Source organism: Thermovenabulum sp. (assembly GCF_049723235.1).
Taxonomy (GTDB): Bacteria; Bacillota; Thermosediminibacteria; order Thermosediminibacterales; family Thermosediminibacteraceae; genus Thermovenabulum.
Genome location: NZ_JBNARB010000004.1, coordinates 57672 through 151522, shown reverse-complemented (window position 1 = coordinate 151522; position 93851 = coordinate 57672). Strand labels below are relative to the sequence as shown.

At 38.1% G+C, this 93851-nt stretch carries 101 protein-coding genes, 1 tRNA gene and 1 other annotated feature (1 of these 103 only partly in view); of the genes, 12 read left to right on the top strand and 90 right to left on the bottom strand.

Annotation, left to right across the window (positions count from 1 at the left end):
* Window positions 1-86: 86 nt before the first annotated feature.
* The 4 genes from ACPLOV_RS03805 to ACPLOV_RS03790 all read right to left on the bottom strand — a co-directional run bounded on the left by ACPLOV_RS03805 (window position 87) and on the right by ACPLOV_RS03790 (window position 4440).
* The gene (locus tag ACPLOV_RS03805) at window positions 87-608 is read right to left on the bottom strand and encodes a ferredoxin domain-containing protein (RefSeq protein ID WP_068747602.1); all 522 of its coding nucleotides are present in this window, start codon (window positions 606-608) and stop codon (window positions 87-89) included.
* Between the two features lie 37 nt (window positions 609-645).
* Window positions 646-1890 carry a ribonuclease H-like domain-containing protein gene (locus tag ACPLOV_RS03800; RefSeq protein WP_424909712.1) on the bottom strand — a complete coding sequence of 415 codons (1245 nt, stop codon included), beginning with the start codon at window positions 1888-1890 and terminating at the stop codon, window positions 646-648.
* Window positions 1887-4145: a DEAD/DEAH box helicase gene (locus ACPLOV_RS03795; protein ID WP_424910670.1), complete on the bottom strand. Its 2259-nt coding sequence runs from the start codon at window positions 4143-4145 to the stop codon at window positions 1887-1889. The genes ACPLOV_RS03800 and ACPLOV_RS03795 overlap by 4 nt, the downstream gene beginning before the upstream one ends.
* Window positions 4146-4245: 100 nt before the next feature.
* Window positions 4246-4440 carry an FmdB family zinc ribbon protein gene (locus tag ACPLOV_RS03790; protein ID WP_424909711.1) on the bottom strand — a complete coding sequence of 65 codons (195 nt, stop codon included), beginning with the start codon at window positions 4438-4440 and terminating at the stop codon, window positions 4246-4248.
* Between the two features lie 173 nt (window positions 4441-4613).
* On the opposite strand from ACPLOV_RS03790, the gene ACPLOV_RS03785 reads away from it, so the two are divergent.
* Together ACPLOV_RS03785 and ACPLOV_RS03780 are read left to right on the top strand one after the other, a co-directional pair.
* Entirely contained in the window at window positions 4614-4799 is a 186-nt protein-coding gene (locus tag ACPLOV_RS03785; protein WP_424909710.1) for a hypothetical protein, read from the top strand.
* A gap of 12 nt (window positions 4800-4811) precedes the next feature.
* A complete protein-coding gene (locus tag ACPLOV_RS03780; RefSeq protein WP_068747598.1) occupies window positions 4812-5000 on the top strand; it encodes a hypothetical protein in 189 nt (62 codons plus the stop codon).
* Here the strand turns inward: ACPLOV_RS03780 and ACPLOV_RS03775 are convergent, their stop codons facing one another.
* From ACPLOV_RS03775 to ACPLOV_RS03750, 6 genes are all read right to left on the bottom strand, one after another.
* Window positions 5001-6179: a SpoIIE family protein phosphatase gene (locus ACPLOV_RS03775; protein ID WP_424910668.1), complete on the bottom strand. Its 1179-nt coding sequence runs from the start codon at window positions 6177-6179 to the stop codon at window positions 5001-5003. It abuts the gene before it with no gap.
* Window positions 6172-7908 (bottom strand): [Fe-Fe] hydrogenase large subunit C-terminal domain-containing protein, encoded by a 1737-nt coding sequence (locus tag ACPLOV_RS03770; RefSeq protein WP_424909708.1) that lies wholly within the window; start codon window positions 7906-7908, stop codon window positions 6172-6174. Before ACPLOV_RS03770 ends, ACPLOV_RS03775 begins: the two co-directional genes overlap by 8 nt.
* A gap of 3 nt (window positions 7909-7911) precedes the next feature.
* The gene (locus ACPLOV_RS03765) at window positions 7912-8154 is read right to left on the bottom strand and encodes a (2Fe-2S) ferredoxin domain-containing protein (protein WP_424909707.1); all 243 of its coding nucleotides are present in this window, start codon (window positions 8152-8154) and stop codon (window positions 7912-7914) included.
* A gap of 80 nt (window positions 8155-8234) precedes the next feature.
* Window positions 8235-8474, bottom strand: a complete 240-nt coding sequence (locus ACPLOV_RS03760) for a hypothetical protein (RefSeq protein WP_424910667.1) — start codon at window positions 8472-8474, stop codon at window positions 8235-8237.
* Entirely contained in the window at window positions 8471-9181 is a 711-nt protein-coding gene (locus ACPLOV_RS03755) for a DUF421 domain-containing protein (RefSeq protein ID WP_424910666.1), read from the bottom strand. Before ACPLOV_RS03755 ends, ACPLOV_RS03760 begins: the two co-directional genes overlap by 4 nt.
* A gap of 2 nt (window positions 9182-9183) precedes the next feature.
* Window positions 9184-9594 carry a hypothetical protein gene (locus ACPLOV_RS03750; RefSeq protein WP_424909993.1) on the bottom strand — a complete coding sequence of 137 codons (411 nt, stop codon included), beginning with the start codon at window positions 9592-9594 and terminating at the stop codon, window positions 9184-9186.
* Between the two features lie 103 nt (window positions 9595-9697).
* On the opposite strand from ACPLOV_RS03750, the gene ACPLOV_RS03745 reads away from it, so the two are divergent.
* Window positions 9698-10924: a D-alanyl-D-alanine carboxypeptidase family protein gene (locus tag ACPLOV_RS03745; protein WP_424910665.1), complete on the top strand. Its 1227-nt coding sequence runs from the start codon at window positions 9698-9700 to the stop codon at window positions 10922-10924.
* A gap of 72 nt (window positions 10925-10996) precedes the next feature.
* Here ACPLOV_RS03745 and ACPLOV_RS03740 read toward each other — a convergent pair whose 3' ends face one another.
* From ACPLOV_RS03740 to ACPLOV_RS03635, 22 genes are all read right to left on the bottom strand, one after another.
* Complete coding sequence (locus ACPLOV_RS03740; protein ID WP_424909991.1) at window positions 10997-11959, bottom strand: ubiquitin-like domain-containing protein; 963 nt, start codon at window positions 11957-11959, stop codon at window positions 10997-10999.
* Window positions 11960-12169: 210 nt separating this feature from the next.
* Entirely contained in the window at window positions 12170-13507 is a 1338-nt protein-coding gene (lat, locus tag ACPLOV_RS03735; RefSeq protein WP_424910664.1) for an L-lysine 6-transaminase, read from the bottom strand.
* A 202-nt stretch (window positions 13508-13709) separates the two neighbouring features.
* A tRNA-Sec gene (locus ACPLOV_RS03730) sits at window positions 13710-13804 on the bottom strand.
* Window positions 13805-13843: 39 nt separating this feature from the next.
* Entirely contained in the window at window positions 13844-15766 is a 1923-nt protein-coding gene (gene selB, locus ACPLOV_RS03725) for a selenocysteine-specific translation elongation factor (protein ID WP_424910663.1), read from the bottom strand.
* Entirely contained in the window at window positions 15754-17172 is a 1419-nt protein-coding gene (gene selA, locus ACPLOV_RS03720; RefSeq protein ID WP_424910662.1) for an L-seryl-tRNA(Sec) selenium transferase, read from the bottom strand. Before selA ends, selB begins: the two co-directional genes overlap by 13 nt.
* Before the next feature lie 18 nt (window positions 17173-17190).
* On the bottom strand, window positions 17191-17769 hold the full coding sequence (locus ACPLOV_RS03715; RefSeq protein WP_424910661.1) for a helix-hairpin-helix domain-containing protein: 579 nt from the start codon (window positions 17767-17769) through the stop codon (window positions 17191-17193).
* Window positions 17766-18689: a SufB/SufD family protein gene (locus tag ACPLOV_RS03710; protein ID WP_424908442.1), complete on the bottom strand. Its 924-nt coding sequence runs from the start codon at window positions 18687-18689 to the stop codon at window positions 17766-17768. Before ACPLOV_RS03710 ends, ACPLOV_RS03715 begins: the two co-directional genes overlap by 4 nt.
* Window positions 18664-19416, bottom strand: coding sequence for an ABC transporter ATP-binding protein (locus ACPLOV_RS03705; protein ID WP_424908441.1), 753 nt, complete (start codon window positions 19414-19416; stop codon window positions 18664-18666). Before ACPLOV_RS03705 ends, ACPLOV_RS03710 begins: the two co-directional genes overlap by 26 nt.
* 25 nt (window positions 19417-19441) lie before the next feature.
* On the bottom strand, window positions 19442-20353 hold the full coding sequence (locus ACPLOV_RS03700) for a LysR family transcriptional regulator (RefSeq protein WP_424908440.1): 912 nt from the start codon (window positions 20351-20353) through the stop codon (window positions 19442-19444).
* 185 nt (window positions 20354-20538) lie between these two features.
* Window positions 20539-22986, bottom strand: a complete 2448-nt coding sequence (gene leuS / locus ACPLOV_RS03695) for a leucine--tRNA ligase (protein ID WP_424910660.1) — start codon at window positions 22984-22986, stop codon at window positions 20539-20541.
* 248 nt (window positions 22987-23234) lie between these two features.
* Window positions 23235-23612, bottom strand: coding sequence for a ribosome silencing factor (gene rsfS / locus ACPLOV_RS03690; RefSeq protein WP_424908438.1), 378 nt, complete (start codon window positions 23610-23612; stop codon window positions 23235-23237).
* Between the two features lie 40 nt (window positions 23613-23652).
* On the bottom strand, window positions 23653-24831 hold the full coding sequence (locus ACPLOV_RS03685; RefSeq protein ID WP_424910659.1) for an LCP family protein: 1179 nt from the start codon (window positions 24829-24831) through the stop codon (window positions 23653-23655).
* Window positions 24828-25418, bottom strand: a complete 591-nt coding sequence (gene yqeK, locus ACPLOV_RS03680; RefSeq protein ID WP_424910658.1) for a bis(5'-nucleosyl)-tetraphosphatase (symmetrical) YqeK — start codon at window positions 25416-25418, stop codon at window positions 24828-24830. The genes ACPLOV_RS03685 and yqeK overlap by 4 nt, the downstream gene beginning before the upstream one ends.
* A 7-nt stretch (window positions 25419-25425) precedes the next feature.
* Window positions 25426-26013 carry a nicotinate-nucleotide adenylyltransferase gene (gene nadD / locus ACPLOV_RS03675; RefSeq protein ID WP_424908447.1) on the bottom strand — a complete coding sequence of 196 codons (588 nt, stop codon included), beginning with the start codon at window positions 26011-26013 and terminating at the stop codon, window positions 25426-25428.
* A gap of 41 nt (window positions 26014-26054) precedes the next feature.
* Window positions 26055-27332, bottom strand: a complete 1278-nt coding sequence (gene obgE, locus ACPLOV_RS03670; RefSeq protein ID WP_424910657.1) for a GTPase ObgE — start codon at window positions 27330-27332, stop codon at window positions 26055-26057.
* Between the two features lie 40 nt (window positions 27333-27372).
* Window positions 27373-27867, bottom strand: a complete 495-nt coding sequence (locus ACPLOV_RS03665; RefSeq protein ID WP_424910656.1) for a Spo0B domain-containing protein — start codon at window positions 27865-27867, stop codon at window positions 27373-27375.
* Between the two features lie 115 nt (window positions 27868-27982).
* The gene (gene rpmA, locus ACPLOV_RS03660; protein ID WP_068748928.1) at window positions 27983-28267 is read right to left on the bottom strand and encodes a 50S ribosomal protein L27; all 285 of its coding nucleotides are present in this window, start codon (window positions 28265-28267) and stop codon (window positions 27983-27985) included.
* 13 nt (window positions 28268-28280) lie between these two features.
* Window positions 28281-28619, bottom strand: a complete 339-nt coding sequence (locus tag ACPLOV_RS03655) for a ribosomal-processing cysteine protease Prp (RefSeq protein ID WP_424908432.1) — start codon at window positions 28617-28619, stop codon at window positions 28281-28283.
* Between the two features lie 4 nt (window positions 28620-28623).
* Window positions 28624-28935: a 50S ribosomal protein L21 gene (rplU, locus tag ACPLOV_RS03650; RefSeq protein WP_424908431.1), complete on the bottom strand. Its 312-nt coding sequence runs from the start codon at window positions 28933-28935 to the stop codon at window positions 28624-28626.
* Between the two features lie 161 nt (window positions 28936-29096).
* Window positions 29097-29336, bottom strand: coding sequence for a hypothetical protein (locus tag ACPLOV_RS03645; protein ID WP_424908430.1), 240 nt, complete (start codon window positions 29334-29336; stop codon window positions 29097-29099).
* A gap of 66 nt (window positions 29337-29402) precedes the next feature.
* Window positions 29403-30752, bottom strand: coding sequence for a germination protein YpeB (gene ypeB / locus ACPLOV_RS03640; protein WP_424908429.1), 1350 nt, complete (start codon window positions 30750-30752; stop codon window positions 29403-29405).
* A 13-nt stretch (window positions 30753-30765) separates the two neighbouring features.
* A complete protein-coding gene (locus ACPLOV_RS03635) occupies window positions 30766-31266 on the bottom strand; it encodes a cell wall hydrolase (protein WP_424908428.1) in 501 nt (166 codons plus the stop codon).
* 137 nt (window positions 31267-31403) lie between these two features.
* On the opposite strand from ACPLOV_RS03635, the gene ACPLOV_RS03630 reads away from it, so the two are divergent.
* The 3 genes from ACPLOV_RS03630 (at window position 31404) to ACPLOV_RS03620 (ending at window position 32220) form a co-directional block, all read left to right on the top strand.
* The gene (locus ACPLOV_RS03630; RefSeq protein ID WP_424908427.1) at window positions 31404-31544 is read left to right on the top strand and encodes a hypothetical protein; all 141 of its coding nucleotides are present in this window, start codon (window positions 31404-31406) and stop codon (window positions 31542-31544) included.
* A complete protein-coding gene (locus tag ACPLOV_RS03625; protein WP_424908426.1) occupies window positions 31541-31750 on the top strand; it encodes a hypothetical protein in 210 nt (69 codons plus the stop codon). The genes ACPLOV_RS03630 and ACPLOV_RS03625 overlap by 4 nt, the downstream gene beginning before the upstream one ends.
* Window positions 31751-31848: 98 nt before the next feature.
* Window positions 31849-32220, top strand: a complete 372-nt coding sequence (locus ACPLOV_RS03620; protein WP_424908425.1) for a hypothetical protein — start codon at window positions 31849-31851, stop codon at window positions 32218-32220.
* Between the two features lie 131 nt (window positions 32221-32351).
* Here the strand turns inward: ACPLOV_RS03620 and ACPLOV_RS03615 are convergent, their stop codons facing one another.
* The 20 genes from ACPLOV_RS03615 to ACPLOV_RS03520 all read right to left on the bottom strand — a co-directional run bounded on the left by ACPLOV_RS03615 (window position 32352) and on the right by ACPLOV_RS03520 (window position 48513).
* Window positions 32352-33629, bottom strand: a complete 1278-nt coding sequence (locus ACPLOV_RS03615) for an Rne/Rng family ribonuclease (RefSeq protein WP_424910655.1) — start codon at window positions 33627-33629, stop codon at window positions 32352-32354.
* A gap of 20 nt (window positions 33630-33649) precedes the next feature.
* On the bottom strand, window positions 33650-34327 hold the full coding sequence (locus ACPLOV_RS03610) for a TIGR03936 family radical SAM-associated protein (RefSeq protein WP_424910654.1): 678 nt from the start codon (window positions 34325-34327) through the stop codon (window positions 33650-33652).
* Window positions 34317-36164 carry a TIGR03960 family B12-binding radical SAM protein gene (locus ACPLOV_RS03605; RefSeq protein WP_424910653.1) on the bottom strand — a complete coding sequence of 616 codons (1848 nt, stop codon included), beginning with the start codon at window positions 36162-36164 and terminating at the stop codon, window positions 34317-34319. Before ACPLOV_RS03605 ends, ACPLOV_RS03610 begins: the two co-directional genes overlap by 11 nt.
* A 40-nt stretch (window positions 36165-36204) precedes the next feature.
* Window positions 36205-37089, bottom strand: coding sequence for a site-2 protease family protein (locus ACPLOV_RS03600; RefSeq protein ID WP_424908421.1), 885 nt, complete (start codon window positions 37087-37089; stop codon window positions 36205-36207).
* Between the two features lie 23 nt (window positions 37090-37112).
* Window positions 37113-37778 (bottom strand): M23 family metallopeptidase, encoded by a 666-nt coding sequence (locus ACPLOV_RS03595; protein ID WP_424908420.1) that lies wholly within the window; start codon window positions 37776-37778, stop codon window positions 37113-37115.
* A 91-nt stretch (window positions 37779-37869) separates the two neighbouring features.
* Window positions 37870-38967 carry a rod shape-determining protein RodA gene (rodA, locus tag ACPLOV_RS03590; protein ID WP_424908419.1) on the bottom strand — a complete coding sequence of 366 codons (1098 nt, stop codon included), beginning with the start codon at window positions 38965-38967 and terminating at the stop codon, window positions 37870-37872.
* A 99-nt stretch (window positions 38968-39066) separates the two neighbouring features.
* Complete coding sequence (gene minE, locus ACPLOV_RS03585) at window positions 39067-39354, bottom strand: cell division topological specificity factor MinE (protein WP_068748941.1); 288 nt, start codon at window positions 39352-39354, stop codon at window positions 39067-39069.
* Window positions 39355-39368: 14 nt separating this feature from the next.
* Window positions 39369-40175: a septum site-determining protein MinD gene (gene minD / locus ACPLOV_RS03580; protein WP_424908418.1), complete on the bottom strand. Its 807-nt coding sequence runs from the start codon at window positions 40173-40175 to the stop codon at window positions 39369-39371.
* Window positions 40163-40930, bottom strand: a complete 768-nt coding sequence (minC, locus tag ACPLOV_RS03575; RefSeq protein WP_424908416.1) for a septum site-determining protein MinC — start codon at window positions 40928-40930, stop codon at window positions 40163-40165. The genes minD and minC overlap by 13 nt, the downstream gene beginning before the upstream one ends.
* On the bottom strand, window positions 40927-43056 hold the full coding sequence (gene mrdA, locus ACPLOV_RS03570; RefSeq protein ID WP_424908415.1) for a penicillin-binding protein 2: 2130 nt from the start codon (window positions 43054-43056) through the stop codon (window positions 40927-40929). Before mrdA ends, minC begins: the two co-directional genes overlap by 4 nt.
* Window positions 43057-43092: 36 nt before the next feature.
* The gene (gene mreD, locus ACPLOV_RS03565; RefSeq protein WP_424908414.1) at window positions 43093-43593 is read right to left on the bottom strand and encodes a rod shape-determining protein MreD; all 501 of its coding nucleotides are present in this window, start codon (window positions 43591-43593) and stop codon (window positions 43093-43095) included.
* 6 nt (window positions 43594-43599) lie between these two features.
* Complete coding sequence (gene mreC, locus ACPLOV_RS03560) at window positions 43600-44454, bottom strand: rod shape-determining protein MreC (RefSeq protein ID WP_424910652.1); 855 nt, start codon at window positions 44452-44454, stop codon at window positions 43600-43602.
* A 12-nt stretch (window positions 44455-44466) separates the two neighbouring features.
* The gene (locus tag ACPLOV_RS03555; RefSeq protein WP_424908412.1) at window positions 44467-45495 is read right to left on the bottom strand and encodes a rod shape-determining protein; all 1029 of its coding nucleotides are present in this window, start codon (window positions 45493-45495) and stop codon (window positions 44467-44469) included.
* Between the two features lie 24 nt (window positions 45496-45519).
* Window positions 45520-46212, bottom strand: a complete 693-nt coding sequence (gene radC, locus ACPLOV_RS03550) for a RadC family protein (RefSeq protein WP_424908411.1) — start codon at window positions 46210-46212, stop codon at window positions 45520-45522.
* 25 nt (window positions 46213-46237) lie between these two features.
* The gene (locus ACPLOV_RS03545; RefSeq protein WP_424908410.1) at window positions 46238-46816 is read right to left on the bottom strand and encodes a Maf family protein; all 579 of its coding nucleotides are present in this window, start codon (window positions 46814-46816) and stop codon (window positions 46238-46240) included.
* 5 nt (window positions 46817-46821) lie between these two features.
* Window positions 46822-47070: a DUF4321 domain-containing protein gene (locus ACPLOV_RS03540; protein WP_424908409.1), complete on the bottom strand. Its 249-nt coding sequence runs from the start codon at window positions 47068-47070 to the stop codon at window positions 46822-46824.
* Between the two features lie 43 nt (window positions 47071-47113).
* On the bottom strand, window positions 47114-47632 hold the full coding sequence (locus ACPLOV_RS03535; RefSeq protein WP_424908408.1) for a Gx transporter family protein: 519 nt from the start codon (window positions 47630-47632) through the stop codon (window positions 47114-47116).
* A complete protein-coding gene (locus ACPLOV_RS03530; protein ID WP_424908407.1) occupies window positions 47632-48012 on the bottom strand; it encodes a NusG domain II-containing protein in 381 nt (126 codons plus the stop codon). Before ACPLOV_RS03530 ends, ACPLOV_RS03535 begins: the two co-directional genes overlap by 1 nt.
* Window positions 48013-48126: 114 nt before the next feature.
* Window positions 48127-48294 carry a hypothetical protein gene (locus ACPLOV_RS03525; RefSeq protein ID WP_424908406.1) on the bottom strand — a complete coding sequence of 56 codons (168 nt, stop codon included), beginning with the start codon at window positions 48292-48294 and terminating at the stop codon, window positions 48127-48129.
* 3 nt (window positions 48295-48297) lie between these two features.
* Window positions 48298-48513 (bottom strand): copper ion binding protein, encoded by a 216-nt coding sequence (locus ACPLOV_RS03520; protein ID WP_424908405.1) that lies wholly within the window; start codon window positions 48511-48513, stop codon window positions 48298-48300.
* 195 nt (window positions 48514-48708) lie between these two features.
* Between ACPLOV_RS03520 and ACPLOV_RS03515 the strand changes: the two genes are divergently transcribed.
* The 4 genes from ACPLOV_RS03515 (at window position 48709) to ACPLOV_RS03500 (ending at window position 50394) form a co-directional block, all read left to right on the top strand.
* Window positions 48709-49245, top strand: coding sequence for a biotin transporter BioY (locus ACPLOV_RS03515; protein ID WP_424908404.1), 537 nt, complete (start codon window positions 48709-48711; stop codon window positions 49243-49245).
* 115 nt (window positions 49246-49360) lie between these two features.
* Window positions 49361-49525: a spore coat associated protein CotJA gene (locus ACPLOV_RS03510; RefSeq protein WP_424908403.1), complete on the top strand. Its 165-nt coding sequence runs from the start codon at window positions 49361-49363 to the stop codon at window positions 49523-49525.
* Window positions 49526-49545: 20 nt separating this feature from the next.
* A complete protein-coding gene (locus ACPLOV_RS03505; protein WP_424908402.1) occupies window positions 49546-49806 on the top strand; it encodes a spore coat protein CotJB in 261 nt (86 codons plus the stop codon).
* 12 nt (window positions 49807-49818) lie between these two features.
* Window positions 49819-50394 carry a manganese catalase family protein gene (locus ACPLOV_RS03500; protein WP_424908401.1) on the top strand — a complete coding sequence of 192 codons (576 nt, stop codon included), beginning with the start codon at window positions 49819-49821 and terminating at the stop codon, window positions 50392-50394.
* A gap of 122 nt (window positions 50395-50516) precedes the next feature.
* On the opposite strand, the gene ACPLOV_RS03495 is transcribed toward ACPLOV_RS03500, so the two are convergent.
* The 24 genes from ACPLOV_RS03495 to ACPLOV_RS03380 all read right to left on the bottom strand — a co-directional run bounded on the left by ACPLOV_RS03495 (window position 50517) and on the right by ACPLOV_RS03380 (window position 74842).
* A complete protein-coding gene (locus ACPLOV_RS03495) occupies window positions 50517-51506 on the bottom strand; it encodes an RnfABCDGE type electron transport complex subunit B (protein WP_424910651.1) in 990 nt (329 codons plus the stop codon).
* 30 nt (window positions 51507-51536) lie between these two features.
* Window positions 51537-52124 (bottom strand): electron transport complex subunit RsxA, encoded by a 588-nt coding sequence (rsxA, locus tag ACPLOV_RS03490; RefSeq protein ID WP_083947443.1) that lies wholly within the window; start codon window positions 52122-52124, stop codon window positions 51537-51539.
* 17 nt (window positions 52125-52141) lie between these two features.
* Complete coding sequence (rsxE, locus tag ACPLOV_RS03485; protein WP_424908662.1) at window positions 52142-52759, bottom strand: electron transport complex subunit RsxE; 618 nt, start codon at window positions 52757-52759, stop codon at window positions 52142-52144.
* Window positions 52759-53301 carry an RnfABCDGE type electron transport complex subunit G gene (locus ACPLOV_RS03480; protein ID WP_424908661.1) on the bottom strand — a complete coding sequence of 181 codons (543 nt, stop codon included), beginning with the start codon at window positions 53299-53301 and terminating at the stop codon, window positions 52759-52761. Before ACPLOV_RS03480 ends, rsxE begins: the two co-directional genes overlap by 1 nt.
* Window positions 53298-54221, bottom strand: a complete 924-nt coding sequence (locus tag ACPLOV_RS03475; protein WP_424908660.1) for an RnfABCDGE type electron transport complex subunit D — start codon at window positions 54219-54221, stop codon at window positions 53298-53300. Before ACPLOV_RS03475 ends, ACPLOV_RS03480 begins: the two co-directional genes overlap by 4 nt.
* Before the next feature lie 15 nt (window positions 54222-54236).
* Window positions 54237-55553 (bottom strand): electron transport complex subunit RsxC, encoded by a 1317-nt coding sequence (rsxC, locus tag ACPLOV_RS03470; RefSeq protein WP_424908659.1) that lies wholly within the window; start codon window positions 55551-55553, stop codon window positions 54237-54239.
* Window positions 55554-55818: 265 nt separating this feature from the next.
* Complete coding sequence (locus ACPLOV_RS03465; protein ID WP_424908658.1) at window positions 55819-57567, bottom strand: NADH-dependent [FeFe] hydrogenase, group A6; 1749 nt, start codon at window positions 57565-57567, stop codon at window positions 55819-55821.
* A 22-nt stretch (window positions 57568-57589) separates the two neighbouring features.
* Window positions 57590-59383 (bottom strand): NADH-quinone oxidoreductase subunit NuoF, encoded by a 1794-nt coding sequence (gene nuoF, locus ACPLOV_RS03460; RefSeq protein ID WP_424908657.1) that lies wholly within the window; start codon window positions 59381-59383, stop codon window positions 57590-57592.
* 28 nt (window positions 59384-59411) lie between these two features.
* Window positions 59412-59777 carry a (2Fe-2S) ferredoxin domain-containing protein gene (locus ACPLOV_RS03455; protein WP_424908663.1) on the bottom strand — a complete coding sequence of 122 codons (366 nt, stop codon included), beginning with the start codon at window positions 59775-59777 and terminating at the stop codon, window positions 59412-59414.
* Between the two features lie 12 nt (window positions 59778-59789).
* Window positions 59790-60320, bottom strand: a complete 531-nt coding sequence (locus ACPLOV_RS03450; RefSeq protein ID WP_424910650.1) for an ATP-binding protein — start codon at window positions 60318-60320, stop codon at window positions 59790-59792.
* 18 nt (window positions 60321-60338) lie between these two features.
* On the bottom strand, window positions 60339-60824 hold the full coding sequence (nuoE, locus tag ACPLOV_RS03445; RefSeq protein WP_424908655.1) for an NADH-quinone oxidoreductase subunit NuoE: 486 nt from the start codon (window positions 60822-60824) through the stop codon (window positions 60339-60341).
* A 114-nt stretch (window positions 60825-60938) separates the two neighbouring features.
* Window positions 60939-61679 carry a histidinol phosphatase gene (locus ACPLOV_RS03440; protein WP_424908654.1) on the bottom strand — a complete coding sequence of 247 codons (741 nt, stop codon included), beginning with the start codon at window positions 61677-61679 and terminating at the stop codon, window positions 60939-60941.
* Window positions 61676-62023: a DRTGG domain-containing protein gene (locus ACPLOV_RS03435; RefSeq protein WP_424908653.1), complete on the bottom strand. Its 348-nt coding sequence runs from the start codon at window positions 62021-62023 to the stop codon at window positions 61676-61678. Before ACPLOV_RS03435 ends, ACPLOV_RS03440 begins: the two co-directional genes overlap by 4 nt.
* Window positions 62010-63347, bottom strand: a complete 1338-nt coding sequence (locus ACPLOV_RS03430) for a [Fe-Fe] hydrogenase large subunit C-terminal domain-containing protein (RefSeq protein ID WP_424908652.1) — start codon at window positions 63345-63347, stop codon at window positions 62010-62012. Before ACPLOV_RS03430 ends, ACPLOV_RS03435 begins: the two co-directional genes overlap by 14 nt.
* 53 nt (window positions 63348-63400) lie before the next feature.
* Window positions 63401-64210 carry an ATP-binding protein gene (locus ACPLOV_RS03425; protein WP_424908651.1) on the bottom strand — a complete coding sequence of 270 codons (810 nt, stop codon included), beginning with the start codon at window positions 64208-64210 and terminating at the stop codon, window positions 63401-63403.
* Window positions 64207-64839, bottom strand: a complete 633-nt coding sequence (locus ACPLOV_RS03420) for a redox-sensing transcriptional repressor Rex (protein WP_424908650.1) — start codon at window positions 64837-64839, stop codon at window positions 64207-64209. Before ACPLOV_RS03420 ends, ACPLOV_RS03425 begins: the two co-directional genes overlap by 4 nt.
* A 154-nt stretch (window positions 64840-64993) precedes the next feature.
* Window positions 64994-65989, bottom strand: a complete 996-nt coding sequence (locus tag ACPLOV_RS03415; RefSeq protein WP_424910649.1) for an FAD:protein FMN transferase — start codon at window positions 65987-65989, stop codon at window positions 64994-64996.
* Between the two features lie 134 nt (window positions 65990-66123).
* The gene (locus ACPLOV_RS03410) at window positions 66124-67425 is read right to left on the bottom strand and encodes a bifunctional folylpolyglutamate synthase/dihydrofolate synthase (RefSeq protein ID WP_424908648.1); all 1302 of its coding nucleotides are present in this window, start codon (window positions 67423-67425) and stop codon (window positions 66124-66126) included.
* Between the two features lie 17 nt (window positions 67426-67442).
* A complete protein-coding gene (locus tag ACPLOV_RS03405; RefSeq protein ID WP_424908647.1) occupies window positions 67443-70082 on the bottom strand; it encodes a valine--tRNA ligase in 2640 nt (879 codons plus the stop codon).
* A gap of 93 nt (window positions 70083-70175) precedes the next feature.
* Window positions 70176-70398: a binding site (T-box leader), on the bottom strand.
* Between the two features lie 75 nt (window positions 70399-70473).
* A complete protein-coding gene (locus tag ACPLOV_RS03400) occupies window positions 70474-70872 on the bottom strand; it encodes a secondary thiamine-phosphate synthase enzyme YjbQ (RefSeq protein ID WP_424908646.1) in 399 nt (132 codons plus the stop codon).
* Window positions 70873-70952: 80 nt separating this feature from the next.
* Window positions 70953-72659 carry an ABC-ATPase domain-containing protein gene (locus ACPLOV_RS03395; protein ID WP_424908645.1) on the bottom strand — a complete coding sequence of 569 codons (1707 nt, stop codon included), beginning with the start codon at window positions 72657-72659 and terminating at the stop codon, window positions 70953-70955.
* A 97-nt stretch (window positions 72660-72756) separates the two neighbouring features.
* On the bottom strand, window positions 72757-73143 hold the full coding sequence (locus tag ACPLOV_RS03390) for an Asp23/Gls24 family envelope stress response protein (RefSeq protein ID WP_068748973.1): 387 nt from the start codon (window positions 73141-73143) through the stop codon (window positions 72757-72759).
* A gap of 73 nt (window positions 73144-73216) precedes the next feature.
* Entirely contained in the window at window positions 73217-74551 is a 1335-nt protein-coding gene (locus ACPLOV_RS03385; protein WP_424910648.1) for a replication-associated recombination protein A, read from the bottom strand.
* A gap of 15 nt (window positions 74552-74566) precedes the next feature.
* Window positions 74567-74842: an acylphosphatase gene (locus tag ACPLOV_RS03380; RefSeq protein WP_424908643.1), complete on the bottom strand. Its 276-nt coding sequence runs from the start codon at window positions 74840-74842 to the stop codon at window positions 74567-74569.
* 121 nt (window positions 74843-74963) lie between these two features.
* Here ACPLOV_RS03380 and ltaE point away from each other — a divergent pair, with 121 nt between their 5' ends.
* Together ltaE and ACPLOV_RS03370 are read left to right on the top strand one after the other, a co-directional pair.
* Complete coding sequence (gene ltaE, locus ACPLOV_RS03375) at window positions 74964-75998, top strand: low-specificity L-threonine aldolase (protein WP_424908642.1); 1035 nt, start codon at window positions 74964-74966, stop codon at window positions 75996-75998.
* Window positions 75999-76013: 15 nt separating this feature from the next.
* The gene (locus tag ACPLOV_RS03370) at window positions 76014-76763 is read left to right on the top strand and encodes a tRNA 2-thiocytidine biosynthesis TtcA family protein (protein ID WP_424910647.1); all 750 of its coding nucleotides are present in this window, start codon (window positions 76014-76016) and stop codon (window positions 76761-76763) included.
* Window positions 76764-76838: 75 nt separating this feature from the next.
* Here ACPLOV_RS03370 and ACPLOV_RS03365 read toward each other — a convergent pair whose 3' ends face one another.
* The 14 genes from ACPLOV_RS03365 to ACPLOV_RS03300 all read right to left on the bottom strand — a co-directional run.
* A complete protein-coding gene (locus ACPLOV_RS03365) occupies window positions 76839-77801 on the bottom strand; it encodes an ABC transporter ATP-binding protein (protein WP_424910646.1) in 963 nt (320 codons plus the stop codon).
* On the bottom strand, window positions 77794-78816 hold the full coding sequence (locus tag ACPLOV_RS03360; protein ID WP_424910644.1) for an ABC transporter ATP-binding protein: 1023 nt from the start codon (window positions 78814-78816) through the stop codon (window positions 77794-77796). Before ACPLOV_RS03360 ends, ACPLOV_RS03365 begins: the two co-directional genes overlap by 8 nt.
* An 18-nt stretch (window positions 78817-78834) precedes the next feature.
* On the bottom strand, window positions 78835-79764 hold the full coding sequence (locus ACPLOV_RS03355; RefSeq protein ID WP_424908368.1) for an ABC transporter permease: 930 nt from the start codon (window positions 79762-79764) through the stop codon (window positions 78835-78837).
* 13 nt (window positions 79765-79777) lie between these two features.
* Window positions 79778-80698 (bottom strand): ABC transporter permease, encoded by a 921-nt coding sequence (locus tag ACPLOV_RS03350; RefSeq protein ID WP_424908369.1) that lies wholly within the window; start codon window positions 80696-80698, stop codon window positions 79778-79780.
* 141 nt (window positions 80699-80839) lie between these two features.
* The gene (locus ACPLOV_RS03345; protein WP_424910643.1) at window positions 80840-82507 is read right to left on the bottom strand and encodes a peptide ABC transporter substrate-binding protein; all 1668 of its coding nucleotides are present in this window, start codon (window positions 82505-82507) and stop codon (window positions 80840-80842) included.
* Between the two features lie 345 nt (window positions 82508-82852).
* Window positions 82853-84280: an Asp-tRNA(Asn)/Glu-tRNA(Gln) amidotransferase subunit GatB gene (gatB, locus tag ACPLOV_RS03340; protein ID WP_424910642.1), complete on the bottom strand. Its 1428-nt coding sequence runs from the start codon at window positions 84278-84280 to the stop codon at window positions 82853-82855.
* Between the two features lie 12 nt (window positions 84281-84292).
* Window positions 84293-85744, bottom strand: a complete 1452-nt coding sequence (gene gatA, locus ACPLOV_RS03335) for an Asp-tRNA(Asn)/Glu-tRNA(Gln) amidotransferase subunit GatA (protein ID WP_424910641.1) — start codon at window positions 85742-85744, stop codon at window positions 84293-84295.
* A gap of 22 nt (window positions 85745-85766) precedes the next feature.
* On the bottom strand, window positions 85767-86057 hold the full coding sequence (gatC, locus tag ACPLOV_RS03330; protein WP_424908374.1) for an Asp-tRNA(Asn)/Glu-tRNA(Gln) amidotransferase subunit GatC: 291 nt from the start codon (window positions 86055-86057) through the stop codon (window positions 85767-85769).
* Window positions 86058-86140: 83 nt separating this feature from the next.
* Window positions 86141-87286, bottom strand: a complete 1146-nt coding sequence (locus ACPLOV_RS03325; protein ID WP_424910640.1) for a pyridoxal-phosphate-dependent aminotransferase family protein — start codon at window positions 87284-87286, stop codon at window positions 86141-86143.
* Window positions 87287-87355: 69 nt separating this feature from the next.
* Window positions 87356-89371: an NAD-dependent DNA ligase LigA gene (gene ligA / locus ACPLOV_RS03320; protein WP_424910639.1), complete on the bottom strand. Its 2016-nt coding sequence runs from the start codon at window positions 89369-89371 to the stop codon at window positions 87356-87358.
* A 25-nt stretch (window positions 89372-89396) separates the two neighbouring features.
* Window positions 89397-91592, bottom strand: coding sequence for a DNA helicase PcrA (gene pcrA, locus ACPLOV_RS03315; RefSeq protein WP_424910638.1), 2196 nt, complete (start codon window positions 91590-91592; stop codon window positions 89397-89399).
* 15 nt (window positions 91593-91607) lie between these two features.
* Window positions 91608-91925 carry a YerC/YecD family TrpR-related protein gene (locus tag ACPLOV_RS03310; RefSeq protein WP_424910637.1) on the bottom strand — a complete coding sequence of 106 codons (318 nt, stop codon included), beginning with the start codon at window positions 91923-91925 and terminating at the stop codon, window positions 91608-91610.
* A gap of 31 nt (window positions 91926-91956) precedes the next feature.
* On the bottom strand, window positions 91957-93333 hold the full coding sequence (gene pepV / locus ACPLOV_RS03305; RefSeq protein ID WP_424908379.1) for a dipeptidase PepV: 1377 nt from the start codon (window positions 93331-93333) through the stop codon (window positions 91957-91959).
* Between the two features lie 97 nt (window positions 93334-93430).
* Window positions 93431-93851 carry the 3' portion of a phosphatase PAP2 family protein gene (locus ACPLOV_RS03300; protein ID WP_424908380.1) on the bottom strand. Its footprint extends 134 nt past the window's final position, so the window shows 421 of its 555 coding nt (coding positions 135-555); its start codon lies beyond the right edge, outside the window — the gene reads right to left on this strand; the stop codon is at window positions 93431-93433.

The window sequence follows — 93851 nt, the reverse complement described above, 5'->3', positions numbered from 1 at the left end:
GGATGCCCTAAAATCGCTATTTCATCTGTTTCTCTGATCATCGCAATTCACTCAAAATTACACCGCGTTTCGTTATTTTATTATATTTATTTTCTATCGAAGTATATATTTTTCCCGGTAGCAGAAAGGGGAATCCCTACTACTACTTCGCCCTCTATCAAGCCCATTTTTCTTGCCAAAACACCTATTCTGTACATAATCCTGTTGTCTACGTTTAACAGGCTTGCAGTCTTTACCGCAGATCCCATGGCAATACCGAGGTCCATTAATCTCCATGCACAGATGGGCCCTTTAAACTCCGGACCTTCTATAAATTCAGGAAGTTGCGCACATTCAGAATACCCGCATGCTCCGCAGTTCAATCCTACAGGTTTTGCATCTTTAAGGGAAATTAAAATCACAACTTCAGAGTCTTCAACGTTCTTACCATCCCTATCAAAATTCGCTTTACCAGTCGTTTTTCCGTATTCGTGCATTTCCCTTGCCAATTTTTTGACATCTTCACCCTCTATTATTTTTATTTCTACGAAATCCCTTCCTGCAGCCTTTGGTGCCGTTCTGGCAGAAACAGCCATTAGCTGGGCGGCTAATAAAAGGGCATCCTTCATTAAAAATTACCTCCTTTTGTTTTTGATTATATATTTTTTACAGTAAAAAAATCTGTCCTTTGTTTTTTAATCTTTTATCCTTCAATCTTTCAAGCCTTTTTTTAAACTCGAATAGTTTCTTATCATCCGGTTGATTAAGCAATCTTTTCTTTAAACTCAAAATATGAAGAGCCCTTTCTACTTCTTTTATAGCTTTATCGTAATTTTTTTCTATGTGTTCAAAGTATTTTGAGAGCTCCTCCAGTGCAATTAAGGTGCCAATATTTTTTTCAGCCATTTCGATCCAAATGGAAACCGCTTCATCCCACATCTTTAATTTCTTATATAAAAAAGAAAGCTTTATGTAGGCCTCTTCTTTAATATTTTCCGACTCTATGGCTTTTTTATAACATTCGATACTTTTTTGAAAATCTCCTTTTTCTTCGTACAATTTCGCTATACAAATATAATCTTCGCCTCTACACAGATTAGAACCTAAAGGGTTTTTTACCACATCAAAAATTGTATATAACAAGTTTACCATAGAAAGGATATCCTTTTGGTTGTGAAAAAAGATGGGTATTAAATCATCTGCCCTGCTTGTTCTTAAATAATTAAAATAAACTGCGGGAATCATAAAACCCGGTATATCGTTTTCTCTTTCCATGTAAAAAAGCTGTCTTTCCAGGTTGCTTAAAGCCACACTTTTTAATCTTTTTTTAAATATTCTTCTCGACACTGTAAGTAAATCCAGATTGCAGAGCTCCTGGAAGGGAGAGTCCATTTTGTTTATAACATACCTGGTATTCAATAGGGGGACATCGTATATTTTACCATTAAAGGTAACTACGAATTCAAAACCGGACAACATTTCGCTTAGTCTTAACAGTAATGAAGGTTCTTCCGAATAATCGGGCATAAAAAACTGATTAAGTCTAAAATAATTGTTTTCAAAAAATCCCACACCTATCAAAAAAGCAAATGTTCCGGAACCTCCAGCAAGCCCTGTAGTTTCTGTATCCAGAAAAGCTATTTTTTCTATTTCTATCTTTTTGCTTAAATTTTTAAAAACAGAATCCAGCTCGTTTATTGGAATTTCCAGAACTTTTGAAAGCTTAACCCCCGAATATTCGTATTTTTTATCATAAATTACCTCTTTTTCAATGTGTTCGCCGAGAGGGGTTTTTACAATTTTCCCTTCTATCTTTTCCGCAATCCAAAAATATTTACCTTTTTCAACCTCTTTATCTAATCTATTTTTTGAGCTCCCGATAAAAGTCTTCAATTTTTCTGTTAAATTCAATCTGTTAGCACCCCCTGAACTACTTCAAGGGCACTTTGCTTTGCGTAGTATCCCACATCCTCTACAGGACCGACACAGGAAGGACAACCATCGTCACAGGTGCATTCTAAAATAGCTTGCATTGCCGCCTTCAATAATATCCTATCTATTTCATAAAGTTTTTCCGCAAAACCTACGCCGCCCGGATAATTATCAAAAATATAGATAGTTGGTTGCTTAGTAAAAGCCGATTTAATTTCCACCACACCGCGGATGTCCTTCGGATCGCACATTAAATACAAAGGAGCTATATTTACCAGTACATTACATAATCCCAGTAAACCCTGCTGCAGTTTTTCCGGCTCCAATTTTTTGTCTTCAAAGGTGAAGAAAAACGCCGTAGTATGCATTTCTTCCGGCGGTAATTTTATAGGTCCTGCCCCGACATTTTCATGGGTAAAAAGCTTAATCTTTTTAAACATTGTTGCCATTGTAGTAACCAGAACTTCTCCGTAATATTTTTTCGATACGCTATTTATAAAATCCTGTCTTAGAATATCAAGTACCTTTATATTTGTAGATACACTGGCGTCGGTATAATAATCCACATCAACCTTCTTAACAAAAGCCTTTTTTTCTTCATAATCCAATTTTTCTACCTGATACTGCTGCCCATCGTGTATATAAATTGCCTCCTCGTGAATGAGCATTGGAGCGCTTGCCCTATCTACCTCTCCAATCACCCTGGGAGTATTACTTGTAGTATCAATTACCACGAAGTTTTCCATACTGGCACTTCTGAGACTCACTTCTTCAGCCGGAAAAGCTTCGGACATCCAGTACCACCGTTTATCCACATGCCTTAAAATTCCATCTTCCTCCAAAAATTTTAGATATTCTTCCACAGAAACACTGCCAAAATTTTCTCCTTCTTCAAAAGGAAGTTCAAAAGCAGCACATTTTATATGGCTTACAAGGATATAAATATTGTCCTGATTAATAAGTCCCGCTTCCGGAGGTGCTTCAAAAAAATAATCGGGATGATTAATAATATACTGATCTAAAGGGTTGCTCGAAGCTATTAGTATGGAACAGGAAAGAGATGTTTTCCTCCCGGCTCTCCCCATCTGTTGCCATGTGCTTGCTATCGTGCCCGGATAGCCGGTGATTATACTCGAATCAAGGCTTCCTATGTCAATACCCAGCTCCAGGGCATTTGTGCTTACTACTCCTTTTATATCTCCTTCTCTCAAGCCCTTTTCAATTTCCCTTCTTTCCTTCGGAAGATATCCTCCTCTATAACCTTTAACGGATGATTTGAAAATCGGGTTTTCCTTCAGGCCTTCCCTAATATAGGTTAAAATAAGCTCCACGGCTAACCGGCTTTTTGCAAATACTATGGTTTTTACATCCTTTTTCAAAAATTCTAACGCTAAATTTTTTGCTTCGATAATGCTGCTTTTTCTAATACCCAATTGCCTGTTTACAACCGGAGGATTATAAAATATTATATTTTTTTCTCCGGTCGGAGCACCACTTTTGTCAATTACAGTAACTTTTTCTTCTATAAGTTTTTCAGCCAGATCACCAGGATTCGAAATTGTAGCAGAGCAAAGGATAAAAATAGGATTCGACCCGTAAAATTTACATATCCTTTTAAGCCTTCTTATCACATTCGCCGTATGGCTTCCAAAAACTCCCCTATAGGTATGTAATTCATCGATCACCACATATTTCAGGTTTGAAAAGAGTTTTATCCATTTCGTATGATGGGGTAGAATACCCGTATGAAGCATATCGGGATTTGTAACTACTATATGGCCATCCCTTCTAATTAATACCCTTGCATCCTGAGGAGTATCCCCATCATAGGTAAATGTTTTTATATTTTCACCTACCCCCTCTATTAACTCTAAAAGCTCCGAAACCTGGTCCTGGGATAGGGCTTTCGTGGGGAAAAGGTATAATGCCCTTGAATTATTATTCTTTAAAATTTCATTTATAACGGGAATATTATAGCAAAGAGTTTTTCCCGAAGCCGTAGGGGTGACCACTACTACATTGCTTCCCTTTAATACTTCATCTATGGCTCTCCTCTGATGAGAATATAAATTTTTTATCCCTTTCTCCACAAGGGCATGGATAAGTTTTCCATCAATTTGTTCGGGAAAGGGAGAATATTCTCCCCCCTTAGCCGGGATAACCTTCCAGCAAGTTACGTTTTTTATGAAAGATTCTTTCTTCTTTAGATTTTCAAGCAATGAAGAAAGCTCCATAACTATCCCTTTCTCCAGTTTTTTAATATATTTTAACAAATAATAAAAACACCTACAATAAAAATATAAAACCCCAACTGGGGTTTATTTAGCAGGAGGCTCAACCAAATTTTCTTACAGGTGATGACGACACACCGTTCGTAGAACTAAAAGAAGTTCCAAAAAGCGAAATTAGCTTTTTTGTATTTTTGCTCTTGCATCTCGGGCACTCCAATGGCAAATCAGCTTCATTAGCTTTTCTCAGCTCTTCAAATCTATTTCCGCAATCTTTACAGATATATTCAAACATCGGCATAATATAGCCCTCCTTTAATTCAGTTAGTTAAACTCATATTATTAATTTTAAGTATACTATATTATTATTTCGCTGTAAATATTTTTTTCTTATCACTTTCCAGTAAATGTATAAATATATTTTAAAAAAGTCCAAAAAATAAATATGAAACTTTAATAAAGGAGGAGAGCAAAGTGGTAAGCAGGCAGCAGTTGCAGAGCGTTGGAAGGAATTGTCCGGGATACGCCCCCATTGAAGCGATGACAAACTTAGAAGAAAATGAAGAAAATGTAAGATGTGATACCTGTATTCATTGGGTTAACGGAAGGTGCGATATAGACCTTTTTGACGAGGTATTGGAAAGCCTTGATCAGACTTAGGAGGATTAAAAAATGTCGCTGAAAAAAAAGCTTTTTGCAATGAGAAAAACCTTTGCAAATACAGAAATCGGTGCGAATATATATAAACCTGCAGGCAGACCAAGCCCAAGGGAAGTAAGTTCTCAAAAGAAACAATATAAAATGCATCCTCCAGGCTTCAGGAAGGATGCTAAAATTAAAATGGAAAATAAACAGGACTAACTAAAAACTTTCCACACTTACAAACTTACCCATTTTTTCTAAAATATTTACAATACCATTTATAACATTTTGTTTTATGGAAAGATTTTTAGGAAAATCCGGATTTTGATGAGCGGGATTAATTGCATTACCTATGATAAATGATATATCAGTTGCTTCAAGAAGCATAATTGCAAGACGCGTAGCAGCGTCCATTTTTTTATGGTGCAATAATTCATTTAGCTCGATTTTCCCTGAAAAAATATTATTTAATTTTTCAAGGGTTTTTGTTAGCGTAAGTACCCCTTCAGTGACAAGATCTATACCGTCAATATGGGCTGTGGGTGGTACATCAGGATCAATAAATTCCAGGGAAGTAATCAGGGGTTTATTTAAAATTTTAGCCACTATTTGAGCGGTTGTTCCACCGCATACTATCTTTTTGCCCGGCTTTTTTATAAAAGAATTAACCACATTTACATCATCTTCAGGATTTAGCGGAGGACCTGCCATAATATTTACCTTTTGAGGAGAAACAATTTTTATTGCCGCGCAGGTAGAATCATCGCCTGCTCTTTCCATATACAAATTATTTGTGATTGTCACCAGTAGCTTAACTATCTCAGCAGGCTTTGTGTCATTCTTTACAATTTTTTCTAAATAATTAGCGATATTCTCCCACTGCCATCCTAAATTTAGTATCCCTCCTACCCCAGCATGAACAATCCCATCGCTTACGACTACTATCATATCGTTTTCTTTTAAATTGATGTGAGATTCTTTAATAATTTTACCGTCAATTTCTCTATGTTTTACGGAAATGTCTAAGACCTTTCCGTTGCGAATAAAAAATACCGGTGGGTTGTCGTAATCAATAATAGAGCATTTTCCATCAGCGGATATTTCTACTATGGTAAAGGTGGAATAAGCAATCTTCCTTACCTTGCAAACTGGCAAAGTGGCAACAATAGTCTTTACGGTATCCTCTATAGAAGACCCTTCTCTTAGCATGGTAGCAGCTATCTTTGTTGAAAGGGTTGCCAGAATGTTTGCCTTAACACCACTTCCCAGGCCGTCTGCAAATACAAAAATTGTTTTCTCCGGCGATTTAATTATTTCGACTTTATCGCCACAAAGTTCTTCTCCGTATTTGTTTATACTTTCAAAGTAGATTTCCGTTCGAAATGATAAATTATTCATCGGGAAGCTCTTCCTTTAAAATACTTTTTATTCTATTTAAAAGCACTTTTGTTTCTGCTGTGGTTTCCCCAAGGACGCTTGCTATCTCCTGTGCCACCCTCATTTGTTTTTCTATAACCTGCTGGGTGGTCTCAATGGTCTTCTTTTTAATCTCTAAATTCCTTTTTCTATCTTCTTCCTGTTTGGTTATATCCGATATAATACCTATTATTAAATCGTGGCCATGCAGAAAATATATACTCTGGAGTGTTACCAGATTGTATTCAGGGAGTTTTACTTTTTTCGCAATTATATTTTCTTTTAGTTCGGTCACAAATCTAAAATCATCATCATTAAAAATATAATTGAGAGGCATCCCAATAACTTCCTGTTTTGTTTTTTTAAACATTTTTTCTGCAGCAGGATTGTACTCCTGAATTTGCAAATTTTTATCTACAACAACAATAGCATTGGGTGTGGATTCAATTATTAGTTCGGAAATGGACTCGGCTCTCGTCCTCATATAAGGAATGCACATATATATTTCAGCCATTCCGTTATATACTGCAATAGCTTTTTCTCTGCAAGAATCATATCCGCAAGCACCGCAGTTTAGTTCATCCTTTTCGCTGTACTTTCCTATCTGCCTTAATATTTTTCTTATTTCCTCTTCAGAAGGTAATTTCTTAGAAACCGTATGGACTGTAAATTCTCGTGTAATTGCTTTCATATCTAATTCTTCATTTTTATTTTCAAATTGGAATTTATTTTTTAATCTCCCGGCGTACTCTCTAATTTTTTCCAATTTCATGAATCTATCTTTCTTTTTATCTCCTGTTGCGGGACCGTTACTGCATCCTCCCCTGCAGGCGTTAGCTTCTATAAATACATCTTTTAATTTTCCCTTTTTTATTTCTTCAAAAACTTCTCCCAGGTCATCCAAACCATGAACGGTAATTTCTCTCCTCCACCTCTCTTTTATAAAAGGAGAAAATGTCTTCACTGTTTCGCCGGGAATAGGATATAAAGCTGCCCCGGTTTTAGTTGGAATTTTATCATTTTCGTCTTCATCGTCCTTTTCTAAAAAATAGGGCTGTTCAATTAATTCATTTAACCCTATTAATTTTTTGAGTTCATCAAAAGTTATTACCGCATCAATAACTTCTTTAAATTCCATAGCCTCCATTTTTTTCGCCAAACAGGGGCCCATAAATATTACTTTAGAATAACCCTTCACTTTTTTTAAATACATCCCATGAGCAATCATAGGCGATACTACGGGGATAAGATAATTTATTAATTCGGGATAATACTTTTGTACTAAATAATTGGCTGCCGGACAAGCGGATGAAATAATTACCTTCCTTTTTTTGTCATTATAAATATTGGCGTAGGCCTTCGCAATTATAATTGCACCTTGAGAAGTAGGAAAAATATCTTTAAATCCGAGTTCTTTCAACCTGTACATGAAATTTTCGGGATTTAATGATGAGAAAACCCCCGCAAAAGAGGGTGCAAGACTTACAGCAACTTTTTCATTTTTTCCCAGAATATCGTTTACTTTATCCATATCGCTTTTTACGGTTTTCGCATTTTGAGGACAATTAATCAGGCAGGTTCCGCAGGTAATACATCTTTCCAAAACTATCTCCGCCTGACCTTCTTTTATCCTGATCGCTTTCACAGGACAGTTTCTTACACACTTGTAGCAATTCTTGCACTCAGCACGGGTAAAATTAATTACTTCCAAAACTTATACCTCCAGAAAGTATTTTTTAAAGAAATCTCCCGCATTTTCCCGGGTAACGGAAAATGGCCCTTTTTTATCTATTTTTACCGATACTGGCTGGGTACAGTTTCCGCAACAAAATTCTGCAGTTAGCTTTATTTTATCTTCCAATTTGTACTGTTTTATCAGTCCTTCGAATATCTTAATTATATCATAAGCGCCCCTCAAGTGGCATGAGCTCCCCACACAGACACTTAATTTTATCATAAAAACTCACCTCTTGAATATGTGAAATTATTAACAATATTATAAATTAAAAAAGATTAATTGTCAATTTTTTCACATATTCATTCATCGGAAAGGTCTTTTTTGTAAGTAAGCCCTATTTCGCTTCCTATATTTCCAAGTCTTTTCCTGACTTTTTTTACCGTTTCCAAATCATAACCGATTATATTTGAAATTTCTTCATCACTAAGGCCCAGCGCAACGGCATCAAGAAAAAGGTAAAGATCTACACCGTACTTTCTTTTTATTTCATCCTCACTAACACCTAACTTGTTAAAAAATCCATCCTTTTTTTTCTTCATAAAGGTCTCCCTTCAGTGTTTTTATCATTTTTTAATTCAAAAGTTATTTTCCCATTTTCATCAATCCACACCTTTTCCAGGTCCTTCAATCTATTTATTCCCCGGTTTTTAAGGTCGACAAGAAGCTGTTCAATACCTACATTTGCCACTTCCAGATTGTTTTTTACTACTTCTCCATTATTTATTAATACAGTTTTGAAAATGCCTTCCACCGCCGAAAGCCCAAGGTCTTTCGGCGTAACAGGTTGTTTTTCCTTTTTCAGGATTATACTCAACTTACCGTTGGGCTCTATGGTTGCCTCTTCTACATCGTTAATATTGGAGATATTTTGTTCCCTCAATAATATCATTAGATCCGCCATACTTATCCTTTCTTTTTTTAGATTTTTTATTATTACTTCTCCATCTCTTACCAGAACGGTAGATGTTCCTTGAAGAATGTTCTCAAAAACTCTGTTTTTTGTAATCAAAATCGATATAAAGTAATTTAATAATGACATGATTATTACAGGTATAATTCCAAAACTTAAATGTATTTTTTTATCTTCCAAAGGTATTGCAATAGCCGAACCCATTATTATAATGACAATCAAATCAAAGGGAGATAATTGAGCAATGGTTCTTTTCCCCATAAACCTGACTATTATTAAGCTGACAAAAAATAAAACTATTGACCTGATGGTAAGAAAGAAAAATGTCTTTACCAATACTACCCCTCCATAAAATTTTTTTCGTTTTCTTCCACCGTTTTATATAATTTTTGAATATTAGATAGCATTATCAATTCTTCTTGTGCCGTATTCAATGATTCGGCTGATTTTAACATGTTCTTTTGAATGTCCTTTAACAGAGATATAGTTATTAGAATTAACCTCTTTCTAATCGTTTTCAATAAATCTTTTGTTTCTTTTTCGGTACTATTTCCTTCTTTCAAGTAGCTTAATAAAAAAGACACCTCATCCAGCAATTTTTGTAGCTTTATATATGAAGAAGATTGTACTAGCGAATCGTGCAACCGGGAGCTAATATCCGCATCAATATTTTTAATTTCTTCTTCAATGCTTTGTATATTTGTTTGTAATTGCAATATTTTGCCTGCCTTTCGAAATTTGTTACCCAAAAAGTATCCCTCCTGTCTTTTAATTATTTTTAATTTATTACTTTTTTTTTATTCAAAATGACCTCCTTGGAACTCATTTAATTTTTTGTTATACTGAAATTACATGCCAACATCTTTTTTATTGAGGTGCAACATGAGGGCAAAAATCGTTTTACTTTTTATCCTATTTTTCTTTTCCTTCAACAATTCAGTCTTTCCTCAAACAATCAAAAATCCTCCGGATATCGTTGGGGAAGCCGGTATATTGATAGAGGCAAAAACGGGTAAGATACTATATGAAAAGAATGCCAATATTCCCCTTGAACCCGCGAGTACAACGAAAATAATGACGGCTATCATAGCAATAGAAAAGGGGAATTTAAGCGATAAAGTTACAACAAGCGAAAGAGCTTTTAAATCTGACGGCTCAAGGATTTACCTTGAAATAGGTGAAACTCTTACCCTTGAACAAATGCTTTACGGTTTGATGCTTAGTTCTGCCAACGATGCTGCCGTAGCTATTGCAGAACACATTTCCGGTAGTGTGGAACAATTTGCAGAACTTATGAATGCAAAAGCAAAGGAAATAGGTGCAAAAAATACGAACTTTGTAAACCCCAGCGGTCTCCCCGATAAAAACCATTATACTACTGCCTACGATTTAGCTTTAATATCGCGTTATGCATTAAATAATCCTACCTTTTGTAAAATAGTAAGAACAAAAACCTTTAATATACCCTGGCAGGGAAAAGACTACGATAGGACATTGATAAATCACAATAAACTTTTATGGAGATATGAAGGTGCTGATGGGGTAAAAACGGGCTACACCGTTTCCGCAGGACAAACCATAGTCGCTTCCGCTACACGAAATGGAATGCAACTGATTGCAGTAGTTCTAAAATCCCAGGGAAAAAATATTTATACCGATGCAATCTCATTACTGGATTATGGTTTTAATAATTTCAAACGCGAAGATTTAATTAAAAGTGGTGAGGAGATTACTTATATAGATGTAAAATACGGTAATCCCGTTGCCTTAATTGCTTCTCAAGATTTCAGTTTTGTATCGGAAAAAGATAATAATTTACCAATCACCAAAAAAATAGATATTCCTAAAACAATAAAAGCTCCCTTAGCTAAGGGAGCAGTAATAGGAAAAATAGATTTTTATCAGGGAGAAAATTTTATAGGAAGCGTAAACTTGATTTCAAAGGACGAAGTTAAAAGAAAAATATATACTTATTTCTGGTTTAGAGTTTTGCTTTTTCTCCTTTTATTGTACATTCCCTTCAGGATAAAAGTAGCAATAAAAAGATATAAAAGATACAAAAAAATAAAGTTAATGTAAGCTATCTAAAATAAAAGCCACCTGCTTTTATTTAGCAGATGGCTTAAATTTTTTGCGTATTATTTAGCTTTTTCATTCCTTTAATAAATAAACGGTAACCCATCTTCTTCCGAATCTCTGGGCTATAGCTTCACTTTCTACAAATATATCTATCCTTTCTCCCTTAATTGCGCCTCCCGTATCCTCAGCCCGTGCAAATCCATATCCTTCCACATACAGCTTGCTTCCTAAGGGAATTACCTCGGGATCTACTGCTACTACACCGACCCGCGGCTTTGTCCCCATTCTGGTCAAATTACCGGTATAAGTATAGGCAGTAGCCAGCATCCGGTATTTTGCAGTGTAAGCAAATTCTACTCCTCCACGGGATGCTACCATTAAGCCTCCTCTTACTATTATTTGCGGCTTTGCAGGCTTCGTTATTACTTTCCGAGTACTTTTGTCAACCACCTTACCGTTTTCATAAACTATCGTTGTAATAATTTTTTCTTCACCGTCTTCTCCCTGCTGAATAATATTCTGTTTGCCAAAATGCAGGTTGTAATCTACCCTGGTTATGGTTTTAAAAGGTATCTTCCTTACCTCTTCAATAACTTTCTCATCTATCCTTGTTATTTTAATTTCTGTAGAATTATTTATTACTTCATCTTTTTGGGGCACTACTTTGTCTTTTTCTTGCAAATTTAAGCCCGCTTTTTTTATTATATTTTCTACACTGTCTGCTAAGGTATTCACCGTTATTTCTTTACCACCGTCGATAATTTTCACCGGAAAAGCTCTATAAATAATAATCTTGTCTTTTTCTTTTAATTTTTGGGAGGACTCCGGTAAAACTTTGTCATCCCTGGAAAGAATAATATTTTTCTCTTTTAAAAGTTCTCCCACAGTGGTGGAAAAAGTTTTAACTTTCATTTCTCTATTGTTATCAACTATGGTAACCGATTTTTCCAAATATGTATAGCCCAAAGCCGCAGAAAAAACAAAGAAAGCAACTAAAAAGGAGGCAATACTATTTTTGAAAAATTTTAATTTCAATTACACTCCTCCTTACATTTTTAAGTTATAAAAATATAATGGCAAGCGGCAATAAAAGGGCTTAGGCTATATTAATTCTATAAAAATTTACGAATTCCTCCTTTTTTAACAAATTTTTTTGATAAATTTTTGAATACCACTTATTATATATAGTATGCTACAAATTCTAAAAAAAATACGGCAAAAGTAAAACGGGACGTTTAGCCCCGTTTATGCATTTTCTTTCTTTATCCTCATTAAAGCCTTCTTCATGCGGTTATACCCTTCCGTCAAATCTTCTTCCGTTACCGTTAGAATCGGCCTGAACCTTACTCCCTTTACACCCGTCGGCAATACCAGCATCCGCTCTTCAAAACAATATTTCAAAAATTTACCCCTCAGTTCCTGATCGGGAAAATCAAAGGCCGCCATTAACCCTTTATACCTTACGTTCCCCACCAGCTCGGGAAATTCGTCTTCTAAAGCATGTAAATATTTATGCAGTATCTTGGATACCTCGTTTACATGGCCAAGTACATCGTCCTCTTTTATTATCTCAAGAATCCTGGTAGAGCGCACCATATCCACTATGTTCCCGCCCCAGGTGGAGTTTATACGGCTGCTTTCTACAAAACAGTTCCTCTCTACCTCATCCACCCTCCTCGTGGATAATATGCCGCATACCTGTGACTTTTTACCAAAAGCAAATATATCCGGCTCCACTCCGTAATGCTGAAATGCCCACATTTTACCGGTTATTCCCATACCACACTGCACTTCATCGAATATTAGCATTATCTCGTTCTCATCGCATATCTCCCTCAGTGCCCTGAAAAACTCCGGTCTAAAATGGTTGTCTCCTCCCTCTCCCTGGATGGTTTCAATTATAATGGCACATATATCATCGGGGTTGTCGGCAATAGCTTTTTTGATCTGGTTTATTGCCTCTTCCTCTGCCCTTTTCACTTCATCTAAGTGCTTTTCTAAAGGCCAGACTATCTTGGGATTTGTTATCCTGGGCCAATCGTTAAATTTGGTAAAGTACATATATTTTCTCGGATCCGCCGTATTTGTGAGGGAAAGGGTATAACCCGACCTTCCGTGAAAGGCCTCTTTAAAGTGTATAACCTTGGTTCCCTTCTGAGCGCTTTCTTTATAGCCTTTATCAATGTTTTTCCTTACCTTCCAGTCCATAGCCACCTTTAGTGCATTCTCTACTGCTAAAGTCCCGTAATCTATTAAGAAAAGGTGAACAAAATTTTCCGGTGCGGCAACTTCCATAAAGGTTTTTACAAACTGAGCCATTTCCACCGTATATATATCCGAATTGGCCACTTTATTGACAGCAGCTCTGAAGACTCTTTCTTTAAATTCCTCGTTGGCAAGTTTTGGATGGTTTAAACCCAGTGGTGATGAGGCAAAGAAGGTATAAAAGTCTAAGTAATCGGTTCCATCCTTAGCATCCACAATGTGGCTACCATAAGATTTTTCTAAATCAATTACAATAGGAAAGCCATCCACCAAAATATACTTTTCAAGGGTAGGAATTACTTCATGAGGTGAAAGCATATAAAAACCTCCTTTTAAATATTTGAAAATTTAATTTTACGGGATTTAAATAAAATCTCATATTGTGTAATTTATTGCAATTTTTGTGCCATTTTAATTTCCCTTAATTTATCTGAAAAAACATAATAAAAAATGCCCATAATTAAGCATGAATAGCTTAATCACAGGCATATTATTTTCATAAAATTTATATTTGTGTAACTGGCGGGAGTATGTGGGAATCGAACCCACCTCGGAGGTTTTGCCCCCGATGCTGGTTTTGAAGACCAGAAGGCCCACCAGGACCTATCTACTCCCGCATCCAATTATATCAGAAAAATTCCTCAAAGTAAACTTTTAATCAGAAATTCTGCTTCCGGGTATTCTTACATCTTTTATTCTTCTGGTAAAGTAGATACCATCAAAATACTCCAGAATCGGCAAAGCGTATTTTCTCGATGTATTTAGCATATCCCTGAATTGTGACACAGAAATTTCTTTGTTTTTTTGAAAATGATTTTTTAATAATTCTTTCGCTTTTTCCACCCAGATTTTATGCATATAAATTTCATCGTTTAATTTAATAAGACTGCCTTCTAAGACGAGGTAACTTAATATTGATTTTATTTTTCCCTCCTCGAAGTCCTTTAAAAGCTGTACCACCTCTTCTACCGCAGGTGGCGTCCATCCTTTCTCCTCATAAATTTTAAGCAGCTTGTCTTTTAGTTGTTCTTCTTTTTGTTTCAGGACTATTTTATAACCTTTTCTTTTAAGGTATTTTCCACTGCCTTCAAAATAGCCTTCCTGAACCCACTTTGATAAAAACAACTCAAATACCTTAGATTCGAGACTTAATCTGCTTTTTAGTTCTTCTTTTGAAATTCCTTCACTAAAGGGGTTTTTAAGATGATAATTTTCTACTATTTCTTTTGCCTTTTCTGTTAAATTATCATAATAATCCATGTCGCACAATATTTCTTCATTACCGGATTTTAAAAAGATAACTAAATTATCGTTTACAAGGGAATCGACCACAGATTTTATAGTTTCATAATTTTTCCCGAGGTAGGGAATCAGATCTGTAATTGAAGTAACGGGTTTCCCGAAAAGGGATAAATAAACTAATATAAATTCTTTTATTCCCCCATTTACAATATCTTCCAGACCTTTCACAGCAATATCTATTTTTTCCTTTTTAATTTTAGCAGGATTTACAAAAATTACTTTGCCCCCTCCGATGGTATGTACAGGAGAATACCTTCTTATCACAAAATAATCTTCATATGTCACGGGAACGGCTTCTTCAAAGTGTATAATAGCAAAGGCCTGTTCCCCGGGCAAAATTTCTTCCCTGTTTATAATAGATATTCTCCCCAAGTACTCCCCGGTTCCCGCGTGAAACCTGACCCGTTCCCTGTTTTTTAAAGATTTTTCCGCGTCTTCCAAAAGTTTAACATTAATTACTGCTTTTTCTACCGGTTGCATCGAGCCGGGTACGGAAATTACATCTCCTCTCTTTATATCGTCGGGTTTTACATCCACTAAGTTAATTGCAGTTCGCTGTCCAGCAAAAGCTTTTTCCTTGCTTTCTCCGTGCACCTCAATTGATCTTACTTTGCTTTTTATCTTTTCAGGGTAGATCTCAACGGCATCTCCTACCGATACGTATCCGCAAATCAAACTACCCGTAACTATTGTGCCAATCCCTGGGATAGTAAAAACCCTGTCAACCGGCAACCTGAAAGGAGAAAAAAGATCTTTCTCAAATTCCTGTTGAGTCATCTCCTGGATCTTTTGCACAAGTAAGTCCAAACCTTCCCCCGTCTTTGAAGAGACTGGTATTATAGGAGCATCCTTTAGAAAGCTCGTTTTCACCGTTTCTTTTACCTCTTCCACAACCATTTCCAGCCAATCATTATCCACCAGGTCCTTTTTTGTAATTACAATAATACCTTTTTTTGTATTTAAGAGCTCTAATATGTTCAAATGTTCCTTAGTCTGAGGCATTATACCCTCATCGGCTGCTATTACAAGGAGAACAAGATCGATACCTCCTACTCCTGCCAGCATATTTTTAACAAATTTTTCGTGACCCGGCACATCTACTATTCCCACTTTTTTGCCATTCGGAAGGGTAAAATGAGCAAAGCCCAAATCAATAGTAATTCCTCTCTCCTTTTCTTCCTTTAATCTATCGGTATCAATCCCCGTTAAAGCTTTTATCAAGGTAGTCTTACCATGATCAATATGCCCTGCAGTGCCGATAATTATATTTCCCATACTATCTTCCCCACCATGTCAATAGTATAAAATATATCTTCCTCGTTCATCGTTCTTACATCAAGTAAATATTCATTTTTGTTGATGCGACCTATAACGGGAATCTTGGCCGACCTTAATCTTTTCGAAATTTCTTCGGGTTCCAAACCGTAAACCCTTAAGGCAACTACTTTCGTAGGCAGCTGAACACCCGGAAGGGAGCCCCCTCCAACTTCTGAAAGGTCATCAAGAACCACGGCATTACCCTTTTCCTTCAAAATCGAGTTTAAACCTTCTGCCAATTTTTCTGCATCCTTTTGTAAGGTTTCTAAATCCTTTGATATCATTTTTATCACCGGGATTTTTTCCATGTTTCCTTCCAAATATATTTTTAATATTGCTTCCAAGGATGCAAGGGTAAGCTTATCGATTCTCAATGCTCTGTTTAGAGGGTGTTTTTTAATTTTTTCAATTATTTCCCTTCGGCCTACAATAATCCCCGCTTGAGGACCTCCCAGCAGTTTATCTCCGCTGAAGGTAACCACATCAACTCCCGCCTTAACAGAATCCTGTACTGTGGGTTCATAGGGAATCCCGTATTTTCTAAGATCAACCAGAACGCCACTACCCAGGTCTTCCATAAAGACCAAATCATATTTTTCCGCCAGCTTTTTTAATTCATACCTTTCCACACTGGAAGTAAATCCGATAATTCTGTAATTGCTCGTATGTACTTTCAATAAAAGGGATGTATTTTCATTAATTGCCCTTTCATAATCGTATAAATGAGTTTTATTTGTAGTCCCCACTTCCACAAGTTTTGCTCCGCTCTGGAGCATTACATCGGGTATCCTGAAACTCCCGCCTATTTCAATTAACTCTCCCCGGGATACAATTACTTCTTTGCCTTTAGAAAGTGCAGAAAGGCAAAGAAGTACCGCTCCGGCATTATTATTTACCACCATCGCATCTTCAGCACCAGTAAGGTCTATTAAAAGATTCTTTACATGAGAATACCTTTCCCCTCTTTCACCTTCATCCAGGTCAAATTCTAAATTTGAATAGCCGGAAGCTATATTATTAATGTTTTCCAGCACCTCTTTCGGCAGGGGAGCCCTTCCCAAATTTGTGTGCAGTACTACACCCGTAGCATTTATCACCTTTTTTAAACTGAAAGACTTATATTCTTCTAATTTCTTAATAATAATTTTTAACGCTTCTTTTATTAGATTTTCTTCCGTTAACTTTTCCTTCGAATGGCAGGAAGTTTCCGATAGGATTAGTTGCTCTCTTAATTCATTTACAGCTTCTCTTGCGGCTTTCAAAACCACATTTTTCCCGTAAAAGTAAACCAATTCCTTTATCTCAGGCCTTTCTATCAAATCTCCTATTTTTGGAAGCTTCCTTAAGGTTTCATTTAGACTCAAATCCATCCACTCCTAAAATTATTCGGTTTTTATTAAATCTTTTATGTCTTGAAACTTTTTATCACCGATACCGGCTACATTTTTTATTTCATCTATTTTTTTAAAAGGACCATGAGTATTTCTATAATCAATAATCCTTTTAGCCAGCGAAGGTCCTATACCCGGCAGCTTGTCCAGTTCGGTCTCATCCGCAGTATTAATATTAATTCTCCCATCCTTTACAGAATTTCCGGAGTCGCTTTCATTCACGTAAGGAATGTGTATTTTTTCCTCATCGGTTAATTTTTTGGCAAGATTTACGCTCAACAAATCAGCATTTTCACCTAATCCTCCGGCAATTTCCACCAAATCTTTTACCCGGTCTCCATCCCTTAATTTATATACACCGGGGTTTTTGACGGCACCGGTGACATATACGTAAATATCCTTTTCTATTACCTCTGTATCTTTTAAATTCTCGGCACTCTCTAATTTAAAAGCCACTTCTTCCTGTCCGACCATATTTTTAAAAAAGAAAGCAAGCAAAAATACTAATACTAAAATTATCAATACTAAAATCTTTTCTCTTTTTGACAAATTAAATTTATCCCCGATCATTTCAAAAAGCCCCTCAGTATTACATCCACTGCCTCATCTTCGGAGAGCCCCAAGGTCATGAGTTTTAGAAGCTGGTCCTGAGCTATCTTTCCTATTGCTGCTTCATGGGTAAGTTCAGCATCGGGGTGTTCCGCAGAAATTGCTGGGGAAGAGCTTATTTTCCCGTTCTCCATAATTATAGAATCACATACCACATGTCCCCTGGATTTTGCTCTCGCAATAATTTCCGGTTTAAAAATCTGTTTGGAATTTTCCTTTGCTACCGATCTGGATATTACCTCTGCGCTTGCACCTTCTCCTTCAAGAATTATGTTTATTTTTGAGATAGCTTCCTGATTACCATGAGTTAAAAGTCTCTCGGTAATTACTAATTTTCCTCCTTTTTTTACTATTGCATCGGTTACTCTTACTGTGCTGTCAACTCCTTTAAGCTGGGTCAGTTCCATTTCTGCAATGGAATTCTCTTCCAAAATTAGAACGGTTTTTGGGTTCAAAACCCTTTCCCCTTTACCCTCTCCTCCTCCGAAATGTTTTTCGATGTATTTCATTTTCGCTCCTTTTTTTACTCTTATCTCATGAATACCATCATGCTGAGATTTTTTAGAACCCGGATTGTGAATTCCACAACCTGCGATCAAAATTACATCGGAATTCTCCCCAATCTCAATGGTATTGTATACCACATCGGTAATACCGGATAATGTTAACAAAACGGGAAAATGAACTGCTTCGTTTCTTGTATTAGGTGCTACGTAAATATTTATGCCTGACTTATCTTTCTTGGGTTCTATCGTAATATTCTTTGTAGATTTTCTTTCAATACCCTGCCCATCCTTTCGTATGTTAATAGCTCCTGCAGGTATATCGTGAAGATCGGCTATAGTCTTTAATAACTCACGATCTAAAGCATCTAATGTCATCCTTTTCGCCCTCCTCGCAGTTTTCCCAGGAATCACAGCGGAATTTGTATTTCAAAAGCTCTAACATTTTATCACTTTGACCCATTTCTTTTATTTCTCCATCGGACATTAAAATTATTTCATCGGCTATGGAAAGCACCCTTTCATGATGGGTAATTACAATTGTAATTATATCTTTGCTATGGTGATCTTTAATTAGCCTTAAAATACCTTCAAAGCTCCACAAATCCACCCCTGCTTCCGGTTCATCGTAAATTACCACTTTGGAAGGCTTCAACAGGACGGTGGCCAATTCAATCCTTTTTATCTCTCCTCCGGATAGGCTTGAATCGCACTGCCTTTCCAAGTATTCTTCCGGGCACAATCCTACCGCTTTCAATAATTTTCTAAAATCTTTCTGCCCTGCGTCCTTTGCAGCAACTTTTAATATATCACTTACAGTAAGGCCTTTAAATCTTGCCGGATATTGAAATGCATAACTTATTCCTTTATTTGCCCTGTCCGTGATGCTATAGGAGGTAATGTCCTCTTCGTCCAAAATTACAGAGCCCTTTGTGTTTCTATAAATCCCCATTATGGTCTTAGCCAGAGAAGTTTTTCCTCCTCCGTTAGGGCCCGTAATTGCATAAAATTTTCCTTTTTCCAGATTCAAATTAATATTTTTTAATATTTCCACGTTACCCGTACCATTTGGCATTTCTACATAAAGAGATTCAATTTTAAGCAATGTAAAATATCCCCCTTTCGTTAAGCTAAATATGATTCAGGACCACATCCCTGGTCCTTTCCCGAATCATCTGAAGTAATATTTTTGCAGGAACCGGCAGCCTGCGATTTTTCAGGTAAACGAGATTATACGAATACTTCCAGACTTTATTTTCACAGTTCAATAACTTTAGATGCCCCAGTGCAATATCCTGTTTTACCGAGATATAGGGCATAATTGAAATCCCTAAATTTGCCGAAACGGCGTTCTTTATCGCATCTATACTTCCCAGCATTAACCCTATATTCAGAGGAATTTTTAAATCTGTTTTAATTATATCCTCTACTATTTCATAGAGATTCGAATGAGGTTCATGGGTAATAAAATCCTGATCTACCAATTGATTCCTTTCCACAAAGTTTAATAGAGCAAGCTTATTTGTGGGAGAACATACGAGGACCATAAAATCATCTACCAGCCTCTCAATTTCCACACTTTCCTTTTCTGAAATTTCCCCTCCGATTACAGCAAAATCAAGCCTCCCTATCAAAATCTGTTTTTGTATCTCATAAGTATTTCCAATATGAAGGTTGATTTTTACTTCAGGGTACTTGCCTTTAAATTCCCCTAAAATCTTTGGCAGAACATAAATACCTGGGGTATTACTTGCCCCTATATTAATGTGTCCGAGCATTTTTTCTCTCAATTTAGGTATTTGAGACTCCATTTCTTCTATTAATGCAAAAATCTTTTTAGTATACTCGAAAATAAACTGCCCATCTTTACTCAGATAAATGTTCTTACCATATTTTTCGATTAACTTCAGCCCCAGTTCTTCTTCTAATTTCTTTATTTGTTTTGATATTGCAGGCTGACTTATGTGGAGTTCTTCCGAAGTTTTTGTAAAACTCATATTCTGGGCGACCTTATGAAATAGCCAGAGAGCATAAAGTTCCATTCTCACAACCACCTTAATATAACTTTAAGTTATAAACAATTAAAACCAATTTAATTTTACCACATATTCTTTATATTTTATAAAATATATACCTTTGATTTAAATTTTTTTAATTCATTAATATTAATTTTATCACATTAAGTAAGAAAAGCGAAAAAAACAGGTTGGGATAAAACCCAACCCCGTTATTTTACTACAATATTTACCAATTTGTTCGGGACAGTGATAATTTTTATAATTTGTTTATTTTGTAAATAAGAAGATACTTTTTCACTGCTCAGTGCCGCCGATTCAAGCTCTTCTTCGGTTATATCAGCAGGAACGAGTATTTTTGCTCTCACCTTTCCGTTAATCTGAACCACTACCTCGACTTCTTCTTCTAAAATAGCTTTTTCATCGTATTTTGGCCAGGGCATCAAATGTATGCTCCCCTTGTTCCCAATCCTTTCCCATAATTCCTCGGTAATATGCGGGGCAAAAGGCGCCAGCATCAACAGTAAATTTTCTACCGCTTCTTTTACCACATCCCCTGAAATTTCTTCCTTTAAAGAGTTGATGCCGTTGACCATTTCCATTATTGCACTTATTGCTGTGTTAAAATTAAACCTTTCTTCAATATCTGTTGTAACTTTTTTAATTGTTTTATGGATTAAACGGCGTGCATTTTTATCGATGTGCTCGTTTTTCACCGGTTCTGCGAACTTTTCCGAGAGTTCCTCAACAAGTCGCCATACCCTTGAAAGGAATCTGAAGCAGCCCTCAACACCCTGATCGCTCCATTCCAGGTCCTTTTCAGGTGGCGACGCAAAAAGGATAAAGAGTCTTGCTGTATCCGCTCCGTATTTTTCTACTATTTCTTCAGGGCTTACAATATTTCCAAGGGATTTTGACATTTTTGCGCCATCTTTTAGTACCATTCCCTGGGTCAATAAATTTGTGAAAGGCTCATCTACATGAACAAGGCCGGCGTCTCGCATTGCTTTATTGAAAAACCTCGAATACATAAGGTGAAGTATGGCATGTTCTACCCCGCCAATATACTGATCTACGGGCATCCAGTACTTCAATTTTGTTTCATCAAAAGGTTTTTCGCTGTTTTTAGGATCGGTGTATCTATAGTAATACCAGGAGGAGCACATAAAAGTGTCCATTGTATCCGTTTCCCTCTTGGCAGGGCTATTACATTTGGGGCAGGTGGTATTTAAAAATTCTTCACATAAAAGTAGTGGCGAAGTGCCCTTGGGGTTAAATTCTACATTTTCCGGAAGCAATACGGGCAACTGTTCTTCCGGAACCGGCACTATGCCGCATTTTTCGCAGTAGATAACAGGAATGGGAGCCCCCCAGTACCTCTGTCTCGAAATAAGCCAGTCCCTTAACTTGTAATTTATCGTGATTTTTCCGATTCCCTTTTGTTCCATGAATTTACCTATTTCCTTTTTGGCTTCTTCACTCTGCATCCCGGTAAAGGCACCCGAATTGATAAGCACACCCGCCTCCGTAAAGGCTTTTTCCATCTCTTCTATTTTCAAGTAGCCTTCAACAGGCTTAATTACTAATTTCATCGGTAAATTATATTTTTTAGCGAATTCGAAATCCCTTTGGTCGTGAGCAGGAACACCCATAACCGCACCGGTTCCGTAATCCAGAAGAACATAGTTCGCAATCCATATGGGTATTCGCTCGTTATTAACCGGATTAATTGCATAGGCCCCTATAAAAAGACCTTCTTTTTCCGTTTCCGTAGAGGTTCTTGTTATCTCGTTTAATTTTTCCATTTTTTTCTGAAATTCTTTTACTTCTTTTTCATAGGGAGTCCCTTCGGAAAGGGTGTTCACCAATGGATGTTCCGGAGCAAGAACCAAATAAGTTACGCCAAAAATGGTATCGGGCCTTGTTGTAAAAACTGCTATTTTATCATTGGTTTTTTCCGCAGTAAAGCAAACCTCTACCCCTTCGCTTTTTCCTATCCAGTTTTGCTGCATTATTTTTACTTTTTCAGGCCATCCCGGGAGTTTTTTAAGGTCTTCCAGTAATTCCTCCGCATATTCGGTAATCTTAAAAAACCATTGTTCAAGATTTTTCTTCCCTACTTCGGTACCACATCTTTCGCATTTGCCATCCACCACCTGTTCGTTAGCAAGAACAGTAGCACAGGAAGGACACCAGTTCACATATGCTTTTTTTCGATAAGCGAGACCCATTTCATACAATTTCAGGAAGAACCATTGAGTCCATTTATAGTAATCGGGATGACAGGTAGCAACTTCCCTATCCCAGTCATAACTAATACCCAGTTCTTTTAATTGCCTTTTCATATTGTTTATATTATCCCATGTCCATTTTGCCGGATGAATCTTATGCTTGATAGCCGCATTCTCCGCCGGTAAACCGAAGGCGTCCCATCCCATAGGATGAAGGACATTATAACCGTTCATTCTCTTGTACCTTGCCACAACATCGCCTATGGAATAATTTCTGACATGACCCATATGTAATTTCCCCGAGGGATAAGGAAACATTTCCAAGCAATAGTATTTGGGTTTTTCCGTGTCTTCATAGACCTTATAAATCTTTTGCTCTTCCCAGATTTTCTGCCATTTTTGTTCGATCCTTTTAAAGTCGTAGACCATAATAAACCTCCTTTTTCTGTCTTTCTTAAACATATAAAAAAAGGCTCCTCCCTCTTTTAGGGGCGAGAAGCCTTTTCCTCGCGGTACCACCCTAATTGGCAAAAGCCCGCTCTTTGCATTTTAACGCCTGCCGGCAGTTAAGACAAGGCGAGTTCAAGGACTTCCTCTCCGGAATCTCACCCACCTCCGGTCTCTGTAAGAGAAAGCTTCCTTTACTACTCCTTGTCGGAAAAATACACGATTATTTTTTAGCTAATATTATATGTTAAATCCTTTCTGCTGTCAACATTAATGGTAATCGCATCCGCCCACAATCTCTCTAAATCATAATATTCTCTATCCGGACCGTTGAAAATATGAATGATAACATCTCCGTAATCTAATAGTATCCATCTTGCTTCATTGTAACCTTCTATACCCTTAGGAAATATACCGCTCTCTGAAAGCTTTTCTTCCACTTCATCCGCTAAAGCTCTCACATGTATAGCATTAGAACCCGTAGCAATTACAAAATAATCAGCCAGTACGGTTAATCTACTGATATCCAGAATAACGACATCCCTTGCTTTTTTTTCATCAAGGATTTTTGCTGCCTTTTGTGCAAGCTGTTCGGGAACAAAAGTCATTTTTATTTTTTCCCTCCAAACGTAATTTTCTTGTTTGTCACTAATTATTCTTTATATCTTTTCCCAGAATAATCGTAGCTACATCGTCGTTACTATTTTCATCTTCTTTCAATATTGGATTATTCAATACTTTTGATATTTCCTTTGCATACTCGGGCTTTTCTTTGGGGTATAAAACGGTGGTAGTGTCATAGTCGAAACTATCCGCGTTGGCAACTTTTACCACGGTAAATCCCATAGATTCCAATTTCTTTGCAATCTCGTTGGCAACCCCCGAATATCCACTTCCGTTTAAAACTGCTACTTTTATTCCATTTTTATCGTAAAATATAGCATTTACCAACTCCTTAACTTTCTCCTCTTCAGGTATAAAGTAACTTACTCCTCCTATATACTGCCCGGTACCGGGAAGGGTATAAGTTTCCACATCTTCTTCCTTTAATTGCCTTGCAAAATTAGCCAGTTTAACAAGGTTTACAGGGCTGATATCGGTTTTCACATTTTCCTGTACAATCTGAATTAGCTTGGGTATTTTCAGTATATTGGCGGGTTGGAGTAAGGCTTTTGCAGTAGCCTTGAGGAATTTTTGCTGCGCTCTTACCCTTGCTATGTCTCCCTCCGGGTAATGTCTGAACCTTACAAATTGTTCGGCTTTTTCCCCATCCAGTACCTGTAGTCCCGGTTTAAGATCTATATGAAGGTTCCCCGCATTATCATCATATTTCATTCTCCGATCAATTTCTATTTCAACTCCGCCAATAGCATCGACGATTTTTTTAAAACCTTCATAATTTACCGTAACGTAATAATGCACGGGGACATTGAGTAATTTGCTTACCACATCCACAGCAAGGTCAGGACCTCCAAAGGCCATAGCTGCATTTATCTTCTGGAATCCCTCCCCCGGTAAAACCACCCTCGTATCCCTCGGAATAGATAGCACATTGACCTTTTTCTCCTTTAAATCCAGACTAAAAAGCATCATGGTGTCGGAACGGTATCTATTGTGCTTTTCATCGGCACCGATGGTACCTGCATCAAGTCCCAAAAGCAAAATATTTACATGGCCATTTTTTTCAGCCTCTTGTAAAACAGAATCCTGTTCCCCATCAGTATTTTGATTGCTCAATAAATTTCTATAAGTAAAATAAAAACCGCTTCCAAATGAAAGCGCAAAAAATAAAATAATCGCTATAAACACCTTAAAATACCTTTTCATTTTTCTCCCCTCTTGTTCCTCCGGTTTTTTAATAGCATATTTCGTGCAGCTATTGTCCTTGGATGAAGAAGTGAATTTTTTTTCAATACGTACACTATGGTCGAATTTAAACCCATCAAGACCCCTTCATCCAAATCCTCATAAGTTTTATTCCTGATATCCTCCACTCCGGGGAAATTTCTGCCGGGTTCTATATAATCGGCAATGTATATAATTTTATCAAGTAATGTCATATTTTCATCGCCGGTAGTATGAATTTCGATAGCCTTTAATATTTCTTTGTCCTTAATACCAAATTTTATTTCAGCTAATTTCGCACCTACTGGACCGTGCAGCAAAACCCTTTCAAAATACGTAATTTCATCTAAAAGTATACCAAACTCAATGGCTAATTTCAACTGTTCCTCTTCAGGTATATCTTTAGCGCAGTCATGGAGCAACCCTGCAATTGCCGCTTTATATTCCGAAACCCCATACTTTCTTGCAAGGTTTATTGCAGTCCCCATTACTCCAATGGAATGAAGATATCGTTCTTCGGATAATTCTTTTTTCAATACACGTTTATATAAATCTAAATCTAATTGCATAGGCAACTCACCTGTAAAGGTTATTCTTTAAAATATAATATTCCACAGCCTCCGGTACCAGGTATTTTATAGATTGACCGTTTTTAACCTTTTTTCTTATCTCTGTGGAAGAAATGGCCATTCCGGTTACTTTTAAAACAAAGATATCCTTTCCGTAAATCTCCTTGACTTCCTTTACCTTTCGTTCCAACTGTTCGCTGGTGTATCCCGGCCTGGTAGCGGCTATGAAGGTGCAATAATTCATTACTTCCTCTACCTTTTTCCAGGTAAGTATATCTAAGATAGCATCAGCTCCCGAAATAAAAAAAATTTCCACCGCATCTTTATATTTTTCCTTGAACCATTTAAGCGTATCTACCGTATACGTATAACCTTCTCTATCTATTTCTACCCGCGAAACTTCAAAAAAAGGATTACTGTTCACAGCAAGGGCAGTCATAATGTATCGGTGCTCTGCATCGGTAACGGGATAATCCTTTTTATGAGGAGGATTTCCTGCAGGTATAAATATTACTTTTGAAAGATCAAAATTTGTCCTTGCTTCCTCGGCAGCTACCAGGTGACCGTAATGAATGGGATCGAAGGTGCCTCCCATAAGCCCAATTTTCTTTTTAGTCAAAATGTTCCCTCCCACAATTATTCAAAAAAGTAAAATTCCGCATCCCCAATTTTTACAATATCCCCTTCTTTTATGCCTTTTTGTTTCAGCATATCGTCAATCCCCATTTTCTTAAAAGCCCTTTGCAACCTCTTAACAGCGGACTCATTTTCTAAATCGGTCATTGCTACCAATCTTTCTACGACCTTTCCCTTTACATAAAATACGTTACCGCCTTTTTCTACTGATATTTCATCCTCTTTTTTATAAGTGTATTTTTTTACTCCTTCTTCGATATTATATTTATCGTTATCTTTTACACTCTTTTCTAAATACTCCACAATCCTATTTATTAAGTCCTTAATACCAAATCCGGTGGCTCCTGAAATGGGAATAACTTCATATCCTTCTTTTGAAAGCCTTTCCAATATTTTAGGAAAATTTTCCCGGGATTCCTCTAAATCCATCTTATTTACAGCTACAATTTGCGGTTTTTCTATAAGTTTTATGCTAAAGTTCTTTAATTCCTCGTTAATCTTATAAAAGCCCTCTATTGGATCTATTTCAAAACCGGAACCGTCAAGGACATGGACAAGTAATTTTGTCCTTTCAATATGGCGTAAAAATTCATGTCCCAGTCCTAACCCTTCATGAGCACCTTCTATAAGACCAGGTATATCAGCAACCACAAAGCTTTTCCCCTCTGGACCCATATCTACGACGCCAAGGTTCGGCGTAAGGGTAGTGAAAGGGTAGTCGGCAATCTTGGGTTTTGCAGCCGTAATTCTGGAAAGTAGAGTAGACTTTCCCACATTGGGGAATCCAATCAAGCCCACATCTGCTAAAAGCTTTAATTCCAAAAGGATCCATTTTTCTTCACCGGGTTCTCCTTTTTCTGCAAAATCCGGAGCCTGATTAACCGACGATACAAAGCGGGCGTTCCCCCTACCGCCTCGTCCCCCTTTTGCAACAATAAACCTCTGATAAGGCTCCACCAGATCCGCCAGTATCTCAGAGGTTTGGGCATCTTTTACTATGGTTCCGGGAGGTACTTTTATTATAAGGTCTTCACCGTTTTTTCCGGCTTTATTGGATCCCTGACCGTGTTCCCCTTTTTCCGCCTTATAATGAACTTTATATTTAAAGTCCTGTAAGGTTGAAAGGTTTGGATCCACCTCTAAGATCACATCCCCTCCTTTACCTCCATCCCCCCCGCTGGGACCCCCTCTTGGTACATATTTTTCTCTTCTAAAAGCTACTGCCCCGTTGCCACCATCTCCACCTTTTACGTATATTTTTGCCACATCCACAAACATGCTAACCACCCTATAAGTATTTTTTTAAATTTTTCCCTTTTCATTCCTCTCTTATGCCGATATTTCCTTTTCGAATTGTTACGATAATTCTCAGATCCTCGTCCAATTCCTTGTTATTAATAATTTGCTGGACACGGCTTTTTATTTCTTCAAAAACTTTTTTATCCAATTTACCCTTATACATTTCTTCAATTATTTCCAGGGAAATACTGACCCTGTTTTTTTGAGCCAAAAAATACGTATCCAGCAAACAATCGAGGAGGCGCACATCCCTGACCATTTTTAAATTGCTAATAAAATTATAATTTTCTTTACAGTAATTAATATAATCGATTATTTTTTGAGGTTTACTTAATTGCGCGTAACCGTAAATTAATTGTAAATCATTATTTAAATCGTGCTTTACTATTCTAAGCAAAAAAATAAGCTTGTCTATTAGCTGTCTATAGAATTTCTTTTCTTTATAATATAAAAACAATAAGAATAAAAAAATAGAAATCATCAAAAGGTTTACGCAGAACGTAAAAATATTCAAGAATATCTTCCCTTCATGATATTATAACCTGCAGAAAAAGCACCTTTATTCCTTAAATTTCCTATATGTTTCTTTATATAATTTACCACAAAGTACATAAAAAATAAAGCTCCTCTTAGCCGAGGAGCTGAAGTTCCGGGTAAACATTCACAACTTTTTTGTCTTTTCCTTTTGTCTCAAATTTTACATAACCATCGATCTTGGCAAATATGGTGTAATCTCTTCCAAGTCCAGCATTTTCTCCTGGATAAATTTTTGTCCCGCGCTGCCTTACAAGAACGCTGCCTGCAGTGACAAATTGTCCATCAAATCTCTTTACCCCAAGTCTTTTTGATTCGCTGTCTCTACCGTTCCTTGTACTACCTACACCCTTTTTATGAGCAAATAATTGCAGGTTCACTTAAAACACCTCCTTACAAATTCTCCTCCTTGCAAACGAGTCTTACATATTCGGGATACGTTTTTGCTATATCTTCAAGCCCAACCGTTATTGTCCTTAGTATAATATTAACCCTGTATCTATTTTCTTCAGGCATGACCTCAGGAATCTCTATTCTGACAAGACCTTCCTTTTTTACCGTATTTGCATTAACTACTGCAATTTTTTTTATACCAAGTATTGCAGTTTCGGCCAATGCAGAAACCGCAGCACAAACTATATCGCTGCCGTAATCAGCATAACCTGCATGGCCTTTGATTTCCAGCCCCGTGATATTCCCCTTTAAATCCTTCCAAACAGTTATATCTACCATGACATTAAAATTCTATTTTTTCAATCTTTACTTCAGTAAAAGGCTGGCGATGTCCCTTCTTTTTTCGATAATTTTTCTTGGGCTTATACTTAAAGACAATTATTTTTTCGCCCTTACCATGCTTTAATACGGTAGCCTTTACCTTAGCGTTTTCTACAAACGGCCTCCCAACAACAAGTCCTTCTTCCTTTGAAATAGCCAAAACCTTATCAAATTCTACAGTTTCTCCCTCGGCAAAATTTAATTTTTCAACACGAATAACGTCGCCCTCACAGACCTTATATTGTTTGCCGCCGGTCTCTAATATTGCGTACATTTTTCATCCTCCTCCTTAAACTCTCGCCGGAGCCAGGTAAAATTTTAGAACCCGCCCCGTGCGGTGGCCGGCGCAGAAAAACCACGTTCATATTTTAGCAACTTTTTTGCCCTTTGTCAACTTCCCCTTTAAACCCCGCTCGCTTCTTCCGCAATCCTTGTTTAAGGAAATCTCCATACAAGGGGTTTTAATTTTTCCTGTTTTCTTTCCAATAATTCCTCTTTTTTTTCCTCCAAATTAATTATTTTTTGCTCACTTTCCCTTCTTTCTTCTTTTTCCTTTAAATTTTCTCTATAAACATTATCTTTACCAACAGTAATTTTAGTGAAAAAAGCGCTTATTCCCATAATGTTAGAAAGCAGGAGCAGATATAAAAGATTATACTTATCATTTTCCTTCACTATAGGACCCCCCTCAAAAGTTCTCTTTTCTATTTTATTCTTTTAATATTAAATAATTTACTTTTTCTACATGGTCATTGTTCCTTTTTCGGTTTCTACTACCTTCAAAATCTGTTCTTCGGTTCCATCTAAAGCGTTGATATAAATAAAGTACCTGTCATTACCCAGTTTTGCATCCACTTCATAGCAGAACTTTTCTTTTAGAGAGGGGTCTGGGATAATTACCTTTCTTATCCTGGTAACGTTTAATCGGGGACTTACCCTTTTTAATACATCATTTTTGCCAAGTTTTGGTGCGGGAATGACTCTTTGCATATGATTTGTATAATATCCGATGGCATCATATCCCACCACTTCGCCGTTATCTAAAGCAATTTCAATTTTAATAAAATCAGGGTAAACAATAACATCCCCCTGTTTTTTTACAAAGGTAATTACACATGTCCCATCTTCCATCAGGGAACCCGTTGCCTCAAAATCTTTAAATCCTCTTTTCTCCAAAAAAGCCCTGCCTTTATTTACCGCATCCTGAACGGTGAGCTTTGAAGCCCCTATTTCTCTTGTATTTAGAAACCAAATTACATGCCCGCCCTTCTGGCTTACATCCATTAAAATTGCAGGGCTATTTTGTCCCGGCTGGGCAAAGCTCAAAGAATATGCCGGTATGTTACCTTTAGCGGTTCCATACAAAGATATCTGGTATTTTATATTTTGAGGATTGTCAATGAAATTACCCGCAATTTTTATCGCCTCATCGCTGTTTATCATTCCCCCGGTTAAACCTTTTGGAACTATATTTTCCACATGATCCGAAAAAGGTCCGTCATAGGTTATCGATGGTGCTTCTTCCTTTAATTTTTGATCCAATTTTAGAATTTTATCCGCCATTCCCGAAGTTAAATCCTTGCTGATTCCAAGGGAAAACCTCTTGCCTTCCCAATTAATCCTGCCTTTTGCTACATCATCCTGTAATTCCCTGAGTTTTTTGTTCAGTTCCTGTACGGTATCCCTGAACTTTTGTACTTTGTCCCATTCTTCCTTCTTTATCTTTATCCCGTTTAATGATTTTTTGGCCAGTGAATACGCAAAATCCCCCATTTGCGCGAAATATTTTTGAGTATAAGTCAAATCCCTGTTGCCCAGCGGGAGGGAGGCTATGCTTTCTCTTGCACTTTCCGCCTGGTGCCAGATGCTTAAAAAAGTTACGATTCTCTGCTGGTTTGATGAAGTTACCATGCTTTTAGATAAAAGTAAATTTAAATTATTTACCTGATCCAGCAAATTAAAAAAACCCTTTTGGTAACTTGCCTCCAGCAAATTTTGAGCCTCGGTTACCCTGCCCTGCATTATAAAAAATACGGCTAAAAAAAGTAGTGCCAAAAAAATTCCTGCCGCCCACGGCAAATATTTTCTCACAATAAATCACTCCTTACCTTCCAAATACGTGCCTTCCTATTTGAACAATAATCTGTCTTGTCCAAATCCAGGGACTTACTCTCTTTGAAGGGTTCCAGAAAAATAAACTTCCATAAGTAGGATCAAAACCGTTTAGAGCATCCCTTGCTGCATTAAAGTTTGTCCTTGACGGATAGGTAGCCCATATTTGCCCATTAGAGACTGATTCGAATGCCCTGGGTTGAAAAATAACCCCGGGTATGGTATTAGGGAATTTTGGACTTTTTACCCGGTTTATCACAACAGCGGCTACCCCCACCTGTCCGGTATAAGGCTCGCCTCTTGCCTCACCGGAAACTAATCGAGCCAAAAGTACGTAATCGCTGCTTCTTGCCGTTACCAGAGCACTTTTTTCTGACGACGTTTCTTTTGAAAAAACGCTGTTTTCGTTTTTATAAACCAAAAAGTAATAAGAAAATATACCAGCTACTAAAGAGATGGATATTAAAAGAAGTAAGAGTTTTTTTGTTCTCACCGGCATCTCCCCTATCAATGCGTTGTTCTTTAATTATTTTTCTTACAAAGTTGTAAATTTATTCTCACCTTTTAACATAAAACAAACATATTATATTTTTAGAAGGTTTTAAAGAAAACGTAAAGGGTGATCAATAAATGGAAGACACTGGCAAAGAAAAAAATGAATCCAAAAATCCAAATCCCTTCATGCTATTTTTAATATTGATCCTCTTATTAAAATCCTTTGAAACTGCAGGCTTTTTCAGGAAAACGGTTAAAATGGAGGGATCCCTTTGAGAATACTGAATATCAAAGATGAGCAATTAAATCTACTGCAGGCTTTAAAACCCTTCCTCGAGCCTAAGGCCCAGGAAATGCTGGAACTGGTAACTGTGGTATTAAATGTTTTCAAACCCGAAGAACCCGATGTACCTATAAATATCCAGGCTTTAACCAGTCTGCTTTCCATGATTGATGAAAAAGAGGAAAGCAAAAATGAATGAAATAGGGCATCCTGCCCTATTTTGTTTTCTGATTCTATTTGCATTAAGTTCAGCATAAACATTATATGAGCAATCCAAATTTTTTGGGGGGAAAGGCCTTGCAAAACAATGAAAACGAAAATTACGGGATAAATCTCACAAGCCTTGTATTAGATGTAATCCAGGGTAAAAGGGGGTATAGTTTAAATGAGATTATAAGCTTAATTGCTTTAACTAATCTCCTCGGTATTATTAGTTTTATGAACAACCAGGATTTTAAAATTGAGTTAAAAAGTCCCAGGAGCTCCTTAGATATTAAAGATTTAGCCGGCATACTTTTAAATAACCTCTCGGGAGGCGGTCAGTCCCCGGGGGGGCAGGATAAAAAAATAAACCCGGCTTTATTACTCAATCTCGTGAAAGCCCTCTCTTTTGATAACCCGGGCGAAAATAAGAATTCAAAAAATGACGGTGAAAATAAGAAAGAATAAAGAAGGGCCGACTAATCGGCCCTTCTTTATTCTTTAGAAATTATCTCCCAAGAGGAGCAAAATGAGAATCAAGAATATCACAAATGCTTTCCTATCCATGAAATTCCCTCCTCGCCTTTTTGCTAATAACATCATATGCTGCGAGGTGAATTTTTGTTACCATAGTAAATTATTTTCCCGTTTCCTTCACAATAGGGGCAGGTATTTCCGAGAATTTCATCGATGCTCTGCCTGATTTTTTTTCTTGTTACCTCCACAAGACCCAGAGCGGTAATGTCCAGAATCTGCGTTTTGTTTCTATCTTTTTTAAAAAGCAAATTTAAATACTCCAGTACCTTTTTTTTGTGCTCTTCGGATGCCATGTCTATAAAATCGATAATAATAATACCGCCAATATCCCTTAGCCTTATTTGCCTCGCAATTTCTCTCGCTGCCTCAAGATTGGTGGTCAGTACCGTATTTTCCAGATCAATGCTACCTATGTATTTTCCCGTATTTACATCAATTACCGTTAAAGCCTCCGTTTTATCAATAACAATATACCCACCTGATTTTAACCAGACCTTTCTCGATAGGGCTTTCTCAATTTCCTTTTCAATATTGAAATATTTGAAAAGTTCCAGCCTGTTTTCATAAAAAACTATTTTTTCTTCAAATTTCGGAGATATGTTTCTGAAATATTCTTTCAATCTTTCCCAGGCTTCTTTTTCATTAACATGAAATTTTTCCACATCGGAAGTGAATATGTCTCTGGCAATTCTTAACAAAAAGTCCATTTCTTTGTAAATTAAAGATGGGCTTTTTAAATCTTTTGATCTTTTTTTTATATCTTCCCACAATCTTGTAAGATTGTCCCAGTCTTCTTCTAATTCTTCCTTCGTACAACCTTCAGCAGCGGTCCTGATAATTGCACCGTAAGGTTGTTTTTTTATTTCATTAACCAGTTTTTTTAATCTTTCTCTTTCGATCTCATCCTCAATTTTTCTTGAAATTCCAATGCTATCTACCATTGGCATTAAAACTAAAAATCTACCAGCAATACTAATATTTGTAGTAACCCTGGCCCCCTTGTTACCCATAGGGTCTTTAGTTACCTGAACCACCACATCCTGACCGGGCTTCAGTAAATCGCTTATCGAAACAACATCCATCCCTTCAATTATTTCTCCATCATCTAAATTATCCCTTTTTATGTCACCAAAATACAAAAAAGCATTCTTTTCAAGTCCAATATTTATAAAAGCTGCTTGCATCCCTTTCAGGACATTCGCCACTTTCCCCTTATATATATTTCCTACCGCACTTTCACTCAAACGCTTTTCGATATAAAGTTCTACAAGCTCTCCGTCTTCAATTACACCAACTTTTATCATTTCCTGACCAATGTCAGCCACAATTTCCTTCGACATATCTTCAACTCCCCATCCGCTTACATAGGGAAAATCCTGTTCCCATCTTCTTGAACAAATGTTTTATCGCGATTAACATAAAAAGCAAGGTCGTTTAAATTTAAATATTCAGCCATTTTTTGAATTACATGGATAGGATTCGCACTGCCTTCCTGGCCGCTGCTTAATTCCATAATAATCATCGCTTCGTTAAAATTAAATTCTCTCAAAAAGATATCGTGTATTAATGGAGCTATATTCACCAATTTTTCCTCTTTATGCGTTCTTTTCTTGACGTAAATCTCCGTACCGTCTTTGATTTCTTTTATGGTTTTTTCTAATAACTTTTTATCGATTTCATTGTCAAAGATTATTTTCGCAGTAAAGACGGAACGGTTTAATTTATAAAGGGGTATTAATCCGTTATTTTCCTTAGTTTCTAAAACTTTTATTCCCACAGGCAGTACAGAGTTTAGCCGTTCTTTTAAATCATCTTTTGAAATATTCTCTTCAAAGTCCACATCTATGTACTCCGCCTCACTGGTAATACCTACAGCCAGGGCGGGGCCATAAGTAATAACCGGTTTTTTATTGAAACCTTTAGAGTATTTTACACGGAGTTTGGCTCTTCTTAAAGCCCTTTCAATAGTCCTTGCAAAATCTAATTGAGAAATATATTTTACTTCGCTCCCCTTTGCCAATCGGATTCTATATACCACAATTTATCCCCTTTCTTAGCTTTAATATACCGCAGTTATTACATCTATTAAACCTGCAGTCAGGTGTAACTTCTCCCCTGAAAGACTTTTTACGTTCTTCCCACAAAAACTCCCTGTCAATTCCGGGATCTATAATTTCCCAGGGGAAACATTCTTTTTCTTCCCTTTCTCTCAATGCATAAAAATCGGGATCAATATTTGCCTCTTTAAAGGCCTCCATCCATTTTTCAAAAGAAAATAATTCATTCCATCCATCGAACTTGCATCCTTTTTTATGTGCCTTAATCAAAACCTCTCCCAGTTTTCTGTCGCCGCGGGAAAAAACGGCCTCTAAGTAACTAAGTTTACTATCATGCCAGTTGTAATTTATTCCGAGGCCTTTCAAATTTTTTTTCAAGAAATTCTGGCGGTTTTCCACTTCCTGCAGCGGTATTTGAGATTCCCATTGAAAGGGTGTAAAGGGCTTGGGCACAAAAACGGAGGTACTTACAGTCACCTGGACCCCTTTAGTGTTCCCCTTGATTTCCCGATATTCCCTTATCACTCCTTTTGCCAGATCAGCAATACCCGCTAAGTCTTCATAAGTTTCCGTGGGCAGTCCAATCATAAAATAGAGTTTTACATTATTCCATCCGGCTAAAAAAGCCCCCCTTACCGAACACAGTAAATCTTCCTCTGTAACTCCTTTATTGATGACATTCCTCAACCTTTGCGTCCCCGCTTCCGGTGCAAAGGTGAGACCGGTTTTTTTAATCTCCTGTATCTTTTTTGCAATATCAATGGTAAAAGAATCTATCCTCAGAGAAGGCAGGGAAAGGCCTACCGCACAATTTCTGAATTCATCGGTTAAAATCTCCACCAATTCCCTTAAAGAAGAATAGTCGCTGGTACTTAACGAAGCTAAGGAAACTTCTTCGTATCCGGTATTTTCAATTATTCTTTTTGCAAGATTATGTAAAGTTTTTACATTCTTTTCCCTGACAGGCCTGTAGATCATTCCTGCTTGACAAAACCTGCATCCCCTGGTGCAACCTCTGAAAATCTCAAGTACAGCCCTGTCGTGCACAATATCCATATAAGGCACGATTATTTTTGTTGGATAATAAGCTTTATCTAAATCTTTAACAACCCTTTTTTTAATTTTTGCCGGAAGATTTTTATAGAGGGGTTTTATTTCCTTTAATGTCCCATTTTCGTTGTATACGGGTTCGTAGAGAGAGGGAACGTAAATACCCTCAATCTGGGCAAGTTTTAAAAGAAAATCCATTCTGTTGAAATTATTTTTATTCCTGCTATAAACATACAGGTCGATAATTTCGTGGATAACTTCTTCTGCCTCTCCAATTACAAAAAAATCTATAATATCCGATAAGGGTTCCGGATTAAAAGCACAGGGCCCACCGGCCATTATTAAAGGATCCTTATCTTTCCTGTCCCTTGATTTTATGGGAATACCGGAAAGTTCGAGCATATTTAATATGTTAGAATAGCTCATCTCGTATTGAAGCGAAAAACCTATAAAGTCAAACTTTTTTAAAGGGGTTTTGCTCTCCAAACTGAAAAGGGGAATTTTTTCTTTTCTCATTTGCTCTTCAAAATCCACCCACGGTGCAAACACTCTTTCTGCAAAAACATCTTCTCTCTCGTTCAACAAGTGATAAAGAATTCTTAACCCCAAATGAGACATACCTACTTCATATACATCGGGAAAAGCTAAGGCAACTCTTACCTTGAATTCACCTTCAACTTTTTTCACAGAATTCAATTCATTTCCCGTATACCTCGTTGGTTTCGAAACCCGAAGCAGAATTCGATCTAAAGTTTTTTCCAGGTTCAATTTTCGTTCTCCTCCTGCCTTTTTCTTTGAACATACTATTTTATATTTGTCCTATTTTTAAGTCTAAACCTTTTTTTATCATATTGTCAAATATTTCCGACTCGGTCAAGAATTTTCTAATTTTACCCTGTCCATCGATAACCACAAGTATTATATAGCTTTTAGGATCCACAAGTTTAAGTATATCCTTAATAAGGAACTCTTCTTTTACGGCTATATATTTCACCTTCCAGAAATCACTATCGCTAAACCTTTTTTTTATATTTAAAAAGTCGTAAATTACCATAAAGGGCAAATCTTTTTTCTCCTTCAGGGCTGTCAGGAGTAAAAAAAAGCCAAAAACAAAATAAAAAGGAGAAAGCAAACCGGAAAAATAAAGAATTGCTCCAAATAAAATCAAAGCTAAGGAAATTATCAGGCTTATTAATGCTGCAAAATTAATGGATAAAATGATATTTAGGTTCTGGAACAACCACATCAAAAAAATTCTTCCACCGTCGAGAGGGAAAGCCGGTAATAAATTAAACAAAGCTATGGATAGTTGTTTAGAAGCCAATAAATCGATATATTCTTCCCACATGGGTAATTTTTGCTTTAAAGCAAATAAAAAGATAAATACCAGAAGATTACCGAAAGGGCCGGCCATACTTAAAATAATTTCTTCCATATAGGAAATGTTTTTTGTTTTATCTAATTTTATTTTCCCTCCAATAGGGAGAAAAATTATTTCACTGACCTTGACCATTAAAGCATCAGCAGCTATTATATGACTTAATTCGTGAATCCCAAGGGATACTATTAGAGCACAAAATTCCTTTGCATAAGGGCTGAAAAAAGATATTCCAAAAAAAATCAAGAAGGAAATGGAAATTTTAACTCTTATGCTTTTAATATTAAATATTACTCCTACATCTAAAAGCTGCATTTTTCCACCCTTGAATTAAGAAACTAATAATTAAGCCATTTTAAGGGATCCTGAGGCTCGTTGTTTTTCCATACTTCAAAGTGTAAATGCGGATTTTCGGCTATACCCGTCTGCCCTACGGAACCGATTATTTGCCCTTTCTTGACTTTATCCTTTGTCTTAACATACACGTCTTTCAAATGGGCATATAAGGTTATCATATTGCCTTCGTGAGCTATCTTTATGTAATTACCCAATTCGGCATCCTTTCCAACAAAAATTACTTCACCATCCAAAACGGCATGTACGGGTGTACCCTCTGATTGCTCAATATCCACTCCATTGTGGGCTTTTAAAATTTTTTCCACCGGATGAAGTCTTAACCCAAACCCCGATGTGACCTTGCCGTTTTGAACCGGTTGTGCAAAAGTAGATAATACTTTACTGGAATCAACCTCCCTTTTCAGCAATTCCTTAATATTTTTCGTTTCGGCAAAGGTTTTAACCGCCTTTGCTAAGTTATTTAAATTAATATTACTAATGTTAAATTCGTAGTTTGTATAGTACTTTGCTATTGAAAATAGCGGATCTTTAAAGGGAGGACTTAATCTATTGATTAAAAGTAAAAGCACTAGAACAGTCATTACCATTAAAACCTGTCTCGTATTTACAATATATTGCAAAAACCTCCTTTGCGGTTTTTCCCACATTTTATTACCTCCCGGCAAAGAATTTATATATTATATCTATTTAAACAAAAAAATAATTATTACAAAATAAAAAAAGCAGGTAATAACCTGCTTAAAAAAGTATCTTTTGCCTTCTCATTCCAACATTCAATACCAAACCCAATGCCATCATGTTCATTAAAAGAGAACTACCTCCGTAGCTAACAAAGGGAAGGGGAATTCCGGTAACCGGCATCAACCCAAGGGTCATCCCTATATTTACAAGCATCTGAAAAGTCCACATTGAAGCTACTCCGGTTGCAATAAAGGTTCCCAGGGTATCCTTTGATTTTAGTGCAATTTGAAGTACATTATAAATCAATAATATAAATAATATCAGGAGCAACAAACTGCCTATGAACCCCATTTCTTCACCGATTACGGCAAATATAAAGTCCGTATGCTGTTCGGGAATAAAATCCAATTGATTCTGTGTTCCCTGGAATAGCCCTTTTCCCAGTATTCTGCCGGAACCAATGGCGATCTTTGATTGAATAACGTGGTAACCCGCTCCAAGGGGGTCTAAATTAGGGTTTAAAAAAACCAGAATTCTTTTTTTCTGATAATCGTGCAAAAATTCCCATAAAACGGGCATTGATAATATTCCCGCACCTATAATTCCGAAGAACAACTTTAAATTTATACCTGAGATAAAAACAAGCCCGAACATTATTGCCAGAAGCACCAGTGAAGTACCTAAGTCCGGTTGTTTTAAAATTAATATCAAAGGAACACCCACGTGGAGAAAAACAAGTATTAAATCTTTTATATTTTTTACCCCTTTGGTCTTTTCCAAATGTTTGGAAAGGGAAACTATCACTGCCAATTTTGCAAATTCAGAAGGTTGCAATGAAAAAGGACCAATAGGAATCCACCTTTGAGCACCCATTGTAGTTTTACCTATAGCGTATACAATTATTAGCAATAGCACATTAGCAATATATACATAAGGAGCGAGGGAAGCTATAGTATTGTAATCTATCATCAACACTATTGCCATACATAAAAGCCCGATCAAAAACCAGGTGCTCTGCATAACAACATAGCGCATGGTGCCATCGGGTTTATTAGCATGCGAAGCGCTGGCAATAGCTAATATGCTAATTAAAAAAATAAAAAATACAATAAGGATCATTTTAAAATTTAAATTCTTCAAAAGTCTCGTATCCATAATTAAAAGCCCCCCGAAAAACTCGATAATCATTATACCATAAAATAAACCGACTAATAAGGGGGCTTAATCGAATTTTTACAGGTATATTATGTAATTTTAAACCCTTGCAATATTTTTTATTCTTTTAATAGGTATATTCGCCACTAAAGCAGGAACCGTTGTATCTTCTTCCTCATCCTTTTTTATTCTCGTAAGTTTCACCTCCATCCCTTCTTCTTCCACTTCAATATAATCCGAAATCAGGTTTATAAGCTGGCTCTTAATCATTTCTAAAAACTTGGGTGAGACATTGGCCCTGTCATGCACAAGGATGAGCTTTAATCTTTCTTTGGCAATCTCTTTACTGGCCACATCTTCTCTTGAGAAAAATTTGAAAAAATCCATAATCTCCCCCCTTTTTATCTTTTTGATTTAAATCCGAAAAACATTTTAATTTTCTCGAACAATGAAGGTTCGACATCTAAAGACATGAGAGGTACATCTTCTCCTTCTATTCTCCTGGTAATATTTCGGTAAGCCTGGCCAGCTTTTGACATTTCATCCACCACCGCCGGTTCTCCCCGGTTGGTGGATATCACTATTTTTTCGTCTTCAGGGATTACCCCCAAAAGCCCTATAGCTAAAATATCCAAAATATCATTAATATCCATCATATCCCCTTTTTTCACCATTTCAGGTCTTATCCTGTTGATTATCAGCTTGGGTTCTTCAAATCCCGCTGCTTCCAATAAGCCAATTACCCTGTCCGCATCCCTTACAGCCGAAACTTCGGGTGTTGTAATAACAAAAGCCTTTTCCGCTCCCGCAATCGCATTTTTAAAACCCTGTTCAATACCGGCAGGTGAGTCAATAAGAATATAATCAAAGTCCTCCTTCAGCTGTTCGCATAATTTTTTCATCTGTTCAGGGCTGACGGCGGTCTTGTCCTTTGTCTGAGCAGCGGGCAGTAAATACAGATTATCAAAACGTTTATCCCTTATTAAGGCCTGTTTTAATCGACATTCTCCATTTACCACATCAACTATATCGTAAACGATCCTGTTTTCCAATCCCATTACCACATCCAGGTTCCTCAAACCTATATCCGTATCTATCATAACTACCCTTTTTCTCATAAGATGGGCAAGTCCGGTACCAATATTTGCAGTAGCTGTAGTTTTTCCAACTCCACCTTTACCCGATGTAATAACTATTACCTGACCCATTTATTCCCCTCCTGTTTTGATTTATTATTTTCTAAAATATTGTAATAAGGTTCAATAATAATAGTATCCTCCTTAAGGCGTGCTATTTCTGGAACCTTTGAAGTTTCGTGTTTTTCATCCGGGGGCCTCGCAATCACATCGGCAATCCTCAGCTGAGTAGGTAGCAATTTGTGAGCAGCGACAATGGCAGCGCGGTTACCTTTATAACCTGCATGGGCAAGTCCCCTTAAAGCACCCAGAACAATTATATCTCCCCCCGCCAGAACCTCACTGCCGGGATTTACATCTCCCAGTATGACAATGTTGCCTCCATAACTTATCCTTTGCCCGGAACGGATGGTTTTTTTGAGGTACAAAGTAGTGGTGGAAAAATGGGTGGGCAAAGGCATTGCTTTCAAGAATGCTTCTTTTTTCAGGCTTATACCAAAATCGTTCAGCAATTTTTCCAAATCTTCCAATTCCTTTTTTTCCAATATTCCTTCTTTTATAAAAACTCTCGCTTTAGCACCTTTGAAAAACTCCCCACTTTTTTTTAATTTTTCATAAATGGCATTTTTTGCTTTTTCAAACTCTGTATTCTTGTATAAAATTATTGCAAGGCCATCTCTTGTTCCCTTTATTGCTACCGGCTCTCGATTCATTTTCTTCCCTCCGAATTTAAGGAACATCTTTTTATCAATATTCTTCAAAAAACTTTTAATTCCTTCTTTTGCAGTAAAAAAAACCAGAATCTGTAAAGATTCTGGTTTTTTCATGGTTGAAGTGGACCTCTTTGATTAACATTAGAATCGCCGTTATCCCCGGCATTAGCATTACTATTAAGATGAAAGTATTCTTCCAGTATTGCCCTGGCTACCGGGCCGCCGGTGCTTCCTCCAGACCCCGCCTGTTCTATAAAAACCACCACAGCGATTTCAGGATCGTCAAAAGGGGCAAAGGCTACGAACCATCCGTGAGGAGCTTTTTTAAGGTCCCACTGTGCGGTACCTGTTTTTGCCGCTATCGGTATTGGGAAATTGGAAAATACTCCGTAGGCAGTTCCTCCCGGGGATACAACTCCCCTCATCCCTTGCTTTACTATTTCAAAGGTTTTCTTCGAAACATTTACTTTTCCTGCAATTTCCGCTTTACTTTCAAAAACGGTTCTGCCATCAGCATCCACAATAGATTTTATAATATGAGGCCTCATCCAGTAACCTTCATTGGCAATTGCCGATACATAAGTGGCTATTTGCAGCGGAGTATACTGATGATAACCCTGACCAATAGCTGCATCTAAGGTTTCCGCCGGGTACCAGATCTTGTCCTCAGCCTTTTTAAAAGTTTTTTCTTTATACTCCCGGCTGGCTACTACGCCTGCCTTTTCTCCCGGAAGTTCAATCCCCGTAATCTGTCCTAAGCCGAACATTTTTGCATATTTTTCTATTAGATCAATCCCCAATCTTCTGCCCATTTCGAAAAAGTATATATTGCAGGACTCTGCAATGGCTTTTATCATATTCACCACACCGTGTCCGCCGGGCTTCCAGTCTTTTTTTGGCAGAATGGTCCAGTACACCCCTCTATCGTATATGGTTTCCTTCTCATTTGTAATATTGTTTTCCAAAGCGGCGATAGCTGTAATCATTTTGAAGACCGAACCGGGCGGATAGGTTTCCGAAATTGCAATGTTCACCAGCGGTTTAAGCGGGTTGTTGGAAAGATCTTCCCATTCTTTTGCAGTGAGCCCTCTGGCAAACATGTTTGGGTCAAAGCTCGGCACGCTTGCCATTGCTAAAACTTCGCCCGTCTTAACGTTCAAAACAACTACCGCGCCTCTCTTTGCATTTGGGAAGGGTTTAATTTTATCGGTTTGCAGTTTTAATAGCTGGTCCTGAAGCGCCTTTTCCGCAACCCTTTGTAACTCAGAATCAATAGTCAAAACCACTGTATCACCGGCAACCGGGGGAATTTCTCCTAAGACTTTAATAGGCTTTCCGAATGCATTGACTTCTACCTGTTTCCCTCCATTAGTGCCCTTCAAATACGGCTCTAATACCTTCTCAAGCCCCATTTTACCTACTAAGTCTCCTGCCCTGTAGCCCTTGTCTTTAAGTGCCTCCAATTCATTCTTGCTTATTTCTCCCACATACCCAAATATGTGGGCAGCTTCACTGCCGTAAATATAGTTTCTTATGGGCTCTACCTCAATTACCACTCCGGGCAGTCTCTTTTCTTCAATTTTTGCGACGGTTTCAAAATCTACATTGGTCTTAAGTCGAACGGGCATGTATTTTTTATAACCCAAATCGCGTATTTTGTTTTTAAAAGTATTAAAACTATAGGATATGAGAAGGTTACTACCCGGTTTTACATTACTGTCAAAATACAATTTTCCTTTAGCCAGTTCTATTTTTATCGGTACAATATTATTACCTGACTCTTCATCAACAATTTTGATGTCTTTTTCATCAATTTTACCATCGGAATTTGTATCCATTATAGGAAGTTTATCTAATACCACTTCGTTTTTTTCATTAACCGTATACTTTTCATTCACCACATGGGTGATCAAAGGCATATTTAGAATTTCGCTTAATTCTTTAAATACCTCATCCTGTTCTTTTTCAGTGGATTTTACGTTGGTATAAGAAACCGTAAAACTGGGTTTATTATTTACCAGGATTCGCCCGTTCCTGTCTTTGAAGATCCCTCTTGGGGCGGTAACAGGTATTATTCTTATTCGGTTTTCTTCAGCCATTTTTTCATAATCCGAGCCTTTAACTACCTGTAGGACGAAAAGACCGCTGCTTAAAAATAAAAAAATAAAAAGCAACAGCCAGGTCATTATATAAAGCCGTTTTTCTATCCTTCTCAAGTTCTTATTTTTTGTACTTACCACTTTTATTCCCCTCGATATAGATAAAAATCAAAAGATTTAGTACTTAATGTTAAAATAGTAATCGAAAAAATGTTCTATTTTGTACACAAAATTATACACTATTGGAGCAAAAATTGCATTAACAATTGCTGTATATATAAAAAAGGTGAAAAAATTTCCCCTTTGGAAGGAAGGAATAAATATATAATTAGCAAGCAAAAAAAGCAAGTTATAAATTAAGCTGCCTATGAAAACGAATAAAATTGTAAATATGGCAGGGCCTTTAAAAAGATTTTTGGTCCCCCATCCCGTTATATAACACGTTAAAAATTTTGTTAAAGAATTTAGCCCGATGAATCTTCCGAACATTAAATCTTCGATAAATCCGCCGGATAATCCGTAAAGGGATCCCCTTTCCGGTCCTTTAATAATAGAAAAACTTAAAAGCATTATTAAAAAAAAATCGGGATTTACTCCACCAATTTTTATGTAAGGACTTATTGAAGATTGAATTACTAAAACAAGGCTCATTATTAACAGGTAAAATACATATCTCAATTGGATTCACTCCCTGCCGGTATATGAAAAATTCTTAATAACAAAAACGTACTCCAATTTATTAAAATCAACAGCGGGTTTTACAATTGCAAATTTCATTAAATTGTCCGATTCCTTTTTCACCTCTTCAACTTTGCCAATAATTATTCCCTTTGGAACTATTCCACCTAACCCCGAGGAAATAACTACATCCCCATTAACCACAGAAGCATCCATGGGTAAATACACCATTTTAAGATACCCGGGAGGTGCCGGCGCCACACTTCCCTTTATAACACCGTTATCCCTTGTTCTTTGAATCATGGCACTTATTGAACTTCTATTATCGATTATCAGCAGCACCTTGGCCCAGTTATTACCCACATCTACGGTATATCCTACAAGGCCATCTTCAGAAATTACAGCCATATTTTTACTAACACCGCTATTTGTACCTTTGTCAATTATCAGAATATTGAACCAATTGCTCGGGTCTCTTCCGATGACCTCGGCTGCTTCCAAATTATAATCATAACTTCTCTCCTTTAGATCCAGCATCCTCCTTAATTTTTCGTTTTCGGTTTTTAACTCATAATATATTTTCTGATAGGAACTAAGCTCATCTACTTTCTTTTTTAAAATCTCATTCTGGCTTTTTAAATAAAAAATATCTTTTATCGAAGTAACTTTACCGGCAAAATAATTTACCACACTGCTGAAAAAGTCGCTAATAGGAGAAAAGACGGCCAAAATTGGCCGTTCTATTCGATTAAATAACTGTTCATTGGTATAGGTTAACCTGTAAGTTAAAGTAATTAAAAAAATAACCAGCACTATATACCAGAATTGTCTTTTTTTAAAGAGGCCAAGCAAAAAAATCACACCCTTTATCGATTATCTTTTGGGTGAAACGAGAACTCTCTTTAATAAATCTATTTCTTCCAGAACCTTGCCCGTACCAAGAGCAACACAATCTAAGGGGTTTTCCGCTAAATGAACCGGCATGCCCGTTTCTTCATTTACAAGTTTATCAAGACCATAAAGCAATGAACCGCCTCCAGTCATTACAATTCCCCTGTCCATAATGTCCGCAGCCAGTTCCGGCGGAGTTTTTTCTAAAGTAACTTTAATAGCTTCAATGATGCTATTGACCGGCTCCTTTAAAGCCTCTCTAATTTCCTTAGAAGTAACTGTAATTGTTTTTGGAAGGCCGGTAATCAAATCCCTTCCCTTTACCTCCGCAGTTTCCTCCTCGGGTTTAGGGTATGCCGATCCCATTTTTATCTTTATATCTTCTGCCGTTCTTTCGCCAATCATAAGATTGTATTCTTTTTTGATATAATTAACTATAGCTTCATCCATTTCATCGCCGCCTATGCGGATAGACCTGCTTGTTACTATTCCCCCCAATGAAATTATCGCCACCTCTGTAGTGCCGCCACCTATGTCGACCACCATATTTCCTGTGGGCTCGTGAACTTCAAGCCCGGCTCCAATAGCTGCTGCCATGGGTTCCTCAATAAGGTAAGCTTCCCTGGCTCCCGCCTGCAGTGTAGCATCTATTACAGCTCTTTTCTCAACTTCCGTAACGCCGGAGGGAATACCTACCACTACCCTTGGTTTTACTACCCCTTTTGCCCTTAAAGCTTTTGAAATAAAATGTTTTAGCATCGCCTGGGTTACATCAAAATCAGCAATAACACCATCTTTTAAAGGCCTTATTGCAACGATATTACCGGGCGTTCTTCCTATCATCTGTTTTGCCTCTTCTCCTACCGCTAATATGGCTCCGGTATCCCTCTGGATCGCAACTACCGAGGGTTCTCTGAGCACAATTCCTTTCCCGCGGACATGCACGAGGGTATTTGCGGTACCCAAATCTATCCCTATATCCTTCGAAAAAGCTTTAAAAAATGGTAACATCTCGTTATCTCCTTTCCGGTGGTTCTATTCTAATAATCCATTTGCTTTAAAGCTAAAGGAAGAATTTCCAATTATTATGTGATCAACAACATAAATCCCCAGTAACTTCCCCGCTTCGCAGAGTCTTTTTGTAATAACTATATCCTCTTTACTCGGGTAGGGATCACCGCTGGGATGATTGTGAACCAATATAATTGAAGAACTGCTTCTTTTAATCGCCGGTTTAAATACTTCTCGCGGGTGCACAATAGAAGAATCTAATGTCCCTATGGAAATTTCCTCAACAGAGATTACCTTGTTTTTAGTATCCAGCAAAATTACTCTAAAATGTTCTTTTTCTAAGGCCCGCATCTCTTCCTTTAATAAATTTTCTACATCTTTTGGAGAATTTATAACAATTTTTTTTACGCCAAAATTTGAGGCAATCCTTCGCCCCATTTCTACTGCTGCTTTTATTTTAACCGCTTTAGCGGCGCCTATTCCTTTTAGGTTTGAAAGTTCTTCTAAGCTGGCATTATATATATATTCAAGCCCTTTTTTCCCTCCATCACCTTTTAACAGCCTTTGGGCAAGCATAAGAGCAGATTCCGATTTTGTCCCGGTTCCCAAAATTAATGCCAGAAGTTCCGCATCATTTAATGCTTCTGCACCTAAGGTCCACATTCTTTCTCTTGGTCTTTGCTCTTCGGGTAAATCCTTTATTTTTACCGTCTTCACCGAAAACCTCCTTAAATTCTTAAAATCAAAATACATATACATTAAATTGCTCTAACAGTTTTACCAATTTAAACAAAGGCAATCCCACAATGTTATAATAACATCCTTCAATTCTTTCTATAAAGACAGCACCTTTGCCCTGTATGGCATAGGCGCCAGCTTTATCCATCGGTTCACCGGTTTGTATGTAATTTTTTGCTTCTTTCTCAGATATGCTTTTAAATTTTACACCGGATTCTTCTACATCTGTTATCAGCTTTTGAGTTTCCGTGTCAAGAACAGCTATCCCGCTGTAAACCTTATGCCATTTGTTGCTCAATAATAACAGCATGTCCAAAGCTTCTTTTTCCGTCCTGGGCTTGCCTAAGACTTTATTTTCCGCATAAACCAAAGTATCTGCCCCGATAACTATACTATTCCTAACTTTCTTGGATACACTTATTACCTTCTCGATAGCAAGTTTTTGCACCAATTCATCAGGCTTTAATTCTATAATCTTTTCTTCTTCTATATTGGCGGGAATTACTTCAAAATCTAATCCAATTTGTTTTAATAATTCAATTCTCCTGGGTGATGAAGATGCAAGGACCAATTTCCTACCCATAGATTTTACATCCTCTGATATAATAACAATGCCAGAATTATGCCGATAACCCCGGCGATATTTAAATTCATGGAAAAACCAAAAGTTAAATTAAAAACTCCCAATTCAAGCTTAGTCGGGTTTAAACCAATTTTTACTCCGTAAGAAAGAATCTGCAATTTTGTTTTTAAGCTTTCTCCAATTAAATTCCCACAAATCGCACCAATTATTAATATTATTACCAGAAGCAGTATACTTCGATTACTTTTCTTCATTTTTTTCACCTCAAAATATTTTTAAAAAAGCTTATTATCAAATCTAAAAAAACTTCATTTTTTTCATAATGCCCCTTAAATTTTTCTCGACAAAGAACGCCAGAATTCCGGTAAATATACCGGTAACAAGTCCAGTTAGTAAAAGATGGGGAAGATATACATATAGTCCCCAGGTTTTTAATATTATCATCGCTACCGTTAACTGAGTAATATTATGAAAAATCCCGCCGAGGACACTAATACCAATCGGGCTAAAAACATTATTACAATACTTATAAAATATACCCATTATTAATGTAGCCACAACAGCACCCGAAAGACTATATATAAGGCTTGACATTGAGCCATAAAGTGTGGATCCTATGATGCATCTTAAAACATTTACTATTAAGCCTTCCTTAATTCCAAAAATTAAAATCGCTATTAACGCCATTATATTCGCAAGGCCCAATTTTGCTCCCGGAATTGGCACCGGTACCGGAATTGAACTTTCAACGATATGAAGGGTTATTCCAAAGGTAACGAAAAGAGATAAATATACGAGTTTACTGTACTTCATCATCAAAAACTTACCCCATCCATATCATCTTTTTTTTCTTTTACAATCTTAACAACTACCCGGTTGGGAAGACAAACTATCATTTCTCCGCCTTTTTCAACCCAACCCTGTTGAACACATAGTTGATCCTTGCAGGGTGATTTCAGCATTCTCACGCGATTTTTATCTATTTCTACTACGCTGACACCCAAAATTCCGGGTACTTCAACCTTTAATTGTGGGCCATTGCTCCCCAAGGAAATTTTCTGAAAGAATTTCCCATTAACTTCTATTACTGCATAGGTCGGGTTATTATCCATCCCATAGGTATAAAAAATAATTAATGTAAAAACTGAAAAAAACAAAACAACGGCAATTAATATTTTATCACCTTTCGTAAACATACCATCCCACCTTAACATAAATTAGTGTAACACTTTGTAAAATTTAAGACAAGAGGTATACATATGTTTGTCCCAATAAAAAAGGATCTTACAATCCTGTAAGATCCTTAAAGTTTACCTTTTATCTTCCTTTTCTTTTCTTTTTTTATCCAAGTAAGCTTTCTTTTCGAAAAAAAGGGCAAGCCTTGTGGTTTTATTTGAAAGATGACCTACCATATTTTCACCGTTTTTGAAATATCTTCCCAAGAAAAAACTCCCTTTTTTAGTCTTTTTATTTTTCATAATTTACTCACCTTCGACGTCATAACCCGTCTCTTCAATGGTCCTTATTATGTCTTTCTTATCTACCAGGTCTCTATCAAAAGAAACTGAAACCTTCCCTTCTTTAACAAAGGCTTCCGCTGAAATTACACCGTTCATTTTTTTTAAGGCGGATTCTATGGCATTCTTGCAGTGGTGACAGGACATTCCCGATACTTTTAAAGTAATCTCATTTTTCATTAAAATCCCCTCCTGTTTTATATTCTTCCCTGCTTTATGTTAAATTCATGGGAGAAATAAAAAAGTTATAAATATAAAATCATATTTTTTTTAAAAGGTCAACAATCAATTTGTTAACTATTTTTATTTATAGGTTGACATTTTTCCGAGACATAAATATAATTAAAGAAAAAAAACAATTTTGTGAGGTGAGCCATGAATATAAGAACTAAGGATTTAATTTTTATCTCTCTTTTTACCTCCATAATGGTGGTAGTTAGCTACATAAAAATTCCTTTACCTTTCAGTCCGGTTCCCATTACCCTTCAAACCTTTGCGGTCATGCTTGCCGGCTTAATGCTTTCACCACCTTCAGCTTTTCTAAGCATGCTTATATATCTTCTTTTGGGCGCTGCAGGGGTACCTGTTTTTGCAGGTGGTAGAGCCGGACTTAACGTAATTTTGGGTCCCAGCGGGGGGTATCTTCTCAGCTGGCCCTTTGCAGCATTTTTTATTTCCACCTTCAAAAAATACTCTAATAATTTATTTCGTATTTTATTTTTAAATCTTGTTTTTGGAGTATTTTTTATATACTTAATTGGAGTTCCGTACTTAGCTTTTATTACACATTTATCTTTAAAAAAAGCAATTGCAGTAGGTCTATTTCCTTTTATTCCCGGTGATATTATAAAAGCAGTAATTGCAAGCTATTTATATTTTCAATTAAAAAAGCCTTTAGAAAAGGTTATTTAAAAATTTTTAAAGCCCTTTCGGGCTTTTTTTTATGCCTTTCACCCCCTTCATAAAATAATCATATTATAATATCGCAAAAAAAAAAAAAAAAATAAATTCCTGGAGGTAGATAATAATGTCGGAAAGCAAGAAAGGTTTTTATATAGATATGAAACTTGCCCAGGTATATATCCCCATGCAGATGTACGGTGAAACCTTTGATATAAAAACCGCTCTCAGAAATGGCACTTTATTTCCTGAGCTTTACAGACCTTTTCCACCTCAAACTTTTCAAGAATAAATAAAAGGAGGTAGAACATTATGTCCCATCATAACAAAGATATGGTAGAAAAATTAAAAAATATTATGGCCGTGGACTTTGCCGTATGGGAACTTTCTCTCTTTCTGGATACCCATCCGGATGAAAGGAGAGCCATTGAAGACCATAATAAATATGTTAGATTGTCCTATCAACTAAAAAATGAATACGAATCAACTTACGGACCGATGAGGCTTGACAGCATTAGCCCTTACCCCTATAAATATATTAATTCTCCCTGGCCCTGGGAAATTGAATATTAGGAGGGATCAGAATTGTGGTACTATGAAAAGAAATTGCAGTGCCCTGCAAATGTAAGCAAAACCGACCTGGGAATGGCCAAATTTTTATTTGCCCAGTACGGAGGACCGGATAGCGAACTTGCGGCAGCGGTAAGGTATCTTACACAAAGATATACCATGCCAATACCTCAGGCAAAAGCCCTTTTAACCGATATAGGTACGGAAGAACTGGCTCACTGGGAAATTATAGGCACTTTAATATATAAATTAACCTATGGTGCTACGCCGGAACAGATGAGAAACGCTGGATTAGGCGATCACTTCTCCCAACACGACAACGCTCTTTACCCCCATGATGCTGCGGGCGTTCCCTTCACGGCAGCTTATATTGCTTCCAGCGGCGATCCCATTGCTGACCTTCACGAAGATTTGGCAGCTGAACAAAAAGCAAGAGCTACCTACGAAAGATTGATTACATTAACCAATGATACGGGCGTTATCACAGCACTCTCCTTTTTAAGAGAAAGGGAAGTAGTCCATTTTCAAAGGTTTGGGGAAGTTTTAATGCTCGTTCAGGAGCATTACCAGCATAAACATATCTTCTATTAAATATCACATTATTATTAAGTCTTATTTAAAATTTAAAAATTTATCCTATAAATAGATAATTCGAATAGAAAAAGCCTTAAAGGGCATATTATAAACCTTTAAGGCTTTTTTTAACAATAATTTTATTCCCTTATCATATTAATAGCTTTTTTAGGACATTTTTCTGCACAAACACCGCAACCAATACAAAGGTCCTTTTGTACTTCATGTTTCTTTTTAACTTCCCCGGTAATTGCATTTACCGGACAATTCTTGGCACAAATAGTGCAACCGATACAGGCATCCGTGATTTCGGCCTTCTTTCTTTTTTCAAATTTAGATGTTATTATCTTTGTCGGACATTTTTCTACGCAGAGCATGCAATTTGTACATTTTTCATAATCGATTACCGCTACATTGTTAATTACATGTATTGCATCAAAGGGACAAACTTTTTCACATTGTTTGCAGGCAATACATCCAACTTTGCATACGTCCTTTGTATCCTTTCCCTTCATCGTAGCCCTGCATCTTACGTGCACTTCATTTTTTAAGGGTGAAAGACTGATCACCATTTTTGGACAGGCTTTTACACAAAGCCCGCATCCTGTGCATTTTCCCTCATCGATAACGGGCAGGCCATCTTCCGACATACTTATTGCTCCTACCGGGCATACCTTTTCACAGTCGCCAAATCCTATACATGCAAAGGTGCATGCTTTTGGACCCCCGTTTACCAGGGAAGCTGCCCTGCAGGTTTTTATGCCCACATATTCGGATTTAAATCTGGCATTATTTACACTGCCCTGGCATAAAACCCTGGCCACTTTTTTATCCTTTGTTTCGCCTTCAGGATTTACTCCCATAATATCCGCTATTTTTGCAGCGACTTTTGGCCCCCCGACGACGCAAGCACTTACGGAAGCCTTTCCTTCAACTATCGCTTTTGCCAAACCCGAGCATCCGGGATATCCGCATGCACCGCAGTTTGCCCCCGGCAAAGCAGCCAATATCTCATCCACCTTGGGATCGGTTTCAACGGCAAATTTTTTTGAAGCAATTACCAGTCCGCTCCCCAGCACAAGGCCAAGTCCACCCATACTTATCATTGCCAGAGCTATTAAGTTCGCCATATAAATCACCTCCTGGTAAAAAAATTAGCCTTATAGCGGAACAAGTCCCGCAAATCCCATAAAAATCATGGCAAGTAGCCCTGCTGTAATGAAGACGATGGCAGGACCTTTTAAAGCTTCTGGAACATCAGCAAATTCCAAATCTTCCCTTATTCCTGCCATTAAAGCAAGAGCCAAGGTAAACCCGAGTCCTGCACCCAGGCCGAAAGCAATGCTTTGAATTAAATTGTAGCTTTTGGAAGGAATTAACAGAGCAACTCCGAGAACGATACAGTTAGTAGTAATCAGGGGAAGGTAAATTCCAAAAGCATTGTATAAGGGTGGACTTATTTTTAAGACTACCATTTCCACAAGCTGTACGAGAGAAGCAATGACCAGAATAAACGATACGATCTGTAAAAAAGCATCCAATCCAAAAGGTGCCAATATATAATTTTGAATGAAATACGCCGCTACCGCAGTCATTGTTAGAACAAAGGTAGTTGCCATTCCCATCCCCAGGGCGGTTTCGGTTTTGCTGGAAACGCCAAGGAATGGACACTGTCCTAAATACCTGGATAATACGAAATTATTTACAAGTACCGAACCGATTATTATAAATAATATTTCCTTTAACAACTCAATTCACCTCCCAATCAGCAGTTATGGCAGCCGTCGTTCTTTGGCGATTTTCTCGTTATAAGGTTCATCAATCCCACCAGAATCCCCATTACAAAGAAAGCTCCGGGAGGAAGAAGCATAATTACCCATTGAGTAAAATTCTGTCCGAACAAAGGAATATCAAAGATCGTCCCATTTCCTAAAATTTCCCTTACCATGCTTATAACCGTTATTGCCCAGGCATAACCAAGTCCCATTCCAAGGGCATCGGCAGCAGCCCTCAACACATTTACCTTCGAAGCAAAGGCTTCAGCTCTTGCAAGAACTATGCAGTTAACAACTATTAAAGGAATGAAAATACCCATTACCTGATATAAAGCGGGGAAATACGCTTTCATTACAAGGTCTACGATGGTCGTAAAGGTAGCCACTACGATAATATAGCAGGGAATTCTTACCTTTGAAGGTATAATATTTTTCAAAAGGGAAATCAGTATACTTGAACAGGTTAATACGAAAGTTAAAGCAAGTCCCATAGCTATTCCATTTTTTGCTGCGGTTGTAACAGCCAAAGCCGAGCATATTCCGATAACCATTCTAAAGATAGGATTTTCATTCCATAATCCGTTAACAAAATCTTTTACCAATTGCATCAGAAATCACCTCCTACGGGATATATTTTAGTCACTTCTTCCAAGGTGGATTTTATTGCCTTTGCAACGGCCGTAGGAGAAATAGTGGCACCGGTAATAACCTTAACATCTTTTTTTGGAGCGAATTCGTCTTTTACCGATTTCCCTTTGAACTGTTCTGTAAAAGAAGGTTCTTTTATCTTAGCACCAAGCCCCGGGGTTTCTGACATGGAAAGTATTTCAATTCCTGTTAATTTTCCCTCTTTGGGGTTATATCCCACCATTATTTCAATAGGCCCTGAAAAACCGCTCCCCACAGCTTTGAAAGCTATACCCTTTTTACTGCCCTGGTTATCCATGCCGATATAAAAAGTCATTCCATCCTTTTGGACTTCTTCCATTTTTTCAGCACCGGGAATTACTTTTAACACTGAACTCTCCAAAGCCTCTTTTGCCTGTTGCTGTATTTTGGGATAAGTAGCCTGATACGTGAAAGCAAGGAGGGCACCAGCTACGAGTGCAATCATCATTAACACTACAACCATTTTTACCGGTTGATTCATTTTGCTTTCACCTCCCCGTAAATTCTGGGCACGGTTAACCTGTTAATAATTGGTGTAAAGGCGTTCATTAAGAGAATTGAAAAAGATACTCCTTCGGGATATCCCCCGTAGAATCTAATAATTACGGTAAATAAACCGCAGCCAATGCCAAAAATAATTTTCCCTAAACGGCTTATAGGTGAAGTAACCATATCAGTAGCCATAAAGAAGGCACCGAGCATTAACCCGCCCGATAAAAGCTGCAATACGGGATCCCTTCCCAGTAAGAGCGATAGCACTGCTACCGTAGCAAGATATGAAAGTGGTGTTCTGAAATCCACGTATCCCCTGTAAATGAGGTATAATCCTCCAATTATTATCATTATTGCCGAAGTTTCTCCCATGGAGCCTCCGGTCCTACCTATCAGCAAATTCAAATAATCGGTGGTTACATGCTGCATCTTATAAAGCATCAAAGGCGTCGCACCGGTAGTGCCATCAACGGGGTTTATCCATTTAGTCATTTGAACGGGAAAAGTTATCATTAGAAATACCCTGCCTATTAAAGCTGGGTTAAATGGATTTGAACCTATACCCCCGTAAATTTGTTTACCCAGCGAAATTGCCACAGCGGAACCTACAACAGCCATCCATAAAGGTAGTCCCGGCGGAAGATTTAAAGCCAGTAAAATACCCGTAACCAGTGCGCTTCCGTCCCATATAGTGATTTTTTTCCCTCTCAGCATCTGAAACAGGGCTTCGGTAATTATACAGGCCAAAGAAGTGGTAATTACTAAAAGTAAAGCTTTTATCCCAAAAAAATATACACCTGCAGCTGTCGGAAGCAGTAAAGCCCCTGCTACAGTATACATTATTTTGGAAACACTTTCTCCCGAATGTATATGGGGAGAAGAAGTTGTTATAAACTTGTAGTCCTGCATTTTTTCGCCTCCATTCTATTTCTTTTTCGACATAACAATGTTATTTTTAGCAAGTCTTATCCACTGGGTAAGGGGTATATGAGCCGGGCAAACATAAGCACAGCACCCACATTCAATACAATCCATCGCATGATACTGCTCGGCTTCAATCCATTTACCCTTCTGGGCAAATTTCGCAAGGGTAGTAGGTAATAGATGAATTGGACATGCATCCACGCATTTTGCACATCTAATACAATTGGAGGGTTCCTCTAAATTTACATCTTTCTTTTGGAGAACGAGTATTCCTGAAGTTCCTTTTATAACAGGTACATCCAGTAATCCCTGAGCAAGGCCCATCATGGGGCCTCCCATAATGACCTTTCCAACCTCACCTTTAAACCCACCGCATTGTTCAATAATATCGCTAAAGGGAGTACCGATTCTAATCAAAAGGTTTTTAGGCTCATTTATTCCCGTTCCCGTAACCGTTGTAATCCTTTCTATTAAGGGCATACCCGTCTTCAAAGCCTTAGCTATTGCCGCACAGGTGCCCGCATTATCAACTATCACATGCACATCCATGGGAAGCCCGCCGGAAGGAACTTCCCTTCCGGTAATTGCATTAATAAGTTGCTTCTCGCCTCCCTGAGGATATTTAGTATCCAGTTCCACCACTTCGATTCCCTGCAATCCTTTTGCAGCATTTTTTATAGCTTCAATGGCATCGGGTTTGTTGTTTTCAATTCCTATATAACCTTTTTTAACTCCGGTTGCTTTCATAATAGCAAGAAGACCGAAAACTACATCCTCCGGGTGTTCTACCATTAAACGATGGTCAGAGGTCAGATAAGGTTCGCATTCCGCACCGTTTACGATAATGGTGTCTATTGTTTTTCCCGGCGGAGGCGATAATTTTACCTGAGTGGGGAATCCCGCACCACCCATTCCAACGATGCCGGCTTCCCTTATTATGGTTTTGATTTCATCGGGAGTGAGTTCTTCCAGCGGTTTTTTAGGATTAATCCCTTCGTATATTTCGTCCTTTCCATCCGACTCAATTACCACCGACATTACAAGAGCCCCTGAAGGGTGCGGTCTTGGTTCAATTGCTATTACCTTCCCCGATACACTGGCATGCACGGGAGCAGAGACCGGTGCCTTTGCTTCACCAATTTTTTGCCCGACCTTTACCGTATCCCCTACTTTTACGATTGGCTCACAGGGTGCACCCACATGCTGGCTCATGGGAATAATTACTTTTGAAGGAAGCTTAGCTCTTTCCACGGGTTTTCTATTTGTATACTCTTTATTATACTCAGGGTGAATCCCGCCCTTAAAAGTTTTAAGCATAATCACCTCTCCTCTCAGTTTAAAAAACCTTTTATATATTCGACATTCTTCTTTTAAAACCTTTTAATTAAAAAAAATAATTTTTTCACAAGTATCATGTATACAAAAAAAGCAAACACTAAAAAAATTATACAACAAATCCTTATGAATTTCTATCAAATTGTTTTAAATATCCATGTATAATATTAACAAAAAACCCCGCCTTTTCAGACGAGGTTTTATTAAACAACACCCTATACTAATTTTTATGATTTTTTACACTCATTTATGACTCGGGATACAGAGGTCTTTTTGTATAATGAGTATGCAGGAGTTCATGGGATTTCTCGCTTAACGGATGACCCAGGAATTCTTTATAAAGCTGCTGAACCGCTGGATTTTCATGGGATTTTCTTAAAGGCATATTCCTATCGACTTCATAGATAGCATTTCCTCTTACTTCTCTATAATCCAATTCCATTCTTTCATCAGCGTTTAATATCGGCTGTCCTCCACCGCCTACACACCCTCCGGGGCAGCACATTATTTCTATGAAATGATAATTGGCCTCGCCGTTTTTTACTCTGTCGAGTACTTTTCTTGCATTGGAAAGCCCGTGAGCCACTGCCACATTTACTTTTATTCCATCTATATCAATAGTTGCTTCTTTTATACCTTCAACACCTCTTACCTCCGTAAAGTCGATTCTCTCAAGCTCTTTACCTGTAACTAATTCGTATACCGTCCTCAAAGCGGCTTCCATTACACCGCCCGTTGCTCCGAAAATAGCACCCGCACCTGTAGATATCCCAAGGGGCTCATCGAATTCTTCATCGGGCATCAAAGCAAGGTCTATTCCCGCTTCTTTCAGCATCCTTGCAATTTCTCTGGTAGTTAGCACCACATCCACATCTTGATAGCCGCTGGCCCGCATTTCCGGCCTCTTTGCTTCATACTTTTTCGCGGTGCAGGGCATTATGGAAACTACAAATATTTTTGAAGGATCTATACCCATTTTTTCAGCGTAATAGGTCTTTGCAATAGCTCCGAACATCTGCTGGGGTGACTTGCAAGTTGACAAATTCTCCAGAAACTCCGGATAGTAATGCTCGCAGAACTTAATCCAGCCGGGGCTGCAGGAAGTTATCAAAGGCAATTTTCCCCCATGATTTAATCTTTCTAAGAATTCATTACCCTCTTCCATAATAGTGAGGTCTGCAGTAAAATCCGTGTCGAAAACCCTGTCAAATCCCATCCTTCTTAAAGCTGCTGGAATTTTCTTTGTAACGATGGCACCCCTCCCCAGGCCGAATTCTTCTCCTAAAGATACCCTCACGGCCGGAGCTATTTGAACTACTACGTGTTTTTCCGGATCTGCAATTGCCTGCCACACCCTGTCAGTATCGTCCTTTTCTTTCAATGCTCCTACTGGACATACCAGTATGCACTGTCCGCAGTTTACACAGGCAACTTCCGAAAGACTTTTGTCGAATACCGGAGCTACCATTGTATTAAAGCCTCTATGATTAGGAGAAATTACCCCCACTCCCTGGACTTTATGGCATGCACTCACACAGCGCCTGCAGAGGACGCATTTTGAAGTATCCCTGACAATTGACGGTGAAAAATCATCATACTTTGGTCTGTGCTTTTCGCCCTGATATCTAATGGATTTAATTCCCAGTTCCTCAGATAATTTTTGCAATTCGCAGTTTAAATTTCGCACACATGTTGGGCACTCTAAATTGTGATCCGATAAAAGGAGCTCCAAGGTCGTTTTTCTCGATTCTCTTACACGAGGAGTATTGGTAAGCACTTCCATACCTTCGGATACAGGGTAAACGCAGGATGCCTGCAAATTCCTTGCTCCTTTAACCTCTACTACACACATTCTGCAGGCGCCGATTTCATTTATACCCTTTAAAAAGCACAGCGTAGGAATTTTAATTCCCAGCTTCCTGGCTGCCTCTAAAACAGTAGTACCCTTGGGAACCTGCACTTTCTGGCCATCTATGGTCAACGTAACCATTTCCATATCAAAGTTCTCTCCCTTCTACTTATTTTTTAACAATTGCCCCGAACGGGCATCTATCAAAACAGCTGTTGCATTTAATGCATTTTTCTTTATCTATTACATGAGGCTGCCTTCTTTCTCCCGTTATTGCTCCTACAGGACATACCTTTACGCAAAGACCACAGCCTTTACATTTTTCAGGAATAATTTCATATTTGATCAGTGCTTTGCAGGCGCCTGCGGGACATCTTTTTTCCTTTATATGAGCTTCATATTCGTCTCTAAAGTACCTCAATGTGGAAAGTACCGGATTTGGTGCCGTCTGACCCAGTCCGCACAGTGCGGAATCCTTTATACTTTTTGCAAGGTTTTCCAGAAGTTCAATATCGCCCTCTTTGCCCTCCCCGTTTGTAATTCTTTCCAGTATTTCTAACATTCGTTTAGTCCCAATGCGGCATGGAGGGCATTTTCCGCAGGATTCATCCTGAGTGAAGGTTAAAAAGAATTTTGCAATATCCACCATGCAGTTGTCCTCGTCCATTACTATCATACCGCCGGAACCCATCATCGATCCCGCTTGAGTTAATGTGTCGTATTCTATGGGCATATCAAGCAACGATGCCGGTATGCAGCCACCGGAAGGCCCACCGGTTTGAACAGCCTTGAATTTCTTGCCATTAGGTATTCCGCCGCCAATTTCGAAAATAACCTCTCTTAAGGTGGTACCCATAGGGATTTCCACAAGACCTGTATTATTTATCTTTCCTCCGATAGCAAAAACCTTGGTGCCTTTACTTCTCTCGGTGCCTATGCTCGCAAACCAGTCAGCACCGTTCAATATTATAGGCGGAATGTTGGCATAAGTTTCTACATTGTTTATCAGGGTGGGTTTCCCCCATAAACCCTGAAGTGCAGGGAAGGGTGGTCGTGGCCTGGGTTCACCTCTTCTGCCTTCAATTGAAGCAAGTAATGCCGTTTCCTCTCCGCATACAAAGGCACCGGAACCAAGCCTCAAGAAAATATCGAAATTAAAACCTGTACCTAAAATATTTTCACCAAGAAGCCCTCTTTCCCGGGCCTGGTTAATAGCGATTTCAAGCCTTTTAACAGCTATAGGATATTCCGCTCTTACATAAATGTAGCCTTCCTGTGCTCCAATAGCGTACCCGGCAATTGCCATTGCCTCTAAGACCGAATGAGGATCGCCCTCTAAAATACTTCTATCCATAAACGCACCGGGGTCCCCTTCATCCGCATTGCAAACTACGTATTTTACATCCCCGGGAGCATCCTTGGCAAACTGCCATTTTCTGCCCGTTGGGAAACCTCCCCCTCCCCTTCCTCTTAAGCCTGATTTTGTTACTTCATCCACAACTTCCTGAGGTGTCATTTTTGTTAAAACCTTTGCTAAAGCCATATACCCATCGTTGGCAATATATTCTTCTATAACTTCGGGGTTTATAATACCGCAATTTCTTAGAGCTATTCTTTTTTGGTGCTTATAAAAATTTATGTCAGTCAATGCGCGCATTTTTTCTTCGGTTGCATGTTCTTTATAAAGGAGTCTTTCAACTATTCTTCCTTTGATCAGATGTTCTTCAACTATTTCGGCGACATCTTCAGGTTTTACCCTGCAATAATAACTTCCTTCAGGATATATCAAAACATTAGGTCCCAGCTCGCAAAGTCCCAAACAGCCCGTCTGAACCACTTTTACTTCCTTTGATAAACCTTTTTTCTCAATTTCCTTTTGAAAAGCCTCAATTATAGGCTCGCTTCCCGAAGCGGTGCATCCGGTTCCTTTGCAAACAAGCACATGTGCTCTATAAATCTCCATCGCTTATCCTCCTCACAATCAAAAACTTTTAAATATTTGGTATAACCCATTCTTCAATTATTTGATTATTCACAATATGTTTAGCAACAATCTGACGAGCCTTTTCGGCATCCAGATTGACATAGGTCACCTTTGGCTGGCCGGGTTTAATGACATCTATTAAAGGTTCAAACTTACAAAGACCAATACATCCCGTTTCGGTAACAATAACGTCATTCAAATTCCTCTTTTTGATCTCGTCCAGTATCGCCAGCAAAACCTGCCTGGCTCCGGCGGAGATTCCGCAGGTACCCATTCCTACCACAATTCGGGTTTTATTTTCATTGTCCTTTCTCAGGTTTATAAGGTCTTTAGCCTGTTCACGTATTTTTTCCAATTCTTCAAGAGATTTTATTACACCCATCTTTTACACCTCCAAAATACTTTTTAAGTTGCTGTCCACATAATCCTTTATAAAGTCAAGGACCAAAGGATGGTTAATAGGGACATCATTTAATCGTTTTTTTATTTCCCCGGTATCAAATACAAAAATCTTATCATCTACCGAATGCTCATATATAAACTCCACATGGGGGTAAAGGGCACACAATGTGACCAGGGTATCTGCCATATTACCCAAAGGCTGCAAATCAATGTGGTTTTTAATGAAAGTAGCTTCTACCTTCGTACCCATCCCCAATTTTGAAGTGATCTTAAAATCTCCTCCCGCCATTTTTGCAGCCTGTGCAAAAAGAGGGATTCCTAATCCTACCCTCCTGGTTGTTCTGGTGGTAAAGAAAGGGTCTACTACTTTTTTAACCGTATCTTCGTCCATGCCTTTTCCATTGTCGGTTATTGTTATCGTCATCAAATTCTTTTCCCTTTCTTCTTTTATTGATATCTTCACCCAGGTAGCACCTGCATTTATTGAATTTTCCACAATGTCCAAGATATGCAAAGAAAGTTCCTTCATAGCCTATTCGTATTTTTTCAGTATTTCGGGAACCTTGTCAGGAGTAAGTCTTCCGTATACATCTTCATTTATTATTACGGTAGGAGCAAGCCCGCAAGCACCAACACAGCGGCAAGCATCAAGGGAAAATTTAATATCATCAGTGGTATCCCCTACTTTGATACCCAGTTCCTGTTCAAATCTTTCTAATACCTTATTTGCACCTTTTACATAACAAGCAGTTCCAAGGCATACTCTTATCTGATATTTGCCCCTTGGTTTGAGGTTAAAAAAGGAGTAAAAAGTGATTGTGCTATAAACCTCACTCAATGTAACATTTAAACTTTCCGCTACTTTCTTTTGAACGTCTAAGGGTAAATATCCCATTATCCCCTGTGCTTCCTGAAGAGCCTGTAAAAGTGCTCCCTTTTGGCCTTTATATTTTTCAAGCATTTCATCGATTTTTTTAAGTTTTTCTTCGTAGTCGGCTATTTTGATATTGGTTTCCAAGAAAATCACTCCTTTATTTTCTAAATTTGAATTTAAAATTTTAAATAAGTCCCGGGTAAAATTGTTAATTTTTTGTTAAAGTAATTCTTTTCACAAAAATTTCGTTAAAAAAAACTACTCCCTTATTACAACCCTCCTTCCGCCCTCACCTTTTATGCATCTAAAAAATTCATCTATTGTTAAATCCTCCATTATAAAAAACGTATTGGGAGGAAAAGCCAATCCCATCAAATTATGAGCATCAGAAGAATAAATTTTGGTCATATCTATTAGTGGTACATTCATTAAATTCCTTTCCTTTAGTGCCCTTTTTGAAAATTCCAGCGCATCAGGGTAAATATCCTCCGGAATAAATCCCAGGTTTGAAATGATGCTGTAACTTTCTCTATCAATATGGGCAGGAACAAAAAGCCCACCTAAATCTTTTACCTTGCCGAAAATTTGATTAACAGAGTATTTTACCGAAAGCGATAGCATTTTTTCCTCTATCCCGACGGTATCTCCCTTTTCATTTACTATATACTGGCTTCCGAAAATCTCCGGTATATTTTTTACATCCGGAAGACCTCTGTAAATAAAGTTTTCAAATATCCGCATGCTATTAATATCTTTGAAATAGCACAGAACGTGAACTTCTTCCATTGTTTGAACTTCCATGCCGGGAATAACAAGTATTTCTTTGCCCGAAGCTTTTATGAAGGCCTCAACGTTTTTTGAGCAATTGTGATCACATACACTTATTATGCTAATCCCCAGCAATTTTGCCATATTTATAACATTAGGGGGATTCATTTCTTCGGAAGCGCAGGGAGATAAGCAGCTGTGGATGTGCAGGTCTGCTGCAAATTCTTTCATCGAAAACTGCTCCCGTATAATAAATTATACAGTATACCGCATAATTCAAAAGAGGTTTTATTTGAAGAAAAAATAGGAATATTTTCTTCCTTTGCCTTTTTCAGGGTATTTTCATCTACCGGAACCCCTTCTGCAAGAATGATTCCGGATAGGCCCAGCAGGGAAGCTACTGCCACAATATTTTGATGGCTTTGAATGGTAATCCAAACCTGATTTTCTTTTGCATGAGCCATAACCCAGCTTAGAAGGTCCCCGGCATATCCTCCTTCAACATTTTTATTCAGGTTTACTCCCTCGGTTAGAATCTTTAAACCCAGTTTTTCAACCAGTTCAACCAGTTTCATTGACTTCACCTCCATCCGTATCCATGGTGGGAGGTAATTTTTGCGAGAGGTCCAGAACTTCTTTGGCTAACTGCCTAACCCTATCCCTTAATTTAAATACGCAATCCGTTTCATTGGCCCTTCCAAGAACTATATCCTCAGCTAAAGCACGACAATTCGGGCTTCCGCAGCTTCCGCAATCGAGTCCGGGAAGACCTTTCAGGGTTTTTTCCAAAAGTTCCATCTTTTCTATAGCTTTTGCAATATTGCCATCCAAGCCGTAGTTAATTTCCCCAGTAATAGGTTCTTCCATATTGTAAAGCCCATTTTTTATGGATATTTTTATTTCATTTTCATCAAAATTAGGATTATACCCTAATTTTTCTGACATCCTTCTGAGTTTAACCCTGGCGACAAATCTATTTTCAACCATTAAAGCTCCACCTATACATCCTCCATTGCATGCCTGTAACTCTACATAGTCTATATCGGAAAGTTTGCCCATCTCAATTTCTTCTAAAACCTCAATACAATTGTGTATTCCATCTACCGATAAATTATTTCCCCATCCTATAGCCAAATTTTCCCCGCCCGATCTACCCCATCCTACTCCAAGGCCATTAGCTCTTTTAAAAATCGTTTGGTAAATACCTTTGCCGAGATTTTTTAATATCTCTCCGTAAATTACATTTACAGGAACGACGGCATCCACATAGGATTTTGATGTGCCGATGGGCTGTTTTACTGCCGTCACTTTTGCAGGACATGGACTTAAAAATACCGTGCCAATATCCATTGCAGGAATACCTAATTTTGCTGATACGATTTCCTTTGCCCTTTTTGCCGCGATTTCCATAGGTGATTTTACAGGGATTATGTTTTCAATCAGAGAAGGAAACCTCACGCGTATTAACCTCAGTACGGCAGGGCAGGAAGAAGAAATTAGGGGTTTAATCGAGCTATTTTTTATATATTCGCGAATCGCAATGGAAATTTCCTCAGCAGCTAAGGCTACCTCGTATACTTCGTCAAAACCTGCCTGGTGCAGAGCATTTATTATCTGTTCCTTAGAGACATTTTCTTTGAACTGGGCAAATAAACTGGGTGCGGGAAGTGCGATTTTAAACTTAAACTCTTTTAATTTTTCAAGACTATCGTAAACCGCATATTTTGCTTGATTCGGACATATTCTTATACATTCCCCACAGTCAATACATTTATCCTGTAAAATCTGGGCCTTTCCGTTACGCACCCTTATTGCCTCTGTTGGGCACCCTTTTATGCAGTTGGTACATCCCTTACATTTCGATATATCGAGAGTAACGGAATGGTAGTATCCCGTCAAAAATTCCACCAGCTTTCCTTAAAAGCCTAATTGGGCTAAATAGAAAATTATATCTATATATTTTTTAAATAAATTATCATTCTCACTTTTGTCCCTTTTCCGACAACAGAAGTTATTTCGAATTTATCTGAAAATTTTTTCATGTTTGGAAGGCCCATTCCCGCTCCAAAGCCCATCTCGCGGATGTAAGCTGGGGCTGTGGAATAACCCTCCTGCATAGCCAAATCTATATCCGGTATACCCGGCCCCTCATCTTCCGCAATAATTTCAATATACTTAGGTGTCAAATTAAAGGTAATTTTACCTTTGAAGGCATGAATGACGATATTCATCTCTGCTTCATAGGCTGCAATAGATACCCTTCTTAAGATCGAAGGATCTATTCCTATTTGCCTGAAGATCTTCTTGGCCTGTTCGGTAGCTCTCCCCGCTGTGTTAAAATCCCCACCTACCACATCGTAAGAAAGTTCCATAGCCCGAGCAAGGTCCTTTTCTTCCACATCTTTCATTTCATATTTATTTTTTATGTCTCCTTTTAATCCTGCTTCGAAAAGAAGTCCGCAGCTCTCGTAAAGTGGATACAATGTGCGCAAAAGAATAAGCCCATATTCCCTGGCTAAATCTATAACTTCCCGCCCGGGCATTTTACCTCTTACAAAAATAATGGCTTTAAAATCCGACATAAAGGCGGTTTTAACTATTTGATTATGGGTTAATCCGGTTAATAAAACGGCATTCTTTTTACTATCCGAAAGTATGTCGCTTATCAATTCTGCGCCACAAGCATTTTCTATTTCCAGATCCAGATTTTCACCTAACAGGATATCCGCTTTCAGAATATTTTTTATATCTTCTAATTTCATCTATTTTCACCTAAGTAATAAGTAAGATATTCTAATTGGGATGCCAGGTCTACCCTTCTTAAAACTATATTATCGGGAACGAAGATATTTACCGGTGCAAAATTTATAATACCGCGAATACCGGACTCTACAATCATGTTTACAACTTCCTGAGCCACCTGAGCTGGAACAGCAACAATTGCCAGTTCAATGTTAAGTTCCTTTGCTTTTTCCTTCAGCTCATCCAAATGATAGATCTCAATATTGTTTATTTTTTTACCAACTTTCTCTGGGTCAGTATCAAACATACAAACTATTTCAAAACCTCTTTCCAAAAAACCCCGGTACTGAGAAAGGGCGGTTCCCAAATTACCTGCACCGAAAATTGCTACATTCCACTTTTTATCAAGCCCTAATATCTTCATGATATAATTGTACAATTCCTTGGGGTTATATCCCACTCCCCTGGTTCCAAATTCTCCAAAGTAAGCTAAATCTTTTCTTACCTGGGCAGGAGTAACACCCGTTGCTTCAGCAATATTTTGAGAAGAAACCGTTGAAATTCCCTTCTCATCGGCTTCTTTTAAAAATCTCGAGTAAGCCGTCAATCTTCCTATGGTAGCATCGGGAATTTTAAATTTTTTAAACAAAAATTATCACTCCTTGCTTTTATTTTATCATAGTAAATTTCTTTTTACAATACAAAAAGCGAAAATTATCACAATGTTTTAATAGATTGTTAATTTTTTAACAATATATATTTCAAAATTATCTTGAATGATTATTTTTTTAAATTTCATTAAATTATAAATTTTCCAACTTAAATTCATCATCAGTAATAGTAAAATTATACTTATTTACTCCTGAAGTTACATAAACCTTTTTATCCTGAGTAACAAAAATTGCTTCATAACCTTTTAAACTTTCAATTAGCTTTATGCCTTCCTCTAAACCTAAGGCAAAAGCGGTAGTGGAAAGGGCATCACAATCAATGGAAGTATCTCCGATTATGGTCACGCTTACCAGACCATTTTCCACCGGGTACCCTTTCTTAGTATCCAGAATATGATGGTACTTTTTCCCATTCTCTACAAAAAACCTTTCATAGGTGCCGGAGGTTACTATCGTTTTATCTTTTACCTCTAGGGTTGCAAAAGTAATGCCTCTTGGTTTAAAAGGATTTTGAATACCTATTCTCCACGATTTCCCATTGGGCTTTGCCCCCAGGACGTATATATTTCCGCCCAAGTCCGCAACTGCACTTTTAATCCCCTTCTCCTTTAAAATCCGCATTACCTCGTCAGCTGCATAACCTTTTGCGATAGCACCTAAATCTAACGCCATTTTCTCATTTTTTAACATCACTTCATTTTTCCCCTGGTTAATAATCACATCCTGATAATTAATCAACGGTAGGACACTTTCAATCTCGTTTTTATCGGGTACCCTGGCTCTTTCCGTTCCAATTCCCCATAATTTTACTAAAGGTCCGATGGTTATATCGAATTTCCCGTGCGATAAAGAAGAGTAATAAAGCCCCTTTTGAATTACATATAAAGTATCCTGACTTACTTTTGCAAAATCCCTCCCCGCTAATTGATTTATCCTGCTTATTTCGCTTTCTTCATCATTGACGTTCATTTTATTGTGAATTTCGGCAATTCTATCGAAAGCGCTGTTAATAGCGCTTTCCGCATTATCCCCGTAAGCAGTAATCTGAATAAGAGTATCCAGCAGAAAGTTGGTCTTGGTAACCGGTGACGCTTCTTCCTTTTTGCCGCAGGATGTTAAAAAAATCATTACAAAAAAAATAAGGATTGCAGCTTTTAACTTGTTCGTTTAAATCACTCCCCTTAAAAAAAAATTAAATAATTGCATTATATAAATATATTATATCAAAAAATAAATTTTAAAAAATATATTTGTGAAAAAAATTACTTTTTCAGCAATCCTCTTACTTTTCCAATCATATACAAGGAACCAGCAAAAATTACGACATCATCTTCTTTTGCACAGTTTAAGGCTATATTTAATGCTTTTTCTATATCATCTTCGTTGATAACAGGAATATTTTTTAAAGAAAGTCCTTCAATTGCTTCTTTCAGCTCTTTTGAAGTTAAAGCTCTTGGGCTTTCGGGTTTTGTGGCAATTATCATATCTGCAATGGGTACAAGTATTTTAAGCATATTAATATAATCTTTATCCTTCAAAATTCCAAGAACGAAAATTTTTCTTTTACCGCCAAAATAGTTTAAAACCGACTTTTTTAGCACCTCGCAACCTGCTTCATTATGAGCTCCATCTATAATCACATAAGGTTTTTCTTTCAATATCTCAAATCTTCCCGCCCATCTGGCATTATATAAACCCGCTGCCACCTTTTCTTTAATAACAGGAATACCATAATCGCTAAGAACTTCCACCGCACCTACCGCTGTTGAAGCATTTGAAAGTTGATGCCGGCCCAAAAGGGTAATTTTTAGGTTTTCGTAATAATTTTTTATCGAGCATAGTTCAAAAGTTTGTCCGGAAAGATCATCATTTAAAAGTTTAAACTTTATATGTTCCCCTACTTTGTACAGTTTTGAATCCGTCTCTTTACATGTTTCTTCAATTACTTTCATGGCTTCATCTACCTGAAGGGAAGTTACTACAGGAACTTTTTTCTTTATAATACCACACTTTTCCTTGGCGATTTCTTCTAAGGTATTTCCTAAGTATTCCTTATGGTCAAAGCTGATTGGGGTTATCACGCTCACAAGGGGAACTACCACATTGGTAGCATCCAGTCTTCCTCCCATTCCCACTTCGAGCACGAGAAAGTCAACATCTTTATCTTTGTAGTAAGAAAAAGCTAAAGCTGTAACTACTTCAAATTCCGTAGGCGGCTCAATGCCCTGCTTTTTCATAACTTCCAATGCTTTAAAAACCTCTAATGCATGCTGCACCAGATCTTCATCGGCAATGTTTTCTCCGTTTAATCTTATTCTCTCATTAAAGACTTCTAAGTAGGGTGAGGTATAAAGCCCCACCCTGTACCCGTGAGCTCTCAAAATAGAATCGATCATGGAAGATGTGGACCCTTTCCCATTGGTGCCAGCAATATGAATTACCTTTATATCCTCCTGGGGATTACCCAGAATCTCCAAAAGCTTTTTTATCCTGAAAAGTCCCGGCTTAATACCAAACCTTTGCATACCGTGAATTTTCAAAAGTACATCCTCAACGGTCCACATACAATCAGCCCTCTTTCTTATTCATTTTGTAAAAGTAAAAGCCTTTTTTCTATCTTGCTTATTTTATCCTTATATTCTTCGGCTTTTAACCTCTCTTTTTCAACTACTTCTCTCGGAGCCTTATTTACGAAGTTTTCATTGCCCAGTTTTCTTTCCGCCCTTTCCAGCTCCTCCCTTAATTCTTCCCTTTCTTTCCTTAATCTTTCTATTTCCAGATCTACATCTATTAAACCTTCCACCGGTACGTAAATTTCAGCTCCCTTTACCACCGTGCTCATAGCTTTTTTCGGGAAAACTTCTTTTTCTATAAATTCGGCTTTGTCTACCTTTGCAAGGAAATATATGATATCCATATTATCCCGGAATAATCCTTCTATATCCTTTTGCGTGGCTTTAATCAAAATTCCCGCTTTTTTGGAAGGCGGCACATTCATTTCCGCCCGTATATTACGAATTCCTCTTATTGCCTCCATTAAAACTTCCATTTTTTCTATATCATCAAAATTGTAAGCGGGATTTACCTTCGGCCACTCGGATACCATTACGCTTTTACCTTCATGGTGCAACTGTTGCCAGATTTCTTCGGTTATGAAAGGCATAAAAGGATGTAAGAGTTTAAGAGAATTTTCCAGGACGGTATAAAGTACACCTTTCGTAATATTTTTCGCCTCTTCCTTTTCACCGCTGAGATCTATTTTTGCCATTTCTATATACCAATCGCAAAACTCACTCCAGAAAAAGTCGTAAATTTTAGAAGCCGCAATGCCTATTTCAAATTTTTCCAGAAAATCGGTTACTTCTCCGATTACATTGTTCAATCTTGCCAGTATCCAGCGGTCTTTTAATGATAATTTTTCAATTTCAATCTTTTCGGGAACGTAGCCTTCCAGATTCATCAGCACAAAGCGGGAAGCATTCCAGATTTTATTGGCAAAATTCCTGCTGTGTTCAACTTTTTCCCAGTAAAATTTCATGTCATTGCCGGGGGTATTTCCGGTACTCAATGAAAACCTCAATGTATCCGCACCATATTTTTCGATTACCTCCAACGGGTCTATGCCGTTCCCCAAGGATTTACTCATTTTTCTCCCTAGGGCATCCCTTACAAGTCCCGTTATTACTACGTATTCAAAAGGTTCCTTCTTCATAAACTCCATTGCTGAAAAGATCATCCTCGCTACCCAGAAGAAAATTATATCGTATCCCGTTACTAAAACCGAAGTTGGGTAGAAATACTCCAGATCCTCAGTTTTTTCAGGCCATCCGAGGGTAGAAAAGGGCCATAAAGCAGAGCTAAACCACGTATCCAAAACATCCGGATCCTGTTCTAAATTTTTGCTTTTACATTTTGGACATTCCTTAAGGTCTTCCCTTGATACGGTCATTTCATTACAATCCCTGCAGTACCACGCGGGAATTCTATGACCCCACCAGAGCTGCCTTGAAATACACCAGTCATGGATGTTTTCCAGCCAGTTTATATAAATTTTTGTAAATCTTTCAGGCACGAATTTTACCTTTCCGTCTTTTACCACCTGAATTGCAGGTTCTGCCAGAGGCTTCATTTTTACGAACCACTGTTTTGAAACCATCGGTTCCACCACGGTATCGCAACGATAACAGTGTCCTATGCTGTGATTTATATCATTGATTTTAACAAGTAAGTCCTTCGCTTTAAGTTCTTCCACTATTAATTTTCTTGCTTCATATCTATCAAGACCTGCATACTTTCCTGCGTTCTCATTCATCTTGCCCTCTTCATTCATAACTTTGACAACGGGCAGTTTATGCCTTAAGCCAATTTCAAAATCATTCGGATCGTGACCGGGAGTAATTTTAACAGCACCGGTGCCAAATTCCATATCCACATATTCATCGGCAATTATTGGTATTTCCCTTTCCATGATTGGAAGAATTACTTTTTCCCCTATTAAATGTTTATACCTTTCATCTCCCGGATTTACTGCTACCGCTACATCACCGAGCATTGTCTCGGGTCTTGTTGTAGCAATTTGGATAAAGCCCTTTCCATTTTTAAAAGGATATTTAATATAATACAGCTTACCCTGATGCTCCTCGTATTCCACTTCTATGTCCGAAAGCGTTGTTTTACAGGTAGGACACCAGTTAATAATATAGTCTCCCCTGTAAATCAGCCCTTTTTCATATAAACTTACAAAAACTTCCCTCACCGCTTTACTTAAACCCTCATCAAGAGTAAATCTAAATCTCGACCAATCGCAGGAAGCACCCAATTTTTTGAGCTGATTTACTATGGTGCCGCCGTATTTTTCTTTCCATGCCCATACCCGTTCTAAGAATTTTTCCCTGCCCAGGTCGTATTTTGAAAGTCCTTCCTGGGCTAATTGTTCCTTAACCTTCGCTTCAGTAGCTATGCCGGCATGGTCCGTCCCGGGAAGCCATAACGTGGGAATTTGCTGCATCCTTTTAAATCTTATTAATATATCCTGAAGGGTATTATTAAGAGCATGTCCCATATGAAGATTACCCGTAACATTGGGCGGTGGAATAACTATTGTAAAAGGTTTTTTGCTTTTATCAATTTTTGCTCTAAAAAGGTCATTTTCTTCCCAATATTTATACCATTTCTCCTCCACATTTTTAGGATCGTACACCGAAGGCAAGTTTACCGTCATTTATAAAACCTCCTCCAAAAAATTTTTTTAAACTATAAGCATTTTTCTTTATAAATTCCATTACCAAAGTAAAAATTAAAAGCCTCTCACCCGATAAAGGGCGAAAGGCTTTTTTCGCGGTACCACCTTAATTCCCGAATAAAAAATTTTTATTCGGGCACTCATGAAATTAACGGTTTAATCCGTTCCCGGCTACTTTTTCGCCGGGAAAGCTCCGGGGCGACCTTCAAAAGCTTTCCTTAAGAAGGCTTTCACCAAAGATGCCTTCCTCTCTTTTAAGGAAAAACTTTTTACTCCTCCCCTTCAATGCCTCTTTTTATTCAGTTGTTTATATAAATTTTAGCTTCATTACCTTTCTGTGTCAAGTTAGAATATAAGAAGTTTGATATTCTTATTCTGAATTCACGCACTTAACAAAAACCTTCCTTTGCCTTGGTCCATCGAATTCGCAGAAAATTATCCCCTGCCAGGTTCCCAAAACAAGTTCGCCCTTTTCTATCGCAAGCATCACGGAACTTCCAATGAGCGATGCTTTTAAATGAGCATCGGAGTTTCCTTCCGCGTGCCTGTAGTCTCCTCTTTGAGGTATTAACTTATTCAGGGTATTAATAATATCGATTTTTACATCCTCATCGGCATTTTCGTTTATCGTTACTCCCGCAGTGGTATGAGGTGTGAAAACAAAGCAAAGCCCGTCCTTTACACCGGACTCCGATACGGCTTTTTTTATCTCTGAGGTTATATCCACCATTTGGGTCCTTGCAGTAGTATTGATACTTATTATTTTCATAGCATCTCCTCCAAATTTGTGTATAGCCACATATTAAATTTAGTATTGAACAAGTTAAGATTTCCCGCTCATTTATCCCCTTACCTCACCTTTAATCCCCGGTATCTGTTTAATCCCGCCGCTACTTCCTGGGGCCTGGGCAGAGCTAAGTTCCCCGGATGCTTCCCGTAAAAGGGTGAAATTATTTCAAGGCCGTATTTTTCTATATCGGCAAAGACCATTTCCACGATTTCCTTTAGCGTCCTTTTACCGTCAACGTATTTTTTCACCGCGTACCTTATGATTTCACCAACGGCACTGGTCTGGCTTTTGTCCACCAGCTGTTCCACGTAATCCAGCTCTATGAATTCTCCTCCGTACTGCAGGGTATCCACGTCCCTGGATTTTATTTTTTCTTTACCCCTTAGCTCTAAACCCTCTTTCATAATAACTCTTGGGGTCACAGTAATGGGACCCTCCGCTCTTTCTACCTTCCGGTCGGTCTTTAATTGGAAAGCTATTTTTCTTGCCTCCTTTGTTACATTGTAAGGCCTGTAATCCTGCATTTTTATAACACAGTCGGCCACATCAAAGTAATCACCGCTTCCCCCCATAACAAGAATTGTAGAAATGCCCATTTCTTCGTAAAGCTGTCTTACTCTGTCAATGAAAGGCGTAATAGGTTCTTTTTCTTTTGCCACGAGTTTTTGCATCCTGGCATCTCTTATCATGAAATTTGTAGCACAGGTATCCTCATCCAGTAAAAGAAGGCTCGTTCCAATTTCCACCGCTTCCATAATATTTGCTGCCTGGGATGTGCTTCCGCTGGCATTTTCTGTTGAAAACCTCTTGGTATCCTGACCGTCAGGAAGGTTTGAAATAAAAGGGCTAATATCTACTTTTTCCACCCTCCTTCCGTCTTCCGCTCGTATTTTTACCGCATCTTTCACTGTAATGACAAATTCCCTGCCGTCCCCCGGAATATGGTTATAAACTCCCCTTTCAAGGGCTTTCAAAAGGGTGGTTTTGCCATGATATCCTCCGCCTACAATAAGAGTAACCCCTTTTTTTATACCCATTCCTGTAATTTTCCCGTTATTGGGCAGTTCAATTTCTACCCTCAGACTTTCCGGTGATATAAAAGGGATGACCTTGCCCTTTTTTAAGGGTTTATCGCTTATTCCGCTTTCCCGGGGTAAAATAGAGCCGTCTTTTATAAAAGCCACTAATCCCATATCCAAAAGAATTTTTCTTATATATTCTTGATCCTCATAAAGCTTCACCCAATTTTCGGCTTCTTTTTTATCGTAATTTTCATAGGTAAGAGCCCTTTTTACCAGGATGGGTAAAAATTCAAAGAAAATTCGTTCTGCGGATTTAGAATTAATTTTCCGACCGAATGCCGGAAGGCCTATGCTTATCCTTGCCTCGATGAAATCATTGTCTATTTTTACTGAAGTTCTCTCAAGGATTTCCTGCCCTCCACAGTCTATAAATATAACTCCGCTATTACCCGTTCCTTTGATCTTCGGTAATTTCAATATTTCCCCATATATCTTTCTTGATATGTAATCTTCAAAAGCTATTCTGCGTTCTTTTGTATAAAAAAGCTTTTCATCAAAGCCCGCTGCTTTTTGGGCAACCCTTACCCGGACCCGGGAAGGAGGTGCAAAGGGGTCAGACTGGACATGGTCTATATAAAGAACAAATTGTTCAAAATCGTATACCCCTTCAATATTCTTGTAAGCTTTATATCCGTTATTGTTTATCCTGTTTAAAGTTTCATATAATTCCATCTTATTCTTCATATTTTTCACCTCGATTAATATATTATTTAATTACTGCTTTCATTTAAAATATTATAACTTCTAATGGCAAAATTCAAAACAAAAAAAGGAGGCCTTTTCAGGCCTCCTTTTTTTCTTCCTGAATGTCTTCCAGCTTAATAATCTTGTCTATGGAAATATCCACCTTTTCCACTTTGTATCCCGTTAAGGTCTCAACTTCACTTATAATCTTTTCTCTGACCTTTTGTGCCACCTCAGGAATTTTCACACCATAAATTACGCTAAGGTTTACCTCAAAAGAAACCGTTCCAATATTGTCCTCAGCATCCACGGGATCCCGTTTTTTAACCTTTATCTGGGGAGCAAATCTTTCGGTAAAAGCTTTGGTAATACCCGAAAAAGTCCATTTCTTTTCCTCTCTTATCACATCTTCCACCTTATGCATGGCTTCCTTCGCAATTTCAAAAAACACAGATTCACTTATAGACGTTCTGCCATCCACCATAGGTTTTCCCTCCTTTTGTAACCTTATTTTTCTTATATGTCTTATTATATCATAATATTCCTCATAAATTATTTTAATTTTTATATTTTTTCTTCAGATTTTCGATCTCTTTTAACCTTTCTGCATAAAACTTTTCCTTTCCCTGGTCAGTTGGAAAATAATATCTTGTTCCTTTAATATTTTTCGGCAAACATTCCATATCCGCTACCTTCTCTTTATAGTCATGGGCGTATTTATAACCTTTACCGTACCCCAGTTCTTTCATTAAAGGTGTAGGCGCATTCCTCAAATGTAATGGAACCGGCTCAGAAAAGTTATTTATCGCATCCTCTCTTGCCTTATTATATGCCGTATAAAGGGCATTAGATTTTGGACAAAGGGCTAAATATACCGCTGCTTGAGCAAGGTTCAACGCTGCTTCCGGCAATCCGACAAATTGAACTGCTTGAAAAGCTGAAACTGTAATTACCAACGCCTCCGGATCCGCAAGCCCTACGTCTTCCGAAGCCACCCTTATCAACCTTCGTGCTATATAAAGTGGATCTTCGCCCGATTCTATCATACGGGCAAGCCAGTAAAGCGTTGCATCCACATCGCTATTCCGGATAGACTTATGAAGGGCGGAAATTAAGTTATAATGCTCTTCACCTTTTTTATCGTAGAGCAAAACTTTCTTTTGAAAGGCATCTTCTATTTCTTTAACGGTAATATTATAAGTTCCATCATCCGCTATTGTAGCTTTTAAAAAAGCAAGTTCCAAGGTATTCAATGCAACCCTGGCATCCCCATTGGAGAAACTTGCAATCCTGTAAAGGAGCTCCTCATCCAGCTTTATTTTGTACCTACCCAGGCCCCGCTCTTCATCCTTTAACGCTTTTTTTAATATTTTTACGATATCCTCTTTTCTTAAAGGATTCAATACGAATACTTTCAAACGAGACAGTAATGCCGAATTCAGCTCAAAGGAAGGATTTTCGGTGGTAGCTCCAATTAAAATAATGTCCCCTCTTTCCACATAGGGTAAAAATGCATCCTGCTGGGCTTTATTGAACCGATGTATTTCGTCCACAAATAAGATGGTTCTTACACCGAATCTTTTATTTTCCTGGGCTTCCTTCATAACTTCTTTTATTTCCCCGATTCCAGACATCACCGCGCTGAAATTTAAAAACTTAGCATCCACCTTTTTTGAAATAATCATCGCAAGGGTGGTTTTCCCGACGCCCGGTGGCCCCCAGAAAACCATCGAGGGAATATTTTTGCTTTCGATAAGCTGTCTTAAAAGTCCCTTTTCCGAAAGAAGGTGCTCCTGACCTGTAAATTCATCAAAATCTCTTGGACGCATTCTTTCTGCCAATGGGATATTAATTTTTTTATTATTATCAAAAATGGAAGATTGAATATCCATAAACCTTTCCCTTCTTTAATGCACAATATTAAATTCTTTATACTTGTTTTGATAATCCTGTATTTTCGTATCTATTCGTTCCACCCTTGCCCATCTTATACCGTTTTTAATAAAATTAAGTAATATATCTATCTTCTCCTCTTCACCTTCCACTTCCAATTCTACGCTAAAATCCGGCATATTTTTTACATAACCTTTCAGCCCCAGTTCCTTAGCTTTCATCAATACGGAATACCTTAGCCCAACTCCTTGGACTATCCCGTAAATTCTTGCATATACCGTCTTTTTCATGTTTACCCCCTGTCATAATTTTCTTTTACTTATATTTTATCTTTTTTTCATTCCCTTTTTAACTTATAATTATATCATGATAAAAAAAATGTTAATTATCCTGTAATGGGAGGAAATTTTTATGAGTTTCATAGACTTGAGAAGCGATACCGTCACTCTGCCCACTCCTGAAATGCGCGAAGCAATGTTTAAAGCTGAAGTAGGTGATGATGTATACGGTGAAGACCCCACGGTAAACAAATTAGAAGAAATGGCGGCTGATATAATGGGAAAAGAAGCTGCCCTATTTGTGACAAGCGGCACCCAGGGCAATCAAATAGCAGTAATGACTCATACCCAGCCTGGAGATGAAATTATTCTGGAAGAACGCTGCCACATAATTACCTATGAGGTAGGTGGAATTGGAAGGCTTTCGGGAGTTCAGGCTAAAACAATTTACGGTAAATACGGTTTTATGTCTCCAGAAGATATCGAAGCATCCATAAGGGAAGAAAACATTCACTACCCCCGCACTTCTTTGATTTGTATTGAAAACACCCACAACCGGGCAGGGGGTACGGTAATGCCCTTAGATTTATTAAAAAAGACAAAAGAAGTTGCCGAAAAATACGGTATCCCGGTACATATGGACGGGGCGAGAATTTTCAATGCGGCTACTTATCTCGAGGTGGATGTTAAAGAAATTGCAAAGTACGCCGATAGTATAATGTTTTGTCTTTCAAAAGGATTATGCGCTCCTGTAGGTTCAATGCTCGTAGGTTCAAAAAAGTTTATTGATAAAGCACGAAAGTTCAGGAAAATGCTGGGAGGCGGAATGCGCCAGGCGGGCTTTCTTGCAGCCTGCGGAATAATTGCTTTAGAAAAGATGACAAAAAGGCTAAAGGAAGACCATGAAAACGCGCGGATTCTTGCCGAAGGTCTTTCCAAAATCCCGGGAATAGCATTGGATTTAAACACCGTTCAGACCAATATAGTGATCTGCGATATATCGGGATTAAAAATGAACGGAAATGAATTTTCTAAAATGCTTTTAAAAAATGGAATTAAAGTAAACGGCTCAAATAATTTTTATGTCAGATTCGTTACTCATTACGGCATCAGTAAAGAAGATATATTATACACCCTGGAAGTAATTGAAAAATTAACGACAATTTAAAAATGGAGGCAGGCAATGAATAAAAACTTTGGCAAATGGTTTTTAACAAAGGTCAAAAAAGCTATTATAAATTACAATATGATAGAAAATAATGATAGAATTGCCGTAGGGGTATCCGGCGGGAAAGATTCCGCAGCGCTACTATACATTCTCGACCTGGTTAGGAAAAATTCACCTCTAAAGTTCGATATAGTTGCCATTTCCGTAGACTTAGGTTTTGGAATGGATTACACTCCTTTAAAGGAATTTTGTGAAAAAATTAATATCCCTTTGCATCTAGTTCCCTCAGAAATTGGGAAGATTGTCTTTGAAATCCGAAAGGAAAAAAATCCATGCTCTTTGTGCTCCAAAATGAGAAGAGGGGCTTTAGACAGTGCGGCTTTAAAGCTCGGGTGTAATAAGGTAGCCCTTGCTCATCATGCAGATGATGCATCCGAAACTCTTCTTTTAAATTTAATTTTTACCGGCAGGTTTTCCACCTTTGAGCCAAAAACCTATCTTTCAAGAAAAAATGTTACTTTAATTAGACCCTTAATTTACCTTAAAGAGCAAACAATAAAATCTATCGTCAAATCGCAGAATCTTCCGGTAATTGAATCCTTATGCCCGGCAACGGGTAAAACCTACAGGGAAGAAATGAAAAAAATAATAAATCAATTCGAATTCATATTCCCAAAAGCAAGGGATAATATTATCGCAGCTATTGATAGAAAAAGATTTTTCATGGAAGATAACCCTTTTAAAGATGAAGAATCAAGAATATAGAAAATGGATTTTATGGAAATTATGATTAAAGAATAGATAATAAAAAAGAGAGCAAGTTTTTGCTCTCTTTTTAGTTTAATACAAATGGCATGCAACAAAGTGTCCGCTGGATACCTCTTTAAATTCAGGATCTTTTTCCTTGCAAACGGGTTTTGCAAAACGGCATCTCTTGGCGAAACGGCATCCCTGAGGAGGGTTGATGGGGCTTGGCACATCCCCTTCAAGTAAAATGCGTTTTTTGTTTCTTTCTATTTCAGGATCCGGTACCGGAATTGCCGACAGCAGGGCTTGAGTATACGGGTGAAGAGGATTTTTATAAAGCTCTTCCGATTTTGTTAACTCCACCACTATACCAAGGTACATCACCGCAACCCTGTCCGAAACATACCTTACAACCGAAAGATCGTGTGCTATAAAAAGATAAGTGAGCTTCATTTTCTGCTGCAGGTCCATTAGCAAATTAATTATCTGGGCCTGAATTGATACGTCCAGCGCGGAAATAGGCTCATCGCATACTATAAATTTTGGTTCTACTGCCAGAGCACGGGCAATTCCTATCCTCTGTCGCTGTCCACCGGAGAATTCATGAGGGAAACGGTTTGCGTGTTCCTTATTAAGGCCTACTGTCCTTAAAAGTTCGTAGATCCTTTCTGTCCTGTCTTTTCCGCTGTGAAGGCCGTGTATATCAATACCTTCTCCTATGATGTCTCCAACGGTCATTCGGGGATTTAAGGAAGCATAAGGATCCTGAAAAATCATTTGAGCCTTTCTGTTGAAATTCTTTAATTCTGCACCGGTCAATTTATGAACGTTTTTCCCCTCAAAAAGCACTTCCCCCTGGGTTGGTTCGTATAGCCTTACTATGGTCCTGCCCAGAGTCGTTTTCCCACATCCGCTTTCACCAACAAGACCAAGGGTTTCTCCCTCTTCAATAAATAAATTTACATTATCCACAGCCTTGAGGATGGCATTTTTGCCAACTTTAAAGAATTTCCTTAAGTTATTTATTTCTACCAATTTATTTTTTTCATTACTCATTTACCGCCACCCCTTTTCCGATAGGAGGTATCACCTTGGGCGCCATCGGATGTTTTAACCAGCACGCTACTTGATGACCGTCGCTTACTTCAAAATCCGGCGGGTATTTTTCATAGCACACCTTCATCGCGTATTCACACCTTGCTGCAAAAGCACATCCGACAGGAGGAGCAAATAGGTCGGGCGGTGTGCCATCAATGGAAGCAAGTCTTTCGCTTTTCGTTATATTCAGCCTGGGAACGGAAAGTAACAATCCCCAGGTATAGGGATGCTGCGGATTGTAAAAAATGTCATCGATACTGCCTCTTTCTATAACCTTCCCCGCATACATAACAAGCACTTTATCGGCAAGGTTTGCAACAACACCCAGGTTATGAGTAATAATGATAATTGAAGTATTTAATTTTTTCTGTAAATCCCTCATCAGATCAAGTATCTGTGCTTGAATGGTAACATCAAGAGCTGTCGTAGGTTCATCGGCTATCAAAAGTTTGGGGTTGCAGGCAAGGGCAATTGCTATCATTGCTCTCTGCCTCATACCACCGCTAAATTCGTGAGGATATTGGTCAACCCTTTTTTCGGCATTGGGAATTCCAACCATTTTTAACATTTCAATTGCCTTTTGTTTTGCTTCTCTTGGGTTCATTTTTTGATGTTTTATCAAGCTTTCCGCTATCTGATTCCCCACTCTCATGGTCGGGTTCAAGGAAGTCATTGGGTCCTGAAATACCATGCTCATTTCTGAGCCCCGAACCCTTTCCATCTCTTTTTCGGAAAGCTTTGTTATATCCTTCCCATCAAAAAGAATTGAACCTTTCTTAATTATGCCGGGAGGCATGGGTATTAGCCTCATGATGGTCTGTACGGTAACGGTTTTCCCGCAACCCGATTCACCAACTATTGCAAGGGTTTCCCCTTTTTTAACATCGAAACTTACCCCTCTTACAGCCTTTACTTCACCCGCATAAGTTTTAAATGAAACTTCCAGGTCCCTTACCTGTAATATCCTATCCATTTTTTGCACTTCCTCCTTTTAACTACGCAGTCTCGGGTCTAATGCATCTCTTAAGCCGTCACCGAGAAGGTTTAAGGAGAGCATGGTGGTGCTTATAAAAAATGCGGGTATAAAAAGCTGATAGGGATAAATTCTAAAAGCCTGTGCCCCATATGCCGCAAGCTGTCCCCAGCTGGATTGAGGCGGAACCACACCCAAACCGATAAAACTTAAAAATGCTTCAGAAAATATAGCTCCCGGCACGGACATGGTAAGATTAACCAGAATAACTCCAAGGGTATTCGGAATCAAATGTCTGAATATTATCCTCGTATGGCTTGCTCCTAAAACCTTTGCAGCCAGCACAAATTCCTGTTCTTTAAGCTGTAAAATCTGGCCTCTTACAAGCCTTGCCATTCCCAGCCATCCACCGACTACGAGAGCAAGTATCAAAGGAATGATCCCCTGCCCTAATACTACCATCATTAAAATTACTATTATCATGTATGGTATTGCATATAATACATCAATAAATCTCATAATTATCATATCAACTTTTCCACCGAAATAACCCGAAATTCCACCCACTATAACCCCAATAAAGGCATTTAACAGAGCCGCCACAAACCCTATCATCAAAGATACCCTGGCACCCATCCAGGTGCGTTCCCATAAATCCCTTCCCAGGGTATCGGTACCAAACCAGTGTTTTGCGGAAGGTGGTTGGTTTATTTCGGAAGGATTTGTTGTCCTGAAGTCATAAGGTGTCATGAAGGGTCCCACTATTGCCAAAACCGTATATAAGATTATAATTATTAACCCCAGCATGGCAACCTTATTTTGCTTTAACCTTCTCCAGGCATCCTGCCAGTAAGTTATGCTCGGCCTTACTATTGCCTCCATCTCACTGATGTTTTTACCCACATGGGTAAAAAGGTCCTGAGACAATTCACCCGTATTATTCTGCATTTTTGGCACCTCCTTATTTCCCAGTAACCCTTATTCTCGGATCTATAATTCCGTATATTATATCTACTACAAAGTTAGCTGCGATTAAAAACAGACCGTAAAAAACAGTCATGCCGAGCACCAGGGAATAGTCTAAGTTCTGTATACCCAGGATATAGAATTTTCCCAATCCGGGTATGGCAAATATTTGTTCTATAACAAAAGTACCCGTCAAAAGCGTTGCGGTTACAGGTCCCAAAACGGTTACCACCGGCAAAATAGCATTCCTTATCTGGTGTCTCCAGACTATCTGAGTCGGAGAAAGTCCTTTTGATTTTGCAGTTTTAATATAGTCCTGGTTCACCACATCCAGCATGCTCGCCCTCATCAACCTTGCCATCAATGCCAGCGACCCGAGGCTTAATGCAATTGTAGGCATAATCGTATAAGCAAAACCCTTCCATTGAGCTACCGGTAAGAGTTTTAATTTTATTGAAAAATAATACTGTAAAAGCGGACCTATAACAAAGCCGGGAACGGAAATACCTATAATTGCAATGAACATACTTACATAATCAAAGGGCTTATTCCTGTTTAAGGCTGCTATTATACCCAGAGTGACCCCGACTATTGATGCAAATATTACAGCCCTTATTCCCAGATCGGCAGAATAAGGGAAAGCCTGCTTTATTACTTCATTTACAGTCCTATTTTTGTACCTGAGCGAGTAGCCCAGATCTCCCTTTAATAAATTCGTAATATACCTCAAATACTGGATGTGCAGTGGTTTATCAAAGCCGTAGTATTTCATCATATTTTGTTTTATTTCAGGCGTAATTTTCTCGCTCAAAAAGGGGTCTCCGGGTAAGAGCCTCACGAGGAAAAATACTATTGTAACCAGTACCCAGGCTGTTACCAAAGAAACAAGAAACCTGTTTAATATATATCGGCCCATTTAAATACCCCCGAATAATTTATTGTTCTATTTTTTAATATTTTATTATATTGAACATTTTCAATTATCACAAACGGAGGTATACGCTTTTATGCATATACCTCCGTCTCTTATCTCTTTATCTTTTAACTTTGAAACTACTTAATTCTTCCCTTCTACATCAGCATAAATGAAGTCTGGGTCGGGACCTATGAAGTTTCTTACCAGGCCTGTTACGTAATCCTTCTTCGTCCATGCCCTCTGCCTGAAGTAAACGGGTACGATGGGGCCCTTTTCAAGGAGTAGCTTTTCTGCTTCAAACATGGCATCGGCGCGTTTCTTGAAGTCGGTTGTGGTCTTTGCGAATTTTACGAGTTCATCGTACTGTTTGTTGCTCCATCCGGTGTTGTTATGCCCGCCGCCGGTTACCCAGAGGTCGATGTAGGTCATCGGGTCATCGTAGTCGGGACCCCAGCCGGCAAATACTATATCGTAGTCGGATTTGTTCATTAATTCAAGTCTCTGTTTGAAGGGCACCTGCTTAATTACGAGTTCTATACCTAAGTTCTTCTTAATCATGTCCTGAATCGTTTCTGCCATTAATTTTGCCCTGGAGCTGTCATCGGTTAAGAATTCAATCTTAATCTTTGAAGGATCGCTAATCTTGAGCTCTTTTAGAGCTTTATCCAGGTACTCTTTTGCTTTTGCAGGATCGGCCTTCCTGGGATAGAACTCATAGGGATATTCCTCTACGAATTTCTTTTCTACACCGGAAAGCAGAGGCAGAACGTATCTTGTTGCTGGATCGGATACTCCACCTAACACTGCTTTGATCCAATCTTCCCTGTCTATTGCAAAACCAAAGGCCCTAATGAAGTTCTCATTTGCAAGCCATGGTTTACCGGGTCTTTTTACGTTGAACTGGAAGTAGAATTCCGCACCATCATAGTAGAACAAAGCCTTGCCCTCATCTTTGAGTTTTTGTACGAAATCCGGAGGAATACCTACGAAATCGAGTTCGCCGTTTTCATACATCTGATAGGCTGTATTTGCTTCATTTACCACTAAAATTTTAACCCTGTCAAGTTTTATAGCATCTTTGTTCCAGTAGTTGGGGTTCTTTTCAAGGACTAATTCCTGCTCGTGCTTCCAGTCTTTCAAAATGAATGGACCGTTGTAGAGCATCTTATCCGCATCGGCAGCGTATTTTTCACCCATCTTTTCTACAAAATCTTTCTTTACAGGATAGAAAGATATGAAGCTCAGCAAGCTTTCGAAATATTTTGTCGGAACCTTTAATTTTATCTGAAGTGTCTTATCGTCAAGAGCTTTTACGCCAATCTGGTTGGGATCCGTTATTTTACCGGTATTGTATTCCTCACCGTTTACAATATAATAACCCTGGAAAGCGTATTCGGAGGCTGTGTTTGGATCAAGAAGTCTCTTGATTGCATATTCAAAATCGTATGCGGTAACCGGTGAGCCGTCGCTCCATTTAGCATCCCTTAAATGGAAAGTATAGGTTGTTTTATCTTCTGATACTTCCCACTTTTCAGCCATTCCGGGATACACTTTTCCATCATATACCCTTACCAAACCTTCAAATACCGCATTGCCTACCATTATAGCATAAGTATCGGTGGCTTTCTGGGCATCGAGGTTAGGTACTTCTGCACCTATGGCAAAGACTAATTCTTTTTCCTTGGGTTGTGTTTGCTGTTGCTGCTGTTGATTCTGATTTTGATTTGAAGATTGCTGGCTTCCGCAGCCCGCGAGCATTCCCACAACCAATAAGAGAATTACTAACAAAGCTATGCTTTTCTTAAACATTTATTTCCCTCCCGTTAAAATTTAAAATTAAATTTTACCTAATTTAAATTTTATTCTACAATCCCCCCTTTTTAGTCTTTATTTTAAATTTAAAAACTTAGAATAACAAGTGAAAATTTAACCAAGTTTTTAATTTTAACGTAGTTTATATATTCTCCACAAAATTCATTTTTCCTTCTTTACTGATATTTAATCTTAAAATGTTGTCTGACAAGTGATAACTGTAAATAAAAAAAGCCTTTAAGAGGCTTAAAATTAAACACAGCAAATATTTTATTTTAAAACACCCTATTTATCAATATAAATTTTTAACAAATTAAATTAACTGCTTATTTTTATTGGTCTTTATCCTAATAGTTCTTTTAACACCTTATTTGCTAACTGCGGATTTGCTTTGCCTTTGGTTTCTTTCATAATCTGACCGACAAGAAATCCAAAAGCTTTTTCCTTCCCGCTTTTGTAATCTTCAACAGACTTTTTGTTCTCATCTATAACCTTCTGGGCTACCTTTCTTATCTCATCTTCATCGGTTATCTGTACCAATCCTTTTTCTTTAACAATCACTTCCGGGTCTTTCCCTGTTTCAAACATTTCCTTGAACAAATCCTTGGCTATTTTCCCGCTTATAGTACCATTATCGATAAGTTTCAGCATTTTTACAAAATCAGCGGGTTTAAATGTTACTTCATCAATTTCCATGCCCTTTTCATTTAACAGGCCAAGGAGCTCGGACATAACCCAGTTGCTTACTATTTTGGGGTCATGATAAAGTTCTACACATTCTTCATAAAATTTTGCAAAGGACTTGCTGGAGGTTATTACCGATGCATCGTACTCGGGAAGACCGAAATCCCTCATATACCTTTTCTTTTTTTCATCGGGTAATTCGGGTAAGGTGGTTTTGATTTCTTCTACCCATTTTTTATCAATAATCATCGGTACAAGATCGGGATCGGGGAAATACCTGTAATCGTGGGCCTCTTCCTTACTTCTCATGGAGGTGGTAATACCCCTTGCTTCATCCCACCTTCTCGTCTCCTGAACCACTTCAAAGCCCTGTTCCAAAAGTTCCCTCTGCCTTTTTTCTTCGTATTCCAGAGCCCGTTTTACAGCTTTAAAAGACCCTAAATTTTTAATTTCCACCTTCTTGCCGAATTTTTCCGAACCCACAGGCCTCAGGGAAATATTTACATCACATCTTAAAGATCCTTCCTCCATTTTACAGTCGGAAACCTCAATATACTGAAGTATTGTCTTTAACTTATTTAAATAAAGCCACGCTTCCTCCGGAGACCTGAGATCAGGCTCCGATACAATTTCTATCAGGGGCACTCCCGTCCTGTTTAAATCCACAAGGGAATAACCCTTGCCTTCTTCATGGACAAGCTTACCCGCATCTTCTTCCAAGTGAAGCCGGTTAATCCCTATTCTCTTAATATTGCCATCAATCTCTATTTCAATATAACCTTTTTTTGCCAGGGGCATGTCATACTGGGAAATTTGATAGGCTTTTGGCAGGTCAGGGTAAAAATAGTTTTTCCTGTCAAATTTGGAATACTCAGCGATCTCGCAGTTTAATGCGAGGGCAGCTTTTATCGCATATTCCACCGCTTTTTTATTTGTAACGGGGAGAACGCCGGGCATTCCCAAGCATACCGGGCAGCAGTGAGTATTTACATCTTTTCCGAATTCCGTGCTGCAACCGCAGAAAACTTTAGATTTTGTAAGCAGTTCTACATGTACCTCAAGGCCGATTACGGTTTCGTAAGACATCTTACAACCTCCTCAATCAAGTTGCGGCTTTCTCTTTTCCAAATTCACGGCTTTTTCCAAGGTATAGGAAACTTTAAGCAGGGTTCCTTCGTCGAAAGCTTTTCCAATAAGTTGTATCCCTACCGGTAAACCGTTAGAAAAACTTACAGGTATCGAAATCGCCGGAAGACCGGCCATATTAACGGGGATGGTACATACATCGGACATATACATTTTCAAAGGATCGTCCACCATTTCACCTATTTTAAAAGCCGTAGATGGGGCTACGGGAGATAAAATTAAATCATATTTTTCAAAGGCTTTATCAAAGTCCCTTTTGACAAGAGTCCTGACTTTCTGGGCTTTTAAATAATAAGCATCATAGTAACCAGCGCTCAAAGCATAGGTACCAAGCATTATTCTTCTTTTTACTTCAGCCCCGAAACCTTCGCTTCGGGTCTTTTTATATAAATCTATTAGATCTTCGTAATTCTTTGCCCTTACTCCATACCTTATTCCATCGTACCTGGCAAGGTTTGAGCTCGCCTCCGCCGGTGCAATAATATAATATGCCCACAGGGCATATTCGGTATGGGGAAGGGAAATTTCTTCACAAACAGCTCCCAGTTTCTCCAGTAATTTAGCTGTGGAATAAACTACCGATTTTACGTCTTCATCAATACCTTCGCCCATGTATTCTTTCGGAATCCCTATCTTTAAACCCCGCACATCTTCTACAAGGTATTTAGTGTAATCATCGACAGGAACATCGGCAGAAGTAGAATCCTTCTCATCCCATCCGCAAATACTATTTAGCACAATGGCACAATCCGTTACATCCTTGGTAATAGGGCCAATCTGGTCGAGCGAAGAAGCATAGGCGACAAGACCGTATCTGGATACCCTTCCATAGGTAGGCTTTAATCCTACCACCCCGCAGTAATTTGCCGGTTGCCTGATAGAACCACCGGTATCGGAACCGAGGGCATATATACATTCATCCGCGGCCACAGCTGCTGCAGAGCCTCCGGAGGATCCCCCCGGAACCCTTGTTTGATCCCATGGATTCCTTGTCGGGAAAAAAGCGGAGTTTTCAGTAGAGGACCCCATGGCAAATTCATCCATATTCGTCTTGCCAATTATTACCGCATTATTTGTTTTTAATTTTTTTATAACGGTTGCATCATAAGGGGGGATGAAATTTTCCAATATTTTTGAAGAGCAGGTAGTCCGCAAATTATATGTACATATATTATCTTTGATAGCTACAGGAATACCCGATAGGGGTGTTGAAAAGTCCTTGGTATTGTCAATTTCCTCGCTATTTTTAAGAGCTTCCTCTTCGTTGATTGTTACATAGGCTCTTACCTTATCCTCCACCTTTTGAATTCTTTCTATAACAGAAAGGGTTAATTCCTTTGAAGATATCTCACCTTTTTTTAAGAGTTGATGGGCTTCGTGAATTGTAAGTTCATAAAACTTCAATTTTGTTACCTCCTATTCACCTTTATTCTTCAATAACCCTTGGGACTTTAAAGAAACCCTTTTCGCTGTCCGGAGCATTTTTTAATACCTCTGACAAAGGAAGGCTTTCCATAACAACGTCTTCTCTAAAGACATTTTGAATTGGAATTACATGGGATGTAGGAGGAACATTTGAAGTATCCAATTCGGATAATTTATCCATATATTCCAAAATAGAACTTAATTTTTCTGCCATTTCTTTTTTTTCTTCATCATTCAGGTAAAGTCTCGCTAAATTAGCAACATGTTCTACAGTTTCTTTGCTAATCTTCACGTTTTCACCTCTTTCTCATTTTTTAACGAGTATTATTTTATCATTTTACCCTGCGATATACAATAAAATTAATCGCCGGAAAATCATAAAGTTCCGGCGAATATTTCTGAAAGTTTTTTTCCATTAATATCCCGGTGGAAATCCTGAAGCGCTTTTTGGAATTCCGTAAAAAACTTGAATACCCTATCTTCCCTTGCATTTTCTCCCATATGTCCTATTCTCCATACCCTGCCAGAGAGTTTTCCCCAGCTGCCTGCTATCATTACCCCGTATTTTTTAAGTAGATGCCTTCTAAACTTTTCATCGTCAATACCTTCGGGAATATTAAAGGCCGTCACCGTATCCGATTCGAACCCTTCTAAAGGATAAATTTGAAATCCTGCCTGTTTTAAAGTCTCTCTAACGGCCTTCCCTATTTTTTTATGCCTCCGGTAAATATCCTCTCCATCTTCCAAAGCTATTTTTACCGCTTCGTTTAAGCCGTAAATATCCGAAACGGGCTGTGTATAAGGGAAGATACGCTTTTTTTTCCACATTTCCTGCCATAAAAGTAAATTCAAGTAATAACCTCTAATAGGAGTTTTTCTGTTTTTTATTTTTTCCCAGGCCTTTTTACTTAATGAAAGAAAACTCAGGCCGGGAGGGGCGGATAAACATTTTTGAGACCCTCCAAGAATAACATCTATACCCCATTCATCGGTATTTATCCTTATGCCTCCGATAGAGGAAACAGCATCAACTATTGTAATAATTTCTCTTTCGTGTAAATACGGACATATTTCTTCTATCGGATTTATTAGCCCGGCAGGGGTCTCGCAGTGAACTACAGTTGCTATTTTTACGTCAGGGTTTTTGTTTAAAGCATCCTCCAAATCTTTTTTAGTTACAGGTTCATTGTATTCTTTTTTAATATATACGGGTACACCACCGTACATTTCTACAAATTCGCCAAAACCTTCTCCAAAAACACCGTTAGCCACACAAAGCACCTTATCACCGGGTTCAACCAAAGAGGCAACGGAAGCCTCCAAACCCAAAATTCCTTCCCCGCATAATACAAGTACATCTTCTTTAGTATTCAGTAATTTCCCCAGTTTAGCGCATAAACCATCGTAAAAGGTAAAAAATTCTTCATCCAAATCAGGATTTGTAATCGGTTTAGAAATAGCCTGCCTTACCCTTTCCGACACATAGGTAGGCCCCGGAGTCATTAGAAGAAAATCTTTCATTTTCTATGAGCCTCCTCTTTTTTAAATAAAAAGTCGTTATTTGGCTTTTATTGCCGAAATTTTGCAATTTTATTTATCAGTTTTTATTAGTTCTAAGAATTGTTCCTCATTCAATATTTTTGTTCCTAAGTTTCGAGCTTTCTCCAATTTAGACCCCGGTTCTTCTCCCAATATTAAATAGTCGGTTTTTTTACTTACGCTATCGGTAACCTTTCCCCCGAGGCTTTCTATTAATTCCTTTACTTCATTTCTTGAAAAATTCCTCAGGGTTCCCGTTATTACGAAGGTAAGACCTTTTAATATTCCTTCTTTATTTTTCTTTTCCGCCTCACCTTTAGTATTTACTCCCGCATTCCTTAGTTTAACTATAAATTTTTTGGTCCCTTCATTGCTGAAGAAAGCAATTATACTTTGAGCCATTTTTTCTCCGATTTCGGGTATTTTTATCAAATCTTCATAGGAAGCATTCATCAGGTCTTCTAAGGATGAAAAATTCTCGGCAAGAATGGAAGCGGATTTTTCTCCAATAAAAGGTATTCCCAGGGCATAAATTAATCTTGCTAATGGCCTTTTTTTACTCTCCTCAATGGCTTTTAAAAGGTTGGCAACAGATTTTTCACCCATTCTCTCTAAAGGAAGAAGATCTTCTCTTTTTAAATAATATATATCGGCGGCATCTTTAATCAATCCATTTGATAAAAGTGCATTTACAATTGCGGGTCCCATCCCTCGTATATCCATGGCATCCCTTGAGACAAAGTGTTCTATACTTCTCCTTACCTGGGCCGGGCAGGATGGATTGGTGCACCTATATGCTACCTCTTCCGCAAGACGTATTACTTTTTCCCCGCATTCGGGACAATTTTCAGGCATTACAAATTCCTTTTCTTTCCCGGTTCTTTTTTCCTTTAAAGATTTCACAACTTCCGGTATTATGTCTCCCGCTTTTTCTACTATTACTTTATCCCCTATCCGTATATCCTTTTCTTTTATGTAGTCCTCATTATGAAGCGTTGCTTTGCTCACCGTACTGCCGGCCAATCTCACCGGCTTTAAGATAGCTGTGGGTGTTAAAACCCCTGTTCTCCCTACCCTTACTATTATATCCTCTACCGTTGTTTCTTTTTGCTCCGCAGGAAATTTGAAGGCTATCGCCCAGCGCGGGCTTTTAGCAGTGTACCCCAGCTTTTTTTGTAATTCAAGGGAATTTACTTTTATTACCATCCCGTCTATTTCGTAGGGAAGCTCATGCCTTTTTTCTATAAAGCTCATGCAGTAATCTATGACATCAGCAAAATTGGCAAAAAGTTTGGCATAAGGGTTTACTCTAAGTCCCACTTCCTCATAGAACTTGAGAATTTCAAAGTGAGTAGAAAATTCAATTCCTTCGTAATACCCGATACCGTAAACAAATATATTAAGAGGCCTTTTCGCCGTAATTCTTGGATCTAACTGTCTTAATGAACCTGCAGCCGCATTGCGCGGGTTTGCAAACAGCGGAAGTCCTTCCTCTTCCCTCTCTTCATTGAGTTTTTTAAAATCTTCTTTTGGAAGGTAAACTTCTCCCCTTACTTCAATAATTCTCGGTTTTTTATCCCCAGGAAATTCCAATTTTAAAGGTACGCTCTTAATAGTCCTCACATTCTGTGTCACATCTTCTCCAATTTCTCCATCACCTCTCGTTGCTGCCCTTTTATATATTCCATCTTCATAGGTAATGGAGACGGCCAGGCCATCTATTTTTAGTTCAACAACGTATTCTACCTTTGAGCCTGCTATTTCTTCCACCTTCCGGTTGAAATCCAACAGGTCTTCCCTGGTATAAGCATTGGATAAACTCATCATAGGAACCCGGTGGACTACCTGGGCAAATGCCGAAAGAGGTTCCCCTCCCACCCTCTGAGTAGGAGAATCAGGAGTGATGAATTCAGGAAAATCCTCCTCAAGCCTTTGCAGTTCCTTCATCAAATTGTCAAATTCCGAATCGGATATCTGCGGATTATCGAAAACATAGTACTGCTTATTATGAAAATTAATCAGTTCTCTCAATTCGGCTATTCTTTTTTTGGCTTTTTCCCTATCCATTCCCCCACCTCCATTCAAGGTAAGGTCAATTCATTTTAATAAGTGGAGCGTATTTGGCTAAAAGGTGCTTTTTACCTTCTTTTTCAAAGAATACCGTAATCTCTACATCTTCACCGGTTCCGTGAACTTCCGTTACGATGCCCTCTCCCCATTTTGCATGTTTAATTTTATCTCCGGGATTGAAATTAAAAGAAAGTTTCTCAATCTTCTTTGAATTGGATGTATCTTTATAAATTCCGGGTTTGTTATCTTTTTCTTCCAGTACCAAATCAACTTCTTCGTCAAATAAATTCTCTTTTCCCGGTGTCACATCCTTGATTAATCTTTTTGGAATCTCTTTGATAAACCTGGATTTGTCATAGTAAGAAGACCTTCCGTATAAATTTCTCTGCCATGCTCTGGTAAGGTAAAGTAGCTCCTTTGCTCTGGTAATACCTACATAACAAAGTCTTCTCTCCTCTTCCAGCTCGGCAGTATTGAAAAGGGATTTATAATGGGGGAAAATCCCTTCCTCTAATCCCGCTAAAAAGACAACAGGAAACTCAAGACCCTTCGCGCTATGAAGAGTCATCAAAGTAACCGCATCCTCTTCGTCGCTATACTTGTCCAAATCCGAATAGAGCGCTATTTCGGATAAAAATTCCTCTAAGGTTCCCTCGCTATTCCTTAAAACGAATTCCCGGGCAACCGAAATTAATTCCTTTATATTTTCAATCCTATCATTTGCTTCTTCCGTGCCTTCATTCTGTAGTTCTTCCAGATATCCGGTATTCAAAATTATTCTCTCTATCAATTCGGGAATTCCAGTTCTTTCCTTTAACTCCCTGAAATCCTCGATCATCAGAGCAAATTCCTTCAATTTTCTGCATACGGATTGGGAGAAGGGAAGGTTATCCTCCATTATCAATCGGAATATAGACTTACCCGTTTGATCCGAAATAATTTCCAGCTGTTCTACCGTTTTACTTCCTATGCCCCTTCGGGGCACATTTATTATCCTTCTCAAGCTCATATTATCTTCATCATTCTCTATGAGCCTTAAATAGGCAACGATGTCTTTTATTTCTTTCCTCTGAAAAAACCTGATTCCCCCAAAAATCCTGTGAGGGATACCCATTTTCAGAAATACTTCTTCAAAAACTCTGGATTGGGCATTGGTTCTGTAAAGAACAGCGATGTTTTTAAAATAATACCCTTTGTTAATTAGCTTTTCTATTTCATTGCCTATGAAAAGGGCTTCATGATGCTCATTCTGGAGCTGTGCAAAAAAAACTTTGTCGCCCTTTCCCTTTTCAGTAAATAGCCTCTTTTCCTTCCTTGAAAAATTGTTTTTAATTACCTCATTGGCTGCATCCAGAATAGTCTGAGTAGAACGATAATTCCTCTCCAGTTTTACCACAAAAGCATCGGGGAAATCTTTCTCAAACTCTAAAATATTTCTTATATCCGCTCCCCTGAAACTATAAATACTCTGGTCATCGTCTCCAACAACCAGGAGGTTTCGGTACTTTTCCGCCAAAAGTTTTATGAAGATGTACTGGGCATGGTTAGTATCCTGGTATTCATCCACAAGAATGTACTTAAACTTTTCCCTGTAATAATCCAGCACCTCAGGATATTTTCTAAAAAGCTCTACGGTCTTCATTATCAGATCATCGAAATCAAAAGCATTGTTCTCCCTCAATTTTTTCTGGTACAATAAATAAATATTAGAAAAAGTCTTTTCTCTTATATCCCGGGCATTATCGAAAACTTCGGTTTCACAAATCAATTTTTCTTTATATCCGCTTATTTTTTCCAAACAGGCCATCAAGGGATATTTTTTTTCATCTAAATTCAATTCCTTTAAACATTGTTTTATTATACTCTGCTGATCATCGGTATCATAAATAACAAAATACTTTTTATATCCCAATAATGGCACATTTTCCTTTAAAATTTTTACACAGGCCGAATGGAACGTGCTTACATTCAGTCCCTCCGCTTTTTCCTTTAAAAGTTTTTGTACCCTCTCCTTCATTTCATTTGCAGCTTTATTTGTGAAGGTTATAGCCAGAATATTTTCCGGTTTTACTCCCATTTTCTCAATCAGGTAAATTATCCTGTAAGTAATGACCCTTGTTTTCCCACTGCCCGCCCCGGCTAACACTAAAATCGGACCGCTGCCGTAAGTTACTGCTTTTTGTTGAGCGTCGTTTAATTCCTTTAAAAATTCCTGCAATTTTTATAACCTCCATTACTCATTATTTTTTTTATTTTTATCCATTTCTTCCAATCTCTCTAAAATAATTTTGTAACCATCCGCTCCGTACTGTAAATATCTTTTAACCCTGCTGATTGTAGCCGTGCTTGCACCCGTTTTCTCGGCTATCTCTCCGTATGTATACCCTGCTTTAAGCATCTCTGCTACCTGCAGTCTCTGGGCTAAAGCCTTTACCTCTCCGATGGTACAAATATCTTCGAAAAAGCGGTAGCACTCATCCTTATTTTGGATCATCAAAATTGCATCAAAAAGCCGGTCAATATACGGTTCTTTAAGTTCCTTTAATTCCATAAAGAATAGCCCTCCTTAAAATAAAATATAATTAAATTCCGCATGCCAATTCTTTTAAAACATAAGTGTATATTTTAAAATTCTTAATCAAGTCTTCAATTTCTATGTATTCATCCTTTTCATGGGCTACTTCGGGTTTCCCGGGAAAGTTAGGACCAAAGGCCACAGTATTTTTCATCATTCTGGCATAGGTCCCTCCTCCAATGGTAAAGCAATAAGCCTTTTCTCCCGTTACCTTCTCATAAGCCGCTTTCAAGGCTTTAACTATAGGGCTATCTTCGGACACATAATGAGGAGGACTGTTTTTAACATTATCAATATAGATGCCGTTTTTTAAATTCTGCTCAATTGTCCCGATTATATCCTCTCCTTTGAAACTGATGGGGTACCTTATATTTATTATTGCCTCCGCCTCATTTTCATTCATGTTTATAACCCCGAGATTTAACGTAAGCCTTCCTGAAATTTCATCTTCAAGATTAATACCCAAACTCTTGCCATTTGTTTCAAAGCCTATTTTATCCATAAGGAATTTTAAAAACTCTCTTTGGTCCTGGCTTCCTGCTTTTATTTCCACAAGGAAAGATATCAACCTTGATATTGCATTCTGCCCTTTTTCCGGAATACTTCCATGGGCAGAAACTCCAAAGGATTTAATCGTTGCCTCACTGCCATTCTTAACAAGCTCTAAAGAAAATCCAGTCTTTTCTTTAAAGTTTTCCAGGTCCTTTTCCAGACCATCGTAATAATTTATCACACACCGGGCATAATCCGGCACCATATTTGCTCTTTCTCCACCCGTTAAAAATATACTCCCATTGTTATCACCAAATTTGGCCTTAATGGAAAAGGTTAAAATTCCCTTTTCTCCATTTATTATCGGATATTCTGCATCCGGAGAAAAGCCCATCGCAGGCATCTCGTCCTTTTGTAAGTAATATTTTATACATTCCATACCCGACTCTTCATTTGTACCAAAAATTATTCTAACCCTTTTTTTAAAGTTTAAATTTGCATCCTTTAAAGCTTTAAGGGCAAAAAGGGCAGCAATTGCAGGACCTTTGTTATCCGAGGCTCCCCTTCCGTAGATTTTACCATCATGAATTTCCCCGCCAAAAGGAGGATAAGTCCAATTGGATCCTTCCGGAACCACATCCAAGTGTACCAAAACCCCTATCAAATCTTTTCCTTCTCCCCATTCTGCCCAACCCACATAGTTATCCAAATTTTTAGTTCTCAGGCCAAAACTTTCTGAGAGTTTTAAAACATAATTTAAAGCATCGGCCACACCCTTTCCGAAGGGCATTCCGGGCAACGGTTTTTCTTCTACACTTCTTATCCTGAGAATCTCGCAAACAGAATTTATGAGAGCATTTTCATTTTCTTTTAAAATTGCTTCCAGATTCATTTTCTGACCTCCTAAAAATTTCATATCTTATTAAAATTATTCCACTTTAAACGACAAAATCCTTTCAAAAAAAATAAAAAACAGCATTAAAGCTGTTTTAAAATCCATTAGTCCCGGTTAGCGCATGGGTAATAAAAGCAAATAAAGTACCTACCAGAGCACCGCTTAATACATCGGAAGGATAATGCATTCCGGTATAAATCCTGGATACTCCCACTAAGGCAGCCAAAGAATAAATTAAATAGGAATAGGCTGGAAAATAAAAGGCGAATATAGCGGCTATCGAAAACCCTGCTGCCGTATGACCTGAAGGGAAAGAATAATCTTTTAATAGTTTTTTCCAAAAGGTATTTACATTGGGCAAATCAAGATAAGGTCTTTTCCTGTATATCGTTTTTTTGAAAAACTGCACAACCCCCTGGCTTCCCGTTAACGTAATCAATGCTTCTAAAGCGGCAGATTTAGCCTCTACCTTTCCGAATAGATAAAAGAAAAGGCAAACAAACAGGGAAAAGGTG

Bases quoted from the DNA above. Each gene is read 5' to 3' on its own strand.
- ACPLOV_RS03465 (WP_424908658.1), bottom strand. From the start codon at position 57,567: ATGGAAATGGTTACGTTGACCATAGATGGCCAGAAAGTGCAGGTTCCC.
- ACPLOV_RS03405 (WP_424908647.1), bottom strand. From the start codon at position 70,082: ATGACGGTAAACTTGCCTTCGGTGTACGATCCTAAAAATGTGGAGGAG.
- ACPLOV_RS03535 (WP_424908408.1), bottom strand. From the start codon at position 47,632: ATGATGAAGTACAGTAAACTCGTATATTTATCTCTTTTCGTTACCTTT.
- lat (WP_424910664.1), bottom strand. From the start codon at position 13,507: ATGCTTTCACCTCATGAAGTAATTCCTACCCTTGAAAAGTATATTTTG.
- ACPLOV_RS03545 (WP_424908410.1), bottom strand. From the start codon at position 46,816: ATGGGTAGGAAATTGGTCCTTGCATCTTCATCACCCAGGAGAATTGAA.
- leuS (WP_424910660.1), bottom strand. From the start codon at position 22,986: ATGGTCTACGACTTTAAAAGGATCGAACAAAAATGGCAGAAAATCTGG.
- ACPLOV_RS03615 (WP_424910655.1), bottom strand. From the start codon at position 33,629: ATGTCGAAGGAAATTGTGGCTGACATTGGTCAGGAAATGATAAAAGTT.
- minE (WP_068748941.1), bottom strand. From the start codon at position 39,354: ATGGATTTTTTCAAATTTTTCTCAAGAGAAGATGTGGCCAGTAAAGAG.
- ACPLOV_RS03715 (WP_424910661.1), bottom strand. From the start codon at position 17,769: ATGATCGGGGATAAATTTAATTTGTCAAAAAGAGAAAAGATTTTAGTA.
- ACPLOV_RS03595 (WP_424908420.1), bottom strand. From the start codon at position 37,778: ATGTGGGAAAAACCGCAAAGGAGGTTTTTGCAATATATTGTAAATACG.
- ACPLOV_RS03765 (WP_424909707.1), bottom strand. From the start codon at position 8,154: ATGATAAAATTAAGTGTCTGTGTGGGGAGCTCATGCCACTTGAGGGGC.
- ACPLOV_RS03775 (WP_424910668.1), bottom strand. From the start codon at position 6,179: ATGAATAATTTATCATTTCGAACGGAAATCTACTTTGAAAGTATAAAC.
- rodA (WP_424908419.1), bottom strand. From the start codon at position 38,967: ATGGATACGAGACTTTTGAAGAATTTAAATTTTAAAATGATCCTTATT.
- minC (WP_424908416.1), bottom strand. From the start codon at position 40,930: ATGAAAAAACCAGAATCTTTACAGATTCTGGTTTTTTTTACTGCAAAA.
- ACPLOV_RS03710 (WP_424908442.1), bottom strand. From the start codon at position 18,689: ATGACATTAGATGCTTTAGATCGTGAGTTATTAAAGACTATAGCCGAT.
- ACPLOV_RS03395 (WP_424908645.1), bottom strand. From the start codon at position 72,659: ATGAAGAATAAGATGGAATTATATGAAACTTTAAACAGGATAAACAAT.
- ACPLOV_RS03480 (WP_424908661.1), bottom strand. From the start codon at position 53,301: ATGAATCAACCGGTAAAAATGGTTGTAGTGTTAATGATGATTGCACTC.
- ACPLOV_RS03780 (WP_068747598.1), top strand. From the start codon at position 4,812: ATGTCGCTGAAAAAAAAGCTTTTTGCAATGAGAAAAACCTTTGCAAAT.
- ACPLOV_RS03555 (WP_424908412.1), bottom strand. From the start codon at position 45,495: ATGTTACCATTTTTTAAAGCTTTTTCGAAGGATATAGGGATAGATTTG.
- ACPLOV_RS03520 (WP_424908405.1), bottom strand. From the start codon at position 48,513: ATGAAAAATGAGATTACTTTAAAAGTATCGGGAATGTCCTGTCACCAC.
- ACPLOV_RS03410 (WP_424908648.1), bottom strand. From the start codon at position 67,425: ATGTGGACCGTTGAGGATGTACTTTTGAAAATTCACGGTATGCAAAGG.
- ACPLOV_RS03495 (WP_424910651.1), bottom strand. From the start codon at position 51,506: ATGGCGAACTTAATAGCTCTGGCAATGATAAGTATGGGTGGACTTGGC.
- ACPLOV_RS03790 (WP_424909711.1), bottom strand. From the start codon at position 4,440: ATGCCGATGTTTGAATATATCTGTAAAGATTGCGGAAATAGATTTGAA.
- ACPLOV_RS03745 (WP_424910665.1), top strand. From the start codon at position 9,698: ATGCCAACATCTTTTTTATTGAGGTGCAACATGAGGGCAAAAATCGTT.
- ACPLOV_RS03425 (WP_424908651.1), bottom strand. From the start codon at position 64,210: ATGAAATTAGAAGATATAAAAAATATTCTGAAAGCGGATATCCTGTTA.
- rsfS (WP_424908438.1), bottom strand. From the start codon at position 23,612: ATGACTTTTGTTCCCGAACAGCTTGCACAAAAGGCAGCAAAAATCCTT.
- ACPLOV_RS03510 (WP_424908403.1), top strand. From the start codon at position 49,361: ATGTCGGAAAGCAAGAAAGGTTTTTATATAGATATGAAACTTGCCCAG.
- ACPLOV_RS03370 (WP_424910647.1), top strand. From the start codon at position 76,014: ATGAATAAAAACTTTGGCAAATGGTTTTTAACAAAGGTCAAAAAAGCT.
- ACPLOV_RS03415 (WP_424910649.1), bottom strand. From the start codon at position 65,989: ATGATTTTTTTAACATCCTGCGGCAAAAAGGAAGAAGCGTCACCGGTT.
- ACPLOV_RS03310 (WP_424910637.1), bottom strand. From the start codon at position 91,925: ATGGAATTAAAGGAACTTAAAGAACCGTATATTGACCGGCTTTTTGAT.
- minD (WP_424908418.1), bottom strand. From the start codon at position 40,175: ATGGGTCAGGTAATAGTTATTACATCGGGTAAAGGTGGAGTTGGAAAA.
- ACPLOV_RS03435 (WP_424908653.1), bottom strand. From the start codon at position 62,023: ATGAAACTGGTTGAACTGGTTGAAAAACTGGGTTTAAAGATTCTAACC.
- nuoF (WP_424908657.1), bottom strand. From the start codon at position 59,383: ATGGAGATTTATAGAGCACATGTGCTTGTTTGCAAAGGAACCGGATGC.
- rsxE (WP_424908662.1), bottom strand. From the start codon at position 52,759: ATGCAATTGGTAAAAGATTTTGTTAACGGATTATGGAATGAAAATCCT.
- ACPLOV_RS03600 (WP_424908421.1), bottom strand. From the start codon at position 37,089: ATGCAGCTTTTAGATGTAGGAGTAATATTTAATATTAAAAGCATAAGA.
- ACPLOV_RS03805 (WP_068747602.1), bottom strand. From the start codon at position 608: ATGAAGGATGCCCTTTTATTAGCCGCCCAGCTAATGGCTGTTTCTGCC.
- ACPLOV_RS03685 (WP_424910659.1), bottom strand. From the start codon at position 24,831: ATGAAAAGGTATTTTAAGGTGTTTATAGCGATTATTTTATTTTTTGCG.
- ACPLOV_RS03380 (WP_424908643.1), bottom strand. From the start codon at position 74,842: ATGAAAAAGACGGTATATGCAAGAATTTACGGGATAGTCCAAGGAGTT.
- ACPLOV_RS03325 (WP_424910640.1), bottom strand. From the start codon at position 87,286: ATGAAAGATTTTCTTCTAATGACTCCGGGGCCTACCTATGTGTCGGAA.
- ACPLOV_RS03390 (WP_068748973.1), bottom strand. From the start codon at position 73,143: ATGGTGGATGGCAGAACGTCTATAAGTGAATCTGTGTTTTTTGAAATT.
- gatB (WP_424910642.1), bottom strand. From the start codon at position 84,280: ATGTCTTACGAAACCGTAATCGGCCTTGAGGTACATGTAGAACTGCTT.
- ACPLOV_RS03515 (WP_424908404.1), top strand. From the start codon at position 48,709: ATGAATATAAGAACTAAGGATTTAATTTTTATCTCTCTTTTTACCTCC.
- ACPLOV_RS03350 (WP_424908369.1), bottom strand. From the start codon at position 80,698: ATGGGCCGATATATATTAAACAGGTTTCTTGTTTCTTTGGTAACAGCC.
- ACPLOV_RS03385 (WP_424910648.1), bottom strand. From the start codon at position 74,551: ATGGATATTCAATCTTCCATTTTTGATAATAATAAAAAAATTAATATC.
- ligA (WP_424910639.1), bottom strand. From the start codon at position 89,371: ATGGATAGGGAAAAAGCCAAAAAAAGAATAGCCGAATTGAGAGAACTG.
- selB (WP_424910663.1), bottom strand. From the start codon at position 15,766: ATGGGAAATATAATTATCGGCACTGCAGGGCATATTGATCATGGTAAG.
- ltaE (WP_424908642.1), top strand. From the start codon at position 74,964: ATGAGTTTCATAGACTTGAGAAGCGATACCGTCACTCTGCCCACTCCT.
- yqeK (WP_424910658.1), bottom strand. From the start codon at position 25,418: ATGCAATTAGATTTAGATTTATATAAACGTGTATTGAAAAAAGAATTA.
- ACPLOV_RS03530 (WP_424908407.1), bottom strand. From the start codon at position 48,012: ATGTTTACGAAAGGTGATAAAATATTAATTGCCGTTGTTTTGTTTTTT.
- rsxC (WP_424908659.1), bottom strand. From the start codon at position 55,553: ATGCTTAAAACTTTTAAGGGCGGGATTCACCCTGAGTATAATAAAGAG.
- ACPLOV_RS03360 (WP_424910644.1), bottom strand. From the start codon at position 78,816: ATGGATAGGATATTACAGGTAAGGGACCTGGAAGTTTCATTTAAAACT.
- obgE (WP_424910657.1), bottom strand. From the start codon at position 27,332: ATGTTTGTGGATGTGGCAAAAATATACGTAAAAGGTGGAGATGGTGGC.
- nadD (WP_424908447.1), bottom strand. From the start codon at position 26,013: ATGGGAGGCACCTTCGATCCCATTCATTACGGTCACCTGGTAGCTGCC.
- rplU (WP_424908431.1), bottom strand. From the start codon at position 28,935: ATGTACGCAATATTAGAGACCGGCGGCAAACAATATAAGGTCTGTGAG.
- ACPLOV_RS03525 (WP_424908406.1), bottom strand. From the start codon at position 48,294: ATGAAAAATAAAAAGACTAAAAAAGGGAGTTTTTTCTTGGGAAGATAT.
- ACPLOV_RS03400 (WP_424908646.1), bottom strand. From the start codon at position 70,872: ATGAAAATAATAAGTATCAATACTACTGCAAGGACCCAAATGGTGGAT.
- ACPLOV_RS03655 (WP_424908432.1), bottom strand. From the start codon at position 28,619: ATGGTAGATATAACTGTTTGGAAGGATTTAAAGGGGAATATCACGGGG.
- ACPLOV_RS03355 (WP_424908368.1), bottom strand. From the start codon at position 79,764: ATGCAGAATAATACGGGTGAATTGTCTCAGGACCTTTTTACCCATGTG.
- ACPLOV_RS03540 (WP_424908409.1), bottom strand. From the start codon at position 47,070: ATGAAGAAAAGTAATCGAAGTATACTGCTTCTGGTAATAATATTAATA.
- ACPLOV_RS03760 (WP_424910667.1), bottom strand. From the start codon at position 8,474: ATGAAGAAAAAAAAGGATGGATTTTTTAACAAGTTAGGTGTTAGTGAG.
- ACPLOV_RS03440 (WP_424908654.1), bottom strand. From the start codon at position 61,679: ATGAAAGAATTTGCAGCAGACCTGCACATCCACAGCTGCTTATCTCCC.
- ACPLOV_RS03505 (WP_424908402.1), top strand. From the start codon at position 49,546: ATGTCCCATCATAACAAAGATATGGTAGAAAAATTAAAAAATATTATG.
- ACPLOV_RS03345 (WP_424910643.1), bottom strand. From the start codon at position 82,507: ATGTTTAAGAAAAGCATAGCTTTGTTAGTAATTCTCTTATTGGTTGTG.
- ACPLOV_RS03795 (WP_424910670.1), bottom strand. From the start codon at position 4,145: ATGGAGCTTTCTTCATTGCTTGAAAATCTAAAGAAGAAAGAATCTTTC.
- ACPLOV_RS03630 (WP_424908427.1), top strand. From the start codon at position 31,404: ATGGAAGACACTGGCAAAGAAAAAAATGAATCCAAAAATCCAAATCCC.
- pepV (WP_424908379.1), bottom strand. From the start codon at position 93,333: ATGAATCTGGAAGCAATTTTAAAAGAAAATGAAAATGCTCTCATAAAT.
- ACPLOV_RS03365 (WP_424910646.1), bottom strand. From the start codon at position 77,801: ATGAGTAATGAAAAAAATAAATTGGTAGAAATAAATAACTTAAGGAAA.
- ACPLOV_RS03700 (WP_424908440.1), bottom strand. From the start codon at position 20,353: ATGGAACTTTATGCTCTCTGGCTATTTCATAAGGTCGCCCAGAATATG.
- ACPLOV_RS03475 (WP_424908660.1), bottom strand. From the start codon at position 54,221: ATGCAGGACTACAAGTTTATAACAACTTCTTCTCCCCATATACATTCG.